Annotated in this window: 111 protein-coding genes (1 of these 111 only partly in view); 61 read left to right on the top strand and 50 right to left on the bottom strand. The window is 34.8% G+C overall.

Translation table 11 applies throughout. The features are described 5' to 3' along the window. Window positions 1-53 precede the first annotated feature (53 nt). Window positions 54-962, top strand: coding sequence for a T9SS type A sorting domain-containing protein (locus tag LOK78_RS09505; protein WP_232634738.1), 909 nt, complete (start codon window positions 54-56; stop codon window positions 960-962). A 124-nt stretch (window positions 963-1,086) separates the two neighbouring features. Beyond that, window positions 1,087-1,623, top strand: a complete 537-nt coding sequence (locus LOK78_RS09510; protein WP_232634739.1) for a DUF4833 domain-containing protein — start codon at window positions 1,087-1,089, stop codon at window positions 1,621-1,623. Window positions 1,624-1,674: 51 nt separating this feature from the next. Here LOK78_RS09510 and LOK78_RS09515 read toward each other — a convergent pair whose 3' ends face one another. Further along, window positions 1,675-2,355, bottom strand: coding sequence for a hypothetical protein (locus LOK78_RS09515; RefSeq protein WP_232634740.1), 681 nt, complete (start codon window positions 2,353-2,355; stop codon window positions 1,675-1,677). Window positions 2,356-2,573: 218 nt separating this feature from the next. Here LOK78_RS09515 and LOK78_RS09520 point away from each other — a divergent pair, with 218 nt between their 5' ends. Beyond that, window positions 2,574-3,662: a DUF3667 domain-containing protein gene (locus LOK78_RS09520; RefSeq protein WP_232634741.1), complete on the top strand. Its 1,089-nt coding sequence runs from the start codon at window positions 2,574-2,576 to the stop codon at window positions 3,660-3,662. Window position 3,663: 1 nt separating this feature from the next. Here LOK78_RS09520 and uvrA read toward each other — a convergent pair whose 3' ends face one another. Beyond that, window positions 3,664-6,450 (bottom strand): excinuclease ABC subunit UvrA, encoded by a 2,787-nt coding sequence (gene uvrA, locus LOK78_RS09525; protein WP_232634742.1) that lies wholly within the window; start codon window positions 6,448-6,450, stop codon window positions 3,664-3,666. 231 nt (window positions 6,451-6,681) lie between these two features. Here uvrA and LOK78_RS09530 point away from each other — a divergent pair, with 231 nt between their 5' ends. Continuing rightward, the gene (locus tag LOK78_RS09530) at window positions 6,682-7,266 is read left to right on the top strand and encodes an RNA polymerase sigma factor (RefSeq protein ID WP_166958550.1); all 585 of its coding nucleotides are present in this window, start codon (window positions 6,682-6,684) and stop codon (window positions 7,264-7,266) included. Window positions 7,267-7,323: 57 nt separating this feature from the next. After that, the gene (locus LOK78_RS09535; protein ID WP_166958548.1) at window positions 7,324-7,473 is read left to right on the top strand and encodes a hypothetical protein; all 150 of its coding nucleotides are present in this window, start codon (window positions 7,324-7,326) and stop codon (window positions 7,471-7,473) included. Window positions 7,474-7,496: 23 nt separating this feature from the next. Here LOK78_RS09535 and nth read toward each other — a convergent pair whose 3' ends face one another. Then, window positions 7,497-8,156, bottom strand: a complete 660-nt coding sequence (nth, locus tag LOK78_RS09540; protein ID WP_232634743.1) for an endonuclease III — start codon at window positions 8,154-8,156, stop codon at window positions 7,497-7,499. Between the two features lie 43 nt (window positions 8,157-8,199). On the opposite strand from nth, the gene bcp reads away from it, so the two are divergent. Further along, the gene (gene bcp / locus LOK78_RS09545; RefSeq protein WP_232394615.1) at window positions 8,200-8,652 is read left to right on the top strand and encodes a thioredoxin-dependent thiol peroxidase; all 453 of its coding nucleotides are present in this window, start codon (window positions 8,200-8,202) and stop codon (window positions 8,650-8,652) included. 29 nt (window positions 8,653-8,681) lie between these two features. Here the strand turns inward: bcp and LOK78_RS09550 are convergent, their stop codons facing one another. Then, the gene (locus tag LOK78_RS09550) at window positions 8,682-10,139 is read right to left on the bottom strand and encodes a TonB-dependent receptor (RefSeq protein WP_166958542.1); all 1,458 of its coding nucleotides are present in this window, start codon (window positions 10,137-10,139) and stop codon (window positions 8,682-8,684) included. Window positions 10,140-10,232: 93 nt separating this feature from the next. On the opposite strand from LOK78_RS09550, the gene LOK78_RS09555 reads away from it, so the two are divergent. Both LOK78_RS09555 and LOK78_RS09560 read left to right on the top strand, forming a co-directional pair. Beyond that, complete coding sequence (locus LOK78_RS09555) at window positions 10,233-10,997, top strand: MBL fold metallo-hydrolase (RefSeq protein ID WP_232634744.1); 765 nt, start codon at window positions 10,233-10,235, stop codon at window positions 10,995-10,997. Continuing rightward, entirely contained in the window at window positions 10,994-11,500 is a 507-nt protein-coding gene (locus tag LOK78_RS09560; RefSeq protein ID WP_232394617.1) for a hydrolase, read from the top strand. The genes LOK78_RS09555 and LOK78_RS09560 overlap by 4 nt, the downstream gene beginning before the upstream one ends. Before the next feature lies 1 nt (window position 11,501). Here LOK78_RS09560 and LOK78_RS09565 read toward each other — a convergent pair whose 3' ends face one another. The 4 genes from LOK78_RS09565 to LOK78_RS09580 are packed head-to-tail and all read right to left on the bottom strand — an operon-like array spanning window position 11,502 to window position 15,647. Then, window positions 11,502-12,143 (bottom strand): alpha/beta hydrolase, encoded by a 642-nt coding sequence (locus LOK78_RS09565; RefSeq protein ID WP_232634745.1) that lies wholly within the window; start codon window positions 12,141-12,143, stop codon window positions 11,502-11,504. An 11-nt stretch (window positions 12,144-12,154) separates the two neighbouring features. Beyond that, the gene (locus LOK78_RS09570) at window positions 12,155-12,484 is read right to left on the bottom strand and encodes a hypothetical protein (protein ID WP_232634746.1); all 330 of its coding nucleotides are present in this window, start codon (window positions 12,482-12,484) and stop codon (window positions 12,155-12,157) included. Next, entirely contained in the window at window positions 12,481-13,737 is a 1,257-nt protein-coding gene (locus LOK78_RS09575) for a dihydroorotase (protein ID WP_232634747.1), read from the bottom strand. The genes LOK78_RS09570 and LOK78_RS09575 overlap by 4 nt, the downstream gene beginning before the upstream one ends. Next, entirely contained in the window at window positions 13,734-15,647 is a 1,914-nt protein-coding gene (locus LOK78_RS09580) for a BatA domain-containing protein (RefSeq protein WP_232634748.1), read from the bottom strand. Before LOK78_RS09580 ends, LOK78_RS09575 begins: the two co-directional genes overlap by 4 nt. Before the next feature lie 179 nt (window positions 15,648-15,826). Between LOK78_RS09580 and LOK78_RS09585 the strand changes: the two genes are divergently transcribed. Then, window positions 15,827-17,716 (top strand): M61 family metallopeptidase, encoded by a 1,890-nt coding sequence (locus tag LOK78_RS09585; RefSeq protein ID WP_232634749.1) that lies wholly within the window; start codon window positions 15,827-15,829, stop codon window positions 17,714-17,716. Window positions 17,717-17,788: 72 nt separating this feature from the next. Here the strand turns inward: LOK78_RS09585 and LOK78_RS09590 are convergent, their stop codons facing one another. The 5 genes from LOK78_RS09590 to LOK78_RS09610 form a co-directional block, all read right to left on the bottom strand. Beyond that, a complete protein-coding gene (locus LOK78_RS09590; RefSeq protein WP_232634750.1) occupies window positions 17,789-19,264 on the bottom strand; it encodes an alkaline phosphatase PhoX in 1,476 nt (491 codons plus the stop codon). Window positions 19,265-19,413: 149 nt separating this feature from the next. After that, window positions 19,414-20,916: a S10 family peptidase gene (locus LOK78_RS09595; protein WP_232634751.1), complete on the bottom strand. Its 1,503-nt coding sequence runs from the start codon at window positions 20,914-20,916 to the stop codon at window positions 19,414-19,416. Window positions 20,917-20,943: 27 nt separating this feature from the next. Next, window positions 20,944-21,708, bottom strand: a complete 765-nt coding sequence (locus LOK78_RS09600) for a TIGR02757 family protein (RefSeq protein ID WP_232634752.1) — start codon at window positions 21,706-21,708, stop codon at window positions 20,944-20,946. Between the two features lie 6 nt (window positions 21,709-21,714). After that, the gene (locus tag LOK78_RS09605; protein ID WP_053972738.1) at window positions 21,715-22,095 is read right to left on the bottom strand and encodes a RidA family protein; all 381 of its coding nucleotides are present in this window, start codon (window positions 22,093-22,095) and stop codon (window positions 21,715-21,717) included. An 11-nt stretch (window positions 22,096-22,106) separates the two neighbouring features. Continuing rightward, window positions 22,107-24,884, bottom strand: coding sequence for a putative LPS assembly protein LptD (locus LOK78_RS09610; protein ID WP_232394626.1), 2,778 nt, complete (start codon window positions 24,882-24,884; stop codon window positions 22,107-22,109). 85 nt (window positions 24,885-24,969) lie between these two features. Here LOK78_RS09610 and LOK78_RS09615 point away from each other — a divergent pair, with 85 nt between their 5' ends. The 9 genes from LOK78_RS09615 (at window position 24,970) to LOK78_RS09655 (ending at window position 32,261) form a co-directional block, all read left to right on the top strand. Then, the gene (locus tag LOK78_RS09615) at window positions 24,970-26,091 is read left to right on the top strand and encodes an N-acetylmuramoyl-L-alanine amidase family protein (protein ID WP_232634753.1); all 1,122 of its coding nucleotides are present in this window, start codon (window positions 24,970-24,972) and stop codon (window positions 26,089-26,091) included. 62 nt (window positions 26,092-26,153) lie between these two features. Then, the gene (locus tag LOK78_RS09620; protein ID WP_232634754.1) at window positions 26,154-27,104 is read left to right on the top strand and encodes an MlaD family protein; all 951 of its coding nucleotides are present in this window, start codon (window positions 26,154-26,156) and stop codon (window positions 27,102-27,104) included. A 15-nt stretch (window positions 27,105-27,119) separates the two neighbouring features. Further along, a complete protein-coding gene (locus LOK78_RS09625; protein ID WP_232634755.1) occupies window positions 27,120-28,427 on the top strand; it encodes a 4Fe-4S dicluster domain-containing protein in 1,308 nt (435 codons plus the stop codon). A 27-nt stretch (window positions 28,428-28,454) separates the two neighbouring features. After that, on the top strand, window positions 28,455-29,246 hold the full coding sequence (locus LOK78_RS09630; protein ID WP_206080404.1) for a (Fe-S)-binding protein: 792 nt from the start codon (window positions 28,455-28,457) through the stop codon (window positions 29,244-29,246). A 131-nt stretch (window positions 29,247-29,377) separates the two neighbouring features. Next, window positions 29,378-30,601: a phosphoserine phosphatase SerB gene (serB, locus tag LOK78_RS09635; protein WP_206080403.1), complete on the top strand. Its 1,224-nt coding sequence runs from the start codon at window positions 29,378-29,380 to the stop codon at window positions 30,599-30,601. Window positions 30,602-30,633: 32 nt separating this feature from the next. Then, a complete protein-coding gene (locus LOK78_RS09640) occupies window positions 30,634-31,383 on the top strand; it encodes a phosphatase PAP2 family protein (protein WP_232634756.1) in 750 nt (249 codons plus the stop codon). 2 nt (window positions 31,384-31,385) lie between these two features. Beyond that, window positions 31,386-31,580 carry a hypothetical protein gene (locus LOK78_RS09645; protein ID WP_053972707.1) on the top strand — a complete coding sequence of 65 codons (195 nt, stop codon included), beginning with the start codon at window positions 31,386-31,388 and terminating at the stop codon, window positions 31,578-31,580. Continuing rightward, on the top strand, window positions 31,573-31,773 hold the full coding sequence (locus LOK78_RS09650) for a hypothetical protein (RefSeq protein ID WP_053972708.1): 201 nt from the start codon (window positions 31,573-31,575) through the stop codon (window positions 31,771-31,773). Before LOK78_RS09645 ends, LOK78_RS09650 begins: the two co-directional genes overlap by 8 nt. Before the next feature lie 2 nt (window positions 31,774-31,775). Next, window positions 31,776-32,261 carry an ABC transporter ATPase gene (locus LOK78_RS09655; RefSeq protein WP_232634757.1) on the top strand — a complete coding sequence of 162 codons (486 nt, stop codon included), beginning with the start codon at window positions 31,776-31,778 and terminating at the stop codon, window positions 32,259-32,261. A gap of 4 nt (window positions 32,262-32,265) precedes the next feature. On the opposite strand, the gene LOK78_RS09660 is transcribed toward LOK78_RS09655, so the two are convergent. Then, window positions 32,266-32,673 carry a helix-turn-helix domain-containing protein gene (locus LOK78_RS09660; protein WP_166958513.1) on the bottom strand — a complete coding sequence of 136 codons (408 nt, stop codon included), beginning with the start codon at window positions 32,671-32,673 and terminating at the stop codon, window positions 32,266-32,268. A 301-nt stretch (window positions 32,674-32,974) separates the two neighbouring features. Here LOK78_RS09660 and LOK78_RS09665 point away from each other — a divergent pair, with 301 nt between their 5' ends. The 3 genes from LOK78_RS09665 (at window position 32,975) to LOK78_RS09675 (ending at window position 35,274) form a co-directional block, all read left to right on the top strand. Continuing rightward, window positions 32,975-34,105, top strand: a complete 1,131-nt coding sequence (locus LOK78_RS09665; RefSeq protein WP_232634758.1) for a M14 family metallopeptidase — start codon at window positions 32,975-32,977, stop codon at window positions 34,103-34,105. An 82-nt stretch (window positions 34,106-34,187) separates the two neighbouring features. Next, the gene (locus tag LOK78_RS09670; protein WP_053972712.1) at window positions 34,188-34,670 is read left to right on the top strand and encodes an Lrp/AsnC family transcriptional regulator; all 483 of its coding nucleotides are present in this window, start codon (window positions 34,188-34,190) and stop codon (window positions 34,668-34,670) included. Between the two features lie 61 nt (window positions 34,671-34,731). Next, complete coding sequence (locus LOK78_RS09675; protein WP_232394637.1) at window positions 34,732-35,274, top strand: DinB family protein; 543 nt, start codon at window positions 34,732-34,734, stop codon at window positions 35,272-35,274. Here the strand turns inward: LOK78_RS09675 and LOK78_RS09680 are convergent. Next, entirely contained in the window at window positions 35,250-35,555 is a 306-nt protein-coding gene (locus LOK78_RS09680) for a hypothetical protein (RefSeq protein WP_232634759.1), read from the bottom strand. The genes LOK78_RS09675 and LOK78_RS09680 overlap by 25 nt on opposite strands. Window positions 35,556-35,631: 76 nt before the next feature. Then, a complete protein-coding gene (aroB, locus tag LOK78_RS09685; protein ID WP_232634760.1) occupies window positions 35,632-36,702 on the bottom strand; it encodes a 3-dehydroquinate synthase in 1,071 nt (356 codons plus the stop codon). A 93-nt stretch (window positions 36,703-36,795) separates the two neighbouring features. Here aroB and LOK78_RS09690 point away from each other — a divergent pair, with 93 nt between their 5' ends. Then, entirely contained in the window at window positions 36,796-37,980 is a 1,185-nt protein-coding gene (locus LOK78_RS09690) for a proline dehydrogenase family protein (RefSeq protein ID WP_166958505.1), read from the top strand. A 1-nt stretch (window position 37,981) separates the two neighbouring features. Here LOK78_RS09690 and LOK78_RS09695 read toward each other — a convergent pair whose 3' ends face one another. The 15 genes from LOK78_RS09695 to LOK78_RS09765 all read right to left on the bottom strand — a co-directional run bounded on the left by LOK78_RS09695 (window position 37,982) and on the right by LOK78_RS09765 (window position 57,732). After that, complete coding sequence (locus LOK78_RS09695; protein ID WP_232634761.1) at window positions 37,982-40,330, bottom strand: GumC family protein; 2,349 nt, start codon at window positions 40,328-40,330, stop codon at window positions 37,982-37,984. 4 nt (window positions 40,331-40,334) lie between these two features. Beyond that, window positions 40,335-41,111 carry a polysaccharide biosynthesis/export family protein gene (locus LOK78_RS09700; RefSeq protein ID WP_166958501.1) on the bottom strand — a complete coding sequence of 259 codons (777 nt, stop codon included), beginning with the start codon at window positions 41,109-41,111 and terminating at the stop codon, window positions 40,335-40,337. Window positions 41,112-41,116: 5 nt separating this feature from the next. Further along, window positions 41,117-42,961 carry a polysaccharide biosynthesis protein gene (locus LOK78_RS09705; RefSeq protein ID WP_232394784.1) on the bottom strand — a complete coding sequence of 615 codons (1,845 nt, stop codon included), beginning with the start codon at window positions 42,959-42,961 and terminating at the stop codon, window positions 41,117-41,119. 55 nt (window positions 42,962-43,016) lie between these two features. Then, window positions 43,017-44,159 carry a DegT/DnrJ/EryC1/StrS family aminotransferase gene (locus tag LOK78_RS09710; protein WP_232634762.1) on the bottom strand — a complete coding sequence of 381 codons (1,143 nt, stop codon included), beginning with the start codon at window positions 44,157-44,159 and terminating at the stop codon, window positions 43,017-43,019. A 225-nt stretch (window positions 44,160-44,384) separates the two neighbouring features. Further along, on the bottom strand, window positions 44,385-44,963 hold the full coding sequence (locus LOK78_RS09715; RefSeq protein WP_232634763.1) for a sugar transferase: 579 nt from the start codon (window positions 44,961-44,963) through the stop codon (window positions 44,385-44,387). Window positions 44,964-44,971: 8 nt separating this feature from the next. Next, window positions 44,972-46,177: a DegT/DnrJ/EryC1/StrS family aminotransferase gene (locus tag LOK78_RS09720; RefSeq protein WP_232634764.1), complete on the bottom strand. Its 1,206-nt coding sequence runs from the start codon at window positions 46,175-46,177 to the stop codon at window positions 44,972-44,974. Continuing rightward, window positions 46,174-47,286: a glycosyltransferase gene (locus LOK78_RS09725; RefSeq protein ID WP_232634765.1), complete on the bottom strand. Its 1,113-nt coding sequence runs from the start codon at window positions 47,284-47,286 to the stop codon at window positions 46,174-46,176. Before LOK78_RS09725 ends, LOK78_RS09720 begins: the two co-directional genes overlap by 4 nt. Further along, complete coding sequence (asnB, locus tag LOK78_RS09730) at window positions 47,283-49,172, bottom strand: asparagine synthase (glutamine-hydrolyzing) (RefSeq protein WP_232634766.1); 1,890 nt, start codon at window positions 49,170-49,172, stop codon at window positions 47,283-47,285. The genes LOK78_RS09725 and asnB (LOK78_RS09730) overlap by 4 nt, the downstream gene beginning before the upstream one ends. Next, on the bottom strand, window positions 49,172-50,326 hold the full coding sequence (locus LOK78_RS09735; RefSeq protein WP_232634767.1) for a glycosyltransferase: 1,155 nt from the start codon (window positions 50,324-50,326) through the stop codon (window positions 49,172-49,174). The genes asnB (LOK78_RS09730) and LOK78_RS09735 overlap by 1 nt, the downstream gene beginning before the upstream one ends. Further along, window positions 50,326-51,387: a glycosyltransferase gene (locus LOK78_RS09740; protein WP_232394647.1), complete on the bottom strand. Its 1,062-nt coding sequence runs from the start codon at window positions 51,385-51,387 to the stop codon at window positions 50,326-50,328. The genes LOK78_RS09735 and LOK78_RS09740 overlap by 1 nt, the downstream gene beginning before the upstream one ends. Next, window positions 51,387-53,225, bottom strand: coding sequence for an asparagine synthase (glutamine-hydrolyzing) (gene asnB, locus LOK78_RS09745; protein WP_232634768.1), 1,839 nt, complete (start codon window positions 53,223-53,225; stop codon window positions 51,387-51,389). The genes LOK78_RS09740 and asnB (LOK78_RS09745) overlap by 1 nt, the downstream gene beginning before the upstream one ends. A gap of 4 nt (window positions 53,226-53,229) precedes the next feature. Further along, window positions 53,230-54,342 (bottom strand): O-antigen ligase family protein, encoded by a 1,113-nt coding sequence (locus LOK78_RS09750; protein ID WP_232634769.1) that lies wholly within the window; start codon window positions 54,340-54,342, stop codon window positions 53,230-53,232. Then, window positions 54,339-55,655 carry a murein biosynthesis integral membrane protein MurJ gene (gene murJ, locus LOK78_RS09755; protein ID WP_232634770.1) on the bottom strand — a complete coding sequence of 439 codons (1,317 nt, stop codon included), beginning with the start codon at window positions 55,653-55,655 and terminating at the stop codon, window positions 54,339-54,341. Before murJ ends, LOK78_RS09750 begins: the two co-directional genes overlap by 4 nt. Window positions 55,656-55,660: 5 nt before the next feature. Next, window positions 55,661-56,626 (bottom strand): glycosyltransferase family 2 protein, encoded by a 966-nt coding sequence (locus LOK78_RS09760; protein WP_232634771.1) that lies wholly within the window; start codon window positions 56,624-56,626, stop codon window positions 55,661-55,663. Continuing rightward, window positions 56,623-57,732 carry a glycosyltransferase family 4 protein gene (locus LOK78_RS09765; protein WP_232634772.1) on the bottom strand — a complete coding sequence of 370 codons (1,110 nt, stop codon included), beginning with the start codon at window positions 57,730-57,732 and terminating at the stop codon, window positions 56,623-56,625. The genes LOK78_RS09760 and LOK78_RS09765 overlap by 4 nt, the downstream gene beginning before the upstream one ends. Before the next feature lie 377 nt (window positions 57,733-58,109). Here LOK78_RS09765 and LOK78_RS09770 point away from each other — a divergent pair, with 377 nt between their 5' ends. Then, window positions 58,110-61,796 (top strand): T9SS type A sorting domain-containing protein, encoded by a 3,687-nt coding sequence (locus LOK78_RS09770; protein ID WP_232634773.1) that lies wholly within the window; start codon window positions 58,110-58,112, stop codon window positions 61,794-61,796. Between the two features lie 47 nt (window positions 61,797-61,843). On the opposite strand, the gene LOK78_RS09775 is transcribed toward LOK78_RS09770, so the two are convergent. The 5 genes from LOK78_RS09775 to porX form a co-directional block, all read right to left on the bottom strand. Beyond that, window positions 61,844-62,200 (bottom strand): hypothetical protein, encoded by a 357-nt coding sequence (locus tag LOK78_RS09775; protein ID WP_166958476.1) that lies wholly within the window; start codon window positions 62,198-62,200, stop codon window positions 61,844-61,846. Between the two features lie 15 nt (window positions 62,201-62,215). Then, the gene (locus LOK78_RS09780) at window positions 62,216-63,415 is read right to left on the bottom strand and encodes an alanine dehydrogenase (RefSeq protein WP_053970002.1); all 1,200 of its coding nucleotides are present in this window, start codon (window positions 63,413-63,415) and stop codon (window positions 62,216-62,218) included. 60 nt (window positions 63,416-63,475) lie between these two features. Further along, a complete protein-coding gene (locus LOK78_RS09785; protein ID WP_232394655.1) occupies window positions 63,476-64,015 on the bottom strand; it encodes a hypothetical protein in 540 nt (179 codons plus the stop codon). Between the two features lie 246 nt (window positions 64,016-64,261). Then, a complete protein-coding gene (gene tsaE / locus LOK78_RS09790; protein WP_232394656.1) occupies window positions 64,262-64,678 on the bottom strand; it encodes a tRNA (adenosine(37)-N6)-threonylcarbamoyltransferase complex ATPase subunit type 1 TsaE in 417 nt (138 codons plus the stop codon). A gap of 80 nt (window positions 64,679-64,758) precedes the next feature. Continuing rightward, a complete protein-coding gene (gene porX, locus LOK78_RS09795; protein WP_232394657.1) occupies window positions 64,759-66,312 on the bottom strand; it encodes a T9SS response regulator signal transducer PorX in 1,554 nt (517 codons plus the stop codon). Window positions 66,313-66,345: 33 nt separating this feature from the next. Here porX and LOK78_RS09800 point away from each other — a divergent pair, with 33 nt between their 5' ends. The 19 genes from LOK78_RS09800 to hisIE all read left to right on the top strand — a co-directional run bounded on the left by LOK78_RS09800 (window position 66,346) and on the right by hisIE (window position 84,654). Further along, entirely contained in the window at window positions 66,346-67,575 is a 1,230-nt protein-coding gene (locus LOK78_RS09800) for an HD domain-containing protein (RefSeq protein WP_232634901.1), read from the top strand. A 25-nt stretch (window positions 67,576-67,600) separates the two neighbouring features. Continuing rightward, window positions 67,601-68,629 carry a UDP-3-O-(3-hydroxymyristoyl)glucosamine N-acyltransferase gene (gene lpxD, locus LOK78_RS09805; protein ID WP_166958467.1) on the top strand — a complete coding sequence of 343 codons (1,029 nt, stop codon included), beginning with the start codon at window positions 67,601-67,603 and terminating at the stop codon, window positions 68,627-68,629. After that, window positions 68,616-70,025 carry a bifunctional UDP-3-O-[3-hydroxymyristoyl] N-acetylglucosamine deacetylase/3-hydroxyacyl-ACP dehydratase gene (locus LOK78_RS09810; protein WP_053969997.1) on the top strand — a complete coding sequence of 470 codons (1,410 nt, stop codon included), beginning with the start codon at window positions 68,616-68,618 and terminating at the stop codon, window positions 70,023-70,025. The genes lpxD and LOK78_RS09810 overlap by 14 nt, the downstream gene beginning before the upstream one ends. Before the next feature lie 3 nt (window positions 70,026-70,028). After that, window positions 70,029-70,814 carry an acyl-ACP--UDP-N-acetylglucosamine O-acyltransferase gene (gene lpxA, locus LOK78_RS09815; protein ID WP_053969996.1) on the top strand — a complete coding sequence of 262 codons (786 nt, stop codon included), beginning with the start codon at window positions 70,029-70,031 and terminating at the stop codon, window positions 70,812-70,814. 6 nt (window positions 70,815-70,820) lie between these two features. Beyond that, window positions 70,821-71,387: an elongation factor P gene (efp, locus tag LOK78_RS09820; protein WP_053969995.1), complete on the top strand. Its 567-nt coding sequence runs from the start codon at window positions 70,821-70,823 to the stop codon at window positions 71,385-71,387. Then, window positions 71,388-72,323, top strand: coding sequence for a UDP-3-O-(3-hydroxymyristoyl)glucosamine N-acyltransferase (locus tag LOK78_RS09825; protein WP_232634774.1), 936 nt, complete (start codon window positions 71,388-71,390; stop codon window positions 72,321-72,323). 1 nt (window position 72,324) lies between these two features. Beyond that, entirely contained in the window at window positions 72,325-72,732 is a 408-nt protein-coding gene (locus tag LOK78_RS09830) for a nuclear transport factor 2 family protein (protein ID WP_053969993.1), read from the top strand. A gap of 67 nt (window positions 72,733-72,799) precedes the next feature. Then, entirely contained in the window at window positions 72,800-73,672 is an 873-nt protein-coding gene (sucD, locus tag LOK78_RS09835) for a succinate--CoA ligase subunit alpha (RefSeq protein ID WP_166958461.1), read from the top strand. 103 nt (window positions 73,673-73,775) lie between these two features. Then, window positions 73,776-74,522: a 3-oxoacyl-[acyl-carrier-protein] reductase gene (gene fabG / locus LOK78_RS09840; RefSeq protein WP_166958459.1), complete on the top strand. Its 747-nt coding sequence runs from the start codon at window positions 73,776-73,778 to the stop codon at window positions 74,520-74,522. Between the two features lie 3 nt (window positions 74,523-74,525). Beyond that, window positions 74,526-76,559 (top strand): VWA domain-containing protein, encoded by a 2,034-nt coding sequence (locus LOK78_RS09845; RefSeq protein WP_232634775.1) that lies wholly within the window; start codon window positions 74,526-74,528, stop codon window positions 76,557-76,559. A 10-nt stretch (window positions 76,560-76,569) separates the two neighbouring features. Beyond that, the gene (locus tag LOK78_RS09850) at window positions 76,570-77,385 is read left to right on the top strand and encodes a prohibitin family protein (RefSeq protein WP_053969989.1); all 816 of its coding nucleotides are present in this window, start codon (window positions 76,570-76,572) and stop codon (window positions 77,383-77,385) included. A 267-nt stretch (window positions 77,386-77,652) separates the two neighbouring features. Beyond that, window positions 77,653-78,510 (top strand): ATP phosphoribosyltransferase, encoded by an 858-nt coding sequence (gene hisG / locus LOK78_RS09855; protein ID WP_166958455.1) that lies wholly within the window; start codon window positions 77,653-77,655, stop codon window positions 78,508-78,510. Further along, the gene (hisD, locus tag LOK78_RS09860) at window positions 78,511-79,806 is read left to right on the top strand and encodes a histidinol dehydrogenase (RefSeq protein ID WP_232634776.1); all 1,296 of its coding nucleotides are present in this window, start codon (window positions 78,511-78,513) and stop codon (window positions 79,804-79,806) included. Continuing rightward, window positions 79,803-80,852, top strand: coding sequence for a histidinol-phosphate transaminase (gene hisC, locus LOK78_RS09865; RefSeq protein WP_370465567.1), 1,050 nt, complete (start codon window positions 79,803-79,805; stop codon window positions 80,850-80,852). Before hisD ends, hisC begins: the two co-directional genes overlap by 4 nt. Then, the gene (gene hisB, locus LOK78_RS09870; protein ID WP_232634777.1) at window positions 80,849-81,985 is read left to right on the top strand and encodes a bifunctional histidinol-phosphatase/imidazoleglycerol-phosphate dehydratase HisB; all 1,137 of its coding nucleotides are present in this window, start codon (window positions 80,849-80,851) and stop codon (window positions 81,983-81,985) included. The genes hisC and hisB overlap by 4 nt, the downstream gene beginning before the upstream one ends. Continuing rightward, on the top strand, window positions 81,985-82,566 hold the full coding sequence (hisH, locus tag LOK78_RS09875; RefSeq protein WP_166958449.1) for an imidazole glycerol phosphate synthase subunit HisH: 582 nt from the start codon (window positions 81,985-81,987) through the stop codon (window positions 82,564-82,566). The genes hisB and hisH overlap by 1 nt, the downstream gene beginning before the upstream one ends. A gap of 2 nt (window positions 82,567-82,568) precedes the next feature. Next, entirely contained in the window at window positions 82,569-83,303 is a 735-nt protein-coding gene (gene hisA, locus LOK78_RS09880; protein ID WP_232634778.1) for a 1-(5-phosphoribosyl)-5-[(5-phosphoribosylamino)methylideneamino]imidazole-4-carboxamide isomerase, read from the top strand. Beyond that, complete coding sequence (hisF, locus tag LOK78_RS09885) at window positions 83,303-84,058, top strand: imidazole glycerol phosphate synthase subunit HisF (RefSeq protein ID WP_166958445.1); 756 nt, start codon at window positions 83,303-83,305, stop codon at window positions 84,056-84,058. The genes hisA and hisF overlap by 1 nt, the downstream gene beginning before the upstream one ends. After that, the gene (hisIE, locus tag LOK78_RS09890) at window positions 84,058-84,654 is read left to right on the top strand and encodes a bifunctional phosphoribosyl-AMP cyclohydrolase/phosphoribosyl-ATP diphosphatase HisIE (RefSeq protein ID WP_232634779.1); all 597 of its coding nucleotides are present in this window, start codon (window positions 84,058-84,060) and stop codon (window positions 84,652-84,654) included. Before hisF ends, hisIE begins: the two co-directional genes overlap by 1 nt. 40 nt (window positions 84,655-84,694) lie before the next feature. Here hisIE and LOK78_RS09895 read toward each other — a convergent pair whose 3' ends face one another. After that, window positions 84,695-85,132: a hypothetical protein gene (locus LOK78_RS09895; protein ID WP_166958441.1), complete on the bottom strand. Its 438-nt coding sequence runs from the start codon at window positions 85,130-85,132 to the stop codon at window positions 84,695-84,697. Between the two features lie 100 nt (window positions 85,133-85,232). Here LOK78_RS09895 and LOK78_RS09900 point away from each other — a divergent pair, with 100 nt between their 5' ends. The 5 genes from LOK78_RS09900 to LOK78_RS09920 all read left to right on the top strand — a co-directional run bounded on the left by LOK78_RS09900 (window position 85,233) and on the right by LOK78_RS09920 (window position 87,948). Beyond that, window positions 85,233-86,015, top strand: coding sequence for a tRNA pseudouridine synthase A (locus tag LOK78_RS09900; RefSeq protein WP_232634780.1), 783 nt, complete (start codon window positions 85,233-85,235; stop codon window positions 86,013-86,015). A 175-nt stretch (window positions 86,016-86,190) separates the two neighbouring features. After that, window positions 86,191-86,352, top strand: coding sequence for a DUF1328 domain-containing protein (locus LOK78_RS09905; RefSeq protein ID WP_082316484.1), 162 nt, complete (start codon window positions 86,191-86,193; stop codon window positions 86,350-86,352). Between the two features lie 64 nt (window positions 86,353-86,416). Continuing rightward, on the top strand, window positions 86,417-86,581 hold the full coding sequence (locus LOK78_RS09910) for a hypothetical protein (protein WP_166958437.1): 165 nt from the start codon (window positions 86,417-86,419) through the stop codon (window positions 86,579-86,581). A 52-nt stretch (window positions 86,582-86,633) separates the two neighbouring features. After that, window positions 86,634-87,191 (top strand): hypothetical protein, encoded by a 558-nt coding sequence (locus LOK78_RS09915; RefSeq protein ID WP_232634781.1) that lies wholly within the window; start codon window positions 86,634-86,636, stop codon window positions 87,189-87,191. 79 nt (window positions 87,192-87,270) lie between these two features. Next, window positions 87,271-87,948 carry a DUF2461 domain-containing protein gene (locus LOK78_RS09920; RefSeq protein WP_232634782.1) on the top strand — a complete coding sequence of 226 codons (678 nt, stop codon included), beginning with the start codon at window positions 87,271-87,273 and terminating at the stop codon, window positions 87,946-87,948. Here the strand turns inward: LOK78_RS09920 and LOK78_RS09925 are convergent. Both LOK78_RS09925 and LOK78_RS09930 read right to left on the bottom strand, forming a co-directional pair. Further along, on the bottom strand, window positions 87,941-88,387 hold the full coding sequence (locus tag LOK78_RS09925) for a transcription elongation factor (protein ID WP_166958431.1): 447 nt from the start codon (window positions 88,385-88,387) through the stop codon (window positions 87,941-87,943). The two genes, LOK78_RS09920 and LOK78_RS09925, sit on opposite strands and share 8 nt — an antisense overlap. 3 nt (window positions 88,388-88,390) lie before the next feature. Next, window positions 88,391-88,795, bottom strand: coding sequence for a glyoxalase (locus LOK78_RS09930; RefSeq protein WP_166958429.1), 405 nt, complete (start codon window positions 88,793-88,795; stop codon window positions 88,391-88,393). A 143-nt stretch (window positions 88,796-88,938) separates the two neighbouring features. Between LOK78_RS09930 and LOK78_RS09935 the strand changes: the two genes are divergently transcribed. From LOK78_RS09935 to LOK78_RS09950, 4 genes are all read left to right on the top strand, one after another. Further along, entirely contained in the window at window positions 88,939-89,832 is an 894-nt protein-coding gene (locus LOK78_RS09935; protein WP_232634783.1) for a DUF72 domain-containing protein, read from the top strand. Then, window positions 89,829-90,215 carry an acyl-CoA thioesterase gene (locus LOK78_RS09940; protein WP_053969973.1) on the top strand — a complete coding sequence of 129 codons (387 nt, stop codon included), beginning with the start codon at window positions 89,829-89,831 and terminating at the stop codon, window positions 90,213-90,215. The genes LOK78_RS09935 and LOK78_RS09940 overlap by 4 nt, the downstream gene beginning before the upstream one ends. A gap of 98 nt (window positions 90,216-90,313) precedes the next feature. Beyond that, a complete protein-coding gene (locus LOK78_RS09945) occupies window positions 90,314-90,796 on the top strand; it encodes a lipocalin family protein (RefSeq protein ID WP_232394786.1) in 483 nt (160 codons plus the stop codon). Next, a complete protein-coding gene (locus LOK78_RS09950; protein WP_232634784.1) occupies window positions 90,796-91,500 on the top strand; it encodes a YiaD family glycine zipper/OmpA-like lipoprotein in 705 nt (234 codons plus the stop codon). Before LOK78_RS09945 ends, LOK78_RS09950 begins: the two co-directional genes overlap by 1 nt. Before the next feature lie 52 nt (window positions 91,501-91,552). Here the strand turns inward: LOK78_RS09950 and LOK78_RS09955 are convergent, their stop codons facing one another. From LOK78_RS09955 to LOK78_RS09970, 4 genes are all read right to left on the bottom strand, one after another. After that, window positions 91,553-92,800: a mechanosensitive ion channel family protein gene (locus tag LOK78_RS09955; RefSeq protein WP_166958423.1), complete on the bottom strand. Its 1,248-nt coding sequence runs from the start codon at window positions 92,798-92,800 to the stop codon at window positions 91,553-91,555. A gap of 3 nt (window positions 92,801-92,803) precedes the next feature. Further along, entirely contained in the window at window positions 92,804-93,094 is a 291-nt protein-coding gene (locus tag LOK78_RS09960) for a DUF3817 domain-containing protein (RefSeq protein WP_232634785.1), read from the bottom strand. Between the two features lie 106 nt (window positions 93,095-93,200). Next, on the bottom strand, window positions 93,201-93,764 hold the full coding sequence (locus LOK78_RS09965) for a hypothetical protein (protein WP_166958419.1): 564 nt from the start codon (window positions 93,762-93,764) through the stop codon (window positions 93,201-93,203). A 76-nt stretch (window positions 93,765-93,840) separates the two neighbouring features. Further along, window positions 93,841-94,713, bottom strand: a complete 873-nt coding sequence (locus LOK78_RS09970; protein ID WP_232634786.1) for a hypothetical protein — start codon at window positions 94,711-94,713, stop codon at window positions 93,841-93,843. A gap of 404 nt (window positions 94,714-95,117) precedes the next feature. Between LOK78_RS09970 and LOK78_RS09975 the strand changes: the two genes are divergently transcribed. Continuing rightward, window positions 95,118-96,422 carry a T9SS type A sorting domain-containing protein gene (locus tag LOK78_RS09975; RefSeq protein WP_232634787.1) on the top strand — a complete coding sequence of 435 codons (1,305 nt, stop codon included), beginning with the start codon at window positions 95,118-95,120 and terminating at the stop codon, window positions 96,420-96,422. 71 nt (window positions 96,423-96,493) lie between these two features. On the opposite strand, the gene LOK78_RS09980 is transcribed toward LOK78_RS09975, so the two are convergent. Next, entirely contained in the window at window positions 96,494-97,096 is a 603-nt protein-coding gene (locus LOK78_RS09980) for a nitroreductase family protein (RefSeq protein ID WP_232394678.1), read from the bottom strand. Between the two features lie 289 nt (window positions 97,097-97,385). On the opposite strand from LOK78_RS09980, the gene LOK78_RS09985 reads away from it, so the two are divergent. Both LOK78_RS09985 and LOK78_RS09990 read left to right on the top strand, forming a co-directional pair. Continuing rightward, window positions 97,386-99,074: a TrkH family potassium uptake protein gene (locus LOK78_RS09985; RefSeq protein ID WP_232634903.1), complete on the top strand. Its 1,689-nt coding sequence runs from the start codon at window positions 97,386-97,388 to the stop codon at window positions 99,072-99,074. A 12-nt stretch (window positions 99,075-99,086) separates the two neighbouring features. Further along, entirely contained in the window at window positions 99,087-99,773 is a 687-nt protein-coding gene (locus LOK78_RS09990) for a potassium channel family protein (RefSeq protein WP_232634788.1), read from the top strand. Window positions 99,774-99,798: 25 nt separating this feature from the next. Here LOK78_RS09990 and LOK78_RS09995 read toward each other — a convergent pair whose 3' ends face one another. Further along, window positions 99,799-100,686: a bestrophin family protein gene (locus tag LOK78_RS09995; RefSeq protein ID WP_232634789.1), complete on the bottom strand. Its 888-nt coding sequence runs from the start codon at window positions 100,684-100,686 to the stop codon at window positions 99,799-99,801. 399 nt (window positions 100,687-101,085) lie between these two features. Here LOK78_RS09995 and LOK78_RS10000 point away from each other — a divergent pair, with 399 nt between their 5' ends. Next, window positions 101,086-102,195 (top strand): alkene reductase, encoded by a 1,110-nt coding sequence (locus tag LOK78_RS10000; protein WP_232634790.1) that lies wholly within the window; start codon window positions 101,086-101,088, stop codon window positions 102,193-102,195. A 74-nt stretch (window positions 102,196-102,269) separates the two neighbouring features. Here the strand turns inward: LOK78_RS10000 and LOK78_RS10005 are convergent, their stop codons facing one another. Next, window positions 102,270-104,231, bottom strand: coding sequence for a T9SS type A sorting domain-containing protein (locus LOK78_RS10005; RefSeq protein ID WP_232634791.1), 1,962 nt, complete (start codon window positions 104,229-104,231; stop codon window positions 102,270-102,272). Between the two features lie 276 nt (window positions 104,232-104,507). Here LOK78_RS10005 and LOK78_RS10010 point away from each other — a divergent pair, with 276 nt between their 5' ends. Further along, entirely contained in the window at window positions 104,508-105,134 is a 627-nt protein-coding gene (locus LOK78_RS10010; protein ID WP_232634792.1) for a dioxygenase family protein, read from the top strand. 77 nt (window positions 105,135-105,211) lie between these two features. Here the strand turns inward: LOK78_RS10010 and LOK78_RS10015 are convergent, their stop codons facing one another. Together LOK78_RS10015 and LOK78_RS10020 are read right to left on the bottom strand one after the other, a co-directional pair. Next, on the bottom strand, window positions 105,212-106,318 hold the full coding sequence (locus LOK78_RS10015; RefSeq protein ID WP_232634793.1) for an AEC family transporter: 1,107 nt from the start codon (window positions 106,316-106,318) through the stop codon (window positions 105,212-105,214). Further along, window positions 106,318-107,508 carry a pyridoxal phosphate-dependent aminotransferase gene (locus tag LOK78_RS10020; RefSeq protein WP_232634794.1) on the bottom strand — a complete coding sequence of 397 codons (1,191 nt, stop codon included), beginning with the start codon at window positions 107,506-107,508 and terminating at the stop codon, window positions 106,318-106,320. Before LOK78_RS10020 ends, LOK78_RS10015 begins: the two co-directional genes overlap by 1 nt. A 243-nt stretch (window positions 107,509-107,751) precedes the next feature. On the opposite strand from LOK78_RS10020, the gene LOK78_RS10025 reads away from it, so the two are divergent. Then, entirely contained in the window at window positions 107,752-108,807 is a 1,056-nt protein-coding gene (locus LOK78_RS10025; protein ID WP_232634795.1) for an NAD(P)-dependent alcohol dehydrogenase, read from the top strand. A 6-nt stretch (window positions 108,808-108,813) separates the two neighbouring features. Here LOK78_RS10025 and LOK78_RS10030 read toward each other — a convergent pair whose 3' ends face one another. After that, complete coding sequence (locus LOK78_RS10030) at window positions 108,814-109,713, bottom strand: DUF6268 family outer membrane beta-barrel protein (RefSeq protein WP_232634796.1); 900 nt, start codon at window positions 109,711-109,713, stop codon at window positions 108,814-108,816. A 144-nt stretch (window positions 109,714-109,857) separates the two neighbouring features. Here LOK78_RS10030 and LOK78_RS10035 point away from each other — a divergent pair, with 144 nt between their 5' ends. After that, window positions 109,858-111,642: a prolipoprotein diacylglyceryl transferase family protein gene (locus LOK78_RS10035; RefSeq protein WP_232634797.1), complete on the top strand. Its 1,785-nt coding sequence runs from the start codon at window positions 109,858-109,860 to the stop codon at window positions 111,640-111,642. Between the two features lie 49 nt (window positions 111,643-111,691). Here the strand turns inward: LOK78_RS10035 and LOK78_RS10040 are convergent, their stop codons facing one another. Continuing rightward, window positions 111,692-112,060, bottom strand: a complete 369-nt coding sequence (locus tag LOK78_RS10040) for a hypothetical protein (RefSeq protein ID WP_166958392.1) — start codon at window positions 112,058-112,060, stop codon at window positions 111,692-111,694. Between the two features lie 408 nt (window positions 112,061-112,468). On the opposite strand from LOK78_RS10040, the gene LOK78_RS10045 reads away from it, so the two are divergent. The 3 genes in view from LOK78_RS10045 to LOK78_RS10055 are tightly spaced (at most 3 nt apart) and all read left to right on the top strand, a layout consistent with a single transcriptional unit that may run on beyond the window. Further along, on the top strand, window positions 112,469-113,158 hold the full coding sequence (locus tag LOK78_RS10045; protein WP_232634798.1) for a TetR/AcrR family transcriptional regulator: 690 nt from the start codon (window positions 112,469-112,471) through the stop codon (window positions 113,156-113,158). Then, on the top strand, window positions 113,155-114,804 hold the full coding sequence (locus LOK78_RS10050; RefSeq protein WP_232634799.1) for a peptidase domain-containing ABC transporter: 1,650 nt from the start codon (window positions 113,155-113,157) through the stop codon (window positions 114,802-114,804). Before LOK78_RS10045 ends, LOK78_RS10050 begins: the two co-directional genes overlap by 4 nt. A gap of 3 nt (window positions 114,805-114,807) precedes the next feature. Next, a protein-coding gene (locus tag LOK78_RS10055; protein ID WP_232634800.1) for an HlyD family secretion protein crosses the window boundary here: on the top strand, window positions 114,808-115,343 show its beginning. Its footprint extends 817 nt past the window's final position; the window shows 536 of its 1,353 coding nt (coding positions 1-536); its start codon is at window positions 114,808-114,810; its stop codon lies off the right edge, out of view.

Below are 115,343 nucleotides of genomic sequence, written 5' to 3' on the forward strand. Positions count from 1 at the left end.
GACCTTTTACCATAATTCTGAGTATCATGATCAATTTTGAAATTTGCATACAAATGAAAGCACTAATTACTATATGGCTCATTGGAAGTTTGTCTTCCATTTTTGGACAAAGAAATTCCAGCTCAATGAGCGGGAATCTAAGAACTTTGAATACATTTTATATGGAAACTATGGACATTTGTTCTTATGCCCAGTCAACGGATAATTTTGAAAGTTTTCTTTATACTTCACCAATTATTGCAGATGATTTTTGGGTGGAACCAGAAACCGAATTTTTAGTTGATCACCTATCAATTGTGGGGTCATTTTCTTCAGAAAACACCTTTGTTTTAGTTCAGTTTTTTGAAAACAATGAAAGTGGGGGGCCTGGCATCCCTTTAAGTGAAATGATAATATATAGTAATAGTTATCCGGACTTGCCAAATTATGAGTATACAAATCTTTATCCCATTTCGGTTAATCCAGGCTTTACAACATATGCAACGCAGTATGATTTCGATTTTGAAGAACCAATTACTTTTAATGGGGCCACAGAAGGTAAAAGGTATTGGATAGCGATAAGTATGGGGGATGGATTTGATTATGTGGAATATTGGGAAGTAGTTTATGATGATACTGAAGAAGTCCCAATGTATGAAATGAATTTTGATGGTACTAGCTGGGTATCTATAGGTTATTATAATGCCGTGTTTAATCTTTTTGGGACATGCGATCAATTAAGTGTGGATGATTTTCAACTATCCCAATTAAAAATTTATCCAAACCCAGTCAAAGATTTCATTACAATCGAAGATTCAAATCAAGTAAATTTGACATCAACTTTTTACAACATGTTGGGTAATCCATTAATGGAATCGAAAAATAAATTCATAGATGTATCAAATTTATCTTCAGGGATTTATTTGTTGAAAATTGAAAATGAACAAAACCAAAGTAAGCTATTTCGGCTTGTAAAAGAGTAAACTCTTCAATCCATTCAACGAACTAAATTTTGAAAATAGGTTCTTTTTAATATCTTTAAGACTGTGCTTTCCTTAAAATCCAAACCCATCAACAAAAGCACAAGGACAAATTTTTGTTTACTTTATGGTAAGATATTTAAAAGTAATTGTCATGGGATGTTTTCTTGTTTTCCATGTCATAGCCTTGGGTCAGGAGAATTATCCTATTCCAAAAAGGACACCTCATAGACTTTTTTATATTCAACATAGTTACAATCATAACACTTATGTTTATGATGCCAATTTAGATGGCAGCTATTTTAAAAAGAATAATCCGGTTAATGAATATCGTATTGTATACACCGAAGGTGGTGTAAAAAAACCTTTAAGCCCAATTCAAAAAAAGATGGCATACGGTACTCATGTACAATTTGTAAAAACCAATCTATATCGTTTCACTTTGGCAGCTTCCAAAGAACTTGTTTTTTTCTTAATTATGACAAGTAAAGGCATTCCTAGAGTATTTGTTAACGTTAACGGACGTAAAATTTATTTAGATCGTATGTTTTTGGAGCTGGATGATTCCTTAACGAGTCTTAGTGTACAAGCCAAGTATATTTTATTGGAAGGTACTGACTACACAACGGGAGAAAATGTCGTTGAAAAAGTTACTATGAAATAAAAAACCCTCCAATGTTGAAGCTATTGAAGGGTTTTATTTATTATAAGTAGCCTATTTTTTCAGTTTTTCTTTCTTTTTAACTTCACCGTTTTGTTTGTAATAATAGAAATCCTCATTATTTGAATTTGTGTAGGAATCGTTAAAGACTACTGAACCATTACTTGAGGCACTATCACCATATGTAAGGCCTGTATTCAGTCTGTTCACGTAACCGTAACTATGAACTAATTCACCCCAGTGGTTATAAGTCACCTTTAAACCTCCCACTTGAGTTAATAGACCATTGTTGCCTCGTTTGTAACTCATATAAACAGATCCAGCTCTTTTAATTTTACCATATCTGTCATAATTGATAAAAACATTTCCAATACGTCTTACCTTCCCATCTCTATCATGCTCTATCAATACACCCATTGCATTAGGTTGAGAATATCTTACGGGATTTCCTAAAGATGTTCTTGGAGCCCCAAAGGTTCCATTTATAGACGCTCTTCTGGTATTATTCCTGTAATACATATCACCTCCATATAAATTGCCTTCAAAATGGGTATTAAAATCAAAACTGCCATCAGGAAAAATCAAAAACTCAATACCGCGTTCTATAAAAGAAATGGGTTGGGCAAAATGATAGCGTGATTGAAGCTCAACATTTTTGATCATGGTATTCTCAGCTTCCATAGTAAGAATGGTTCCAAACATCATGCTTATTCCAAATAGTAAAAATTTTTTCATAATTTCTAAAATTTAAGTGATGCCTACTCTTTAGCTTTTCGGCTTACGCTATATCATTTGGAATCCAATATATGTGCCAAACTTTCTTGAAGTGTTTAAGTGATTGATTTTTAAAAGCTTTGATAACTTTGGTTTCTTTCGTTTTTGGTAGATTCTTTATCGTTGGTATTTGTTATAGTCATTATTTTTTTACTTTTATGAATGCTAATCCCAACTTTATGGCTATTAAAGAAACCACCTGTAAAAATTGTGAACAAATTTTTGACGATGCCTTTAATTATTGTCCCTATTGTGGACAAAATGATAAAGAGGAATTAACCATTGGTGTATTGTTTAGTAATACGATTGCCAATTATTTTTCTGTTGATGCCCGTTTCTTTAAGAGCTTTTGGCCATTAATGGCCAAACCAGGATATTTAGCCAGGAAATTTTTAGCAGGAAAACGCCTTCTATATCTGCATCCCGCACAAATGTATTTATTCGTGTCCGTTGTATTTTTCTTTTTGTTTTCATTTGTCGCCCGCAATCAAGAGGAAAAATTTGATCAAGCTTTGAAAAAAGATTTTGACCAGGTTAGACAAGCTATGGACTCAATTTCTGAACAGCCCGTAGATAGTGCAAAGGTTGATGAAGTTTTGCAAGTTTATAACGAAAACAAGGATCAGTTAGGATTAAAGGATTTAGATAAAAAGGAATTGGATTCTATTATAAACGCTGGAAGTACTGCTATTAAAAAGAATAAAAATAATGTTAAAACCAGTTGGGTTTTTGGTGAGAAGGAAAAAGAAGTTGATTCTCTGATTCAAGCAGGGGCTTCAGATGAGGAAATTTTGAAGGTAATGGGATTGGAGCAGGAGTCAGGTTACTTTAAAACAAGAATGTATCAACAAGGCTTAAAGTTTTATAGGAATAGGAGTGGAGGGTCTTTATTGAAAGCTTTCTATGATTCTTTGCCTATAGCCATGTTTTTCCTTCTACCACTATTTGCGCTTATTCTTAAGGTCCTATATTACAACAAAGGCCGTTATGCACATCATCTAGTTTTCAGTTTTTACTTTTTTGCTTTTGTTTTTGTGGTATTTAGCATCTTGGTGTTGGTTTCATTAATCTGGGCAAAATTTCCTGCTTGGGCCAATTTTTTAATAATCTTATCTACCTTTTTCTATTTAATGATTGCCTTAAAAAGGTTTTATGGTCAAGGTTGGTTTTTAACTTATATTAAAACTAGTATCGTTGCTACCGTTTTTGGTATTTTGATGATACCGGCATCCATTCTGCTTATGATGTTTGCCTTTATGTTTTATTAGATTAATGCAGTTTTTCTTTTAGGTATCTACCTGTGAAGGATTCTTCATTTAAGGCTATTTCTTCAGGTGTTCCTGAAGCAACTAGTTGGCCTCCCTTTTCACCACCTTCAGGGCCAAGATCTAGGATGTAATCAGCACATTTAATTAAATCCAAGTTATGTTCAACTACAATTATGGAATGACCAACCTCGATTAAGGCATTAAATGATTTCAAAAGTTTTTTAATGTCATGAAAATGGAGTCCTGTAGTGGGCTCATCAAAAATGAAAAGCGCTTTATCACTGCGGTTTCCCTTTCCTAAAAAAGTAGCCAATTTGATACGTTGAGCCTCTCCACCAGATAGGGTTGAGGAACTTTGCCCCAGTGTGACATAGCCCAAACCAACATCTTGCAAGGGCTGTAGTTTACTTTGGATTTTCTCTTGTTTCTGTTCAGTGAAAAATGAAATGGCGTCGTCAATGGTCATATTTAAAACATCATCAATGTTTTTATCATTAAATGTCACTTCCAAAACATCTTTTTTGAATCGTTTACCATTACAAGTTTCACAGGTAAGGTGAACATCTGCCATAAACTGCATTTCTATGGTTACTTCACCCTCTCCTTTACAGGTTTCACATCTTCCGCCATCTACGTTGAAAGAAAAGTGTTTGGGTTGGTAGTTTCTTATTTTACTAAGTTTTTGTTTGGCAAAGAGGTTTCTGATATCATCATATGCTTTAATGTAGGTCACTGGATTGGACCTAGATGAACGGCCTATGGGGTTCTGATCCACAAATTCAATTTGCTTGATGTTGGAAAAGTTTCCTTTAAGCTCAGAAAATTGGCCAGGTTTATCTCCAAAATCAGTAAGCTTCTTTTGAAGTACGGGATAGACAATCTTTTTGATTAAGGTACTTTTTCCACTACCCGAAACACCAGTTACCACGGTGAGCATTCCTAAAGGTAGCGTGACATCGATGTTCTTTAAGTTGTTTTCACGCGCTCCAGTAATTTCAACCTGATATTTTGAAGTGCGACGTTTTTTGGGTATTTCAATCTCCAGATTTCCGTTAAGGTAACCAGCTGTTAAAGACTTGGAAATGAGAATGTCTTTATATGTTCCAAATGCTACTACTTCACCACCCAATGTGCCAGCCTCTGGTCCGATATCAATAATTTCATCTGCCGCTTTCATGATATCCTCATCATGTTCCACAACAATAACGGTATTTCCGAGATCACGCAACGATTTGAGAACTTCAATTAATTTTTCAGTGTCTTTGGGATGCAGACCAATACTTGGCTCATCTAGAATATACATAGAACCTACCAAACTGCTTCCTAAGGAAGTGGCTAGATTAATTCTTTGACTCTCCCCTCCGGATAGGGTATTAGACTTTCTGTTTAGGGTTAAATAGCTTAATCCGACGTTAGATAAATAAGATAAACGATTGTTGATTTCTTTTAGAAGTCTATCGGCTACTTTTTGTTCAAATTCCCTCAATTCCAAATCCTGGAAGAAAATGGCTAGCTTTTCCAAAGGCATATCCACCAAATCAGAAATAGATTTACCTCCTACTTTAACGTACTCAGCTTCTTTCCGAAGGCGTTTACCATGACACGTTTTACATTTGGTTTTTCCGCGATATCTGGATAACATGACTCGGTTTTGAATTTTATAGGCCTTTGCTTCCAATTCGCCAAAAAACTCATTCAAGCCTGTGAAAAAGGAGTTGCCTTCCCAGATTAAGTTTTTTTGTTCTTCCGAAAGTTTGAAATAGGGTTTATGAATCGGAAAATCAAATTTATGGGAATTGTTGACCAATTGGTCCCTATACCAACTCATGCTTTCTCCACGCCAAGGAAAAATGGCATTTTCATAGATAGATAAAGCAGTATTAGGAATCACCAAATCTTCATCAATACCAATAACATCACCATAGCCTTCACATTTGGGACAGGCCCCGTATGGGTTATTGAAACTGAACAAATGGATATTAGGTTCCAGAAAATTCATACCATCCAGTTCAAACTTATTACTGAAATGCTTTTGTTTCCCGTCTTTAAGACTTTCAACAATACATTCTCCTTTGCCCTCAAAAAAGGCAGTTTGAGTGGCATCAGCCAATCGGTTATAAAAATCTTCATCGTTTTTAGTAATGATTCTATCCACCACCAAAAAACAATCGTTTGGAACCTCGTTGGGATCAATTTGATCTAATCTTAAAACTTGGTCGTTTATTTTAATTCGGGCATAACCCTGTTGTTGAAGTACCTTAATTTTATCAGGCATTTTGCGACCTTCCTCCAGATGGATTGGTGCCAAAAGCAAACACTTTTCACCTTCATCATAGGTTTTAATATAATCTAAAACATTGGTGACCGTATCTTTTCTCACTTCTTCACCAGAAATAGGAGAGAAGGTTCTTCCTATTCTAGCATAGAGCAGTTTTAAATAGTCATAAATTTCGGTAGTAGTGCCTACGGTAGACCTTGGGTTGGTTGAATTCACTTTTTGCTCGATAGCAATGGCGGGAGCAATTCCCTTGATGTAATCAACTTTGGGTTTATTAAGCCTACCTAGGAATTGTCTGGCGTAAGAGGATAAACTTTCAACATACCTTCTTTGACCCTCAGTATAAAGCGTATCAAAGGCCAAACTGGATTTTCCAGAACCCGATAAACCAGTAATTACAACTAGTTTGTTTCTGGGAATAACCACATCAATATTCTTGAGATTGTGCAGTTTTGCTCCTTTTATAATTATGTTTTGCTTAGGATTTACTTGTGAAATATCTGTTGCCATGGAATCTAAAAGACTAATCCCACAAAGATATCATTTGTTTCTTAGGATGTAAAATAGATTAATAAAGGTTTAAATGTTAAATTAATTGGTGAATTTGTTTTTTAGGAATGATTGTTGTTATATTTGGTTTTATTAATCTTAAAATCACGAATATAGCCTATAGCATAACATTACTCTTTTAATCTATTTAACCCCAACATAGAAGCTTTCTATGCTTAAAAAGTAATGATTATGCAAAATGAACTTATCACTGATGCCCAATTGGTTAAGAGCTATATTCGAGGAGATGAATCTTCTCTTGAAATCTTAATACACAGACACAAACAACGTATTTATAGCTTTATTTATTCCAAAGTTTTGGATAGAGATATCGCTGAAGATATTTTTCAAGACACTTTTATTAAAGTAATAAAAACGTTGAAACGAGGGAAATATAATGAAGAAGGAAAATTTCTTCCTTGGGTGATGCGTATAGCTCATAACTTAGTTATTGATCATTTTAGAAAAAATACCCGTATGCCTAAATTTAGCAATACGGAAGATTTTAATATTTTTTCGGTATTAAGTGATAATTCACCAAATGCTGAAAAAGCTTTAATTAAGGATCAAGTAGAAAGCCATCTAAAGATGGTTATCGAAGAATTGCCAAAAGATCAAAAGGAAGTTTTGATGATGCGTATGTATAAGGATATGAGTTTTAAGGAAATATCAGAAATAACGGGGGTTAGTATTAATACAGCCTTGGGAAGGATGCGTTATGCTTTAATCAATATGAGAAAGATTATTGATAAACACCAAATAATTTTAACAAACTAAACAATAAAGGTTTATATAGTCCGTTAATAATGTGTGTAACAGATAAAAACAGTATTAATGGCAAAAATTTACTCTCAAAAATCCCTAAAGAATCAAACTGGTAAACTTAACCCAAAAGATGAAACTATTGAGTTTCTATTGAATTATTCTAAGGCTTTAAGTGTTATAAATATTAATAATTTGAAGTTTGAAGCACTTCTCAACTAAACTTTGAAAAAAGTCCTGAGCAATCAGGACTTTTTTGTTTTATAGTAGGTGTCAAGAACTGATTTTCTTCCGATGGTTTTGGTAATGATATCATTTTCCAAATCCCAACCACGAGCTTGACAATATTCTCTCCCATACCAGATTATTTGTAAGTGTAATTTATTCCAGGATTCCTCTGGAAATAATCGTTTCGCATCTTTTTCAGTTTGAACAACATTCTTTCCGTTGGAAAGATTCCATCTGTACATTAAGCGATGAATGTGAGTGTCTACAGGAAAAGCTGGTATGCCAAAAGCTTGGGATAAAACAACAGCAGCGGTTTTATGACCTACCGCCGGAAGCGCCTCTAGTTCTTCATAAGTTTGAGGAACCTGTCCGTTATGTTGTTCTATTAGAATTTTAGATAAGCCATAAATACCTTTGCTTTTCATAGGGGAGAGCCCAACCGGTTTAATGATATCCCTAATTTCTTCTACCGTTAGTTTAACCATATCATAAGGATTATCAGCTTTTCTAAACAGCTTTGGAGTGATTTGATTCACTCTAACATCGGTACTTTGAGCAGATAACAAAACGGCTATCAGTAGAGTATAAGGGTCTTTGTGGTCTAATGGAATGGGTATGGTAGGGTAGATATTGTCTAAAGTTTTCATAACAAAGTCTACCTTTTCTTGCTTAGTCATTTATGGATTGTATTTTTGTAATGAACATTCAAATTTAAACATTATGACACAATTAAAACCAGGAGATCAAGCACCAAATTTTAAAGTGAAAAATCAAGATGGTGAATTTGTTTCTTTAAGTGACTATAAAGGTAAAAAACTGGTTTTGTTTTTTTATCCTAAAGCAAGCACACCGGGATGTACTGCAGAGGCCTGTAACTTAAGTGACAATTATGAAGCCTTTAAATCTAAGGGTTATGATATTTTGGGTGTGAGTGCTGATTCTGAAAAGAGACAATCTAATTTTAGAAATAAGTATAATTTCCCTTATCCTTTATTAGCAGATGAAGATAAAGAGGTCATTAATGCCTATGGTGTTTGGGGACCTAAAAAATTTATGGGAAAGGAATATGATGGGATTCATAGAACGACTTTTATTATTGATGAAAATGGGATGATTGAAGACGTTATTTCCAAAGTAAAAACTAAGGAACATTCCGATCAAATTCTGAAATAAAAAAAGCGACTTTTACAGTCGCTTTTTTGTTAATTATCTTTTAATACTTCTTCTTTGCTTCGGTGTCCAAATAGATGTTTTTCTTTAATAAGTTTGGAAACACCTTTTGGCAACATTTCTTCCCAACCATCTTCTCCTCCAGTAATCATTTTAAGCACTCTTCTTGAGAAAACAGTAAGTATTTTTGGATCGTAATCAGTAATATCTACTACCTTGCCATTGTATTTAAAGAATTTATACAATTCTTTCATACGCGGGTGTACTTTTAGGTTCTCACTATTTATAACGTGGCCATCTTCTCCAACCATAGGATAGAGATAAACCCGAAGGTCTTTGAAGAACAATTTACCAAATGCTTCCAAAATACCACCGCTTAAATGTCTATAGTATTTTTCATCAAAAATATCAACCAAATTGTTGACACCCATGGCCAATCCCATTCTATTCTTGGTATATTGAGAGAAATACTCAACTAATTTGTAATATTCCTGGAAATTGGAAATTAGAACGGTTTGACCTAATGAGCAAAGCAATTTAGCTCGATCCATAAAGTCTTGTTCATCAATTTCACCTTCTGCCCGTAGGTTTGATAAGGTGATCTCGAATATAACCTGAGTTTTATTAACGTCTACTTTATTTTCCTTGATAAACATTTCATATGCATTTTTATACATATCCATGTTTACTTTAGTAACGGGTCTAAAACTACCTCTAAATGCTAAAATATTTCTTTTATAAAGAATTCTTGCTGGAAGGACATTGTTTCCATCAGGCGAAAACATTACCGCATCAGTCATACCATTTTTGACCAATTGCAAACTCATCAATCGGTTATCAACATCTTTATAAATGGGACCTGAAAAATTGATGGTATCTATTTCAATTTGATCCTTATCTAAATGGTCATATAAATATCTCAACAACTTTTTAGGTTGGTTATATTTATAGAAAGCACCATAAATCAAATTAGTTCCTAGAATTCCCAGAGTTTCTTGTTGTAATCTGGCGTCATTCTCCTTAAAACGGATGTGGAGGATAATCTCGTTGTATTCTTTTTGGTTGGGATCTAATTGGTATTTAATTCCTACCCAACCATGCCCCTTAAATTGTTTGGCAAAATCAATAGTAGTAACCGTATTGGCATATGAAAAGAACAATTTATTAGGGTGTTTTTCCCGAATTAATCGTTTTTCAATCAACCCTATTTCATGATAAAGCATTTTTCTGAGACGTGCCTCTGTCACATACCTTCCATCATCTTCAGTCCCGTAGATAGAATCGCTAAAATCTTTATCATAAGCTGACATGGCCTTTGCGATCGTTCCTGAAGCACCACCAGCCCTAAAAAAGTTTCTTACAGTTTCTTGGCCGGCACCAATTTCGGCAAAAGTTCCGTAAATATTTTCGTTTAAATTAATCCGGAGCGCCTTGGTTTTTATTGATGGAATATCATCAAATTCCTTATCTCCTTTAAGGGTTATTTCCATGTTTGAATTCAGAGGTTATCATTAAGACAAAGGTATTAAAAAGCCATGTTTTACAAAAAAATAAGTTTATTTTTGTTCCAAACGCTAGCGCTGTTGAAAGTTACATTTCTAGGTACAGGAACATCTCAAGGAATCCCAATCATAGGGAGCAAACACCCCGTATGTTTAAGTGAGAACCCTAAAGATAAACGTCTAAGGGTGTCAATATTAATCGCATGGGATGACTATACTTATGTTGTGGATTGCGGACCAGATTTTAGACAACAAATGATTCGGGTTAATTGTGAACGTATAGATGGCATTGTTTTTACTCATGAACATGCCGACCACACAGCGGGATTGGATGATATTAGACCATTTTTCTTTAGACAAGGAGATATTCCCATTTATGCCCATAAAAGGGTCTTAGGAGAGTTGGAGCATCGATTTGGATATATTTTTGAAACCGAAAATAAATATCCAGGAGCCCCAAGTGTAGTTTGCAATGAAATTAAAAATGAGCCTTTCAAACTGGGAAATTTGGAAGTGATTCCCATAGACGGTATGCATTATAATTTGCAGGTTTTTGGTTTTCGATTTGGTAATTTTGCTTACTTGACCGATATGAAAACGATCGCAGACGAGGAATTGGAAAAATTAAAGGGATTGGAAGTTTTGGTGGTGAATGCTTTAAGGATAGACCCACATCCTTCCCACTACAATTTAGAAGAAGCCTTGGATCTTATTAAAAAATTAAAACCAAAGCGAGCCTTTTTAACGCATATTAGCCATTTATTAGGATTTCATGACAACGTACAACAATCCTTGCCAGATGGCGTTTTTTTAGCATACGATAACTTAACCATAACCATAGAATGAAAAGTAGAATATTCATGTACCTCTTTATTTTCACCTTATTATTGGTGATTTTTCAGTATGTCAACTCAAAAAAGATATTGGAAGATTATGAATCTAAATTATCTAAAGTGGAAGGGCAGGATTTGCATTGTGAGGATACTATAAATCAATTGCAAGATCGAATTTTGGATTTATCACAGTTTAAATTGGATGAAAATGAATCGGCCATGACCTATTTAGAAGAGCAAGGGTACAGTATTTCCAAAGTTATTCCCTACATCAAGGATCAATTGTATGAATTGAATTTGCAAAAAGGAGAGGAGCATCCTTTGATTCCATATGTTTCTATGACCAATTCCAAAATGGCTATAGATGATATCAGAATTTTAAACCATAGATGGATTATTGCCAATTTCTCAGACGGTAAATATTGGGGAGAAATTTTATTGCGTTATGAATTTACAGACGACAAGCAATTAAATTTCAAACTGATTGATCATCTACTTTATACCAAAGAATACTAGATTACAAGTGTTTTTTTAACCACTCTCTAAATTCATAAAAGTTTTGGGGAGCAACGCCGTGGCCTACAGGAAACTCAGAATAGGCATGCTCAATGCCTAGTTGACTCAAAAATTTAGGGGTTTGCTGAGCCCATTGCACTGGAATTACTTGATCTACACTTCCATGGGAAGCATAGATACTAAGATTGGAATAATCTTTATTGGTAAATTCTGACGGTAAAATGTTGGGATTAATATAACCACTTAAGGCCACCACATTTTTAACCTTTTCGGGGTAAGTTAATGCTACAGCATAGCTTAAAATAGAGCCTTGGCTAAAACCCAATAAGGTTACATTTGATGGGTTCACCGGATATTTTTCACAAGCTTCGTCTATAAAATTGGAGATCAAATCACGAGACTGCTTTGCTTGTTCATCATCACTCCATTTTCCTTTTTCGGCATCAAAATTAATGGCGTACCAAGCATTTCCATAAGGTTCCAGTTTAAATGGTGCCTTTAAAGAGATGATAAATAACTCTTCAGGTAATTCCGAAGCAAAAGAAAACAGGTCGTTTTCATCACTGCCGTAGCCATGACACATGATAAGTAAAGGTGCGTTTTCTTGAAGAGAGGATGGTCTGGTGATATATTCTAAATTCAAAATAAACGGAATTATAAATTCTTAAACCACTGTTGAAATTTGCTGCCTAAAAACGGAATTAAATACATTTTTCCAGTAAATGCTCCTAGTAAACCATAGAAAAATAAAATCCCAAAGAACACCCAAAAACCTAGGGATGCAAGCCTATTGTCAAATTGACTTACTAAATAACCTACAATCATATAGGAAATACATAACCCAAAGCCTTGGCGTATATGAAACGCTGCAAATTCATTTTTGCTTTCTTTGTTCATGAAAACAGCGATAACGGATCCAATAATAGTTAAATATCCTATCACGGCTAAAGTCTTTCCTTCTTTTATGGTTTGTTCGCTTATCATGATTTCAATTCCATTTTATTGTTTGCAAAGACGCCATAAACAGTTCCTTTAAGTTCCTGGTTTAGGAAAATGGCATTTTTGGAAGTGGATAAAATATCTGATTTTTCAAATGTTTGTTTGCCATCAGGATTAAAGAGCGTCAATTCTGCTTTATTCCCCACTTGAACCGAATGTGATTCAATTCCAAAACGATTTTTTCCTTTTGTTAAGAATTCAATCGTTTGTTTGGTGGTAAATAACTTATTCAAGGCTCCAAATGCAGATTCCAATCCTATGGTTCCATAAGCAGCATTATCAAATTCCACTTTTTTATGTTCCACATCCAAAGGATTGTGATCACTGGTAATCATATCGATGGTTCCATCTTTAAGTCCCTCAATAAGGGCTTGTCTGTCTTCTTCAGTTCTTAATGGTGGAAGCACCTTAAAATTGGTGTCAAACGTAGTTAATGCATCATCATTCAAAACTAAATTGTGAATGGCAACACTGCAGCTTACATTAAGTCCTTTACTTTTGGCATCTCTAATCAATTCAACTGATTTTGCTGTAGAAATCGTTGGGATGTGAAGTTTTCCTTGGGTGTATTCCAAAATAAACAGATCTCGAGTAATATGTAGTTCTTCAGACAGGCTAGGAATACCTTTTAGGCCCAATCTAGTACTTGTGATGTTTTCATTCATAACCCCTTTACCTGCTATCTTAGGTTCAAAAGGGAAGGAGCAAACCAACCCATCAAATCCTTCAACATATTGCAATGCAATTTTCACAAGGTTTGGATTGGTAATAGGACTTTTATAATCGCCAAATGCTACTGCACCAGCATTTTTCATGTCAAATAATTCTGCTAAATCTTCACCTTTAGAGCCTGCTGTTAATGCACCTATTGGGTACAGGCCAGTTGCATGATTTGAAGCCTTAGACTTTACAAAAGAAATACTGGAATTCGAATCAATAATTGGATTGGTACTGGGATTTAATGCTACAGCCGTAAATCCTGATTTACCAGCGGTTTTTAAACCATTATCAATAGTTTCGCGCTCTTCAAACCCTGGTTCTCCAAAGGAAACGCTACTATCAAACCATCCTTGGGACACATGAAGGTTTTCAAAGCTAATTTCTTTGAAGTTTTTATTGTTTTTAATGTCGTTGGAAATTTGGGTAATCAAGCCTTCTTCAATAAGAATATCAACCGTTTGATTATGAAAATCACTCTTTGGGTCAATAATTTTGGCTGATTTTATAAGTGCGTTCATTTGAAGAATTTTAAAATGAGAATTTCAAGAACCAGAAAAATCAATGCAAAAATAACAAACCATTTCCATAGCTCGTTAACTTTAGAGTTACTTTTTATATCCTCTAAGGTTTGATTTAAGGAATTGGAAACGTTAGCAGATTTTATTTGGCTTAAGTCATTATAGATTAATTGACTTTCAGACCGATTATCATTAAAACTCACATATTCCAAAACCGTTCCTTTGTCTTTGACTGTATAAATTCCTGATTCAGTTGGGGATTCCTTGGTTTTGACTTTTACTTTATTATTGAAATACTGCTGTTGCGGAATGATATCTTTCCCGTCTTTTGAAAGTGTTAAAATATTATCTTGTTTTAATTCTACTGTGACATCAAATTCGTTCGGTTGTCCAATAGTATAATAAAGGTTTGGTATTTTTAAACTTTGCTTTCCAATGTTATACAGTGTTGGGACAATTAAGGGAGACAACTTGAAATTAGAATTTTCACTATCTATCGCAGCACTAAAGACAAAAATGTTTTCACCAGAAGTTAAAAAAGGCCTTCCATCCTCAAATTGTAAAGGATTGGAATGTGGAGAGGTTAAAGCATAGAACTCTCTTACATTGGGGTACTGGAAGTTGGTTACCTGTTTATTAAATACATTGGAGTATATGGGGTGTGAAAAATTTATCGTAGTAATTTTGCGCTCGTTTCTACTTTTGCTTGAATAGTTTATTTGAAACATGGAGGTCAAGGCATTATATGATTTCATGTCTATATCATTTCCAGGAATAATGATCAAATTACCACCATTTTCTGTAAAAACCCTTAGGGCATTTGTTAAGGATATGGGCAGCTGTTGCAGCTCATTCAGAATAATTAAATTTTGGTTTTCAAGGGAACTGTAGTTCAATTGTTCCAAAGTTGATCCCGTAAAGTTGAATTCTTCCTCAGTATAAATTTTCTTTAAAAAATCATCTGAAATGGCATTGATACTTAAAACATTGATTTTTTTGTTTTTGTTAATGGAGAAGTAGAAGGTATTATCAAATTCCAAGTGATTATCATCCAAAGTGACAACACCATTCAGACCATTATTGGTTGGAAGGGTAAATTGAGCCGCAGCTGGGTTTTGTTCTTTGGCAATAGTTGTCTTTCCTATTAGTGTATCTGCATTGAATAACGAAACAGGAATGGCAGATTCCATTTCACCATTAACAATAACGACCAACTCCATTTCTGACGCCGTTTTATCTTCAATATATAAACTGTCGATAGATAGATTATTTGTTTTCTCTGGTTTTAGTTGTACCAAATGAACGTTGAGTGTTGAATCACTTTCAAGGGAAAATGATTCTTCCTTTTGTTGGAAATCGGAGATCCAAATCACATCTTTAATCGTGTTTTCTTGTGACAATAACTTTTTTAATTTTAAAAGCACCGCGTCTTTTTCTAATTGATTTGAAGTGTATCCTAAATCCAATAGTTCCTTTTGAACGCCTTTTATGGTTATGTCTTTAAAGGTTTGGTCATTTGTGAGCAAGGAAAGTTTTTCTGAGGCATCACCTTGTTCCAATAAATCCTGTACAGCCCGCTTTAATAATTCTCCTTTATCACCCTTGGCTTGCATACTGTAGGAGTTGTCTAAATAAATAACCGTTTCCTTCTTAGTTTGAAAAGTTCCTTTTTTTGCATAATAGGGTTGGGCAAAAGCAAAAATGATACAGGCTAAAAGCAACATTCTGGTCAATAAGGTTAACCATTTCTTAAGTTGCGAACTTTTTCTAGTTTCAAATTTTATTTTTTTGAGAAAAGCCACATTGGTAAAAGGCTGTTTCTTGAATTTTCTTAACTGGAATAAATGAACTATAATGGGGATGAGCAATGCAAAAAGAGCATAAAGAAGTTCTGGGTGTTTAAACTGCATTCCGAGGATTTATTTACAAAAATAGTGTTTGTATTGAAAATAAATTCAATTTGATCAAATTAATCATAAATAGGTGAGCAAGCCTTGGAAACAGTAACTTTTTAACATAAAGTTAGGTTTTATATCTGTAACACATTGTAAATTTGGGCGTCATAAACTAAAACGAAAATTAACTTATAATGAACAGAATCCTAACCGCGGTAGGAGTTGGTGTGCTTATGATGGCATGCGGAACAACTAACCAAACTACTAAAGATCTTGCTATTAGCAATCCGATTGAGTCTTCTATAGACTTGACCAAAGTAAAAGACGATAAGGTTCCAGTGATCATCAACCCTGGACGATTTACAAGTGAAACTGAAATTTACCGTCTTCCAAGAGTGGTACAAGGAACTTATTCGGTTAGTGATTTTGGAAAATATATTGAGGATTTCAAAGCCTTTGATTATGAAGGTAAAGAAATTCCAACTGAAAAAATTGACACCAATTCCTGGCAAATCAATCAAGCATCAAATCTTGATTATGTGACTTATTACGTCAATGATACATTTGATGCTGAAGTTACTGGAGGCATTGGAGGCGATACGCCGTTTTCTCCTGCAGGAACTAATATTGAGCCTGATAATTATGTATTAAACCTTCATGGATTTGTTGGTTATTTCGATTCTTTAAAAAATGCCCAATACAAATTGGATGTTACAGCTCCTTCAGATTTTGTTAGAACGTCTGCTTTACAAGTAGTAGGGACTACCACAAGTGAAGATGGACAAACCATGACTTCCAGTTATTATGCGCCTAGATATTTTGATATTACTGATAACCCAATGATGTATGGAAATCTAGATGTAGAAGAGTTTCAAGTGGGCGATATCAAAATTGTTTTGAGTGTTTATTCTCCAACCAAGGCACATACAGCCAAGAAGTTGAAGGAAACTATGTTTAAGATGATGAAAGGACAAAAAACCTATTTAGGAGACATCAATAGCACACCTAGATATGATATTTACTTGTACTTGTCAAGAGGTGATGAACAATCTCCTAAGGGTTTTGGAGCATTAGAGCACCATACGTCTACTGTAGTTGTTATGCCAGAATCTATGCCAGAAGCCGCTTTGGATGAAAGCATGATAGATGTGGTATCTCACGAATTTTTCCATATTGTTACGCCTTTGAGTGTACATTCAGAAGATGTTCATTATTTCGACTATGACAAGCCTACTTTTTCTAAGCATTTGTGGATGTATGAAGGGGTAACTGAGTATTTTGCTACTTTATTCCAAGTAGATCAAGGTTTGGTTTCTGATGACGATTTTTATGATAAAATTGAAGAAAAAATCAAAACAGCAGCCATGATGAATGACTCCATGAGTTTTACCATTATGAGTGAAAATGTTTTGGACGAACCTTATGCTAGTCAATATTACAATGTCTATCAAAAAGGCGCTTTGATAGGAATGTGTATTGATATTTTATTGAGAGAAGAAAGCAATGGTCAAAGAGGTATTTTATCATTAATGAAAGAGCTTTCAATGAAATATGGAAAGAACAAACCGTTTGAGGATGATAAAATCATTGAGGAAATCACAGCTATGACTTATCCATCAATTGGAGAATTTTTAAAAGATCATGTGGTAGGTGATATTCCAATCAATTATAATGATTTCTTTAAGAAGGTAGGGTTAGCAAAGTCTAAGGCTAAAGTAAAGACAAATTACATCCAAAATGATGGCGTGTTGATTGTTGGTGCCAATCCGCAAGATGGAACTATCTTTTTCTCTGATGCAGTTCAAAACAACAGTTTCTGGAAAGAACAAGGGGTACAACCAAATGACGTGATTAAATCAGTAGGAGGAGAGCAGGTGACGTTGCAAAATGCTAACAACATTTTCCAAGAAGTATTTATGTGGCAACCTGGAATGGAATTTGAAATGGTTATTTCCAGAGAAGGCCAGGATATTGAACTAAAAGGAACTTTAGAGCAATCCTTTACGGAAGGAGAATCTTTAAGACCTGTTGAAGAAGCTACCGAATCTCAAAAGAAATTACGTGAAGCTTGGTTAAGAGGATAATCGGTATTCATTAACTATAAAAGAAAAGCCTGACCAAACGGTCAGGCTTTATTTTTAGATAGTAGCAGGCACTTATCTTTTTAATCCTTGAATAACATACAACATACTTCCTTCATTTGAGGCTGTTGTTGGGTTAGCATTCGGATCTGTAAATCCAGGATCTTCCCAACCATGATTTTGGGTGATCAAAATAAAAGTTTTGTTTACGTCCACGACATCAGATATATCAATCATTCCTGTAATTTCCCATTTGCTACTAGTAGTTCCATATCCTAAAGCCTGAGCAGCCGTTTGATCACATTCTAATACGGTTTTTAACTTTTCAGAATTTATATTGTATTCATAAAGAGATGCGAAGTGATCTTTATTTGGGTTGTCATAATATCCATTTGGATCTTCTTGAATGTAAACATAATTATTGGTAACGACTATGTTATCTGGACTATGGAATGCTTTAGCTTTTCCGGTTAAATTGTCTCCATCCAAAATACAGGTAATGGTTCCTGCAGCTGTAGGGTCTTCTGGATTTAAAGTCACTTTATAAACACGACCATATTTAGTTCCTTTTCCAATTAAATCTGGCTTATCACGACCTGTTACACAGAAATAAATCTCTCTGTTGTTCTCTGCCGAACCTTTTCTCCAGTCAATATCTTCTAATCTAGAAAATCCCATAACGCCTTTTTGCTTGCATTCGGCATCTAAAAGATCAATTTGGGTTTCTTCCAGTTGTACAAACTCCATAGGATAGGACTGCCCTTCTTCCATGTCCATTTCAAATAAGACGCTAGGATCAGTCACCTTTAAGCCATAAAGATTACCACCGTCTAAATCTCCTTGGTTTCCAACATACATACCAAGTTGCCCTGAAGGAACCGTGTTATCTGAGTGGTCATCTCCAATGAATACAACGGTCTTTCCTGGGTAAGCATCTTTTCCTATAGCAACTGCATTTTCAGTAGACCATTGTCCCATGGCGGGCAAAAGCGTAGCTACCGATGCGTCATTGGCATCTTTAAAAGGGTTTGTTGCAAAAACACCTTTTGAAGCTCCTCCCCATTCCCCTCCTGAAAGATAAAGAGGTCCAAAGCCATGTTCTTCTGGAGTAATTAAAGAACCTGAACATTGAGCTGTAGCTGCAGTTGCAGCTGCATTGAGAATGTATTCACCATGAACGGGTTTTAAGTTTTGGTCTAATGTAATTCTGGCAATGGAATAGTCGGCTTCGATGTTATTGATAAGAGTGTAAGTTCCATCGTCGTTTTTTAACAAACCGGCACCATCGGCCATGGATCCGTAAACGAATTCTGGGGAATCTTCAAGAACATCCTCAGAGGATAAAATAGGATACACTTTTAGGTTTTTGAATTCTTGCTTCAAATCAAGAAAAGAGGGAGTGATGGAGTGATTTTCCAAATTCATTCCAGCCTTTTTTTCAAAGCTAGCCTCGTTTGTAGTTGTTTGGTTTAACTCTTCTGTAGTTAGTTCTTTTTCACATGAGAAAAAGGAGCAAACTGCTAAAGAAGACAATAGAAAAACTTTCTTCATTTTTTAGTTTTTTAGATGGATTAATGTTTTTCTAAAATTATAAGTAATACTTATCCAGCCTGTTAACTAAAAATTGGTATTAAATGAAGAAATAGTTATGTCAATGTTAGCTTTGTTAATTTACCCTTACTGTTTAAAATGAATCTAATTTAGTTTTTTGGATTATCATATTTTGCTGACGTTTTGTGACCTATAGATTTAAGAATGAAATTTCTTAAATCGGCCGTAGACTGTTTTAAATCTTCATCTCTTACATACATCATGTGTCCGCTTTTATAGGCCTTAAAGGTGAGCCTGTCTTTCATTTTTCCACTAGGGTCAACAAGTCCCATCGTTAATTTCGCCTGGAAATAAGTGGTAGCTCCGTCATAGTATCCAGATTGCACCAAAACATTGAGATATGGGTTTTGGGCCATAGCCTGCCTTAGCCTGTCCCTTGTGTTGTTTTCGGTTAAATCCCATGGATGTACATCTCCAAACATATTGTATTTCGTATCCGTGACGAATTCTAAATCATTTTTTAAATAATGATTTATAGGAGGTGTAAAAGAATGATTCCAAGAGGTTAATTCAGGAAAATACTCCGGTCTGTCTCCCGTATCCTTTTTGTCGATTCCCAAATATCTCGAATCCAATCTACCAATGATCAACTTATCATCTCTGAGCAATTCTTTCCAGAAATAGAAGGTTGATAGGTCTAAGTTTTGATCTAGAATACGTTCTTTATCCAAACCAGTATATTTTGCCATTTTTTCAGCTAGTTGCTGTTTTCTTGATTCATTTAAAAAAGCTCCATTGACCAAGGCGGGAAGAACTTCGTTGATAGCAAATTGCTCTGATTCTGGTAAGATGGATTCTAATTCTCTGTTTTGCAGATCAGAAGGAAGTTTGTTATGATACCAGGAAGCGGCTGTGAAATAGGGGATATTTATGGCAGAAGAAATTAAACCGTTATTATAAAGCTTGTAATCTGCTGGGGAAACCATGATTACACCATTCAGATACATCCATTGTTTGTTTTGTAGTTCTTCGGCTAATCCCATAACCCGCGTTCCGCCATAGCTTTCTCCAATGATAAACTTTGGGGAGTTCCAGCGATTGTATCGGGAAACAAAGGTATTCATCCATTCTGCCAGATATTTTATGTCGGCATTGATTCCAAAAAATTGACTTCTGTCTGGATCTTTTCCCTCTTTATTTTTCACCATTCTGGAATATCCAGTATTCACAGGATCCACATATACAATATCTGCCACGTCCAAAATGGAATAAGGATTATCCTTAACGCCATAGGGTTGCACGGGCATGCCTTCTTTATCTAAGTTCAAGATTTTCGGACCCGTGTATCCAATGTGCATCCAAACAGAAGCAGAGCCGGGGCCGCCATTAAAAGAAAAGACTAGGGGCCTGCTGTCATCTGGTTTACTTAAGGAACGCTTATAATAGGTATAGAATAAGGTGGCAATTGGTTCATTGTCTTTGTTCCAAACCGGAAGTGTTCCCACTTTGGCTTCATAGTTGAAATTTTGACCATTGATGGTTGCTTGATGGCTTGTGGTAATTACTGTATCGGTAGGAATCTCACGTTTTTGAGAAAACGCATTTGGAATAATAAGAACCAAAAGAAGAATGGAAAAGAATAATTTTTTCATAAGACTCAAAGAATTAGAGCCTTAAAGTTAAAATTTTTCAAATGCACCAAGGCCAAAAAGTGCAAAATCATATTTAACTGGATCCTGTGGATCGAATTTTCTGAGCGCCAGATCCAACTCCTTCAATGCCTTGGCATCATTTTGTTTTCTTGTTAGAAGACCTAGTTTTCTTCCAATATTTCCTGTATGAACATCTAAAGGCATAGAAAGTTTGGAGGTAGAAATATGCTTCCATAATCCAAAATCAACACCGGTATTATTAGGTCTTACCATCCATCTTAAAAACATGTTTATTCGTTTCGCGGCTGAGTTTTTTAAAGGATCACTTACGTGTTTTTGGGTTCGTGGTAAATGCTCAATCTCAAAAATATGTTCCTTTAATTTATGGATAGCAAACTGCAGGGAATCTTTTTCCTGATATTTGTTGAAAATACCCTCTAAACCTGCGTGATTAGAATAAATGTGCTTAAGCCCCTTTATAAAAGTGATTAAATCTAAGCCGTTGAACGTACGATGCACAAAGGATTGCATTTTATCCAAATCAGAATCTTCATGATTCATGATGAAATCATACGGACTTTCGTCTAAAAGTAACATCAAATTTTTAGCATTGGTGATAATGCTTTTTCTATTGCCCCAAGCAATAGAGGCTGTGAGAAAGCTTGCAATTTCTATGTCTTCCTTTAAAGAAAATTGATGCGGTATTTGAATGGGATCCGTAGAAATAAAATCCATATTGTTGTAAAGCGCCGCTTTTTGATCAAGAAATTCCTTAAGTTCCTTTTTGGTCAAACCAAATTATTTAACAGCAATCATACTGATTTCAACATTAACATATTTTGGAAGATTAGCTACTTCAACGGTTTCTCGTGCTGGAGCAGTAGCTTCATCAAAGTAAGAACCATAAACCTCGTTGATTTTACCAAAATTGTTCATGTCACTAATGAAAATAGACGATTTAATCACATTTTCAAAGGACATTTCTGCTGCTTCCAAGACGGCCTTCAAATTTTCCATGACCTGTTTGGTTTCCTCTTCAATGGATCCCATTATTAAATCACCAGTTTCAGGATGAAGGGCGATTTGTCCTGAGGTAAACAGCATCCCATTAGTTAAAACTGCTTGGTTGTAAGGTCCAATAGGGGCAGGGGCATGCGGAGTTTGAATAATTTTTTTCATGGTCATTTGATTTATAATCGTTGGTCTGGTTGCTTACGTTTATCGTATTTAATGTCTTTCAACATGTTGGATTTGATACCAATAAAGAAGTTCCAAGAACTTCTAGTGCTGAAAGGAATCCAGTTAAAACTCATTCTCCAACTTAATAAATCCCTCTCAAAACGTAATTGCGTATATGTAAATCCTTGATTTTTAAAGTCATATCCAGAAGAGGCTCCCACGGTCCAACGTTTGGTTAATTCGATATCTCCAGAAAACATTAAGGAATGCGACGAAATTTCATTTTCCCTTCTGGAATTGGAATAATTGACGGCATAAGCCAGCCTTAAATTCCAAGGAATTTTATGGGTGTAAAGATCGTTTGGTGTTTCCTCTTCTTCATCTGTACCGTCTTCTTCTTCATCATAAAAACCTTCATCATAATAAGTTTGAGATCTACCAAACATGTCATCATTTCTACCACCACTTCGTAGCGTTTCTTCTTTACTTTCATCACTTTGCCCACCGTTAAAGGTACTATTGGAAAGGGTGTAGCTAGTGGTTAAATTGGCACTTGTTAATCTAAATAGACTACCTCCATTATCGATATTAAAGGTGTTTATTTTTCTATTGTTGTTATCTAGCGCGTAGGGGTCTAAGGTTGCTCCGAAGTTGATGGCCATTTTTTGGTCAAAAATTTTGGTGCTACCTGTCATTCTTACCGCACTCCAATTCAGAGAATCTGCAGAAAAATTATAACCCGTAGAAAAGTTAAGGTTATCCAATAACTTGATTTTTTTGGCTTCGGTGGCAGTGGAGTCCTTGTCCCTTACTTTCATTTCAATGTTATTGGAAAGGCTAAATCCCATGGAACTCGAATAATTTTGGTTGGGAGCGCCATATAAAGTTCCTTGAAATCTTGAGTATTCTACCTCTTCAGATGTCAAACCATCAGCACTAATTACAGTATAGGTGTCATAATACTGTTCAAACCCAGGATTGATATTATAGCTTACAGACGGTCTCATGACGTGCCTGATTGCTTTTATTTTCCTGTCTTCTCCTTGCTTTTCAAAAGGAAACATTCCATAAATAGTGGTACCTAAACTGGAATTGAAATTATATGTTCTGTAAGATGCAAAACCATTTTCCTTTGTAGTAATAACTTCTTGTTCCTCGTTATCATAAGATCTTCTGTAAGTTTCAAAGACCCAAGTTTCATCATAATTAGTTCCGGCACTTAGACTTAAATACTTTAGTACTTTAAAGTTCGTTGTCAATGGAATGGAATGTCTTAAACCCATTCTAGCATCATCCCACATTTCCTTCTGGAAGAATAGCGAATCCGTCGTTTGAATTCTATTTTCTCCTCTGACGTTATATTGGAAATTGATGTTTTGAATGATTCCTTTCTTAGTGCCCGTTTTTGGTTCAAATGGAAAAATCCTGCTTACACTGGCTTGCAAGGTAGGCAACGTCATATTGATGGACTCGGTTTGCGTGTTTTGCGAATGCGTAGCTGTTAAACTTAAATTTACTTGAGGTTCACCAACAAAGGTTTTTGAATAGGAAACTGAGGATGCCAGTGTGTTATTTAAAAAAGAGGGTGAATTAACTTGATTGATAGATTGTTGATAATAACGGCTAGAACCCATGTTGACCGATGCTGTAAACCTTGAATTAGGACTGGCTTTGGCATCCTGACTGTGAGTCCATCTTATGTTGTATATAGAAGTCTTGGCGTAATTTGGGAACCCTCTTTCTTCTTGTATAAGACTTTCATATCTAAAACCAGCATTTCCGCTGTATCGATATCTTTTGGAATAATTACTTTCCATTCTTAGTCCGTAACTTCCATTTGTATAATAATCACCAAGAACAGCCAAATCGACGTAATCACTGATGGCAAAATAATATCCTCCATTTTGAAGAAAATATCCTCTATTGCTATCTTCCCCAGGAGTTGGAATGATTACCCCAGAGGTGTGTTTTTCGGTCAAAGGGAAAAATCCAAAGGGTAGTAGGATGGGAGTTGGCACGTCATAGATATACATATCAGTGAATCCTACTACAATTTTCTTTTTTGGAACCATTTTAATTCGGTTCGATTGAAAATAATATTCTGGATCTTCAATGTTTTCTGAAGTGGTAAAACGTCCTTTATATAAAAAGATGGTAGAGTCGTTTTCCTTTTTTGTTATCGGAGCATAAATTTTCATGCCTCCTTGTTCTGTGTTTGTATTAAATACCAGAGCTTTTTCGGTTTCGTAATTGAATCGAATGGAATCCGGTTCCGCAACGTTGTCCCCTTGTTTAAAGACTGGTTTTTGAGTGTAGTTTCCTAGAGAGTCTTTGATTCTTCCGGCGTAAACTTCCTTTTTATTATAATCAATAACGATTATACCGGCCGTAATTTGCATGTCCTCATAAAGAACTTCTGCTTCATTGTATAAATAAAGCTTCTGTTCTTTCATGTTGAACCTGGTGTAATCCGTGGCTTTATATTTTATAGGGCCTGTGAGCGTCTCCCTTTTTGGTTTTACTGAGTCTTGAAGGGTACTGTCTTGATTTCTCTCAGAAAGTTCCATTTTTTCAAAATCGGCAGCATTCAAATTTAGACTGTCATTTTGAATGGTGTCATCTTCCAACTTCGGTTTTATCTCAGTGCTTTTACCTGGCAGGTCTTGAGCCATGGAAAAAGTGTTGATAAGCACTGTAAAACTTAGGGTAAAAAGTATGTGGAAGATGTTTGTACGCAATGCTTTTAAGTGTATTTTTGTAAAAGTATGGCTCGGTTTTTGAATTGCCAAAAGTACATATATTTTTTGTGATTAAATTAATAATCCCCAAATTTTGAGCAATAAAATAAACCGGCAAAAAAGCTGTTATATCTGTATGAAAACGCGCCCTATTACCCTTTTCTTATTAATATTTTTAGGTTTAACAAATATTTCACTCCAATCGCTTTATTCCCAATCATCAAGCGGCCAATTTGTGGTAGTTTTGGATGCTGGACATGGCGGAAAAGACCCCGGTAAACCCTCTCAATATGGTTATAAGGAGAAAGATATCGCTCTTAATGTGGTTTTGACCGTGGGTAAAATTCTGGAGAAAACTCCAAATGTAAAAGTGGTCTACACTAGAGATAAAGACGTTTTTGTTGATTTGTTTGTTCGAGGTAAAATAGCAAATGAAGCCAAGGCAGATCTCTTTGTCTCTGTTCATTGTAATGCCCACAATTCTCAGGCCTACGGTACTGAAACTTATGTGTTGGGAATTCATAGAAACCAAACCAATTTTAATGTAGCCAAAGCGGAAAATGAGGTAATTTATTTGGAGGATAATTATGAAGAGAATTATGCCGGATTTGACCCAAATGCACCCGAATCTTATATAGGTTTAACACTTATGCAGGAAGAGTATTTGGATCAAAGTATATTGTTGGCACGTTACATTGAAGATAATTTTTCAAAAGTTCTAAAACGCAAAAGTAGAGGTGTTAAGCAGGCTGGACTGATAGTATTACATCAAACAATTATGCCAAGTGTTTTAATAGAAACTGGGTTTGTGACTAATAAAAATGAAGGTGATTATTTAAATTCTAAAAAGGGGCAGTCCGAAATTTCCAAAAATATTGCCAAGGCGATTTTGGATTATAAGACTGCCATTGAACAGAACACGGGTAAATTATCAATTTCTCATGTGATTGTTGACGAGCATGTTGGCGAAGATGATTTAGACGCTTCAAATGAGCAGGTTTATGAGAATGTAGTTTTTAAAGTTCAAATTGCAGCCAGCTCCAAACAGTTAGAGCCAAAGCCTTTTAATTTTAACGGCCTTGATGATATCTCAAGAGAAAAAATAGGAAATCTTTATAAATACTATTACGGTTACACTTCAAGTTACACTCAAATTAAACGCATGCAAAGTGTAGCAAAATCAAAAGGTTACCCGTCTAGCTTTGTTGTAGCTTTTAAAAATGGGCAGCAGATTTCTTTGGATGAAGCCTTAAAATAGTATTTAAATCATGCCACTTTATAATTTATTCCTAATTTTGTTTCTAACCTAAAACGCATAAGTTGAAATTATCTAGAGAAGTAAAAACAGCTTTATTAGTTATACTTGGAATTGTTCTTCTAATTTTCAGTTATAACTATTTAAAAGGAGAAGATTTGTTGGAGTCCAACAATACATATTATACAGAGTTTGATTATAATGCTCTTACTACATCCTCACCCGTTACAATTAAAGGGAATAATATTGGTAAAGTTCATGAAATAAAATATGAGATAGAATCGGGAAAAACCAGAGTTTCTTTCACTGTGGACAGTCGTTTGGAATTTTCAAAGAACAGTCGAATAAGAATGTATGAAATGGGTCTGATGGGGGGCAACGGGATTGCTATAATTCCTGCAGAAGATGGAGCGGCTGTAGCCAAGGATGGTGATTTTCTAAACTCTGAAGTAGAACAAGGTTTGGTTCAAAGTTTAAGTAAGAACTTTTCTGGTTTGAGTACAGGCTTGGATATCACCTTAAGAAGAGCCGATTCCTTACTGTTGAATGTCAATAGAATTATACAAGATGAAGGCGAGGAGGGACTGAAGCATGCTGTTATGGAGTTGAATTTAACGTTGGCATCTTTTAGGTCTACCTCTAACAATGTTAGATCCTTAATCGCTCAAAATGAGGATAGTTTGAGTATGGCCATTGCTAATTTCAATAAAATAACAACAGATTTAGCGGTTTTCACTGAAGATCTTAAAGGAGTTCAATTATCTAAAACGGTTAATGATTTAGAAGGAACCCTAGACAATGTGAATTCAATAATGGCTGGTTTAAATAATGGTGAAGGATCTTTAGGTAAATTACTTACCGATGACAAGCTTTACCATAATCTAGAGGTTGCTTCTTTGCAGTTAAGAGAACTGTTGCAAGATTTCAAACTGAACCCAAAGCGCTATGTTAACGTGTCTGTTTTTGGAGGTAAAAACAAAGATGAATACGTTAAACCAGAAGATGAAAGACAGTGATTTAAAAATCAATAAATGAACTACTTACCAAATATTTTATTTGCCTTATCTTTAATTTTGGGCATTGGCTATTTTGCTAAAAATGTCAAAAAACTTTTAAGGAATATTCGCCTAGGCCATGATGTAGATGTAAGCGATCAAAAGTCACAAAGGTGGCGTAATATGATGAGAATTGCTTTGGGGCAGTCCAAAATGGTCAACCGTCCTATAGCTGGATTTCTTCATATTATTGTTTATGCAGGCTTCATCATTATAAATATTGAAGTACTTGAAATTATAATCGATGGTCTTTTTGGAACGCATCGTATCATGTCTGGGTTAGGGAGTTTCTATGGCTTCTTGATTGGGTCTTTTGAAGTATTGGCTTTATTGGTTTTTGTTTCGGTAATTATTTTTTGGATTCGAAGAAATGTAATTAAACTTCAGCGTTTTTGGAAGCCAGAAATGAAGGGTTGGCCAAAAAACGACGGAAATTTTATCCTTTATTTTGAAATGGTATTGATGACTTTGTTTCTAGTCATGAATGCTACAGATGTTCACTTTCAGGAGATGAATTCAGGAAATGTAATAAGTCAAATGATTGCTCCGTGGTTTGAAGGTTTATCAGTTGGAACCTTGCATACGATCGAGCGTGCAGCTTGGTGGTTACATATTTTGGGAATTTTGGTTTTTCTTAATTACCTATATTTTTCAAAGCACTTACATATTCTGTTGGCCTTTCCAAACACCTATTATGGTCGTGTTACGCCAAAAGGACAATTCAATAATTTGGAAGCCGTTACTAATGAGGTGAAAATGATGATGGATCCCAATGTAGACCCATTTGCAGCACCTGCAGAAGGAGCCGATGCAACTGTTCCTGCAAAATTTGGAGCTAGTGATGTCATGGATTTGAATTGGGTTCAGTTATTAAATGCCTATACATGTACCGAGTGTGGAAGATGTACCAGTGAATGTCCGGCTAACCAAACAGGTAAAAAACTATCTCCTAGAAAAATCATGATGGATACCAGAGACCGTTTGGAGGAAGTTGGTAAAAACATCGATGTCAATAAAGGAGAATTTAAAGACGATGGTAAACAGCTGCTTGGTGACTATATAACGAATGAAGAACTTTGGGCTTGTACTACCTGTAATGCTTGTGTGGAAGCTTGTCCAGTAAGTATCGATCCGTTGTCCATTATTATGGAAATGAGACGTTATTTAGTTATGGAACAAAGTGCTGCACCCATGGAACTGAATAACATGATGACCAATATTGAAAATAATGGCGCGCCTTGGCCTTACAACCAAATGGACCGTCTTAATTGGGTAAATGAATAGCTTGAATTTAAAAAGATTTTAAACGACATGAGCCAATTGATAGTAAAAACCATGGCTGATTTTATGGCCGAAGGAAAGCAACCCGAAATATTGTTTTGGGTGGGTTCAGCTGGAAGTTATGATGATAGGGCCAAAAAAATCACTAGAGCTTTCGTTAAGATTTTAAACAAAGCTCAAGTTGATTTTGCGGTATTAGGAACTGAAGAGAGTTGTACAGGCGATGTAGCCAAACGAGCAGGGAATGAATTTTTGTTTCAAATGCAGGCTATGATGAATATAGAGGTTTTAAATGGCTATGAAGTAAAACGAATTGTAACCGCTTGTCCACATTCATATAATACACTTAAAAATGAATATCCTTCATTAGGAGGAAACTATCACGTGCAGCACCATACTGAATACATTGAGGAATTATTACAAAATGGTCGTCTGAAACTAGAGAGCAGTTCCAAATTAAATGGAAAACGAGTAACCTTTCATGATCCTTGTTATTTAGGTCGCGCCAATGAAGTTTTTGAAGTTCCTAGAAATCTACTGAAGACTTTGGGGGTAGACCTTAAGGAGATGAAGCGAAATAGGAGAACAGCCTTATGCTGTGGTGCTGGTGGAGCTCAAATGTTTAAAGAACCCGAGAAAGGTGATAAGGATATTAATGTTTTAAGAACAGAAGACGCCCTTGAAACCCAGCCTGAAATTATAGCAACGGGTTGTCCTTACTGTAATACGATGATGACAGATGGTGTTAAGTCGAAGGAGAAGGAGGATAGCATACAAGTATTGGATGTCGCTGAATTAATTGCAAATTCCCAAGATTTATAACCTTTTTAGGTTAAAATATCTTTCGCACAATCTCAAGATTACTTAATTGTTTTAGGACTTCTTAAATTTATTTGAATTTGTTTTCAATTCATAGTTAGTTTTTTATTCAGCCCAAAAAAGATAAAATAGACATGACTAAAGAGATATTCCTTTTAAATATTTCAGGACAAGATAAACCAGGGTTAACATCGGCGTTAACAGAAGTTTTGGCCGATTACGGAGCGAAAGTTCTCGATATTGGTCAAGCTAATATTCATGATACCCTATCTTTAGGAATCTTGTTCGAAATAAAGTCAAAAGCCAAGTCTGCGGCTGTTCTTAAAGATTTGCTTTTCAAAGCCTATGAATTAGGAATCACAGCAAAGTTTACGCCAATTACTTCTGAGAACTATGAAAAATGGGTAAGCTTTCAAGGAAAGGACCGCTATATCGTTACGCTTTTAGGTGAAAAATTAAGCGCGGAACAAATAACCAAGGTTACTAAAGTTATTTCAGAGAAAAATTTAAATATTGATGCCATTAAAAGACTAACAGGGCGGATTTCTTTAAATAAGGAAGAAGAATATCCACGCGCTTGTATCGAACTCTCCATTAGAGGGTGCATCAATGATAAATCGGAATTTACTGAAAAATTCATGCAAATATCACAGGATTTGGATGTAGATATTGCTTTTCAGGAAGATAACATCTACCGGAGAAACAGAAGATTGGTATGTTTTGATATGGACTCTACGTTAATTCAAACAGAAGTTATTGATGAGTTAGCTGAATTGGCAGGGGTGGGAGAACAAGTGAAGGCTATTACCGAATCAGCAATGCAGGGAGAGATTGATTTCAAGGAGAGTTTTACGCAACGTATGAAATTATTGGAAGGTTTGAGCGAGGAAGTGCTTCAAGATGTTGCTAAAAACCTGCCTATAACAAAAGGTGCTAGAAGATTGATTGACACGTTAAAAAGCTATGGCTTTAAAACAGCTATCTTATCTGGAGGCTTTACTTATTTTGGTCATTATTTGCAAAAGGAATTGGGCATGGATTATGTCTATGCTAACCAACTGGAAATAAAAGACGGGAAATTGACAGGAGGGTATGTTGGTGAAATTGTGGATGGCTTAAAAAAGGCAGAATACCTCAAAGAGATTGCTGATAAAGAAGGGATTAATATCAGTCAGACTATTGCGGTTGGTGATGGAGCCAATGATTTGCCAATGCTCAATCTAGCTGGTTTGGGAATTGCTTTTCATGCTAAACCCACTGTTAAAAACAATGCTCAAAATTCCATTTCAAGTATCGGATTGGACGGCGTACTTTATCTATTGGGTTATCATGATAGACATATCGACTTGTTGGAATAGGAAGCTCAATGATCTGTACCTAGCATACCATAATGAAGCATATTATTTTATTTTTTATAGTTATCTTTTTCGTTGGCCAACTTCATGCCCAGATAAAAACAGATAGCATTCCTGAGAATCCAGAGACAAACATTAAACTAAAATCCTTTATCATTCCGGTCACATTAATGACGGTTGGAATTATTGGTTTGGAGAGTCATACTTTATTGGATATTAATGACCAGCTTAAGGACGAAGTTCATGAACACATTGATAAAAAATTGACTATTGATGATTTTACACAGTATACACCTGTAGCTCTTGTTTATGGCCTTGATGCTTTTGGAGTGAAAGCCAAACATAATTTCAAGGAACGAACGAAACGGATTTTGACGGCTCACGCCATTATGACCACAACCGTAATGATTTTAAAATCTTCGTCTACAGTTCTTAGACCAGATGGATCTTCTTATAATTCTTTTCCTTCAGGCCATACGGCAACAGCTTTTATGAGTGCAGAATTTTTGTGGCAGGAGTATAAGGATAAATCAGTTTGGTATGGTGTGTTAGGATATTCATTGGCTGTGACCACTGGAGCATTTAGAGTATATAATGACAGGCACTGGTTTAATGATGTAGTCATGGGAGCGGGAATAGGAATGGCTAGTACCAAAATAGCCTATTGGTTGGTGCCTTGGATAGAAAATAAAATATTTAAAAAGGAAAATCACGACCAAAATGCAGTTATTTTACCTTATTTTGGAGGTGATCGACTGGGGCTTACGGCTGTTTTAAAATTTTAGTAATGAAGAGAAAGGTAATTACGGCCATATTTGCCGGCTTGATTTTTGGAGTATTCATGATTTGTGAAACCTTGTATATAAGAAAAGAGGAGATTTCCTTTGGTAGCTTGTTGTTCCAAGTTGCCTTCTTTATTGGTGGGCTTATTTTAGTTGATTCAATTCAATCAAAAAAACGAAGGAGTAAGAGCAATGAGTAATAGAAAGTTAAAACCAAGAAAAGAATTAATCAAGATATATGTAATCAATGGAGGGATTTTTGCCTTATTGATGGCTGGATTTGATTGGTTTGTAGATCATGATTTTAACGTGTGGAAATTTGTATTCCATTTTCTTTTCTTTGGCGGATTTATGACCTTTGCAAATAGATTTAATTACTACGAAAATAAATAACTATGTTAGTTGATTTTGATACACTGCCAGATGAATCCCGAGTTTGGATCTATCAGGCAAACAGATCTTTTTCGGATGAGGAATTGTCTGATATTGAAGAAAAATTAAAAGTCTTTTTAGAGGCTTGGACGGCTCATGGTAGTGACCTAAAAGCAGGATATACAATAAAATACAAGCGTTTTATCATTATAGCTTTGGATCAGGAGTTGCAATCAGCTACTGGGTGTTCCATTGACGCTTCCGTACATTTTATTCAGCAATTGGAGCAGGCTTACCAGGTAGATTTGATGGACAAAATGAATGTGTCCTATAAGCAAGGAGAATTCGTCGCTTATAAGCCTTTAATCGAATTTAGAAAAATGGCCAAGGATAAAGCTGTTTCAAAAAATACCATTGTATTTAATAATTTGGTGAATAACATTACTGAATTTAAAGAAAACTGGGAAGTGCCAGCTAGTGAAAGCTGGCATTCTAGATTTGTAAAATAGGAAATTAGGATGGATCGAAATTTTTGAAAGTACCGTCTTTATAAAAAATAACAATTCGTTCTATTTTATTACCATCTTTTTTGAATTCCTCTGAAACAACTTCGTTCGATGTTTTTTCAGGGGATTTTTTATTTTCTTTCACATCGAAATCTTCGTTTGAAAAAAGAGTGTTCTTTTCTTGACCTTCATCTGGAAATTGCCCCTTTCCATTCAATAGCCAATACAATTCTACTTCAGGGTAGGATGAGAGAATTTTTAAAACAAAATCCAAACTAGGTTTATTTCTCCCAGAAAGTATATGTGAGATACTGGAACGTTGTACACCAATTTTTTCTGCAAAGGAGGAGGCAGATTCTTGGTAGTATTCTATGATTTTTTGAAGTCGGATGGCGAATTCGGAGCTGTTTACCATTGTAAATTACATTTTCAAAAACTACATGTTACAAATGTAATATTTAAATAGGGATTTCTCAAATATTTGTTTAAATATGTATAAAATATATTGAATTTATGCTTTACTAAAGTCTATTTATAATACTGAAAAACAACGTTTTAATACAATTTTAGATTTAGTGCTTAATTTATGCGTTTATAACATCAGGAAGACTCTCTAAATGACCTTGGTAATGTTTATTGATGTATACAAACTATTATAAAACCTCTGTTTACAGTTGTAAAAAAGTAAATGTTTACATTTGTATTTTTAAAATAATATGGCAGCTAAACATCAGGAAACTTTTAACCTTGTCAAAGAGAAAACATTGTTTGGAAGGTACATTTGCAACGATCATGTACTACCTCTTTTAGACAACTTGAAGAGCGTTTTTAGAGTAACTGAAATTGGACGATCTGTTTTAAATAAGCCTATTTATGCTATTGAGTTAGGTAATGGACCCAAAAGGATTTTGATGTGGTCACAGATGCATGGGAACGAAAGTACAACCACAAAAGCTGTATTTGATATACTGAATCTTCTTTCACTATCCAATAAAGATTCTGATGCTATTCTTAATAGTTGTTCCATTGCTATTATTCCTATTTTAAATCCAGATGGAGCTGAACAATATACAAGGGTTAATGCCAATGAAATAGATTTGAATCGAGACGCTGTCAATCTTAGTCAACCTGAAAGTATTATATTGAGGGATTATTATAATAAATATCAACCGCACTTCTGTTTTAATCTGCATGGGCAGCGCACTATCTTTGGTGTGGGAGATACAGGAAAATCAGCTACGGTTTCTTTTTTATCTCCAGCTGCAGACCCAGAAAGAACCGTGAATACTACAAGAAAGGTAGCTATGGAGCTTATCTCGGCTATGAATGACGAACTTCAAAGAGTTATTCCAGGGCAGGTAGGGATTTATGATGATAGTTTCAATATTAATTGTGTTGGGGATACGTTTCAGAATCTAGGGACTCCTACGGTTTTGTTTGAGGCAGGTCATTATGATGATGATTATAATCGGGAGGAAACGAGGTATTTTATATTTCTTTCACTATTACGCGCTTTATCTTATATATCAGAAAATGAAGTACAAGGAGATAGGAGTGAAGGGTATTTTAGTATTCCAAATAATGAAAAGAATTTCTTTGACATCATTATAAGAAATGTAATGGAAGGTCCTGAATTTGATATAGGAATTCAGTATCAGGAAAAATTGGACCAAAACACTATTAAATTTATACCAAAAGTTGAAAAAATTTCCAATTTGTCAAAATTCTTCGCTCATAAGGTCTTCAATGCCAATAAACACAAGGTATTAAGTGCTAAAGGAACACTTATTTCAGAGGGTATCGAAATCGATTTCGTTGAGATAAATTCTAAGAAATTCTCATTATAACTGATAAAATCTTAATAAAAGATGCATATTATTTAATAATAATGTATTAATTTTGATTTTTATTAAAAATAACGAAAACGCTATGGCTAAATTTAAACTAGACGAAATCGATCACCAAATTTTGGATATGTTGATTGATAATACTAGGGTTCCCTTTACTGATATTGCAAAAAAATTGGTTATCTCTGCAGGTACGGTACATGTACGTGTGAAAAAAATGGAAGAAGCTGGAATAATCCAAGGTTCTTCATTAACATTAGATTACAAAAAGTTAGGGTATTCGTTTATTGCCTATGTGGGAATTTTTCTTCAAAACACTTCACAAACTAAATTTGTTTTGGAGCGTATTAACGAAATACCTTTTGTTACCGTGGCGCACATTACAACTGGCAAATTCAATGTATTCTGCAAAGTAAGAGCTAAAAATACAGATCACGCCAAAGATGTAATATTTATGCTGGACGACATAGAAGGGGTTTACAGAACAGAAACTATGATATCATTGGAAGAAAGTATCAACGACAAGAAGCGTTTGATGCATTCTATTTTTAATGATATGTTATAATATTATTGTTAAACTTATTATTCGCCAAGCCTCTTTAAAAATAAAGGGGCTTGTTTTTTATATGAAAGCATCAAATATCCTTCCTGCAGAATTTCACTCCTTTTATAAACCATATATGGATAAATTAGGGGATATGGTTTTGATAGAGGGGCTTAAAACAAATTTAAAGGAGTCGCTAGAGTTTTTTGACAAGATACCTGTTGAAAAACACGGTTATTGTTACCAAGAGGATAAATGGACTATTAAGGATGTTATCCAGCATATGATTGATGTTGAAAGAGTTTTTGCTTATCGTGCCTTAAGATTTTCAAGAGGAGATCAAACAAACTTACCAGGGTTTGATGAGAATGATTATGCAAAAACTGCAGAAGCAATTAATCGTAGTTGGGAATCTCTAATGTCGGAATTTGAAATGGTCAGAAAAAGCAACATTCTATTATTTGAAAGCTTTAGTGATGAGAAGTTAACCTTGGCAGGTACTGCCAATAATGGAATAATGACCGTTAGGGCGCTGGGTTTTGTAATAATAGGACATTGCCAGCATCATTTGCGAGTTCTTGAAGAAAGGTATTTGCAAGATTATTCTTCTTCGTCATCATTATAAACCTCACCCTTAAAATCTTCATTAATGACAACATTACCTAAGTCATCAACTTCTAAATCTTCAATGCTTTCAAAGTTGGTCATAGTATAATGTAATTTACTACTTACTTTTACCAAGTAAATGGCATCTTCAGTTCTAACTTCAACGGCTTCAATGGTTTGGTTGTGATGATTGTCAAAGGTTATGATATCGTCATCACCATAACCATCGGGGAATTTCTCGGTTAGTAATTTGAGAATTTCAGGCGTGAGTCTTTTATAGTCAACTATAATTTTTCTCATTACCAAGGATTTAGGTGTTATTTATGCAGTTTACAACCTTTTCTCCAGCAACTTTTTATAAAAATACAAAATAAATTTATTGGTTGTTGTAAAAAATGAAAGCTTCCTCTATTAAATTATTGTCTACTTGGCAATCAATTTTTGGCAATCCTATATCCTCTAAAAGAACAAAATTTATTTGCCCATAATCATTTTTCTTGTCGTATTTGAGTAACTCTATAATAGGTTGGAAATCCCCTTCTGCAATGGGGTGATGGTCAAATATTTCAATTAAAGTTTTAGTGATTTCAATTAGTTTATGTTCTGAAAAACCTAGTTGTTTAAAGGAAATATAAGTTTCTAAAATCATTCCTATTACAATGGCTTCACCATGTAGGAACGGATTTTTTTGGGGATGGCTTAAGTAATAGGATTCAATGGCATGCCCTAGTGTATGACCATAATTGAGAGTTTTTCGCAAATTGTTCTCGTTGGGATCTTTTTCAACTACATCCTTTTTAATTAATATGGATTGATGGATTAATTGATCAAATTGGTCCGATTCCAACAATTCCATCTTTTTGAAGGCACTGAAGTAAGTTTCATCTTGTATGAGGCCATGTTTTAGCATTTCAGCGACACCAGATCTAAATTGGTTTTCTGGTAGAGTAGATAAAAAGGAAGTGTCGATTAAAACCATTTCACCTGAACTAATAACCCCTATCTGATTTTTTAAATGACCTAAATCTACGCCTGTTTTTCCGCCAATAGAGGCATCGACCATAGAAAGTAGGGAAGTGGGAACATTGATATAAGCCATTCCTCTTTTGAAAGTACAGGCTACAAATCCGCCTAAATCTGTAATGACGCCTCCTCCTACATTGATAAGCAAACTTTTTCTGTCTGCTTCCAATTCCGAAAGGGCTTCCCAAACACCAAGGCAGGTTTCGATGTTTTTATGTTCTTCCCCAGATTCAATTTCTATAATTTCTATGTCACAAGTGGTTTCTATTTGAGACAAAAGGGAAGGCAAGCAAAACTCGTGTGTATTCTCGTCAACAAGAACAAAAATTTTAGAATAACGAACCTCTTTTAGGTGCTGGTTTAGTTGCTTATAACATTCATTATTGAAATGAATGGGGCAACCATTACTTATAATAGAATTCATGTTCAAAAATAGTCATTTTAAGTGTGAAAATAAGCGTTAATTTAATACCAAAAAAGCTTGCGATAAATTATATTTGCACACCAATTTTTTGAAATGAATAACGAACGTATTTTTGATAACACCAAGGTTGCTTTTTCGTTAAAAAGCAATGTTGAATTGAATCGTGCTTATTTATTATTTAAGATGATTTCATTTGAACCTTTAGTAAAGGTTGGGAAGGCGTTAAGTAATTTTGCAATCAAATCCAATTTACCGGTAGAAAGCGTTATTAGAGCAACAGTATTTGACCATTTTTGCGGTGGAGTGAATGAGAAAGATTGCCTACCCGTAATTGACCAAATGTTTGAAAAAGGGGTGTCCTCCGTTTTGGATTTCTCTGTTGAAGGGAAGGAAAACGAAGCGCATTTTGATTTTGCGATGGAAAAGACCCTAGAAATCATCAGATTTTCAGCCAATAAAGACGCGATGCCAATAGCAGTTTTTAAACCAACTGGGTTTGGTAGGTTGAAATTGTATCAAAAAATTGGAGAAAAAGGTCCACTTACCGATTCAGAAAAACAAGAATGGGAACGTGTAGTGAATCGATTTGATCAAATTGGAAAATTAGCCAAAGAGCTGGATGTAGAGCTTTTGATTGATGCTGAAGAGAGTTGGATGCAAGACGCAGCAGATGATTTGGTAAGCCAGTTGATGGAGAAGTACAATACAGAAAAACCAATAGTATTCAATACGCTTCAAATGTACCGACATGACCGTATGGATTTTCTTAAACGAGAACATCAAATAGCCAATGAAAAAGGTTATTTTTTGGGTTACAAAATCGTAAGAGGCGCCTATATGGAGAAGGAAAATGAGCGTGCAGAGGAGATGGGGTATCCAACCCCGATATGTGCCAATAAGGCTGAGACTGATGAGAATTTCAATAATGCAGCTACTTATATTTTAGATCATTTGGATCAAATATCCTTATTTGCTGGTACACATAATGAATTCAGTAGTTATCTGATCATGGATTTAATGGCTCAAAAGAATATCGCAAATAATGACGAAAGAGTGTGGTTTGGGCAGTTATATGGTATGAGTGACCATATTAGCTTTAACTTAGCTGAAAAAGGCTATAATGTAGCAAAATATGTCCCATTTGGCCCCGTCAAAGATGTGTTGCCTTATCTTATTAGGAGAGCGGAAGAAAATACTTCGGTTGCCGGTCAAACTGGTCGGGAATTGATGTTGTTAACCAAAGAAAAGGAAAGAAGGAAAAACCAAAAAGAAGATTAAGTTATTTAAACTTCCACCATGCTTTCTTTTTGGAAGGCATTTTTCCGTAACCATAACCATAGCCATATCCACGTTTGTGGTCAACCCCATTTAAAAGAATAGCCATGTTTGGAAGGCGTTTTTCATCATACATTCTTTGAGCTATCTCCAATTGATCTTTTCTAAGGTAATTGGCGCGCACTACATATATAAACAAGTCTGCAAACTTGCTGATTAAGAGCGTATCTGTTACCAGACCAACAGCGGCCGTATCAACAATGATATAATCATAAGAGTTTTTTACGGAATCAAACATATCTTTGACCCTGTGACTCATTAATAATTCAGCCGGATTAGGAGGAATGGTTCCAGATGGAATGATGTCTAAATATTCGGATCCTGGATATTTTGAAATAACTTCATGGATGCCTAAATGATGGTTTCCAATGAAATTGGTAACACCTGTTTTATTTTCAACATCCAAATAATTAGTAGCTCTAGGAACTCGAATATCAGTTTCAATTAAGAGAACTTTTTTATCAGAATAGGCTAGGGATAAAGCCAAATTAATAGAACTATGAGATTTCCCTTCCTTACTTGTAGTGGAGGTGACAAAAATAATTTTGGCTCTATCGGAAATATTCTGAAGCATGAAATCAATATTCGTTCGAACCATTCTAAAAGCTTCAGCCTTTGGAGAGTAGTCTACTTTGGATATCAAATGTTGTTTTTTGTTTGATCTTGGGATGTCTCCAATAAAAGGAACGGAAAGGGCTTTTTTGATATCGGAAATGTTATGAACCTTATCATCTAATAAGTCAATTAAGTAAACAAACCCGACTGGTACTGCTAAACCGAGTATCAACCCAGCGAGTAGAATTAATGGTACCTTGGGTGAAACTGGTTGGTTTGAAACATACGCTTTGTCAACAATTTTGGCATTAGGGGAAGAGACTCCGTGAGTAATAGCCGCTTCTTCACGTTTTTCAAGTAAATAGAGGTACAAAGCTTCTTTAATGTCTTGTTGTCTTTTAATGTCCCTGAATTGTCTTTGTTTTTTAGGAGCAGAATATATTTGGGAGTTTATTCGTTGGTTTTCATTTACTAGATTGTTATAAGTGATTTGGTTCGTTGATTTGATGCTGCTTAAGCTTTCTTGTAAATTGGCTTTAAGCTGATCAATTTGATTGGTTAAATTAACAACCGTTGGATTTTTATCACTGGAATTCTTTAATAATCGGTTACGCTCTAAAACCAATTCATTATGCTTTTTGGTAATTAAAGCAACCGAATTGTCAGATATCCCAATATTGACAGGTAGTAAGTCGTTAGCTTGTCCTTTTTCAGATAAATGATCGGACATATAGTCAATCAACTGAATTTGATTGGCTGTTTGAATGATTTGACTCTCGTTTTCCTTTTCATTTTGAAGGAATAGGGAAGACTGGGTTTGAAGATCGGTTAATTTGTTTTCTTTCTGTAGGGATTCTGCAGTTAAATCAACTTCGCCCAATTCTTCAGAAACGATTTCCAGTCGGCTATTGATAAAGTCAGAAGTGGCCTGAACAACTAGTTCTTTGTCCTTAACAATATCCTCGTTGTATTTTTCAATTAGTTTATCGAGAAACAAGGAGGCTTTCTCTTTAACATGATCCTTTATGGATAGTTTAATGACATTGGAAGTTTCTTTATTTTCAAGAATCAATTTTCCTTTATAATCAGAAGCTACCTTTTCAATTGGACTTATTTTTACAGTTATTCTTGAGCCTATTTTGGCGGCATATTCACCTATTCTGGGAGTGATAGTAATGTCTCCAAAGCTGGTTGTTACAGGTTCTCCAAAATTATGAATGGTGCCTTCGTCATCCAAATCCTTTTCCTTTTTTGTTTTCAATTTGGAAAAGTCGGCTCCTTTAAGGAGAAATTGCGTTCCAGAATTAATTTTAATTGTTAAGGTGGTGTCAACCTTATAAATTAGAGAGTCGGGTTCACTGAAATTAATTGAAATAGGGGGATTGGAATAGGTTTCGTGGTCATTAATTCTACCTTCCACAAAGTATTGGATATTAAATTTTAAGTCTTTTATGGCTTCGGTGATAATGGTTCTCGATTTTATGACTTCTATTTCATCAAGAACGTTAGTATTATTGGTTTTAAAGAGACCATAATTTTGAAGCGTATTTAATTCTGGTAATTTAGAGTTGCTTTTGTCGTCCTTCAATTTGATTGTGGCTGAAGCTTGGTATAAATAATCGGTATATCTTAAATATAAAAATACCAATGCCATAAAACCAATTAAGCAGATTAAAATGAATTTCCACTTAAGTAAATAGGGAGAGAGAATTTCTCGAAAGCTATCTTTTTGTTTCATAAAATTATTTTACCAATATGGCTACCAAAGTAACTAATGTTGCTACTGCTGAAATGATGATGGCATTATTTTGGTTAAAGGCGCTTGATCTTACCCTAGCTTTATTAGGCTCAACATAAATTACATCATTTTGTTCCAGATAGTAATTTTGGTCATTCAAAACGTTTTTTTGAGTTAGATTAAACCTGCCATATTGTTTCACTCCGTTTTTTTCTCTTATTAAAAATACATTGTCTCGTTTTCCGTAGATAGTTAAATCTCCAGCCATTCCAAGAGCTTCACTTAAAGAAATGCGTTCGTCTTCAATTGAAAACGTACCAGGGTTATTTACTTCACCTAAAACAGTGACAGTGAAATTAGTAAGTCTGATATTTATGATAGGATCTTTAACATACTCCGAAATTTTTTCTCGCATCATATTTACGGTTTCTTGTCTGGTTAAACCGCCAATTTGAATGGTTCCTAGCACAGGGAATTCGATATTACCGTCGGCATCCACTAAATAGGTCTGTATTCGCATTTCTCCTTGATAATTTACCGATGAGAAAGTGTTGGTAATCACAGGTAAATTGAATGGCTTGACGGTTTCAGGGTCAAGTGCTGAAACGTTTATGGATACCAAGTCATTAGGTTTATAAGTAATGCTAGGAGAGAACGCAATGTTTGATTCTGCCGTTATAGGCTGATTCTGAAAATAAACAACATCCTCTCTAGAGGCACATGCATTTAATAAGAAAACAGCGATTAAGAGGATAATGTAATAGTTGGTTTTGGATTTCATAATGATTATTTTGATCTCATATTTAATACCTCATATTTGGTATTGTTAGGATTGTATTCTGGAACGATATCTTTAATTTTAGCCACGATATCAATATTTTGAGTGTGGGGTCCCACAGTACATAAATCCTTAATGTTTTTTTCCATTTGAATAATGTCAATGATTTTACATTTAGCAATCATGATTTTTTCATTATACGTGGGTTTAGTGTTTTCTCCGTCCACCAAGAGTTCCTCATAAATCTTTTCTCCAGGTCTCAATCCTGTTATTTTAATTCCAATGTCTTCTGGATATCGAAATCCTGAAAGTGTAATCATGTTGACAGCAAGGTCAAAAATCTTGACTGGTTTGCCCATATCAAAAACAAAGATTTCATAGCCATGACCCATAGCAGCAGCTTCCAGTACTAGCTGGCAAGCTTCAGGAATAGTCATGAAATATCTTATGATATCAGGATGGGTAACGGTAAGTGGCCCACCAGCTTCAATCTGTTTCTTGAATAGAGGAATGACTGAGCCATTTGAGCCTAAAACATTTCCAAACCTCGTAATGATAAACTTGGTTTTACCATTTGAAAATTTCTTTTGGCAACAAACTATCATTTCAGCAATTCTTTTTGAGGCACCCATCACATTTGTCGGATTAACTGCCTTATCTGTAGATACCAAGATAAACTTATTAATGCCGTATTTGTTAGATAAGTTTATTAGGTTTTGAGTTCCTTTTACGTTAACACTAACTGCTTCGTAGGGGTTGTGTTCCATGAGGGGAACATGCTTGTATGCCGCTGCATGGAATACAATATCGGGTTTGTGACGATGGAATAGGAGGTCCAGCCTCTGTATATTTCTAATATCAGCAATTATGGCCTCAATATTGGTTATTCCCTTTTGTAATAATTCTTGTTCTACATCATAAAGCGCAGATTCAGCATTATCTAAAAGAATAATTTTTTTGAGATTGTAATTGGTCAATTTTCTAACCAATTCACTACCTATAGATCCAGCAGCTCCCGTAACAAGAGCCACTTTGTTGCTGTATTCTTCAGTTAAGAGTGGGTTGTCTATATTGATAGGTTCTCTGCCCAGTAAGTCTTCAATGTTAATGTCTTTAATTTGGCCAAAACTTAAATCACCATCAATCCAATGTTTTACCGCTGGCACGATTTTTACCTTAAGGCCAATGGAAAATAATCTACTTGTGATTTGTAGTAATCTGTTAGAATCTATCGTTTGAATGGAGATAATAACCTCATCAATAACGTTTTTGTCAACGAATTCTCTAGTTATTTTTTTGGGACTATAAACCTTCAGCTGGTTTATTTTTTTATCAGTTTTTCGCTCATCATCATCAATGAAGCCAATTACTTGAATATTACTTCGGGGGTCATTGGTGACAGCATCATAGGCAATCATGCCAGATGTTCCGGCGCCATAAATCAAAGCTATTTTCTTTTCGTCAAACTCAGTAACAATACTTTGGTAAATGGACTTCACAAAAAACTTGGCACCTACCAAAAAGAAAATATTTAATAAGAGGTGGATGTATATAATGGAACCCGGTATGTCAAATACTAAATCAAATTGATATTGTCTGCTTAAAAAGGTGGTAATAATTAAAATGGTTGCTAGGATATTAATACCAATAATCAGGTTAATAACATCGTTGGCGCCTGTAAATCGAACCACGCCCTCGTGGGATTTGACTGCTAAAAAGCTAATTACAGCAGCTATTAAAACAAATGGAATTTGTTTGAGAAAAATGACGACATCAAAATTTATTTCGAAGTTGTACCTAATGATGTAAGCCAAGAAAAAGGTAAATGAAACGACACAGAGATCAAACAGCATGACCAGCCATTTACTGGCATAGCGGTTAAATAGCTTTCTCAATATGTAGTTTAATTTATTCAAAATATGCTTTAATGTATTTTATAATAAGGTTTAAATCTTTATCTGTCATGCTTGAGCCACTTGGTAAACAAAGGCCTCTTTTGAAGAGGTCTTCTGAAACGCCATTTAAAAAGGCTCGCACATTTTCAAAAATGGGTTGCATGTGCATAGGTTTCCAAGATGGTCTGGCTTCAATATTTTTAGAAAGTAATAGGTCTAAGATACCATCACGTTGTTCTTGTGTTTTAAGTAAAATGCAGGTCAACCATCTATTGGACAAAAACCCTTCGGGTTCTTTAAGAAAACGGATTTCTTCTATATAGTCTAGTTGGTCTTTATAGTAATTATAAATTCTTCTTCTAGATGCAATTCGGTCTTCCAGCACCTCCATTTGTCCACGTCCAATACCAGCTGAAATATTACTCATCCTGTAATTGTATCCAATATCTTTATGCGAGTAATGAATTCCAACTTCTTTGGCTTGAGTAGAAAGATAAACAGCCTTGGCTTTTAATTTTTCTGATTTAGAAATTAAAGCGCCACCTCCAGAGGTGGTAATTATCTTATTGCCGTTGAAGGAAAGGACAGAGAAATCGCCAAACGTACCACATTTTTGGTTTTTGTAGGAACTGCCTATGGCTTCGGCACTGTCCTCTAAAATGGGGATTCCGTATTTGCTTGCAATAGTATGTATTTGCTCCACTTTATATGGCATACCATAAAGATTTATTACAATTATAGCCTTTGGCCTTTTTCCTTTTTTAATCCTTGAAATTATTGCTTTTTCCAATAATTCAGGACACATATTCCATGTGTCTTTTTCGCTATCAATTAGAACAGGGTTTGCTCCTAAATAAATAACTGGATTAACTGAGGCTATAAAAGTCTTTGTTTGGCAAAGCACTTCATCTCCAGGTCGCACCCCTAACATAATAAGTCCCAAATGAATGGCTGCAGTACCAGAGGTAACTGCTGTGACATAGGAGCTGTTTCTTAAATAACTCTCAAGGTCTTTTTCAAACCCTTCAATATTTGGTCCAATTGGGGCAATCCAGTTGGATTCAAAGGCTTCATGAATGTATTTCAGTTCCTTTCCACTCATATGTGGAGGGGACAACCAAATTCTCTTATATTCCTTTTTGGCGCTTTGATCCATGGTAAATATCTGTTATAATCATTTAACTTTCAAAAAAATACGATAAATCGCTCATTTCTACGATGTTCCTTTAAGATGCTTTTAGACAATGGTTTAAACTAATTTTAGAAATAAGAAATAATGTCTCATATTGAATTTGCTGCTTCAATGACCATCAAAGATTAAAGGTTTGGTTTAATTAATAATTGTAGAAATAAAAATATCAATTTTTTAGAACCTAAGAAACTAGCTCATTATTTTAAAAAGGGTTTTTAAAATAATTTTAATGTCCGTTATTAAATACGGACGGTCGATGTAGTTCATGTTCAATTTGATTTTGGCAGGCATGATTTCAGAAATGTAATATTCCTCTGGGTTATCTGCTTTTTTCAGTAATTCGGCCTCATCTCTAAAGGCAATGGAAGCATAATCTGTTATACCGGGTTTTACTTCTAGGATTTTTAAATCATCCTTAGAATAAAAATCAACATATTTCCTTACTTCTGGCCTGGGACCGACAAAACTCATGTCTCCCTTTAGAACATTAAATAGTTGAGGTAGTTCATCTAATTTGAATTTTCTTAAAAATTGTCCAATATGCGTCACTCTTGGATCTTTATCTCCTAAGGTCAATAATCCTTTTTTATCGGCATCTACATTCATGGTTCTGTATTTATAAATAAAGAAATCATGATTGTTTTTGCCTACTCGCTTTTGAAGATATAGAATCGGACCTTTTGAATCCAATTTGATTAGAATGGCGATTATCAACAAAATGGGAGACAAAAAAAAGATTCCCAAAATGGACATTATAATGTCAAACATTCTTTTAATCATAAGACAGATTCAACTGCTTCACTCACAGTTTGGGTGATAAAGTTTAATTGCTCTTCTTTTAGTTGCGGATAAATAGGAAGTGAGATCTCGCATTTATATTGTTGATAGGCACTAGGAAAATCTGCAATTTCAAAACCCATATCCTTAAAAACGGATAGTAAAGGCAAAGGTTGGAAATGAACATTAACAGAAACCTCTTTTTCTGCAATTTTCTTCATAATCTCATCTCTTTGCTCCTCACTACAATCAGCTATTCTCAAAGCATAAATATGACAGGAAGATACTTTTGTATTATCCTGAAATTTTGGTAAAATGGCCCATGTCTTTTGCTGGAAAAAATCTTGATAAAATGAAAAAATATCTTTACGCTGGTGAAGTGTAGAATCAAAATATTCAGGCAATTGAGCAATACCGATAGCTGCCAAAACATCTGGTAAATTAACTTTTATTCCTGGGTAAACTATGTCGTATTTCCATCCACCTGCTTGTGACTTTGTAAAGGCATCTTTGGTTTGACCGTTTAAAGAAAAGCATCTAAGGTATTTATACTCATCTTCATTACTGAATGGTTCCGGTAAATTCAAGCATATGGCACCTCCTTCGGCAGTAGTAACATTTTTGACCGCATGAAATGAGAATACAGTTAAATCGGCTGATGCACCTAAATACGTTCCATTGTATTTGGCCCCCAATGAATGAGCAGCATCAGATAATACCAAAATTCTCCCCAATTTCTCCTGATTTACTGATTCTGGAGTAAATAGATGCCTTGAATTGGTGGTGATTTTCATGATTTCGTCATAATCACATGGCCAACCGCCAATGTCAACAGGAATAATGGCCTTCGTTTTATCAGTTATTTTCTTTTCAATTTCTTCAATCGAAATATTAAAATCATCCTTAACATCTACCATTACAGGTGTAGCTCCAGCATGAATTACAGCAAGAGCTGTTGCAGAATAAGTGTAAGCAGGAATAATGACTTCATCACCTTTTTTGACTCCCAGCCATTTTAGAGCCAATATTAAACCTGATGTTGCAGAGTTCACGCCAAGAGCATTTTTAGCTCCTGTATAATGGCCTATCATTTCTTCAAGTTTCTTGACTTTAGGTCCGGTAGTAATCCATCCCGATTGCAAGGAATCCATAACTTCATCTAATACGGATTGGGTAATGTAGGGTGGTGAAAATGGGATTTTCATATTTTTCTTTGATTAATAGCTGTTTCAAAGATAGTTATATATTCCTTACTTATTTTATCTAACCCAAACTGTTTTACATGTTCCAACCCAATTTTTGAGAGGTCTTCATTCAAGTACTTATTTTCAGCCAGCCCTTTCATTGCTTCTACTAAAGCATTCGTTTGGTTCGGTTCAATTAAAATAGCCGCTTCCTTATTGTTGTAGACATATTGTGTAACGCCTGTGACCTTTGTAGAGATTATGGGTAAGCCCACTGCAGCCGCTTCCAACAATACTCTGGGGAAGCCTTCACCATAGAAGGTCGGTAATACAAATGCATCAGATTGACAAAGTAAATCCATGACATCTGTTCTGGCGCCCAATATTTCTACGATATCCTGATATTGGTCTAGAATGGATTGATTGAGTCTTTCGCTATTTTCCTCCAATGGGCCAACCAGCAAAAAGCGATAATCAAATCCTTGACTTTTTAATGTCTTTGCGGCCTCTAAATAGTTAATTATTCCTTTTTCATAAACCAATCTTGAAACACAAATGAAGGTGTAAGGATTGCTCTTTCTAGCTGCTACTTTTGAAATGTCTTTTAGTTCTATTCCACTACTTAAAATTAAGGTTGTTTGGTCCCTGTCTGCTAATTGATTTTTAATAAAATAATCTTGATCATCTGTGTTTTGAAAGACTGTAACAGCCACTCTTTTCCGTATGGATTTGTGGAGCTTTTGGTACATGGTCTTCAAAATGAAAGAAGAGAGGCCTCTTTTCATGAAAATTTTACCAAGTCCCGTAATTGTTCTACTTATCGGAGTATTTTGTCTCCTTAAAGCAATAGGTAAAAGAAAAGCTGGTTTGGTGTCAAAAGTATGTATCAGATCAAAGGAGTTATTTGTGAAATATTCTTTGTACCACTGGATTGTCTTGAGGTCAGATAAAAGTGAAAACTCCCTTTGTAAAGGGTAGTTCTCATATTTGATATAGTCAGGAAAATTATAGGAACTTGTCCCAATAATCGTCACTTCAAATCCGGCTTTAATTAAATATTTTGAAAAATCAATTCTCTTGTGCACATCTTCGCCGCCTACTAAACAAATTTTACGTCTTTCTATTATCATAAATAATTTTTTTCATACCATTTTTGGAAGACGTAAAATGTCCATGCTTGTCTGCTACTATCTATGTTTCCGGTTAAGTGGTTGTTCAGCAAGTCTTGAATTTGATCCTTTTGAAAGACGTCTTGTTTATTTAAAAATTCATTTGAGACATAATGTGCTACTTCCTTTTTTAGACTTGATCGTAACCAATCTCCAACTGGGACTACAAAACCTTGCTTTGATTTCTCTAGAAAACCTTCAGGGAATTCAGATTTGAATGTTTCCTTAAGGATGTGTTTTTTATTCCATCCATTCAATAAAAAGCTTGATGGAAGCGAATTGGTGTATTTCCAGAGTTTTTTATTTAAAAAAGGAGCTCTACACTCTAAAGAGGCAAACATGCTTGTTCTATCCACCTTAACCAACATATCTCCTTCCAAGCTGACATGTCTATCTAATTCTCTGAAATCATTAAGAGAATTTAATTTAAGGTGTTTCGTGATTTCTTGGTAATGATCAAATGGATTTTCATAAACAAAGTCTTCCTGAAGTATATGTTCTGGTTGTAAAAAACCTTGACTAATAATGTTCCAGTAGTAAGAATTACCATATTCCACAGAATTAATAAGTTTCTTAAGTTTGAATTTAATTCCTTGACTATCATCCTTACTTGAAAGCAATTTATTAGTCAAATCTTTAGTAGCATTGTGCAGGCTTTTTGGAACCCAACGTGTGTAGTGGGTGTTCAGTTTACCCATGTAATATTTGTTGTAACCACCAAACACTTCATCGCCGCCATCTCCAGTTAAAGCAACCTTGACATGTTCTCTAGTAAGTTTTGAAACCATGTAGGTTGGGAGAGAAGAGGGATCGGCAAAAGGTTCGTCAAAATTTAAAATAATTTCATGGATACTTTCTTCAATGTCGCTTTCCTTTAAGATAAACTCATGGTGGTTACTTTTTATAAGTTTGGCAACCGTTTTGGCTTTGTCAGTTTCATCAAACGCCTCCTTTTCAAAGCCAATGGAGTAAGTATTAATTCTCTCATTTTTAATCTTTGATAATCCCCAACTCACGATGGATGAGTCCACACCTCCTGACAAAAAAGTGCCTAATGGCACATCTGAAATAGATCGAGATTCTATGCTTTCCATAACTAAATCACGTACTTTTGACTTAGCATTTAAGAATTGAATTTCAGTATTTGTGTAGTTTTTTAACTCGTTGATTAAATGTGTTTTGAATGCATTTGATTGAATGTTAAATTCAATATAGGAGTTAGCGTTTAATTTATAAATGTCATTATAAATTGTGTAAGGCGCTGGTATATATGTTAGTTTTAAAAATAGACTTAAACCTTGATTGGAAATAGCAGGCTTAAAATTTAAATAGGAAACAATCGACTTAAGCTCAGAAGCCCAAATAAACTCATTCTGCCCATGATAGTAATAGAGTGGCTTTTCCCCAAAGAGATCGCGAGCAATTATGACTTTTTCCTCTTTTTTGTCATAAATACTGAAGGCAAACATGCCATCCAGCTTTGAAAATGCTTTGGGACCTTGGAATTCATAAAGTTTTAAAATGACCTCGGTGTCACTTTGGGTTTGAAAGGTAGCTCCAGCATTTTCAAGTTCAAACCTTAAATTTTGATAGTTATATATCTCACCATTGAATACAATAACCAGTGATTTATCTTGATTATAAATAGGTTGATGTCCTGTATTTAAATCAATAATAGACAACCTTCTCATGGCCATCCCCACTTGATTTGTTGTATTTCTTTGAACAAAATGACCACAGTCATCGGGACCTCTATGAATGATTTGATTATTCATTTTAAGAAGCCTATTCTCAATATCTTCAATAGAACTTGAATGGTATGATATAATTCCGTTAATTCCGCACATTAAAGCAAAGTATCTATTAATTGTTTGATCTGGTTTCCAATTATTTCAATGTCAAAATCCTGAGCTCTTTCAAAACCTAATTTACTGAATTTTAAGCGTTCATATTCATTGTGGTATAAAAATTCAATAGCCTTGGCGAGACCCATTTCGTCATTGACATTTATTAAAATTCCGTATTTGGCAAGGTGAAATTCTCCTTGTGGAATGTTGATTTTTTGATTCTCATTTAACAGTTCCAGTGGACCCGTCATACAATTTGTTGCTATTACAGGCAAACCAACCGACATAGCTTCCAAAAGGGCATTTGGAAATCCTTCTGAATGGGAATTAAGAACAAAACCATGACATGTTTTTAAAACTTCTTTAATATTGGGAACAGCCTTATTAAGATTGACCCGGTTCTGGAGGTTTTCTGTCGTTATGATAGATTTATAATAATCTTCAAGTTCACCATTTCCGTAAATATCCAAACTGATTTGGTTGTTTACTTTTTTAAGGCTTCTTATAATTCCTTCATGGTTTTTAACTGAAGTAAACCTGCCAACACTTATGATTTTCATGGATTCGGAATCTTTTTTTAGAAAGGAATAATCCTTTGCAGAATCAATTACAATAGGATTATAAATGACCCTTGTATCCATATTTATATGAAAATTCTTTTTAAGATCTATGTTGATATTCTGCGAATTTGAAAATAAGATATCATTGGAGTTATAGTATTTTTTAAAAGCCCATTTTCTCAGGTTTTTACTAATAATACCTGTATAGTTTTTTGACGGAAAGCAGCGTTCACTTATGATTGTTCTTAATTTTGGTGAATGTGATTTAGCATAGCCATTAATTACATTGGGCAGAGCTAAAAAGGAGATAGAAACATCAATTTTATTTTCGATTAATGCCTTCTTATAAGATTTAAAGAACGACAAATAATCATTCAATTTAGATACAAGATTGGATTTGCTTTTTTCATTTTCCTTCGATAAACTTAATATCTTGATATTGGGATCAATGAAGAAGTCAATTTGTTTGTAAAATAGAATGATTGTAACATCATAATATTTAACGAGTTCATTTGCAAGTATGCTTACAACTCTTTCTGTGCCACCAAAATAAAGAGCATAGGTAAAAAGTGCTATTTTAGGTTTAGATTTCATTAGAGATTGAGTAACAAATTTTCGTATTGACTAATAATTTTGTCCTCATTAAATCGATCCAAAACAATTTTTCTTACTTCTTCAGCTTCAAAAGGAAATACTTGATTGATATGGTTCAAGTGGGTAATGAATTCATCTTTATTTTGAGCAATTAAACCATTGATATTTGGTTCTATAATTTCGTTAAGTCCGCCGGGAGCCTGGAATGCGATTATGGGTGTCCCTGCCATACATGATTCAAGTAAAACATTGGGGAATCCCTCTACATAGGAACCTTGTAGGAATATATCGTGATTGCCAAGTTCTTTGCCAACATCCGAAGTAAATGGTATATGGTTGATATTCTGAATATTTAATTCTTTTGCCAATGCAAAAACATTTTTAGCCTCATTCCCATCTCCAATAATGGTATAGGAAAAAGGAAAGTTCAATTGTCCTAAAGCTCTTAAAATTCGGTCATGACCTTTTTCTTTGCTTAATCTTCCAACGGTAATAAATTTGAGTGGTGAATGAACCGTAGATTTTTTTAAGGAGATGCTAGAGGTGATGGGGTTGTTGATAAGTTCTATTTTATCTTCAGGAATACCAAAATTTTTGATCATATCCTCTTTCATGTCTTTGGATTGCGCAATAAATCTATCAATGAACCTGTTGGTTTTAACAATAACTGATTTGGGAAGTACATTGGATTTATTGTATTGATCCAAAACACTTATCACATTGGCTTCTCTTGCAACGAATTTAATGTTCGGAAAAAGAATTGAGATGCCAGCCATCATGGAATTTAAATGCGCAATAGAGCTTAAAACGATATCTGGTTTTTTACTTTTAAATACTTTGATGATTTTTAAAAAAGCCTTGGAAATCTTTGGTTTATTCAAATAGATGGTCTCCACGTTGTCTATGGGATATACCGAATCTAGGGCGCTCCCAATTACAAGAAGTTCCACTTTAAATTTTTCTTTATTCAATTTTTGGGAAACGAAAGAAAATATTCTTTCGGCACCACCGGCAGCCAAAGAAGGAATAATGAAAATTATATGTTTTTTGTCTTTTTCCATTATTTGATGGCGTAGCCTTTTCCATTTTTAGATAGCCATTGCTTTAAAACTAACAGTTTCCATATAAGCGGGTATCGGTTCCAAGATCCATCCATGTGTTGATTGATTCTTAAACTAACTTCTTTAGTATTGATGTTTGGAATATTTTTAAGTTCAGTGTCACTTAATTCCGACATCACATAATCTTTTAAAGTTCCTCTAAACCATTCCTGAAAGGGCATGGTGAAGCCTGCTTTTGGTCTGTCAAAGATTTCTTTTGGGACATAGTCATAAAGTACTTCTTTCAAAATGCGCTTTTGGTTTTTACCCTGTATTTTGTATTCTGTAGGCAGGGATCTTGCAAACTCTACGATTCTATAATCCATCAAAGGAGAACGGGCCTCCAATGAGTATGCCATGGTGGCACGATCAACCTTGGTATTGATATCCCAATTAAGGTAGGTTTTTAGATCAAAATCAGACATGCGCTCGTAAATATTCTTCTCCTTGTGTTTCAGATATTTCAGTTCATCAACTTCCAGAAAATTAAAATCAGAATCAATCCAACTCGTGTCAACACCTGTCATTCCAGCAATGTAAATATCATTTACATCATTGAAATTTAAAACCTTACCCATTGTTTTGATACGGTAATTAGAAGGTAATTGCAGAATTTTTGATGCTAATTGACGAGCAGGTTTAGGAAGCATAAAGGCCATTTTACCCTTTTTGATCCAAACATACCTTTCATAGCCAATAAAATTTTCATCACCTGCATCACCAGACAAAGCAACTGTAACTTGGTCTCTTGTGTATTTGGACAATAACATGCTTGGAATGGCGGAGGAATCAGCAAAAGGTTCGTCGTAGTAGTATGAAAAATTGTCGATTAAGTCGATACCTTCTTCATAATTACACTCTATAACATGGTGATCCGTTTTTAAGTGATTAGCAACCTGTTGGGCATAGATACTCTCATCAAATTTTTTCTCATTAAATTTAACAGAAAACGTTTTTATTTTGCTCTCTGTGGTTTGAGTTGCCATAGCGGCGATTACTGATGAATCGACACCACCAGAAAGAAAGACCCCTACGGGAACATCTGCAAAAAGTCTCATCTGTACGGCATCTTTTAAAACCGATTTAAGCTCTTCTTTGGCCTCTTCAAACGAACCTTGAAAATAAGGTGTGTGTTTGGTTGAGATGTTCCAGTAAGATTTTATCGTTAATTTATGGGAATCTAATTGGTATGTAAAATGATTTCCTGGAGGCAGTTTTTTAACTTCATTAAAAATGGAGTAGGGATCTGGAACATCACCCCATGCTAAATAATAACTTATTGATTTACTTGATATGGTTAAATCTGAATTGTAAAGCTGAATGGGAGCTAATTGACTAGCAAATTCAAAGTGACCTTTGTTGTGATAATAGTAAAACGGTTTTTGTCCCAATCGGTCTCTGGCGCCGAATAATATATTATTTTTCTCATCGTAGATGACAAAAGCGAACATGCCATTAAATTTATTGACACATTCACTTCCATATTCAAGGTAAGCGGCACAAATAACTTCGGTGTCGCTTGTGGTTCTAAAGGCGTATCCTTTAAGGACAAGTTCATCCTTCAGACTTAAAAAATTATAAATTTCACCATTAAATACAATATGTACATGATGGTAAGTGAAAGGTTGATTTGACCTTTCATCTAAATCGATAATGGCCAGTCTGTTATGTCCAAATACGACTTTATTGTTGATGTTTATATGTTGTAGCTTGTCGGGACCCCTAAAATTGGTTCTTTCTAGCTTCTTCTGAACTTGGTCTGGTTCATAGATTTTTGTACTTCCGTAAATTCCACACATTTACTCATTCCTTTTTTAGTTTGATGAAATCATTTTCAAATGCTCTGTTTTTTTGAAATAGCCAAAGGGAAAAAAACAATACAATGTAATTATCAAAATAATTATGACTTACTAATAAAAAGGTAACCAATATCAATGCAATATATAAATGTTCTGGTTGTTTAAAAAAGTGTTTGGCACTTTTAACTAGTTGTCTGATGTATATAAAAATTAAAATGACAAAAGGTATAAACCCTGAGTCTCCCAATACCATCAAATAGGTGTTGTGAACCCCAGTAATCACGCCAACTGAGTCATTTTCATGTCCATGCGTTGCCTTATAGCCATTACCAAAAAGTAAATGATTTAGTATGGGGGTTTTATACAGGGCCCAAGTTTCCTCCCTAGATTCTTTTGTAATCGTTTGAGTATCTACATCATCTGAAAAGACACTTTGAAGGGCTTGGAAACGAGCGGTGTTTAATTTTAAGTTTCCGCTGGAAAGTACCAGTACAAAGGCCATAGCTCCAAAAAGGATACCTATTAAATTTGATTTTTTATAGAGTGCTGATAATAGAGCAATAAGCGTTAAGGTGATTAAAAAATACCTTGAAAGCGTCATGATTCCTCCAGCAATACACAAAAATTGAAAAACAATTCGCAGTTTGACATTACTTACAGCAAATGCAAACGCAAATCCCAGAAGCGCAATAAGGCCTGCGTTGTTGGGGTTTATATAAAATCCACTGTATCTTCCGTAGTCATTAGGGAATGCAATAGTATTTACAATAATGCTAAAAGAACCAATGGATAAATAAAGTGCAATTTCTTTAGGTGAGGCTTGATTTGCCAAGGTACTGGCAGTGATAATAAAAACCAAAAACTTGATTAAATCAATGATGTAATTATTGGTTGGCCCATAATATTGAAAAACAGAAATAACAAAATAGGACAATCCTAAAATGAGCAATAAAAATTCAGGTTTGGTTTTCTCAGAAATAAAATAATAGAAAACCAATAGAGCCAACATTAAGTAGCTTAATGCGCTTCCCAACCCTTCACTAACATGTATAAGAGCAAAGCTATCTAGCTTCAATAGTAGAAGTATAAGAATGATATTTCTAATAACTAGATTCATGTTTTTTGCAACTTTTTGGAATACATGTAAAAGACTCCAAATTTCAAGGCTTCAATCACGGTGGTACATAAGGCTATCCCCATGACCCCATACAATTTCATAAAAATATAGTTGAAGATAATATTTAAAAGAAGACTAATGAAAGATACAATAGCCATAAATGTATTTTTGTTGATGCCCGTTAAAAACCTCACTAATACATCTGTACATATTGAAAATGGAAGTGCCAAAAAGTAAACAATTTGAATCAAGCCTACTGTATTGGTGTCATTGGCGGTAAAGGCGCCTCTTTCAAATAAAATTTCGATAACAAAATAGGATAGGAAACATAGAGGAATGATTACTACTAAAATGCCTCCAAACAAAACCTTTATGATGGTATACAGTCTTTCATAAGCAGTTTCTTTATTGTATAAAATGAGTTTTGAAAAATAGGGAAGAAGGACATTTCCTAGCGCCACAATAGCTATCGCCGAAATAAAGGCAGGCACTTTATAACCATAATTTAAGGCGGTAATGGAGCCTATGGCCAATTGTCCGGCAAAATACTGATCGGTAGCAGGGACCATTCCGGTTAAAAAGCTAGATGTGATTCTGGCCGGAAACTCCCTTAACATCATTCGGGTATTTTTACTGGTAAAATCAGGGGTTGAGAACTTGATAATACCCTTTCGTAAACTAACAATTAGGAGAAAGATAAATTCAGCAAAAGAACCTAATAGCATACCAACTGCCAGCACGCGTTCTTGCAATATATTTTGAAAGCCCAAAAGACAAACAAGCATCAATATGGATGTCAGAATGGGGTAGACAGAGGAGTATTTAAACTCGTCAAAAATATTTAGAATACCACTTAGAAGGGCATTTAATCCCCAGATGACTAAACAAGGGGCTAGATAATAAAATTGAATCTTAACCAAGCCGTAATAGGATTCTGTATGGTCTGGAAAGAAAATATCTAAGTAAAAGTCTGTGAAAAAAAAGGAAATAAGGGTAAAAATGAGTCCAAGGCCAATGGTTATAACAAAACTCACTGTTTGAAATGAGGCGGCTTCTTTTTTTTCTTTTAATTCTGCAATGTAATTTGGAATAAAAACCGATTTGAAAGAAATTAAAAATACTTGGTTAATCAGGCCAGGAATCAACAAAGCGATATAAAAAGTATCCAGTAACTCTGAAAGACCAAACTCCTCTGCAACTTTTACTTCTTTGTAAAACCCAACAAATTTTACCAAAATGGTAATGATGGCAACTACAGCAATGTTAGAAACCGTTTTATTCTGGATTATTTTATTAATTTGATTTTTCAACATGAAAACTATTCTCTAGTAATAACAATGTTTTTGATGGGCCAAACCATATTAAAAACAGCCTTGAATAAAGGACTTTCAATAGATTGATTGTAGTCTTTTCTTTTATAGGGCAGGTATTTTGAGGCTAGCAATAAATAATAAATCCACTTTAAAAAAAGTTTGGGATTTTTATTGAAATCTTTTTGAAACCAATTGAGAATTCCAAGGGCATATACTGCTAATCCCAATGGATTATTTTTTCTTGTTCCACTTGAAATATTTTGGTCATTCTCGTCTATGTAATAAGTCCTTAAAAAATCATTGAAATAATAAGTGTCATAATTGAGTTTAGAAAGAAAACACCAAAGAACACCTTCTGGGATATAACCTTGACTATATAATTTTGTGCTTAGTTCGATATTTCTTAAAATACTGGTTTTTACCAATCCCCATTTTTCTTTTTGATACTTTTCGTCTAGCATATTCTTGAAAGTGGAACTGTAGTAAGGATCTGTTTCGAAAGTATCCCCAACAGGATTTCCAAATTGATCTTTACACATACAGGTCATGCTACTAACTCGAGGTTTTATGTTATCGGGTATTTCCTGGTATCTCGAGTTAAATACTTCAAGAGAGTTATCTTCACATTCATCATCAGAATCGAGTGTTAAAAACAGTTCGCCCTTAGCTAATGAAAAACCTTGAATGAGGCATGCCATTTTATGGCGATTGGTCTCATTGTTAACATAGTTCACCGGAAAGTTTGCGGATTTAATAAGTTCCCTAATGACTTCATCTGAATTGTCTTTAGAGCCATCATTGATAATTAAAAGCTCAAAGTCTTTGAATGTTTGATTTTTGAGGGAATCAAAAACTCTATGAACAGTTTTCGCTCTATTGTAAACTGGTGTGAACACTGTGAATTTATACAAAAATTCATCCTGCTTTTGATTCTCGCTATATGTGGGTAATAATGTTCTTAAATCCATCATTTCAAGGTGTTTTCAATTAAATCTTCCCATTTTTTTAAGGCGATATCTGGCATGAACCGGTTTACGGATACGCTGGCAGCTCTTCCTAATTGATTTCTTAAATCTGAATTGTTCATTAATCGATTTAATTCATCGATCAATTTTTGTTCATCGTTTGTAGGTATTAAAATGCCATTATGGTTATTGACGATCAATTCATTAGGCCCGGAAGGACAATCAGTTGAAATACATGGCATTTCAAAATACATGGCTTCAATCAAGACGTTGGGAGAGCCCTCAAAATTTGAAGTTAAAATAAAAATGCCTTCTTGACTTAAAAAAGGAGAAACATCCTTTATGGCTCCTAAAAAAGAAACTTGGGACTCAATTTTTAATGTATAGGATAGTTCTTTATAATAATCTAAAAGACTGCCCGAACCAATGATCAATAATTCCCAGTCCTTGTGGTTTAATTTACTAAATGCCCGTAAAAGAAGTTCTTGGTTTTTTTGAGATTCCAATCTTCCAATGCTCAAAATAGAATTGTTCCTTTTTAATGCTACGTTTTTTTTACTAATTAAATGCTCTGAAAGGGGGTTTTCAATAATTTTCAACTTATTGTCTTTCAATGACCTCTTAAAGTAATTTTTAATTTCCTCAGTTTGAACTACTAAAATGGTTGTGTACTTATAACTATGTCTCACCAAGAATTGCCAGGGTTTGTTTAAGGCGTATTTTGGATGAATACGTTCACTTATTATCGACGGAATGTTTAATATCTTCGACAAAATAACCGTATAGAAATTAGCCGTGGTGGTGAAACTAAGTATTAAATCGGCATTTATGTCTGAAACTTTACGTTTTAGACGGCTAAATAATTGAAAATGAATTTTTAAGGACGTTAGCCTATTGACATTTGATCGATATTCTTCAAGACAATAGTTAACTTTAATTGAAGGATGTAGATCATAAAATATCAAATCTTTATAGAGGGTAAAAATGTATATATTATATCTGTTTGCCAAGTGGTTAGCAATATTGGAAAACACACGTTCTGCACCACCTGGGGTAAGACTGGGTATGACTAATGCCAATGTAGGCTTTTTTATAGGTTGGTTTTGGGTCATTGTTTCGCTTTTAAAAAGCTAAAACTAAATTAGTTAAATATGGAATATTGTTCCTAATTATTTAGATAAAAAACTATATTTGCACCCCGAATGACTTCAATAAGGTCTTATTCCCATTTTGAATCTTCAATTATCCTTTAAAAGTAGAAAAACCGCTACATTTCTGCTTATAATGGATGTGCAATATCCTCTCTGAAAAAAAATATCCGACGAAATACGTAACTATACGATTAAGAGGTTGTTAAATCCTACAAAATACACTAAAAGTAGGAATTAACTTGTTTAATTGATGTAGTTCGTCGAATAAGTTTAAACCTCTTATTTTTTTTTTAAGTCGTTTAATAGTTTAGCCTCGATTAATAGCAAAATCCCCGAGAATGAATGTAACTGTATGGATTAAATTCCTATGCTCTAGGAATTTATATGTTGTCTTGAGTCTATTCTTAACTTTAAACCTACTTTCTCAAAATTATCCGCCTCAGGAAAATTTGAACAATATTGATTATTCTGCTTATCAAGCCCCTAGTTCTAGTTTACCAGGTTACTTATCAGAAGTGACCGGTAGTACTTACGGAAATTCAATTACAAGGGTAAGTGACAAAGGAGTTTTTGGAACAACCTCAGCAAGATTGCGACATAATTATGCCGTAGATCAGGTTTGGAACTCTGATGGATCGCTGATTAAATTGGCAGGATATCCAGCAGCCATTTTAGATGGCGAAACTTATGAATTTTTATATTGGGCTAATATTCCTTCTTATGGAAGATGGAGTAATACACAACCCAATATTATTTATGGTACTTCTGGTAATAAGTTTGTTCAGTATAATGTAAGTACAGATCAAACAACTGTATTACATACCTTTTCTAATTATTCAAGTATTGATTTTGGATATGGTGAAGGAACCCAAGATAACAATGACCAATACGTTGGACTTATTGGGAATGGAAACACTCTTATTGTTTACGACATCCAAAATGATAACGTAGTCGGAACCAAAAATATTCCAGATGGTGATTTGGATTGGTTTAGTGTTAGTTCCTTAGGAAATTATGCCATAGCTTCTTGGCGTCCTGATGGTAGCGGTACCACTCAAGGAATGAAAAGATATAACATAGATATGACCAATGAAACCCATATTTATGATTATACGGCCCATGGTGATTTCGGAATTGATGCTAGTGGTAATGAGGTTTTTGTTCAATATGGAAATGATTCCACTTGGAATGATGAATACTACTTAGTGATGATTAAGTTTAGCAATGCCCAAATCACGCCTCTTTATTATTACCCACAATCTATTCATGGTGAGTCAGGTATTTGGGGAGGACATATTTCCTGTAGAAATATCAATAGACCAGGTTGGGCCTATGTTTCAGAGGGTTGTTGTACCGATCATCCGACCGCTTCAAGAGAAATTTTTGCAATAAAATTAGATGCTTCTAATACGGTTGAGAGATATGCAAAACATCATTCAGACTATGATTCTGGATATGGCCATGAGTCGATGGCGGTTCCAAATAGAAATGGAACTAAAGTAATTTTTGCAAGTAATTGGAATAATTCTGGTCTAATGAATGATGCTAATCCTCCTGCTTGGATTGTTTCTGTGCCACAGGCTGGTTCAACACCAACTGTTGTAGCTTCAGCTGGCGAAGATGTGGATATTTGTGAAGGCGGAACCACAACCTTAACGGCGAATGGAGGTAGTTCTTATGTTTGGAGTACAGGTGCTACTTCACAAAGTATTGAGGTTTCACCCGATGAAACTACGGTGTATTCTGTGACTGTTTCTCAGGGTGGTGTTTCTGACTCTGATGAAGTACAAGTAACTGTTAATCCGTTACCAACGGCAAATGCAGGAGAAGGTGTAACCATCTGTGAAGGTGAATCCGTTTCTATTACGGCAACAGGCGGTAACTCATATGAGTGGAGTAATGGATCGACAAATGCTACTACAACTGTAAGTCCAAATAGTACTACTACGTATACTGTAACTGTAGTTGAGAATGGATGTAGTAGTGAAGATGAAATAACAGTAACCGTAAATCCATTACCTGAAATTAATTTAGGTTCAGATATTACTATTGAACAAGGGGAAACGGCAAATTTATCAGTGAATGCTGAAGGCTCTATTGAATGGAGTACAGGTGAAACCACCAATGAGATTGTTGTCAATCCTAATCAAACAACAACTTATGTTGTTTATGTAACTAGTAATGGTTGTACTTCAGAGGATAGTATAACAGTAAATGTAAATCAAATTCAAGTTGTTGCCTCTGCAGGTGAAAATGTTGCTATTTGTGAAGGAGGAACCACGACCTTGACAGCGAGTGGAGGAAGTTCCTACGAATGGAGTACAGGTGCCACTACCCAAAGTATTGATGTTTCTCCAGATGAAACCACTGTTTATACAGTAATTGTTTCTGAAGGAAGTGTGTCAGATTCGGCTGAAGTACAAGTAACGGTAAACGCCTTACCAACAGCCGATGCAGGATCAGATGTGAGCATGGAGGTAGGATCCACAGTTGTGTTGACCGCAACGGGTGGTGAGAGCTATCAGTGGAGCAACGGGGCAACGACCCAGAGTGTTGAGGTAAGCCCATCGGCAACTACAACCTATGAGGTAACGGTAACAACCGGCGAATGTTCTTCCACGGATTCAGTAACGGTTACAGTGACCCAACCAGAGACACCAGAATTGGTTGTATCTGCAGGAGATGATGTAACCATCTGTGAGGGAAGTACTGCTGTATTGACCGCATCAGAAGGAGAGAGCTATCAGTGGAACAATGGTGCCACTACCCAAAGTATTGAGGTATCACCAAATACCACTACAGAATATACAGTGACCGTGAGCCAAGGTGAGCAGAGCGGAAGCGCCAGTGTGACTGTCAACGTTAATGCTTTACCAACAGCAGATGCAGGATCAGATGTGAGTATGGAGGTAGGATCCACAGTTGTGTTGACCGCAACGGGTGGTGAGAGCTATCAGTGGAGCAACGGGGCAACGACCCAGAGTGTTGAGGTAAGCCCATCGGCAACTACAACCTATGAGGTAACGGTAACAACCGGCGAATGTTCTTCCACGGATTCAGTAACGGTTACAGTGACCCAACCAGAGACACCAGAATTGGTTGTATCTGCAGGAGATGATGTAACCATCTGTGAAGGAAGTACTGCTGTGTTGACCGCATCAGAAGGAGAGAGCTATCAGTGGAACAATGGTGCCACTACCCAAAGTATTGAGGTATCACCAAATACCACTACAGAATATACAGTGACCGTGAGCCAAGGTGAGCAGAGCGGAAGCGCCAGTGTGACTGTCAACGTCAATGCCTTACCAACTGCTGATGCAGGAACAGATGTGAGTATGGAAGTAGGATCCACCGTTGTGTTGACCGCAACCGGTGGTGAGAGCTATCAGTGGAGCAACGGGGCAACGACCCAAAGTATTGAGGTGAGTCCATCGGCAACCACGACCTATGAGGTAACGGTAACAACCGGCGAATGTACTTCAATAGATAGTGTAATTGTTAATGTAGTTCCTTTAGTGAATGCATATGCAGGAGAAGATGAAGAAATTTGTTTGGGAGAAAGTGTTGAATTATTTGCGGAAGGTGGACTAACTTATCTTTGGAGCAATGGTGCGACAACACAAAGCATAGATGTAAGTCCAGATGAAACTACAGAATATTTTGTGGTAGTGTCAAATGGGATTAATTCTCAAACCGATAGTGTTATGGTTTTGGTGGATCAGGATTGTAACAACTTAGGTAGTGGTTCGGACTCTGGAGAACAAAATTATGCTTTTGATTTTTCAGTATTTCCTAATCCTACAAAGAACTTTATTCATATTAAAGTGAGAGGAGGCGCTGAAAGAATTACGGCCATTTACCTTCACGATATGATGGGGAATATTTTAATTAATGAAGCTATAAACGCAACTTCAAGTACTTTCAATAAAAAATATGATTTGAGTCATTTTCAAAATGGTATGTATGTATTAACCATAAAACAAGGAGGGAACTCTTATACGAAGAAAATTATTTTAAATCAGTAAAAGAATTTTAGAAGTAAAATAAGAAAGGGAGCATATCGCTCCCTTTTCTATTTTTTATAGGAAAGAATTGAAACTAAACTGTCACAATTTTCGACCATGATTTCTTTCTCTTCAAACTTAATCTTATAAACACCACAAGGTTCTTTTCTTGGTTCGCTTTCAGAAAAAACAATATCTCCTTGTTGCAAAACGGAGGAAATGTCTAGACTGTCAATGGAACCAGAACCAATTTGTGATTGAATGATCTCGGAATATTTTAAAGGCTTTGATTGTATGTTTTTTTTAACTCTGGCTTCGGGACCGTAATCACAGGATACCTTCTTTCCACTTAAGAAGAAGGCCAAAAGAATGAGGCCAATTGAAAATCCTCCCAAGTAATACCCCAGACGATGTATGAATTTCATTAAAAATGAATTAGATTAAAAAATAAGAAGGTTGATATCGCTGTGTTTTAAATCAAACCATTCTCCTACGGCTTTATTTGTTAAAATGCCGTGGTAAAAATACAATCCATTTTTCAAACCTTTGTCAAATCTTAATGAATTTTCCAGACCTCCATCATCGGCAATTTTCAATAAATAAGGCGTAAACATGTTACTGATTGAAATAGAGGCTGTTCTCGAAAATCTGGCCGGGATATTAGGAACACAATAGTGTACGACGCCATGCTTAGTAAATGTTGGGGTTTTATGTGTGGTTACTTCACTAGTTTCAACACAACCACCCATGTCAATACTAACATCAATAATAACAGAGCCAGGTTTCATGCATTCAACCATTGTTTCTGTAACTAAAATAGGTGAACGATCCTTACCTCTTACGGCGCCAATAACAACGTCACAGCGTTTAAGTGCTTTTAATAAATTTTTAGGCTGAAGTGTGGATGTAAAAAGAGGTCTGCCTAAATTGGTTTGAATACCTCGTAGTCTAGTGATGGAATTGTCAAAGATTTTGATGTTTGCACCCAGTCCCATAGCACTTCGAGCAGCAAACTCACCAACAGTTCCTGCACCCAAAATGACAACTTCAATAGGTGGTACACCACTAACATTCCCAAACATTAAACCGTTACCATCATTAACATTACTTAATAATTCAGCAGCTATCAATACAGAAGCAGTTCCAGCTATTTCGCTTAATGATTTAACAGCAGGATAAGCGCCATCTTCATCTTTTATAAATTCAAATGCTAAAGCAGTAACTCTTTTAGAAGCTAGGACCTCAAAATATTTTTTGCTTTGAGTTTTTAATTGCAAAGCTGAAATTAAAATAGATTGGGGATTAATCAGTTTTATTTGCTCTAGGGTAGGGGGTTCTATCTTTAAAATTATAGGGCATCCGTAGACTTTGGCTTGATCATTTGTTATTTCTGCTCCGGCTTCTGAATAATCAGTATCAGTAAAATTGGCGCCAAACCCAGCGCCAGACTCAATTAAAACTCTGTGGCCATTGTTTATTAATGCTGAAACGGCATCAGGGGTTAAGCAGACACGTTTTTCTTGGTAGGCCGTTTCCTTTGGAATACCAATAAAGAGGGCACTTTTATGTTTAAGAATTTCTAAAGTTTCCTCTTGGGGTATGAGTTCGTGTTTAGAAAATGGCGAAAAAGATTTTGACATGATAGCTTAATAAAATAAAAGTCAAAATACAATTAAATTTTGAAAGTAAATAGGCCGTAATTAAAAATACTGTTTGATTTTACCCCAAAGGGTGGTAGGTTTAATTTTGAACTCCTCTTCTAGGTCTTCCATAGATTTATCAACCGTATTCAATTTGTTGAACATTTGGGCTCTTATTAAATAAATAGAAGGTATAATAATAGCCATTACAGGTAATAAATACAAAAGCTCGTTCTCATCTGCAAAAGAAAGATCATCATCAAAAATGACTATTATTTGATAAATAAACATTCCTATTGGAATCAATAAGACATGGTACCACCAATGACGACAAGTGAAAAACCAAATCAACATTAAAAAGAGAGGAATAAACTTACTAGCTAAAGTCCATGCCAAAACGAATACACTTTCATAATATAGGCTCTCGTACCTAAACAAAAAAGTGTCCCAAACTTTAACGTCAGGAACACTTTCATATAAATTAAAAACGAATGGGGTAATAGCAATTAATGTAGCTATTATACTACCAAGTATTACTCCATCACTTTTGGTCCTACTGACCTGGAACTTTAATTCTGCTCTTTTCGATTTTTGGTGCATCTTTAAATAAGTTAGTTGCTTGAGCTGTGAACAGCATTCCACCAAAAATTGCAATTGCGATTACATACTTCTTAGTTTTCATAATAATAAGGGATTAATTAATTAATTATATCCCAAAAGTATGTAGAGACCTTCTGTTTAGTTGTCTCGAAATGTTAAAATTATGTTAAAAACATAACTTTTTGGATTTTTCATTACGGTAAAAACCGTAAGTCGTGCATTTTTTGGCAGATTGGGTTCTTTATTTTATGCTTTCAATCTTAAATTTCTACTATTATCTTTATTAATGTTTAATTCGATTTTATCATAATCATCCAGCAAATCTTCTATTAATTCAGGCCATTCAATGATATTCCAATGTCCAGAATACAAATAATCTTCAATACCAAAATTATAGGCCTCCTCAATATCATTAAGTCTATATAAGTCGAAATGATAAATTTTACCATTGGCTAAATGATATTCATTTACAATGGAGAAGGTTGGGCTGGAAACTTCATCATTACTTCCTAGTTGTTTAACTAAAGATTTGATGAGGGTAGTTTTGCCGGTGCCCATACTACCTATGAGGATTATTGTTTTGGTTTTCAGATTTGCAAGAACTTCTTTTGCAACATCTTCTAAATCAGAAATTAAATAGTTGGTATCCAAAATTTGAGACATTACTTGACAATATTAAGAATAAAATGTGATAATACCCAAAAAAAAATGTATTTCATCGGATTTTTATGCATTATAAGGATTTATTTCGGACTCAGTTTAATGAATGGAATAACCATTTCCTCTAGCGAAACCCCCCCATGTTGGTAAGTGTTTCTGTAATATCCTACATAATGATTGTAATTATTAGGATAAGCAAAAAACATATCTTCTTTGGCAAAAATAAAGGAGCTGCTCATATTTATGGAAGGTAAATGAACTGATTTTGGGTCCTTAACAACCAAAACCTCTTTTTCTTCATAAGTTAAACTCCTTCCTGTTTTGTATCTAAGGTTTAAACTTGTGTCCTTATCACCAATGACTTTTGATGGCCTTTTTACATTTATGGTCCCGTGGTCTGTGGTTAGCAGTAATTTAAAACCTAGTTGTTGAGCTTGTTGTATCATTTCCAGCAAAGGAGAGTTTTTAAACCAGCTTTGTGTTAGGGAGCGATATGCTTTATCATTGGAGGCCAATTCTTTTACAACTTCCATTTCGGTCTTGGCATGCGATAGCATATCCACAAAATTGTACACGATCACTGTTAGGTCGTTATCTTTTAAAGATTTGAAGTTTTCAGTTAACTTTTTACCTGTTTTTAGATTGGTAATTTTATGGTATTCATACTTATAATCATTCAAGCCAAGACGTTTCATTTGAGCCTCAAGAAAGTTGGCTTCGTGCAGGTTCTTTCCGCCATCGTCAGTATCATTTTTCCATAGATCGGGATGTCTTTTTTCCATGTCACTGGGCATTAGTCCAGAGAAAATAGCATTTCTGGCATATTGGGTGGCTGTAGGAAGAATACTGAAATAGGGTTCTTCAGATTCCTTTTTATAGTACTGCGAAATAATTGGTTCAAATGCTTTCCATTGGTCATATCTCAAGTTATCAATGACTATTAATAAGGTAGGCTGGTCTTTTGATAATTCAGGGACTACCCATTTTTTCATTAAAGTATGAGACATGACAGGGGCATCATGATTGTTTTTAAACCATTCAGAATACCTTTTATCAATAAATTTTCCAAATTGAATGTTAGCTTCCGTTTTTTGTGATTCTAAAATCTCAAACATACCGGCATCTTCAATGTTTTCTAGCTCCATTTCCCAATAAATGAGTTTTTGATACAAAGTGGCCCATTCTTCATAAGAGTTCACCATAGATAAATCCATAGCTATTTTTCTAAACTCTTGTTGATAATTGGAAGTAGTTTTTTCAGAAACTAAACGGGAATGATCCAAATTCTTCTTTAAACTCAATAAAATTTGATTGGGATTGACTGGTTTAATGAGGTAGTCAGCAATTTTGTTGCCTATGGCTTCTTCCATAATATATTCTTCCTCACTTTTAGTTATCATAACGACCGGTAAAGTGCTTCTTTTCTCTTTGATTTCATTTAAGGTTTCCAATCCAGTAAGTCCCGGCATGTTCTCATCCAAAAAGACAATATCAAATGTTTTTTCTTCTAAAGCATCCAAAGCTTCACTGCCACTTTTACAAGTGGTTACTTTGTAATTCTTTTTTTCAAGAAAAAGGATGTGAGGTTTGAGAAGGTCAATTTCATCATCAACCCAAAGAATATTTATATGGTTCATGTATATTTGTTTAACTAATTAATGTTTCAAAGATTGAGAGTGCAAAACAAACTCAAAATATTTAACGATCCAATTTACGGATTTATTACCATTCCAAATTCGCTGATTTATGATTTGATTGAGCATAAATTTTTCCAAAGACTTAGAAGAATTTCTCAAATGGGTTTGTCATATCTCGTTTATCCAGGGGCTCATCATACACGGTTTCATCATGCTTTAGGTTGTATGCATTTAATGCAAAAAGCTGTTAATGTACTTCGCTTTAAGGGTGTTGAGATTTCTGAAGAGGAAGAGCAGGCACTTTATATAGCCATTTTATTACATGATATTGGACATGGTCCATTCTCTCATGCTATGGAAAATAGTATTGTTAATAATGTATCTCATGAACAGATTTCCTTGATGTTTATGGAACATTTGAATGATAAGTTTAACTCAAGTTTAACGCTTGCAATCCAAATCTTCAAGGGGAAATATCAACGTCGTTTTTTATGTCAGCTCATCTCAAGTCAATTAGATATGGATCGAGCAGATTATTTAAAAAGAGATAGTTTTTACAGTGGTGTAGCTGAAGGAAATATAAATAGTGAGCGACTAATTACCATGTTGCATGTTGTAGATGATGAACTGGTTGTAGAGGAAAAGGGGATTTATAGTGTAGAGAAGTTTTTAGTAGCAAGACGATTGATGTATTGGCAAACCTACTTGCACAAAACTAGTTTGGTAGCAGAGCAATTATTAATAAGGATGTTGCAAAGAGCCAAAGAATTGACTCATGAAGGGGAAACACTCAAATGCACTGAGGCTTTACAGTATTTTTTATCGAATGATATCCGTATAGAGAATTTCGATTCAAATACTCTTGAAGTATTTGCAAGATTGGATGATTATGATATCATATCGGCCATGAAAGAATGGCAATATCATTCGGATTTTGTTTTGAGGAATTTATCTGATATGATTATTAATAGGGATCTATTAAAGATAAAATTAAAAAAGAAAAAAGTTCAAAAAGAGAAATTGGTGTTTCATAGAAGTAAGTTAATGGAGAAGTATAACATCTCTGAAAAAGAGGTTTCTTACTTTGTTTTTACAGGCGAAATATCAAACCAAGCCTATCAAATGAAAAAGGACCATATTAATATTTTGTATAAATCAGGAAAGATAGAAAACATCATCAAAGCATCCGATCAATTAAACCTAAAAGCCCTTTCAAAACCAGTAACAAAATTCTATATGTGTTATCCTAAAGAAAAACTTTAGGACTTTTTTTTATATTTTTGCGACAATGAAATTTACAGCACATCAGATAGCGGGAATTTTAGAAGGAGACATTGAGGGTAACCCCGATGTTGAAGTATCTAAACTTTCAAAAATAGAGGAAGGCACTGAAGGCTCTCTTACCTTTTTGGCCAATCCGAAATACCAATCATATATCTATTCTACACAGGCTTCTATCACCATAGTTAATAAGACATTTTCACCAGAACATGACTTGTCAACGACTTTAATTAAGGTAGATGATGCCTATAAATCCTTTTCAAAATTGTTGGAATATTACAACATGGTTAAATTGAATAAGGAAGGAATAGAGCAACCGGTGTTTATGTCGGAAACGGCACAGCATGGTGAAAAGATTTATATTGGCGCCTTTACGTATTTGGGTGAAAATGTCAAGATTGGCAATAATGTCAAAATTTTTCCAAATGCCTACATAGGAGATAATGTAGAGATAGGTGATAATACCATCATATTTTCGGGAGCCAAAATTTATTCAGAATGTAAGGTAGGAAGTAACTGCGTGATTAATTCTGGAGTAATCATTGGTGCGGATGGATTTGGATTTGCGCCTAATGAAAATGGCGAATATTCCAAAGTGCCACAAACAGGAAATGTTATTATAGAAGATTTTGTTGATGTAGGGGCAGGTACAACTATTGATAGGGCAACATTAGGTTCGACCATTATAAGAAGAGGTGTTAAATTGGATAACCAAATCCAAATAGCCCATAATGTAGAAATAGGTAGAAATACCGTAATAGCTGCACAAACCGGAATTGCTGGTTCAACAAAAATTGGAGAAAATTGTCAAATTGGTGGGCAAGTAGGAATTGTGGGACACATTGTTATAGGAAACAATGTAAAGATTCAAGCACAATCTGGAATAGGAAGAAATATTAAAGACAATGAAATGTTGCAAGGATCGCCAGCGCTTAATTATGGTGAATTCAACAAATCATATGTTCACTTTAAGAACTTCCCTAAAATAGTTAAAAACATAAACGATATTGAAAAGAAAATAAATGGCAATAGTTAATACGGAAGTTAAACAAAAAACCATTAAGGACTCCATTTCTTTAAAAGGAGTTGGTTTGCATACAGGAACTGAGGTTACTTTAACCTTTCAGCCTGCTCCTGAAAATTTCGGGTTTGCTTTTAAAAGAATAGATTTGGAAGGCACTCCTATCATTGAAGCGGATGTTAATTATGTTACCAATACCCAAAGAGGAACTTGCTTAGAGAAAAATGGAGTGACAATACAAACGTCAGAGCACGTTTTGGCAGCATTAGTGGGAATGGATATTGATAATGCCATCATCGAGTTAGATGCCTCAGAACCTCCAATTATGGATGGGTCTTCTAAGTTTTTTGTAGAAGCTCTAGAAAAAGTAGGGATCGTAGAGCAGGATGCTTTCAGGGAAGAGTTTGTAGTAAGTGATGTGATTTCTTATACCGATGAAGACACTGGAAGTGAAATATTGGTTATGCCATCCAACGAGTATCAAATCACAACCATGGTAGATTTTGGCACCAAAGTTTTGGGAACCCAAAATGCCACTTTAAACACCATGAGTGATTTTAAAACTGAAATTTCATCTTCAAGAACTTTCAGCTTTTTACATGAATTGGAAACGCTTTTAGAGCATGGACTTATTAAAGGAGGTGACCTAAATAATGCGATAGTTTACGTTGATAAAGAAATTTCTCCGGCGACTATTGATAAACTAAAAATAGCTTTTAATAAAGATTCCATTGCCGTGAAACCCAATGGTATTTTAGACAACTTAACATTGCATTACCCTAATGAAGCGGCAAGACACAAGCTACTTGATGTGGTTGGAGATTTGGCTTTAATAGGTATTAGACTTAAAGGAAAAGTTATAGCAAACAAACCAGGACACTTTGTCAATACACAGTTTGCAAAAAAAATGTCTAAGGTTATCAAGAATGAAAGAAGGAATAATGTTCCTAAAATTGACCTAAATCAAGAGCCTTTGATGGATGTAAATCAAATAATGAATATGTTGCCTCACAGGCAGCCATTCTTATTGATTGACAAAATTTTTAGCTTAACGGATTCTTGTGTTATAGGCATGAAAAATGTGACCATGAACGAACCATTCTTTCAGGGGCATTTTCCAGGGGCTCCAGTTATGCCGGGAGTATTAATAGTAGAAGCCATGGCTCAAACAGGAGGTATTTTAGTGCTAAGCACCGTTCCAGATCCTGAAAATTATCTTACATTTTTTATGAAAATAGATAATGTGAAGTTCAAGCAAAAGGTGGTTCCTGGGGATACCTTAATCTTTAAATGTGATTTATTAACTCCTATTAGACGAGGTATTTGTCATATGCAAGGATATGCTTATGCTAACGGAAAATTATGTGCTGAAGCAGAACTTATGGCACAAATAAGTAAAGTAAAAAACTAAGAAATGAATCAACCTTTAGCATATGTCCATCCGGGCGCCAAAATAGCCAAGAATGTGGTGATCGACCCTTTTACTACCATACATAACAACGTAGTGATTGGTGAAGGAACTTGGATTGGTAGTAATGTAACCATCATGGAGGGAGCGAGAATTGGAAAAAATTGTAATATTTTTCCAGGTGCTGTGATATCAGCTGTTCCTCAAGATCTTAAATATGATGATGAAGATACTCTAACAATTATCGGTGATAATGTGACGATTAGAGAGTGTGTGACCATCAACAGAGGAACTACAGATAAAATGAAAACGGTTGTTGGGGACAATTGTTTAATTATGGCTTATTGCCATATAGCACATGATTGTATCGTGGGAAACAATTGTATATTTTCTAATAACAGTACGCTTGCAGGTCATATCACCGTAGGTGATTATGTAGTACTTGCTGGTATGACTGCTGTACATCAATTCTGCTCTATCGGAAATCATGCCTTCGTAACAGGTGGATCCTTAGTAAGAAAAGATGTGCCTCCTTTTGTTAAAGCTGCACGTGAACCTTTATCCTATGTGGGTATAAATTCAGTAGGACTTAGAAGAAGGGGATTCTCTACAGAGAAAATCAGAGAAATTCAGGATATCTATAGAATTCTGTATCAAAAAAATTATAACAATACTCAGGCTTTTGATATTATTGAAGCTGAAATGGAGGCAACTCCAGAGCGTGATGAAATCTTACAATTCATAAAGAATTCTCATCGCGGAATCATGAAAGGATACGTAAAATCAAGTTAAAATTATATGGCAAGTACATCAGATATTAGAAACGGACTATGCATTCGTTTTAATCATGACATTTATAAAATTGTAGAATTTTTACATGTAAAACCAGGTAAAGGTCCAGCCTTTGTTAGGACTAAACTGAAAAGTGTTACTACTGGAAAAGTGATAGATAACACCTTTTCCGCAGGACATAAAATTGAAGATGTAAGAGTAGAAACACATAAGTTTCAGTTTTTGTATAATGATGGTGAGTTCTATCACTTTATGAATACTGAAGATTATACACAAATTAGATTGTTGGAAGCAGCTTTAGATCGTGCTGATTTAATGAAGGAAGGTGAAGTTGTAACTGTTCTTATCAACACAGAAGATAATTTGCCTCTATCAGTAGAGATGCCAGCAAGTGTTATTTTGGAGGTTACTCAAACTGAACCAGGAGTTAAGGGAAATACAGCTACCAATGCAACTAAACCAGCTACCGTTGAAACAGGAGCTGAAGTGATGGTACCTTTATTCATAAACGAAGGGGATAAAATCAAAATTGAAACTGAAAAAGGGACGTATAAAGAACGAATCAAGGAATAATTGAAATTTCCTAAAACATATCAGTTAAAAGAAATCGCATCTTTAATTGGGTGTGATTTTATTGGAGATGAGTCATTTCCTGTATTAGGAATGAACGAAATTCATGTGGTTGAACCAGGGGATATCGTTTTTGTAGACCATCCAAAATACTATGATAAAGCTTTACAATCGGCGGCAACTATCGTTTTAATTAATAAAGAGGTAGCTTGCCCGGTAGGTAAAGCTTTATTGATTAGTGATGATCCTTTTCGGGATTTTAATAAATTAACCAATCATTTCAAACCGTTTGTTCCTTCTTCCAGTTCCATTTCAGAAACTGCCAAAATTGGAAACAAAACGGTCATTCAGCCTAACTGTTTTATTGGAAACAATGTAACTATCGGTGATAATTGTATTATTCATCCCAATGTAGTCATCTATGATGACACTGTAATTGGAGATAATGTGATAATTCACGCTGGAACTATTTTAGGAGCTAGTGCTTTTTACTACAAAAATAGACCAGAGGGATTTGATCAATTGCTATCTGGAGGGCGTGTGATTATTGAGGATGATGTTCATATTGGTGCTTGCTGTACTATTGACAGAGGTGTGACAGGAGATACAACCATAGGCAAAGGTTCTAAGCTGGATAATCAAATTCAAATTGGTCATGATACCGTTTTAGGTAAAAAATGTCTTTTAGCGTCCCAAGTAGGAATTGCGGGTTGTGTAGTGATTGAAGATGAAGTCACCATTTGGGGGCAGGTAGGAAGTACCAGTGGTATTACCATTGGAGAAAAAGCGGTCATCTTAGCGCAGTCAGGGGTTAGTAAATCTTTGGAAGGTCATAAAACCTATTTTGGGTATCCTGCTGAAGAAGCCAGACTGAAGCTTAAAGAAATGGCCTATGTCAAGGAAATTCCTAATATCATCAATAAACTAAAGAATCAATAGAATGAGTTCAAAGGAATTTGTCAAGAATTATTATAAAACTGATTTTATATACATTCTGGCACATTTCAATGACTTTTTTCATCCAGATTGCTTACTTCATTGGAATAGTAGCAAAGGATTCCATTCATTAGATCATCAAGGTATTTTTGATTTTATAAAGCGTTTGAATGCTGCTTTTCCAGAATTGAGAACAGAAATCAGTCACGTTTTGCAAGAAGATAATTATGTGACTACCCGTTATACTGTTTACGTGACAACGGTTGAGAATGATGATGAAGAGACTGCTTTGGCGCATTATATTAGTATTTGGGAACTAAAAGATGGAAAGTTGTTCAAAGGTTTCGAGATTAGTCAGTTGGCAGATGATGATGCTTTGGCGGCTAATTCCTTTTCCCAAATAAAAGTGTAAAAAACCTTTAATTTAATTAAGTATTAATTTAAATTTGTTTTCGAAAAAAAATATAAATCTATCATAAATGAGCGTTTTAGTTAATAAAGATTCAAAAATAATAGTTCAAGGATTTACTGGTAGTGAAGGTACCTTTCACGCTGGTCAAATGATTGATTACGGTACCAACGTAGTTGGTGGAGTTACTCCAGGAAAAGGCGGACAATCACATTTGGATAAGCCTGTTTTCAATACCGTTAAGGAAGCTGTTGATCAAGTTGGAGCAGATACAACTATTATCTTTGTTCCGCCAGCATTTGCTGCTGATGCTATTATGGAAGCTGCCGATGCAGGAATCAAAGTAATCATTACAATTACAGAAGGTATTCCAGTAGCTGATATGATTAAAGCTGCTGATTACATAAAAGATAAGGATTGTCGTTTAATTGGTCCTAACTGTCCAGGAGTTATTACTCCAGAAGAGGCAAAAGTGGGTATTATGCCAGGATTTGTTTTTAAAAAAGGAAAAGTAGGGATTGTTTCTAAATCAGGAACCCTAACGTATGAAGCGGCAGACCAAGTAGTAAAACAAGGTTTAGGTATTACTACTGCAATTGGTATTGGAGGAGATCCAATTATTGGAACTACTACCAAAGAAGCGGTAGAATTATTGGTCAATGATCCTGAAACAGAAGCCGTGGTTATGATTGGTGAGATTGGTGGTCAATTGGAAGCTGATGCGGCCAAGTGGTATAAAGAAAGTGGAAGCAAAAAGCCTATTGTTGGTTTTATAGCTGGTGAAACTGCTCCTGCAGGTAGAACTATGGGACATGCTGGTGCCATAGTTGGTGGAAGTGATGACACAGCTCAAGCAAAAAAGAAAATTATGAGAGAATGTGGAATTCACGTAGTGGATTCTCCTGCTGAAATCGGTAAAAAAGTGGCCGAAGTAGTCGGGTAATTATTCTTAAATAGTATTTAAAACCTCACAATATTGTGAGGTTTTTTTTATTTCGTCAATTTGTTATTAGTATATTTGAATATCAACTATTTTTTAAAATCAAATGAAATTATTAGAAGGAAAAACAGCAATAATCACTGGTGGGAGTAGAGGAATTGGTAAAGGAATTGCAGAAACCTTTGCTCAACATGGAGCCAATGTAGCATTTACTTTTAGTTCTTCTGTAGAAGCTGCTCAACAATTGGAAAAAGACTTAGGAACTTTCGGAGTAAAAGTTAAGGGATATCAGAGTAATGCCGCCGATTTTAATGAGGCTCAAAAATTGGTAGATGATGTCGTTGCTGAATTTGGTTCAGTGGATATTTTAGTTAATAATGCTGGAATTACCAAAGATAATTTGTTAATGCGGATTAGTGAGGAAGATTTTGATAAGGTAATCGAAGTTAATTTGAAGTCAGTCTTTAATATGACGAAGGCAGTTCAAAGAACCATGCTTAAACAAAGAAAAGGTTCTATTATCAATATGAGTTCTGTAGTTGGAGTAAAAGGGAATGCAGGACAAACCAATTATGCTGCTTCCAAAGCAGGGATCATTGGTTTTTCAAAATCAGTGGCGTTAGAATTAGGAAGTAGAAATATTAGAAGTAATGTTATTGCACCAGGATTTATCGAGACTGAAATGACTGGTAAATTAGATGAGAAAACAGTTCAAGGTTGGAGGGATTCTATTCCATTAAAACGTGGCGGAACTCCTGAAGATGTTGCAAATGCTTGTGTGTTCTTAGCCAGTGACTTAAGTGCGTATGTAACAGGGCAAACCATTAATGTTGATGGTGGAATGCTAACATAATTTATGTCTTTAGAAACCATATTTTATATCATATTATCAGGAATCATAGCGCTTTTATTAGCGCTTTTTCAGTATAAATACCAAAGAAAGAACCAAGGCGCCATAAATTGGATCTTGATAGGAATCCGATTCCTATCCGTTTTTTTGCTGTGCTTGTTATTGGTTAATCCAAGGTTTGAAAAGGTGGTTTCTTATGAAGAAAAACCGACTTTGGTTGTTGCTGTAGATAATTCTAATTCTGTCGCTTATCTTGAACATGATAACCAAGTTAAGAGATTGATTGAAAGGATAGATAACAATGATGAATTAAAGGAAAGGTTTCATGTTGATTGGTATGCGTTTAGTGAAGATTTAACGGAACTTGATACTCTTGATTTTAAAGGAAAACAAACGAATTTAGATCGGGTATTTTCAGATTTAACTCAGATTTACAGACAAGAAAATGCGCCAACGATATTAGTCACTGATGGAAATCAAACCTATGGTGGCGATTATTCTTTTACTTCTGAAAAATATGGACAATCAGTTTATCCGATAATTCTTGGAGATTCCACAGTGTATAGTGATTTGAAAATTCAAAAATTGAATGTCAATAAGTATGCATTTCTGAAGAATAGATTCCCATTAGAGGCCATACTGGTTTATAATGGCGAAGAAACTGTTAGTTCAACGTTTAAAGTAACTGTAGGAAATACAACGGTTTTCTCAAAAAATGTCACTTTTTCTCCTGATGATAATTCTGAAGTATTAAATTTTTATTTATCGGCTAATCAAGTTGGAGTGTTTACCTATCATGCTGAAATCATTCCTTTGGAGAATGAAAAGAATACGGTAAATAACACTAAAAATTTTGCAGTTGAAGTCATTGACCAAAAGACCAATGTGGCTTTGGTTAGTGCTATTAGGCATCCCGATCTAGGTGCTTTAAAAAAGGCCATTGAGAGCAACGAACAACGGGAAGCTACAATTTTAACACCAGAAGCTTATTTAGAGAATATTGATAATTATCAATTAGTAATTGCTTATCAACCTAATACCACCTTTAAAAAGGTATTTGATTCATTCAATGATTTTTCTAGAAATGTATTTTATATCACAGGCACTCATACCGATTGGAACTTTTTGAATTCTTTGGATCTTGGTTTTAAGCAAACGGTTACCAATCAAAAAGAGGATTATCTAGCTTACTTGAATCTAGGTTATTCTAATTTTTTGATAGAAGATATTGATTTTGAATCTTTTCCACCTTTGCAATCAACGTTTGGGGAGGTAGATTATCAAATAGCAGCAAATCCTTTGTTATTTCAAAGAATAGGAAGTGTTTCAACAGAAACACCTTTGCTGTCCACATTTGAAAGAAATCAAAATCGGTATGCCTTATTATTGGGAGATGGAATCTGGAAATGGAGAGCCCAAACGTATCTGAATTCCAAATCGTTTTCAGAGTTTGATACATTTTTAGGTAAGTTGATTCAGTATTTGGCTTCAACCAAAAAGCAGAGTAGATTAACAGTTGATTACGAATCTTTTTATGAGGGTAATAATAACATTTCTTTAAAGGCCCAATACTTCAATAAGAACTATGAATTTGATCAAAGGGAGCCATTAGAAGTTGTTATAAAGGATAAAAATAGTGAACAGGTAACAACCTATCCATTGGTATTGAAAAATAACTTTTTTGAAGTTGATTTAAGCAATTTGCCACCATCCAATTATAGTTTTACTGTCAAGGCAGTGGATGAAAATATTTCCACCTCCGGAAGCTTTAAAATTTTAGATTACAATGTGGAACAACAATTCTTGAATGCCGAAATTACCAAGTTAAATCAAGTGGCTTCCCAAAGTCAAGGTAAAAGCTTTTTTATTGATGATTATGATCAGATCATTAATGATTTATTAGAAGATAATCGCTACAAACCTCTCTTGAAAAACAATAGAATTGTTGTACCTTTAATAGACTGGAAATACCTTTTGGCATTGGTAGTGTTACTACTTGGTGCTGAGTGGTTTATCAGAAAATATAACGGACTAATTTAAATTTTTTATCATGGAGAGATTACCAAAAGTGGCAGTTCCTGCCATTGCAGCACTTATTTTTTTAATTATTATTCTAGCAAAATCTACGGTCACTATAGATGCTGGTCATGCTGCTGTATTATATGAAACCTTAGGAGATGGAGTAGATTCGGATAAAGCTCCGCTTGGACCGGGCTTTCATATAATTGCTCCATGGAATAGAGTTATCGACTATGAAACTCGCCAACAGGAAATTCCAGAAAAAATGTCGGTTTTGTCATCTAACGGATTAGATATAAAGTTAGACGCCTCTGTATTATATGAGCCAGATGTAAAGAATTTAGGAAAATTACATAATGAGAAAGGTGAAAACTATTTAAGCAGAGTTTTGCAGCCAGCCATTAGAAGTGCAGCGAGAAGCGTGGTGGGACGTTATACTCCTGAGCAATTATATTCTACTAAGCGAGACGCCATTCAAGAAGAAATTTTTGAGGAAACAAAAAAAATAGTAGAAAGGCAATATATTCAATTAAACAATGTGTTAATTAGAGATGTAACTTTGCCACCTACCATTAAAGACGCAATAGAGCGCAAACTTAGACAAGAACAAGAATCTCTAGAATACGAATTTAGATTAGTTACTGCTGAAAAAGAAGCTGAAAGACAGATTATTGAGGCTCAAGGAAAGGCAGATGCTAACCGTATCTTAAGTGCTTCTTTAACAGATAAAATACTTCAAGATAAAGGTATTGAAGCCACAGTAAAACTATCGGAATCTAATAATAGCAAAGTAGTTGTTATAGGATCTGGAGATTCAGGGATGCCAATAATTTTAGGGGATCAATAAAAAAGGTACTATCAGATTTAAAACTTAATAAAAATTTATAATTGTTATCCAAACATTTGGATATATGGATTTTTATTTTGAAAATTTGCATATACAAAACGAAACATGAATTTTATTCAATTACATCATCATCATTTTCATACTTGCACTCAGGCGAGCTGAAAATGTATTGAATAAAATCAAGATATTTAAAACCCGTTTGAGTAAATCAAACGGGTTTTTTTATTTCTAAATCCTTCGGTTTACTCAACTTAAAAAAATTAAGTAATGAAGAAACTAAAAATCGCTGTTCAAAAATCTGGAAGACTCAATGAGGATTCCATGAAAATTCTGAGAGATGTTGGAATTTCAATAGATAACGGTAAAGATCAGTTAAAGGCCTCTGCAGCCAATTTCCCTCTCGAAGTATTTTATTTACGAAATGGAGACATTCCCCAATATCTAAATGATGGTGTAGTGGATGCCGCTATAATAGGAGAAAATGTTCTTTTTGAGAAGGGAAGAGATATAAAGACTGTTGAAAAATTAGGGTTTTCAAAATGTAAAGTATCTGTGGCCATTCCAAAATCAAAAAGTTATAACACGCTCTCTGATTTAAACGGAAAACGAATTGCTACTTCTTATCCAAATACGGTTAAGGAATTTTTGAAAGAGAATGAGGTAAATGCAGAATTACATATCATTAATGGTTCTGTAGAAATTGCCCCTAATATAGGTTTAGCTGACGCTATTGTTGATATTGTTTCCAGTGGCAGTACCTTGTTTAAAAACAACTTAAAGGAGGTAGAAGTACTTTTAAAATCGGAAGCGGTATTGGCTGTTTCTCCAAAGATTGGCGAGGTAGAACAAACTATTTTACAGCGTTTGCAATTTCGTATCCAATCTGTTTTAAAAGGTAGGCAGAATAAATATGTTCTCTTGAATGCGCCTAATGATAAGATAGATGATATTATTAGAATTTTACCTGGAATGAATAGTCCTACCATTATGCCATTAGCTAAGGAAGGTTGGAGCTCTTTACACTCCGTTATCAATAAAAATGAATTTTGGGAAGTAATAGATGAGCTTAAACTCAATGGTGCCGAAGGAATTTTAGTATGTCCAATAGAAAATATGGTATTGTAAATGAAAACGATAGTTAATCCAAATAGAGAAGGCTGGGAAGAAATTTTAAAACGTCCCACCCAAAAGGTTGAAGACATTGAAAAAACGGTCATAGAGATTTTTGAGGATATCAAACGACATGGTGACACAGCAGTTTTAAAGTATACTTCCATATTTGATGGGGTTACTCTTTCTGATTATGTGGTAAGTCAACAAGAATTGGAGGAAGCAATTTCTAGGGTGCCTCAAAACTTGAAGGATGCCATTGAAATTGCCAAGAATAACATTGAACGGTTTCATGCCGCACAAAAAACAGATAAAGTAGAAGTAGAAACGACAAAAGGTATTACCTGTTGGCAAGAAAAACGCCCTATTGAAAAAATAGGATTATACATACCTGGTGGTAGTGCGCCATTATTCTCTACTGTATTAATGTTGGTTGTTCCAGCTAAAATTGCAGGATGCCAAGAAATTGTATTGTGTTCACCTCCTAATAAAGAAGGGAAATTAGCAGATGAAATCTTATTTACGGCTCAGTTATGTGGCGTGACTAAAATCATTAAAGTTGGGGGTATTCAAGCGATAGCAGGCCTCACCTTTGGTACTGAAACAATTCCTCAGGTCTATAAGATTTTTGGACCGGGAAATCAGTTCGTCACTGTTGCCAAACAGTTGGCAACAAAATTTAATGTAGCCATTGATATGCCCGCGGGTCCTAGCGAGCTTTTGGTTTATGCTGATGAATCTGCTAAAGCAAGTTATGTGGCTTCAGATTTATTGAGTCAGGCTGAACATGGGGGAGACAGTCAAGTGATTTTGGTCACACCTTCTTTGAAGTTATTAAAAGAAGTGGAGCAGGAAATAGGAAATCAGCTAGAAGAACTTCCCAGGAAATCTATTGCCCAAGCTGCCATTAATAATTCAAGGCTTATAGTATTGGAAAGTAATGAGCAGGCTTTGGATTTAATTAATGAATATGGTCCGGAGCACTTTATTATCTGTTCGGAAAATGCGGATTATTTCGTTAATGGAATTAGGAATGCGGGTTCAGTATTTATAGGAAATTACACTCCTGAAAGTGCTGGGGATTATGCCTCTGGAACGAACCATACACTACCTACTAATGGTTTTAGTAAGTCCTACTCAGGTGTCAATTTGGATAGTTTTACAAAAAGCATCACATTTCAAAGGATTACAGAAACCGGACTTCTTAATATTGGTGAAACCATAGAATTAATGGCTGAAGCAGAAGGTTTGTCGGCTCATAAAAATGCAGTTTCCATTCGATTGAAGGATTTAAAAACGGAAAAGCCATGATGACTATTAATGAGATCAAAAATTTGGTAAGGCCATCGGTGATGGCATTAAAACCGTATTCCTCTGCCAGGGATGAGTTTAAAGAGTTCGACAAGGATCTTATTTTTTTAGATGCGAATGAGAATCCATTTACTAATGGATTGAACAGATATCCAGATCCCCAACAAACTAAATTAAAGGAAAGATTATCAGAACTTAAAGGAGCTTCGGTTTCCAATATATTATTGGGAAACGGAAGTGATGAAGTTTTAGATCTTTTAATTCGAGCATTTTGTGAACCCAATCAAGATGAAATATTGATTCTACCCCCAACTTATGGGATGTATCAAGTTTTGGCAGAAGTCAATAATGTGAAATTGAAAGCCGTTAATTTATCCGAAGAATTTCAATTAAGGGTAGAGAACATATTAAATTCAGTTTCTGAAGACACCAAAATATTGTTTATATGTTCACCCAATAATCCGTCAGGAAACAGTTTAAATTCACGAGATATAGAAAGCTTATTGCAACAGTTTAAAGGACTTGTAGTAATTGATGAAGCTTATATAGATTTCTCTTCTCAAGCCAGTTGGCTTAATAGATTACAGGAGTTTCCAAATTTGGTAATAACCCAAACTTTGTCTAAAGCCTATGGGTTGGCAGGAATTCGGTTGGGTATTTGTTATTCCTCAGAATTTATTATTTCTACCTTAAATAAAATAAAGCCTCCATACAATATTAATGAATTAACGCAGCAAAAGGCGTTGGAGCAATTGAATAGCACAGAAGTATTTAAAACCCAAGTACAACAAATCCTAACAGAAAGAAATGTTTTGGAAAGAGAATTAGGAAGCATCGCTTATATTTCCGAGATATATCCCTCTGATGCCAACTTTATTTTGGTCAAGGTAGATGATACAACAAAAAGGTATAATCAGCTTATACAAAAGGGAATCGTGGTTAGAAATCGTTCAAATCAAGTCTTATGTGAGAATTGTTTGAGAATTACTGTAGGAACAACAGAAGAAAACACTAATTTAATCTTAGCTTTAAAAAGTATAAAATGAGCCAGAAAGTATTATTTATAGATCGTGATGGAACTTTGATAAAAGAACCCGAAGATGAGCAAACTGATGCTTTTGAAAAGTTGGTGTTTTATCCAAAAGTGTTTCAATATTTAGGAAGAATTGCCAAAGAACTGGATTACGAACTGGTGATGGTTACCAATCAGGATGGTTTGGGAACAGAAGTCTATCCTGAGGAAACTTTTTGGCCGGTTCATAACTTGATTCTTGAAACATTTGCTTCGGAGGGTGTTGTATTCAAAGAGCAATTCATTGATCGCACTTTTGCAAGGGATAATGCTCCAACCAGAAAGCCTAATACCGGCTTGCTGACCAAATATTTTTCTGAGGCCTATGATCTTGAAAACTCTTTTGTTATTGGAGATCGATTAACAGACGTGGAATTGGCCAAAAACATAGGAGCTAAGGGCATTTTTATTAATAACGAAAGTTATCTGGGTGAAGATGAAGTAACGGTAGACAGACAAAAATTAAATGAATTTATAGCTCTAGAAACAGATGATTGGGAGGCTATTTATAAGTTTTTGAAATTAGCTGATCGTTCTGCTTCCATAGTTAGAAACACCAAGGAAACCCAAATAGCGATTGATTTAAATTTGGATGGAACGGGACAAAGTGAGATTTCGACTGGTTTGGCATTTTTTGACCATATGCTTGACCAAATTTCTAGACATGGGCAGTTGGATTTGAGGATAAAAGTAGAGGGAGATCTTGAAGTAGATGAACATCATACTATTGAGGATACAGCCATAGCATTAGGCGAAGTTTTTTATAAAGCATTAGGAGATAAATTAGGTTTGGAGCGTTATGGTTTCTGTTTGCCCATGGATGATTGTTTAGCTCAGGTTTCTATAGATTTTGGAGGTAGAAATTGGTTGGTTTGGGAAGCTGAATTTAAGCGGGAGATGATTGGAAAAATGCCAACAGAAATGTTCTATCATTTCTTCAAATCTTTTACAGATGGTGCTAGGTGTAACTTGAATATTAAGGCAGAAGGGAGCAATGAACACCACAAAATTGAAGCCATTTTTAAGGCTTTCGCCAAGGCCATAAAAATGGCTATTAAAAGAGATGTGGATAAAATGATTTTGCCATCTACAAAGGGGGTTCTTTAATGAAATTAGCGATAATAGATTATGGAGCGGGGAATATTAAAAGCATTCAATTTGCTTTTAATAGATTGGGTGTCAATGCCATTTTAACTCATGATGAAAAGGATATTATAAATGCTGATAAGGTCATTTTTCCGGGAGTAGGAGAGGCAGGTAGTGCCATGAAGATGCTTAAAAAAAGTGGATTAAATCAATTGATTCCGGAGTTAAAACAACCGGTTTTAGGTATTTGCTTGGGAATGCAATTATTATGTAATTACACAGAAGAAGGAGATACCGAAGGATTAGGTATTTTTGATACAAATGTTAAACGGTTTGACCATTCCGTTAAAGTACCCCATATGGGCTGGAATGTCATTACAGATCTTCAATCAGATTTGTTTAAAGAGGTTCCAGATAGGTCCTATTTATATTTAGTGCATAGTTATTATGCCGAGTTGGGATCACAAGCGATTGCCAAAACCGATTATGGATTGGTTTATGCTTCCGCTCTAAACTATCATAATTTTTATGGAGTCCAATTTCATCCAGAGAAAAGTGGCGAAGTGGGGGCTCAAATTTTGAATAATTTTTTAAAACTTTAAAAATGCGAATTATACCAGCAATAGATATTATCGACGGCAAGTGTGTCAGACTCACAAGAGGCGATTTTGACACCAAAAAAGTATATAATGAAAATCCGCTGGAAGTGGCCAAACAGTTTGAAAATGCAGGCATTGAATATTTGCATTTAGTTGATTTGGACGGGGCGAAAGCTCATGAAATTGTCAACTATAAAGTATTGGAGCAAATTGCTACTAAAACGTCTTTAAAGATCGATTTTGGAGGTGGATTGAAGTCAGATGAAGATTTATATATTGCCTTTAATTCAGGTGCTAAACAAATCACAGGAGGTAGTATTGCAGTTAAAAATCCTAAGGTTTTTGAAAAGTGGCTGGATAAATATGGAGGTAAAAAAATAATTCTCGGTGCCGATGCAAAAGATGAGAAAATTGCTGTAAATGGGTGGCAAGAACAAAGTAATTTGGATTTAATAACCTTTATCAAAGCCTATCAAAAGAAAGGCGTGCAGTATGTCATTTGTACCGATATTTCAAAAGATGGAATGCTTGAAGGACCATCCAATGAGCTGTATTCCAAAATCATCCACGAATGCTCCAATTCCAGCTCAGACCAATCAGTCAAATTGATTGCTTCTGGTGGGGTGTCAAATTTAGATGATGTTATTAGGCTAAAGGAGCTGGGATGTGAGGGTGTCATCATCGGAAAGGCATTATATGAGAACAAAATTTCATTAAGAGATCTAGAAAAGTTTATTTAATGCTTACAAAACGAATAATACCGTGTCTGGATATAAAAAATGGAAGAACGGTTAAGGGGGTTAATTTTGTGAATTTAAGAGATGCTGGTGATCCGGTAGAGTTGGCAAAGAAATACGCCGATAAAGGCGCGGATGAATTGGTGTTTTTGGATATTTCAGCAACTTTGGAAGGCAGGAAAACAACCAGAGAGATGGTTCTTAAAGTAGCAGAGCAAGTTAACATTCCTTTCACTGTTGGAGGTGGTATATCCACAGTAGAAGATGTGGATATTTTATTAAAAAACGGAGCAGATAAGGTTTCTGTAAATTCAGCAGCTGTTAAAAGACCCGATTTAATCAACGAACTTTCAGCCAAATTTGGAAATCAATGTGTCGTTGTGGCTATCGATGCTAAAGAAATTGATGGTGAATGGAAAGTGCATTTGGCAGGAGGCAGTATCCCAACAGAAATTGATTTGTTTTCTTGGGCTAAAGAGGTTGAGGAACGAGGTGCAGGTGAAATTTTATTTACTTCTATGAATCATGATGGAACCAAGAATGGCTTTGCCAATGAAGCTTTGGCAAAGTTATCCCAATATGTCAATATTCCCATTATCGCTTCAGGTGGTGCGGGAACCACGCAACATTTTGTTGATGCATTTGATAAGGGAAAAGCGGATGCAGCTTTGGCTGCTAGTGTATTTCATTTTGGGGAAATTGAAATATTAGATTTGAAAAAAGAAATTAAAAGGAATAATATAGAAGTACGTTTGTAATGACTATAGATTTTAGTAAAAATGAAAATGGTTTGGTGCCGGCAATCATTCAGGATGCGGAAACCAAAAAAGTATTGATGCTCGGATACATGAATGAAGATTCGTATCAAAAAACCATGAGCACCAAATTAGTAACCTTTTATAGTAGATCGAAACAAAGACTTTGGACCAAAGGAGAAGAAAGTGGAAATGTTCTTTTATTGCAAGATGTCAAAGTAGATTGTGATCACGATACAATTTTGATTCAAGCAAAACCTTCGGGGCCTACCTGCCACAAGGGAACAGATACTTGTTGGGCTGAGGAAAACACACCGCATTTTGGATTTTTAAGTGATTTGGAGGAGGTTATTGATGACCGAGTTAAAAATTTTGGTCCCAAAGAATCTTATGTGGCATCCCTTTTTTCAAAGGGCATGAATAAAATAGCACAAAAAGTAGGAGAGGAGGCTGTAGAAATGGTAATTGAAGCCAAAGATGACAACGACGATTTATTTTTAAACGAAAGCGCCGATTTACTTTTTCACTTTCTCATGCTTCTTAAAGCTAAAGGATTTAGTTTAGAAGATGTTGTTGATATTCTTAAAAAAAGGCATTAGTTGTTTCTAATGCCTTTTTTTAAGAAGTTATATGATTGTTTTAGGAAATCCAGCGGTTTTTAGCGGCATAGTAAGCAAACCAAACCAAAAGAGCACTCAATATAATTACCATAATCGGCATAATCATTCCTCCAGGTCCATAAACCTCACTGGCTCTGCTCATAAAGAGATTGTAAGACATTTGAGCGATAACGGCTATTAATGATAAAATTAATAGTGGTTTAGACCATTGCTTTTTTAGAATAAGTCCAAGACAACCAAATGCACCACCAAATACGGCCAAAGCAAAGGCGCCCGTTACCCAAGCTGGAACATCCATATAAAGACTTCTTTCAGCTTCAGGTAGTGCCCTTAAATCTTCTTCGGTCATGTATACTTGGCCCAAATAGGCAATAACTCCCATTAGATTCCAAATGAAGGCAATGATACTTACGGCCCAATACCATTTTGGAGGTTTGATTGTTAAATTGTCTGTCATTGTGTTTTTAATAGTTAGATTAGCAGATTAGAATGAAGTTATAAAAAAAATCTTACTTAGAGTAACAGATTACTTTTTAATCGATTAAATCAAAAAATAAGTGTTTCAAAAGCGTTTCTATTACCTCATTACATGTCAATATTTAGGATACAGATTCCATGGATGGCAAAAACAACCCAACCTAAAAACCCTTCATTTAATGATAGATAGAACCTTTAAATATGTGTTGGAGGGGAAATCATTTAAAACTTTGGTAGCTGGTAGAACGGATGCTATGGTATCAGCTAATGAAACTGCTTTTGAACTTTTCGTTTATGAACCCATCGATGATTTAGATCAATTTTTAAATTGGTTTAATTACAATTTGCCTCAAGATATTAGGGCTTTAAATATTCAGGAAGTAGATGAAAGTTTTAACATCATCCAAAATTCTAAATTAAAGGAATATGTCTATTTGTTTGCTCATGGGCAAAAATGCCATCCATTTTGCGCTCCAATCCTAACAACTATTTTGGACGAGTTGAATATCGACATAATGAAGATAGGAGCTAAGTTGTTTGAAGGACAGCATAACTTCAAGAATTATTGCTATCGGGCTACAGATCAAGGATTGTATGATAGAACGATTGATACCTGCGAACTTGTTGAAAATGATTTGTATACAGCCAATTTTTTTCCAGAGAAGTCCTATATGCTTCGTGTGGTTGGGCAAGGATTTGGCAGAAATCAAATTAGATTAATGATGGGTGCCCTTATTAGATTGGGAAAAAATGAACTTAGCTTGGAAGACATAGAGCGTAGTTTAGACACATCTGAATTTTCTATAAGTAATTACATTGCACCAGCTTCAGGTTTGATTTTAAATAAGATCGAATTCCAATAAACCTTCTTCTTAAAACTTTTAAGAACAACAGATTAAATCTTAACATAAATTTTGTTAAAGAAAAAAAATGTAAGTTAAATACTGTTAATGCAAAGCGTAAGTCACTCATTAGCAACGTACCTTGAATAAGAATCTTTTTTACGATTCATTATTATTAACCTTAAAACAATTTATTATGTTACGTTGGACTATCGCTTTATTAGTTATTGCTGTTATAGCTGCAATCTTAGGATTTGGAGGCGTTGCGGGAGCAGCTGCCGGGATTGCCAAAATTATTTTCTTCGTATTTCTAGTTCTACTAGTTATATCACTTGTTAGAGGTTTGGTTAAAAGATAACCATAGCTCGTTCTTAAAAACTTATTCAAACAATATTTTAATTAACCCTAAAACCTTAAAAATTATGAAACGTTTAATTTATATGTTAATGCTGATGTTTACCATATCCACTGCCTTTGTAGGTTGTAGAGAAGAGAAGGATGCTGGAGACAAAATTGAAGAAGCTGCTGATGATGTAGGTGATGGATTAGAGGATGCAGCCGATGAAGTTGAAGATGCTGTAGATTAATAAACAGCATGTAACTTAATTCTTCTAATTGTTTAACCTTAAAATTCTTAAAATGAAATCGATAATATATGCTGCTTGTTTCCTATTTTCAGGAGTTCTTTTGGCTCAAGAAAAGCCGAAAAATGTTTCTGAGGAAACAACCGTGAAAACCATTAAAATTGATAATGGTAGAGAAGTAACTGAAAAAAAGATTAAAGTAACGACCAAGGAGGAGCAGGAAATCAAATTGGATGAAGATGACAAGAACAAGGTCAATCAATCTATTGTGGCTTCCCCGAAAAAAGTAACCAAAACTGTGGAAGTTGATAGTGATCATGATGTCTTTTATGATTCCAAGTTGCAAACTGCACAATATGTTTGCGATGGTACTATGTATGACTTTGACAGATGTGATACTGGTTTCAAGGTGGTCGCTGTTAAAAATGATAATGATGTAAATTTTGGTAACGCGATTCAGTCAAGCACTAAAAACCATTACTTTTTTAGATCTGATAAGTATTCGGGAATAGGCTATTTTAACAGTCAAGGTAACTTTACCGTAGAATACTTTGATGAAAATAAAAATAAATTAGTCAAACAGGAATTTGTTGCTGTTAAAGACATCCAATAATTCCTTTAATAAATAACCATCAAGAAAAGTCCCATTCATTTGGGACTTTTTTTTGTACTTTTAATTAAATTAAAAATGAATGGCGACACAACTAACTTCTGATATATTTACTTTCTTGAACCAATTAAAAGCTAATAACAATCGCGATTGGTTTAATGATCATAAAAAGGAGTTTAAGGGAATTCAAAAAGAGGTTAAGAACTTTTATGAAATGTTATTTTCTAAGTTGAAAATGCATGACGAAGTAGATAATCTCAAAATTTTTAGAATTTATAGGGATGTTAGATTTTCAAAAAACAAAGACCCCTATAAAACCCATTTTGGAGGTTCTTTTCATAGAAAAAAACCTGAGTTAAGAGGTGGGTATTATTTACATCTATCTCCAAATAATGAATCCTTTATTGCAACGGGATTCTGGGAACCGAATAAAGATGATTTGAATAGGATTAGAAGAGAGTTTGAAATGGATGCTTCAGAAATGAGGGATTTATTGGCAGACACTAAATTCAAATCGGTTTGGGGTGACTTACAAGGAGACGAATTAAAAACAGCTCCAAGAGATTTTGAAAAAGACCATCCCAACATAGATCTCATTAGGAAAAAACAATATATTTTCATCAAAAAATATACAGATAAGGAGGTTCTTTCAGATAATTTCCTGGATGATGTCGACAAATCATTCCAAATGATTAGACCTTATTTTGATTATATGAGTGATGTCTTGACCACCAATTTAAATGGTGAATCCGTTATTTAATCTCTAAAATTGAAAAAGTTTTACCATTAAATTCTATATGATCTCCAGCTTTTTTATTTTTCATCAATTGCCCAATAGGCGATTGTAAAGAAATGGCATAATAGGAGCCAAAATCAAGGTCAATCTTTCCGATACTAGCAGATATAAAAAAAGAGTTTTCTTGCGTTTTTACCAAGCTTCCCAACACACATGTTTCATACCTTATATTTGGGTTGATACTTTTAATAATACCCATGGTTTTTTGGGCATCACTTAAATATTGAGAGTTTTTCTCTAAATCTTCAAAAAGCTTACTGTTTCCAGAATCATCCTCATCATCAGAACTTTTATCATTGGATTCAATGGATTCTTTGATTAGAGCTATTTCGCTTTTATAACTTTCAATACGCTTTTGTACATGGTCTATACAAACCTGTAGCAACTCAAATTTTGTATTCATTAATTAGGCACAGAGTGGCTGTAAAATCTGTAGGTTATCTATTAAGCGATCCTTGACAATATTCATCATCCTTTTATTTAGAGCAGAGGAATTGGTAATGTAAAATTGATATTCTTCAACGGTGAATTGACCAATGACCATACCTTTTAAAGAGTTTCTAAACTTAATGTCCTTCTGAATGGCATTTTCTATATACTCCATTTGTTTTGGCACTGTTAAACTATAAAATACATTTTTGTGCTTGTGGACATAATTTTTAAAAACTTCAACAAAAAGGTCATTTTGAAGTTTAATAATGGGTCTTAAAGTGGCATTTTGAAATCGTTCGTCGCTGCTCATGGTTTCAGTAAATACGGCTGAAGGAATTTGAGGACGACACTGGAGTAAGTCAGTACTTCGGTTTCTCATGGCTGTAAGTTTTGATTAAATTTAATCATATTGTTAGGTGATTATGTTGGGCTAACATTTTGATGTTAACATTTTTATCAACATTTGGGAGTTTACATTTTGAAAGCCATTATTATGAAGTACCTTTGAATAAAAGATTTTATATGAAATTTGGAAGTGTAGATAACCCAGAAAACATTGACTTTACATTACCTCCAGATCATATAGATACAAGCAGAGTGCTGAATTTGGCCAAGGATGATAATGAACCGGAATATTATGTGGGCTGCGCCAAATGGAATAGGGCAGATTTAAAGGGATTTTATCCCAGAGGCACCAAGGATGAACTGTCTTATTATTCGCGTCAGTTCAATTCCATTGAGCTGAATGCTACTTTTTATAGAATTTTTCCTCCTGAGCAGTTTGCGACTTGGTATGAAAAAGTCCCAGACCAATTTAGGTTCTTTCCTAAAATTAATCAGGAAATAAGTCATTGGAAGCGGTTAAATGAGGTAAAGACTGTGGTTGATGATTATTTACACAGTGCTTCACAACTCAAGGAAAAACTAGGAACGGTCTTTTTACAAATGCACAATAATTTTTCACCTAGGGATTTTGACCGGGTAATTGGTTTTGTAGAATCATGGCCTAAAGAAATTCCGCTTGCCGTGGAGTTTAGACATACCGATTGGTATAATGATGAAGCTGTTGCCAATCAGGTTTATGATTTGTTGGAGAAAAATGATGTAACAAATATCATCGTGGATACTGCAGGTAGGAGGGATTTAATGCATATGCGATTAACAAATCCCAAGGCATTCATTAGATATGTTGGTGCTAACCACCCGAGTGACTATAGTCGTCTTGATGATTGGATTGCACGCTTAAAAGAATGGAAAGAACAAGGCATTAAGGAAATTGATTTCTTTGTTCATCAAAATATTGAAAAAGAATCTCCTTTATTGTCCACTTATTTTATTAAAAAATTGAATCTGGAGTTGAATGCCAATTTAAAAATTCCAAATGATTCAGATCAACAAAAATTATTATCATTATGAGATTCCACACCAGAAAATGGGTGAAACCAGAAGACCTTAATCCCAATGAAACCCTGTTTGGGGGGCAACTACTAGCTTGGATTGATGAAGAAGTAGCTTTGTATACAATAATCCAGTTAGAAAATTCTAGGGTAGTTACCAAATATATGTCTGAAATCAATTTTATGAGTTCTGCCAGACAAGGAGATATTATAGAACTTGGAATCGAGGTCATTAAATTTGGGAAATCCTCTTTAAGTTTAAGATGTGAAGCCAGAAATAAAATGACTAGGGAAACTATTTTAACGGTTGACAATATTGTTATGGTAAATTTAGGTAATGATGGGAAACCGAAACCACATGGAAAGACTGAAGTCGAGTTTGTAAAAAACCGGTTGTCTTAACAAGGTTTAAGATATTTTTGGAAGAGATTAACATCTTTGAATGTAGTATAATTCGTAAATTTATAGAAATTAACACTTAATTTATAACCATTAACATGATGAAAAAATCACTTCTATTATTCATGGTTGTGGCTACCATTTTCTCTTGCGGTTCTACCAAAACAACAGGAGTTTCTAAAAAAGTCATGAAAGGATATTGGAGCTTAAATTCCATAACCTATAGCGAATCAGGAGAATTTAATGTCAACCTCTTAAATGATGCCGAACAAGCATGTTTTGAAGGTAGTACATGGCGTTTTATCCCAAATAACAATACGGGGAACTATACGTTAAGCGGTATGGATTGTGACTCATCTGTACGCAACTTTGTCTTTAGTATTCAAACTATTGATAAGGATACAGGTTTGTATGATTTTATGTTAAAGCCTACCAATGCAAAACATAAATCTGAAACCAATCAAGGATTTAGACTTAAGTTAGCTCAATTGTCTGAATCAAATATGCAATGGCAACAAACCGTGACATTGGATGATGGAAAACCTTTTACAATATTTATGAACTTTACTAAAACAAGCGACTAATGAAAACTTATTTAAAACAAATAACAACAATGGTAATTGCCGTTTCGGTAATGTTTACCATGACCAATTGTGAATCGGTTCAAAACGCAAATAATAAGCAAAAAGGTGCTGCCATAGGTGCTGCTAGTGGTGCTATTATTGGCGCTATAATTGGTAACAATGCCGGTAAAGGAGGGAACGGTGAACTAGGGGCTGTTATTGGTGGCGTCATTGGAGGTGGAGCAGGAGTTCTTATTGGTAATAAAATGGACAAACAAGCCCAAAGAATTGAAGATGAAATACCAGGGGCTCAAGTAGAAAGAGTGGACAATGGAATTGTAGTTACATTTGATGAAAATAGCGGTGTTTATTTTGATACTAATAAATACAATATCAACTCTGCCTCTCAAGTGACTCTTGATAAGTTGTCAAAAGTACTTAAAGAGTATCCAGATACAAATGTATTAGTAGTGGGACACACAGATAGCACTGGTGATGCCTCTTATAACATGACTTTGTCTAAAAATCGTGCCAACTCAGTTCGCGATTATTTTGTAAGTCAAGGTTTAAGTAGTTCAAGATTTACCACCAACTGGTTTGGAGAAACACAGCCCATGTATGACAACGGAACTTCTGAGGGAAGATCAAAAAACAGACGTGTGAATTTAGCAATTTTACCAAATGAAAAAATGGTGGAAGACGCTAAAAACGAAAGTGGAAATTAGGAGAATCCTAAATTATAGAAATAAAAAAAAGAGCAGTTATCTGCTCTTTTTTTTATTTTATTACGTTTGGATCGAAATTTTGAAGTTCAAATATTTCTAGTTTGAAATAAGGAACAGCAGCCAAGAGATGATCGAAAATATCAGCCATAATGTATTCGTAATTTTCCCAACGTTTATCAGAGCTAAAAGCATAGATCTCCAAAGGTATTCCCTGTGGAGTTGGAGCCAATTGTCTGGTCATGATGGTCATGTCCTTATTTATAGCCGAATGACCTTCTATGTAATTTTGAATGTATTTTCTAAAAACTCCAAAATTGGTCAAATTGCGACCATTGATTAAAACAGATTTGTCTATGTTCTTTTCTCTATTATAATGATTGATGTCTTCTTGTCTTTGGGAAACATAATCTGATATCAATTGAATTTTCCTTAAATCATCAATTTCTTCCTGAGCTAAGTATTTAATTGAAGTCGCTTTAATAATGATGGCTCGTTTAATTCGCCTTCCTCCAGAGTCAGACATTCCACGCCAGTTGGTAAATGCATCGGTCATTAGGGACCCTGTTGGAATATTAGTTATGGTCTTATCAAAATTCTGAACTTGGATGGTATTTAAATTGATTTCAATAACGTCTCCATCCGCACCATATTTTTCCATGGTAATCCAGTCACCAATTCTTACGGTATCGTTTACAGCCACATTGATGCTGGCTACAAATCCTAAAATAGTATCCTTGAAAATTAAAAGTAATACTGCTGAAGCAGCACCCAGAGTGGTGAAAAATTGAATAAGAGTAATATCTGTAATGATAACAAAACAAAAGGCAATACCTACAATCCAAACACCTAACATGCCTACTTGTACATAGCTGTCAATAGGTTTATCCTTTAAGGAAGGAATGGTTTTGAAATAGGATTCGAGGGTTTTAAGGATGCTCCTTAAAATCCAAATAAACAATAAAACACCGTAAATTTTCAATAAAGTTTCAATAGGCTGCTCTACTGATGGATAGTCATTGAATACAATCGGAAATAGCTCGATGGTTAAAAGCAAAGGCACTAAATGTGCTAAGTTTCTCGGAGCTTTGTGTTTTATTAAGAGGTTATCAAATTGAGTTGTAGTACGATCTGCAAATTTACTGAATGCCTGAACTAAAATCTTCCTAGTGATAAAATCAGTCGTAAAAATTAAAATAACCAATAAAATCAAAAGGGAGAGCATATTTAAAAAAGTAGCACTAGTTTCGCTCAGGCCCTTTTCAATAAATAGGTCATAAAAGAAATGAGTCAAATTATTCATGTGTTAGGAATTTTTGAGATACTTAGCATCTACAAAAAAGGTACCCAATGGAATAATAGATCCTAAAAGCACAATTCCAGTTTCCTTGGTATTCCAGTTCCGCTCTTTACTAATTAAAATGGCCAAAGCTATGTAGCCTATAAAAAGAAGTCCATGAGGCATTCCCAATAACTTGACATACTGTTCGTCACCATGCCAATATTTTATGGGTACAGCTACAAAAAGTAATAAAATATACGAGATACCCTCTAGAAAGGCTAATATTCTAAAAATTGTCAGACTCTTTATTTTCATAATAATAATTTGTGCTGCAAAAATATAACCTTTTAGGCTGATAGGATTTCTAACTAACAAAAAAAGCAACCTAATGGTTGCTTTTTTATGTTTTCGTTAAGAAGATTTATAGGTTCTCATCACAATGATGGGAAAATAGTATTTTGGTTAATTTATAATCATAACTAACCGTTTTTAGGCATTCTTTAGTTCTATATTTATACCAAAGCTTATAGGTGTAGCCATCCTTTTGGAAAACTTTAACCTCTTTAAAATTGTCGTCTTGAAGCTTTCTGTATACAGAGGTGGCGGGACCATTCACGTAAGTCTGATAATTGTCGTGATTTCTTTCATTGTCGTTAGAATGATGGAATTCTCCTCTATTGTTTGAGTGATTCTGATTTCCTCTAGATTTATTACAATCTAAATCAGGAACATTGACTATTGATTTCACTTTACCATCACTTACCCTCACTGTGACACATTTGTTCTTTCGGTTATTCCACCAATTTTGATAGGAATTATACCCAGATTTTTCAGTTTTTATCCAATCGTAACCACGATTTCCCATTTCGTTATCAAGAGAACTAGCTCTCATATCAACCAAATCTTTAAGGTCATAGGCGGTTTCTTGAGAAAATGAAATAAAAACGGTAAAGAAGAAAAGAATTAATAAGCTTGTTTTTTTCATGGAATTATTATTTAAAATTACACCTTCCTAAGTTAATCTTTTTCTTAATTAAAGTGCTGATATATTTTAGATTATTTTATCTGTTTTCATCGCAATGATGAGAAAACAAAATCTTTGTCAATTTATAATCGTAGCTAACCGTTTTAATGCATTCTCTGGTTCTGTTTTTATACCATAACTTATAAGTATAGCCGTCTTTTTGGAAAATTTTAATTTCTCTAAATCCGTCATCCTCTAGTCTACGATATGCTGTCGTGGCTCCTTTATTAATATAAGATGTGTAATTAGTGTGCGTATCTTCATGATCATAGGAATCATAAAAATTTCCTCGGTTTCTATTATTTGAGTATCCTCTATTATTTGAATAACCTCTGTTATTTTCATCACAATGATGAGAATATAAAACTTTGGTTAATTTATAGTCATAACTAACTGTTTTAAGGCATTCATTAGTTCTGTTTTTATACCACAGCTTATAGGTGTAACCATCTTCTTGGTGCGTTTTTATTTCATGAAAACCATCATCTTCTAACTTACCATAAGCAGAAGTAGCTGAATTATTTACATATCTACTATAATTGTAATTTGTTTTTTCATTGTTATCATGGTAGAAGGAATTGCCATTATTTCGATGATTATTGGAATAATTTCTATTGGATTTATTACAGTCAAAGTCGGGTGAATTAACAATAGATTTAATCCTACCATCAGAAACTCTAACTGTTACACACTTATCTTTTCTCGAATTCCACCAGTTTTGGTACGCGTTATATCCAGACTTTTCAGTTTTTATAAACTCATAACCATGGTTTTTCATTTGATAGTCAAGGTTGCTCGCCCTCATATCGATTAAACTTTGTAAATCTGAGGCTGTTTCTTGAGCAGATAATTGGTAGTTTGCTATGAAAACAAATAGCAAAAGCGGTAAAATTAAAAGTTGGTTTTTCATGATAATTTCAATTGATTAAAATTTATAAGAATTTGCTTGATTTTATTTCGTTACATATTGTTGGTTCCTAATTGGTAAATGATTTTTTTCAAAATCTAATAGAGGTAGTTTGGAGGGGATAATTTTGATAGTTATAAAGTTACAATTTTTTTTTCCTACAAAAAACATTAAAAAATTAGTAATTTGTTATTAATCTGAGCATTCTTTGCCCATAGTGTAATTGAACCTAGTTTTTTTTGAGAAGTTTACATACAAGAGGAGTCACTTAACGGATTAATTATTCTCCTATCGATTAAATATGCATTAATTCCTTCATTATGATATATTTGACTTGCTATTAATAATCCCTTTGTAAGCTATTGACGATTATGGTTTTTTACCCAAAGAATACCGTAAAGTACTTCTTGTCAGTTTTTATTGTAACTGTGGTTTCTTCCTTTGCATGGGCTCAATCAACCCCCATTCCAGATACCAATTTTGAACAGGCTCTGGTGACCCTGGGTATTGATACCAATGGAATGACAGGAGATATTTTGAATTGTGATGCTGAAAATGTGACCACCCTTAATATTTTTGACAATTTTATTCACAATCTTGATGGTATCGAAGCATTTATAAGTTTAAGACATTTGAATGTTTATTCCAATAATTTGGAAGAAGTTGATTTAAGTCAAAATATAGATTTAAAATCTATAGATATCAAAGACAATCAGTTAAACGCTTTAAATATTCTGGCCAATTTAGAGCTGGAAGAACTTGACATCAGTAATAATAACATTTCCAATTTAGATGTTTCCAATAATCTCAACTTGGAATATTTATCCTGTAATTTAAATAATTTGTCTTCATTAGATGTTTCGGGAAATCCTGGATTGGAGTTTTTGTTATGCTATGGAAATAATTTAAACACAATCGATGTCTCATTGAATACCAATCTAAAGAGCTTATTTGTTGGCACCAATGATCTTTCAAATTTAGATATTAGCAATAATACTTTGTTAGAAATATTAGATTGTTCCCAATCCAATATATCCAATTTGAATTTAGATAATAACCCAGCATTATCATATTTAAACTGCTCAAATAATGGTTTAACCAGTTTAAATGTGAGCAGCAATCCACTATTGGAGAAAATTCTTATGTTCAATAATGAGGTTACAAATATCGATTTAAGTAGCAATCCACAATTAAGTTTGTTTTATGCAGCTAATAATCAATTGACATCCTTGGATTTATCAGATAATGGGGTTTTGAGGAGAATACAGTGCCAGAATAATGAATTGACAACTGTTGATTTAAGAAATGGCAATAATGGGAATATTGTTGAATTTAACATGTCAGGTAATGAGTCTTTGTCATGTATTATGGTCGATGAAACTACAGCCGTAACTCTTGCTAATTGGAACATAGGCGGTAATACATTTTTTGTAGCTAATGAAGAGGAATGTGCTACTCTTTCGGTTAAGGAGGTTGAATTAGATAATACCATTCGCATTTATCCAAATCCAGTTATGGATACTTTAACGATTTCTAATGCTCCTAATGACAGTGTTTTGGAGATTTTTAGCTTAAGAGGCGATTTAATTTTTCAACAAACATTACCTTTGCAGTCTTCTACGGTGAATGTCTCGCAACTATCAGCAGGAATCTATATGGCTTCAATTCACAATAAGGAATCAAAGACCATTAAAAAGCTGGTGGTCAAGTAAAAAAAAAGGAGAGAGCTATTATGAAAATTCTCCCTCCAAATAAACTTGATCAAATTAGGAATGGGTTACTATTATTTAAAATCCCCTTTAAAAATAAATTCCTTTTGATCTTTACGCTTTCTAACTTCTTCTAATTCGGATTCTTTTAAGTCTTCTGGAAGTTTATCAGGATCTCCGCCATAAAATCCAATGGCTGCAGATGTCGCTATATGATAATCCTCAGGTAAATTAAATTCCTTTTTTGCATCTTGATGTTTTACACCTCCCATTTGATGGACCGCAATTCCCATGGATTGTGCCTGAATACTTAGTGTAGCCATAAACAATCCTACATCATGAAGTGCATGAAAATTTTCATTGCCATTTGGGTTTTTGGTATTGTAAGCTGTAAGAAGAAGGATAGGGGCATTTTTAACCCATCCTTGATTAAAATCACTTAAAACATTATAAATTCTTTCGTACGTTTCACTTCCTTTTTCTCCCCAAATAATGGCCCATGGTTGCAGATTATTGGAGCTTGGAGCCCATCTACCTGCTTCAAAAAGCGTTTTCATGTCTTCTTCGCTAACCATTTGCTCATCAAAAACCCTAGGACTCCATCTATTTTTTATTAATGGATGGATATCATGGGATACGGGTGTTTCTTTGTTTATTGATTTTTTTATTTTTTCCATGAGACTAAAATACCAATTATTATAGAGTTTTTAAGGCAATCGTTAAAATCCTTGTGTCAATTTTTGATGCTTTTGTTTTTTTAAAAAGAATTTCGATATTTCTTTGAATCTGTCATTTTTATTTTGAACTTTTGCTTGTTCAAAGTCATAATTATTTTCTGTTTTTATAAGACACCAAATTATATGACAAATAAAAATAGATGCTTTGAGTCCCTTTAAAAAAGAAAATCTTTTTACTTCAAAACTTCTTTATCAAATAGCCTTCCTTTCAAGCGTGTTAGGTGTGTTGATGTTTTTGCTGGATTTTGGTTATGACAAATCATTGGAGATCCAAAGAATTTTCAATACGTTTTATTTTGTGGTTATAGGTTTGGGAATTGGCGTGACCATTCTGAGATATATTGAGAAGCTAAAAGAAATTAAACGGTCAGTCATTATTTTTGACGTAGTTACTATCCTAATTACGCTAAATATCCTATACGCTCATTTTTTGGGAGAAGAGGCTCACAAGCATATTTCTTTTTTATACAATGACAATTGGGTAAAATTTGCTATCCTATTAACCTTTATAAGGGAGTTTTCAGAACAAAATATTAGTTACAAAAAAACCTTGATGAATCCCGCTCAGTTGTTTATCATGAGTTTTTTTGGAATCATTTTGGTTGGGACTTTATTACTTATGCTCCCGAATGCAACTTATGAAGGGTTATCATTTTTAGATGCTTTGTTTACTTCTACAAGTGCTGTTTGTGTAACGGGGTTAATTGTGGTAGATACAGGTAGTTATTTTACTGTTTTTGGACAATCAGTTATTCTAGCACTTATTCAGGCAGGTGGTATTGGGATATTGACAGTGGCCAGTTATTTTAGCTACTTTTTTAAAGGAGGCTCTAGTTATGAAAACCAGCAGACGTTAAGTGACATGACAGGAGCCAATAAGCTGGGAGAGGTATTTACAACCTTTAAACGGATTTTGGCCATTACTTTTTCTATCGAAATTGTGGCTTCAGTTCTCATTTTTGTTAGTGTTCGAAAGGATCTATTTGAAAGTTTTTTTGAAAGGATCTTTTTTTCAGTTTTTCACAGTATTTCAGCTTTTTGTAATGCCGGTTTTTCCACCTTGTCGAATAGTATTTATGAAGAAGGATTTAGGTACAACTATGTGCTCCAACTTGTATTAATTGTAGCCTTTGTTCTGGGTGGATTGGGTTTTCCTATAGTGGTAAACCTTTTGAAGTATATCAAGTATTTCATTAATAGAAAGGTATTCTATTTATCAGGAATGGAAGAAACCTATAAACCCTGGGTATTACACATCAATAGTAGGATATCCTTGGTGACAACGGCCATTTTAACCATAGTCGGGACTATAGCTTTTTTTATTGATGAGTATAATAATACTTTGGCAGAACATAGCGCATTTGGAAAGTTTGTAACCGCTTTATTTGGGGCAACTACACCCAGAACCGCTGGATTCAATACCATAGATATGGCCGAATTACATTTTTCTACGGTCATGTTAATCTTTTTTCTGATGTGGGTGGGAGCTTCACCAGCATCTACTGGAGGAGGTATTAAAACCAATACGTTTGCCATAGCAACCCTAAATTTTTTGAGTTTGGCAAAAGGAAAAACCAAAATCGAAATTTTTAGGAGAGAGATTGCAGAAATTTCAGTGAGAAGAGCCTTTGCAGCCATTTCTTTATCGCTTATGGTGATTGGAACAGGGATTATCTTAATTTCCATTTTCGACAAAGACATGAAATTATTAGATATCGCTTTTGAATGTTTTTCAGCATATAGTACGGTTGGTTTAAGTCTCGGTATTACTGCTGCATTGAGTCCTCTTAGTAAATTTGTCATCATTGCGATTATGTTTATTGGGAGAGTAAGTATGTTGACTATTCTTATCGCACTATTTAAAAAGGTGAAACAGAAGAATTACAGATACCCTACAGAGGAAATTACAATCAATTAAAAAGATTTTGTTATGAAATATATTGTTGTTGGATTAGGAAGTTTTGGATCGGCTCTAGCCGTCAAACTTACCGAACAAGGCAATGAGGTTATAGGTATTGATACTAGTATGGATAAAGTGGAGAGCTATAAGGAGAAGATTTCCCATACCATTTGCATGGATGCCACAGATGAGTTTACCGTGTCTGGATTGCCCCTTAAAGATACTGATATGGTAGTTATAGCCATTGGTGAGAACAGAGGTGCCAATGTAATGGCAACAGCTCTTTTTAAAAACATGAATGTGAAAAAGTTGGTTAGTAGAGCTATTGATTCCCTTCATGAAAAAGTATTGTATGCCATCGGTGTACATCAAATAGTTCATCCGGAACAAGAATCGGCGGAAAGATGGGCCAAAAAATTATGTCTCAAGGGAATTTTGGATTCCTTTGAGTTAAGTGAGGAATTCAGTATTGTTGAAATTAATGTGCCAACACAATTTTATGGCAAAACCATAAAGGATATAAATATTAGAGAAAATTTCAATCTGCTCATATTGACCACCATGTCCGCTTCCGAAGAAAAGAATTTATTAGGTACCTCAAAGCAAGTTTTCAAGGTTCATGGAGTGGCCGATCCCAACTATGTGCTTCATAAGGAAGATATTTTGGTAGTCTACGGTGCCAAGAAAGATATCAATAGATTTGTACAATCTAAATAGTTTCGTTTAACATCAATAAAATCTTCTAGGGCAGCAACACTTCGTGGGTATGTTTTTTCATATTCTCAGCCATTTTTTCAATAGGCAAATCATCGGAATCCCAACCAAACGGATCTTCTATGGCTTCAGCAATAAGTTCTAAAGAAGCCAATACATAAAAAACAAAAGGTACTGCTAAAGCGACAAAATACCCTAAAGAAAACACATATCCCATGGGTAAAGTAGCGACATAAAAAACAATAAACTTTTTTAAGAAGGTACTGTAAGAATGGGGGATAGGTGTATTTTTAATTCGTTCACAAGCACCACAGATATTGGTAAATCCTTCCAATTCATTATTTACAGCTAATAACTGTTCACCTGAGATAATCCCTTGTTGATATAAGATATTCGTTTTTTTAAATAGGAGTGAGGCTACTTGATTGGGAGCGTGCTTCTTTTTACTGAAGGCATCTCCAAGTTCTGGGTGTTCATTTTCATCCAACATGAAGGTTGAATAATCAGACCTTAAGAATGCATACAAACTTTGGGAATACATGGGAATCGCTTTTCTATAAAAATGACGATTTGCTTTGTCATCTTTAGGGAGTAAGGCATTCATTTTAAGGGCTAAATTTCTACTGGTATTGGTAAGGGCGCCCCATTGCTTTCTGGCTTCCCACCAACGATCATATGCCGTATTGGTTCTAAAAACCAATAGTAAGGATAATGCAAAACCCAATAAATTATGTACTACGGTAATGTTCTTTACCCAGTGTTTGGCTGATAGATTAAAATATTCCAATTCTAAGTAGGCAACACCATATGAAAAGGCGGCTGTAATAAACAAATAGGGAGTCAGTTTTCTTAACGTATCTGATTTATGAACATAAAATACAGCCTTAAACCACTCTTTTGGGTTATATATTTCCATAGAAACAAATATAAAAAATGAGAACAATTTTAGAAATATAGAATCGGAACGGATGGTGCAAAAGAAATATATAATTTTGTTTAACAAAAAGTTTAAAAAGTTAAACTAAATTTGTATATTTATACTGTAAATAAGTTAGTTGATATTTATAATGATTGATCCCAAGTAATTTGGATGAGCATTTAGTTTTTTGATTGATGGGTTTATTCTTCCTATAGAATAGTTGATTAATGAGTTTTTTAAAAGCGGTCTAAAACAAGGTTTAGGCCGCTTTCCATTTTTTAATTTATTGAAGTTTCATAAATTGAAGTTAAACAATTAATTTGCCTAGGAAAATAATACCATGTTTAGTAATTTTAAAAAATCAAAATAATTTAATAGTTAAATCCAACAAATAATATGAGTAAACAAGCTTTATTACAACCATATCAATCAAATAATTTAGATTTAAAAAATAGAGTGGTGATGGCTCCTATGACACGCAGTAGAGCCAATAATCCAGAGAAAAAACCAACAGAAGATCTTCAAGGGCTTTATTATCAACAGCGAGCAAGTGCTGGTCTAATTATTTCTGAGGGATCTCAGGTGTCTGAAGAGGCTGTTGGCTATATAAACACACCAGGTATACACAGTAAAGAGCAGGTTGAGGGATGGAAATTGGTAACAGATAAAGTTCATAATGAAGGAGGAAAAATTTTTATTCAGTTATGGCATGTGGGTAGAATGTCTCATCCAGATTTTCATAATGGTGATTTGCCATTGGCGCCATCGCCTATAAATCCGAATGCCCAATCTTACACACCAGAAGGATTCAAAGATACAGTTGCCCCCAAGGAAATGACCAAGGAGGATATTCTGCGAACCATTAATGATTTTAAGCAGGCAGCAAAAAATGCTATGGAAGCTGGATTTGACGGGGTAGAAATACATTCATCAAACGGATATTTATTTCACCAGTTCTTCAACGCCACATCCAATACGCGTATAGACGAATATGGTGGAAGTATAGAGAACAGAGCGCGTTTCTTTTTCGAGGTTTTAGATGCTATTAAAGAAGTGATGCCAGAGCAAAAGATAGGGGCCCGTTTTAATCCGTCTTTAAATGGTGTTTTCGGAATGACAATGGATGAAGAAACCATACCAACCTTTGAATATATTATTAAAAAATTAAACGATTATGACTTGGCTTATATACACCTTTCAGAACCGTTTACAGATGTTTCGGATATATCATATGCGGTGACGGAAATAGCCAAACATTTTAGACCGCTTTATAATGGAACTTTGATTATTAACTCTAATTTTGATCAAGAAAAGGGAAATCAGGTCATTGAAAATGGGGATGCGGATTTAGTAGCATACGGAAAACCTTTTATTTCAAATCCAGATTTAGTGGAACGTTTCGCCAATAATTTGGAATTGACCGAATGGAATCAAGATACTTTTTATACGCCAGGAAAAGAAGGATACACCGACTATCCAAAAATTTCTAAGCTAGCAGCTTCTTAAAAAGCATATAAATAATACATAACGAAAGTACTACCTCAATTGATTTGGGTAGTACTTTTCTATGATTCACCTGATTATTTAACTACTAAAAATTTAGTAATTATAGAATCATTTAACCGAATACGCATTATATAAGTCCCTTTTGAAATGTAATCAAGTTTTAAGGTGATGCTGTTGTCTACATAATTGAAATTTTCTTTATTATTGAATTCTTGCACCAGAGTGCCATTACTTGTAAATATGGAAATATTTAGGTTTTGGATTTCATTGGAATGAAACTTTAAGTGAACTTCATTTGAGGCTGGGTTTGGAAATATGCTAATCAATTCTTTTGGTTCTGAAGAATCAGGTAGATTTAAAAAATCTAAAATTAATTCTTCTTCAGCCATCAATTCGGGCGCTGATTTCCCATGAGCCACCCACAAATCATACAGCTCTTGCCCTTTGGAATTGGTTTCATTAAAATTCAATAAAAAATCAATATATTCTTTTGAAACAGTTTGATAGAACAACTGGACCACAACTTTATAAGTGTTTTCTGGGATCTCAAAATAGGTAATGTCCCAGTAGGAGCCGTCTTCATAAGAATATCCCACTGGTGCAGCTTGAATGGCTTCAAAATTAGCATTTGTAAAGCCTCTTGGAGGAATACGATTGTCTTTAACAATTAGGTTGTTTAGTGCAAAATGAAATGATTCGCCAGGGTTATAAGTGTAGCTGGTTGTACTATTAGCATTGGCAATTTCAGCTACTTCTTCACTAATGCCCAATTTTGCCTCATAAATTTTAGTGTTTTCTAAATCCAAAACTGCTGTTTCCGAATCATAAGAACCAGATTCAAATAATACATTATTGTTAGTGTCATAAGCTACCAAATGAATCCACATACGTCTTCCTTCTGGATATCCAGATGGTAACTTATGGCCGGTCTCATTGGTTATTTTTACTTCAATTTCTAAATCATCATCCATAATGGCTTGCAGATCCATGGTTGCCGCATGTTGAAGCATATATTGAGCCCTTAGAATACCATCATCAAGGGCAGATTGATCCACATTACTATCATTACTGTATAAATCTTTTATCAATAAGGGAACAAATGTATTTCCTCCAGTGAGGTCATGCTGTCCCAAATCATTTCTTATAGGAGAAAAGGATTTATTGGAACCTTTCCCTGTTACTTCCTTCATATGACAATCCTGACAGGATATGACACTTTCTAGGTTACCTCCAAATGCATCTGAAACCACTCCTGTTTCTGAATTATAGGCACTCATTTTCCATTCGCTAAATGTACGCTCAACGGGAAACATTTCATATGTGTCAAAATTGCTGGAAGGCAATCCTAATGTATTCGGTAAATAAGTGCCATCAGGTTGTTTTGAATAAACCGGATTGCTTACATCATGACAAGTAGCACACATATTTGAGGAGGTGTGAAACTCAGAATACATGGTAGCATGATTGGATTGAACATTTTCATAAGGCCCCCGTCTGATATCCTCAGAATCTATAACATACATCCCATTACCATGAACAGAAGGAACATTGGTAAGGTTTTCCATATATGTCACATCGTTGGCTATAGAGCTCATAGGGTCAACCATCTTGTGACAAACATGACATTGTACGCCTTGTCTATCATTTGTAGTAAGGGCAGAGCCATCAGTTGGGGTAGAGCGGCCCTCCAGCCATCCTCCTGGAGAATGACATCTGATGCACAAATCACCAGAAAAAGCAGCATCTTGATTTGAAATAGTCAATGAAGCCTCAAATAAGGGATCCCGCATACTATGTGCCATCATGCTTCCACGCCATGTAAAAGCAGGTTCAGCATTGGTATCATAATTACCGTGGCAATTATCGCACATGTTGGGTGAAGCAAATGTTCCCGATTGTAAGGGTTGGGATCCAGGCATAAAAAAGTCGTCTATAGTAGTAGGTACATAGAAACCTTGAACTCGATTGGAAACCCAGCTGGTGAAGATGAAGACCAAAACAACTAACGCAACCAATTTCAATTCTAAATGTTTCATAATCACTTAGTTTAAACTGTTTTGTGTAAGGGGAAGTCTTATAAAGTTATGTAGCGAAAACTTAATTTCCTATGATAAATATCATTTTAATTAGTAGGTTAATTTTTAGAGTTCAAATCGTTCTTTGATATGAAGAATATTTTACAAACCCCTGTAGTTTGTCGAATTTTTTTGAACCTATTTTCGGTTAATCGTGTATTTTTTTAGTTCATAAGATTTTTTATGTGGCGTTTAGTTAATCAATTAATTTTAAACCGATTAATTAAATAATACCTCATGAAAAAGTTATTATTATTCCTTGTTTCCATCACTATGTCTGCTACTTTTCAGACGGTTCATGCGCAAGATAGGGCTCAAGTTTTGGAAGAAGTTCCATTTGATTACATGACCAGAAATCCTATCTATGATTATACCGAAAGTCAGTTGAGCAATACCGACAGTATCCCTGATTTTCAATCCAAGGAAAATCCATTAAAAATTACAGGTACTGTTTATAAAAGTGATGGTGTGACGCCTGCTCAAGATGTCATTGTTTTTATTTATCAGGCCGATGAAACTGGTATGTATGATGTCAATTACGATAGACAAAAAAAGTATGTGAAGCATAGAGGTTGGGTCAAAACAGACGCTAATGGTTCTTATACGTTTTACACTTTTATTCCGGGTTCTTACCCTCATAGTAAAGAATTACGATTGATACATCCTACTATTAAAGAAGAAGGAAAAGAAGCTTATGGGTTACCTTCTTTTGTATTTGATGATGATCCCTATTTAACTAAAATGTGCCGTAAAAAATTGGCAAAAAAGAACTTGGATATTATCCTGAAAACTGAAAAAATGGGTGATATGTATGTGGCTAATAAGGATATTGTATTAAAGGAAAACGCAGAATTATTTAAATAGATTTGTTTAATAATTATGATGATGTGAAACTTCTTAATGAAAATTAAGAAGTTTTTTTATGTCCTATTTTTAATGAATTAGTTTATTTTTCTCAAATCACTTTTCAAAACAACCTGATTCTTTACCCATTTGAAGATGGTAAAAAGGGAGCCAACAGTGATTAAACCTGTTGCCAATAAGATGATAGGCAATGGATTTGCAAACGTGTCTCCAGTTGTAAAAATGATTAGTATTAGTAGCACCGAAAGCGGTAAGGACATTGCTAATAGACCTAAGGCAAATTGGTTGTCAAAAGATTTTTGATGGTCGGGCAAATCCATTTCTTTAGCAGATATAGATGAAATATGAGCAAAAGGCCAAAAGCTGCAGGCACTCAAGCCAAAGGCTAACATAAATAATACATCTTGATTTGTTTGGATTTTTAATGCTGCAACCACACCGGCAATTAGAAGTAAACTTATGCCATAGCGCAGCATAAGTAAAGAAAATACCTGTCCCAGTTGTTTCTTTTTAATTTTTACAGCCAAACCAATAAACAGTAAGACCAAGGGTGTCATTATCGAACTCAATCGGTTTAAATTTTCTTGTAAAAACAGTGGTAAATCAGCAAGTGAAATACCCGAAACCAGCAAAATCAAGGCTAGGATAATCAAAAGATTAATGGGTTCAAATAACATGACCTTCACCAAGGTTTTTAATCGTGTTAAATCAGATTCTTGTTTGTTATTCTTATTACGGTAATGCCATTTGATGGCAACCAGATATAAAATAAAAAGAACAAAGAACTTATTTCCCAAATCGGTCATAGCGGCCTTGGCCAAATAAGGTTCACCTAAAAATTCTAAAATAAACGGAAAGCATGATAATCCGGGAGCTAAAGAAGGAATTAGCAATTTGGCTGTATTTGCAATGGATTTATTTTTGATTCCAACCAAGTTTAATAGGGCTGGGGTAATGACAAATAAAAACAGATTAAAACTTAAGGCAAAAAGCGGCAGAAGCAACAACTCTAAATGCAATGAAATCTTTAATAAGGCTACGAAAATGGTGCAGGGGAGAGCCACCAACAAAATAATCTTCTTTAATCCGTTAACTTCCTCGGCATTATTGAATTTAGATTTTAATAGCAACCCAATAATGATAAAAGTAACGAATGAAAGTGCTTTTATGATGGCTTCAGACATTAGACAAAAATTTCATCCATCGCCTTGGTGAATATTTCCATTTCTTTCATGGTTCCCATACTCACACGACACCAGTTTTTATCCCAGAACTTAAAGGCTCTTACGCCAACCTGTCGGCCATAAATTTCTTTTAGAAATGAATTCCCATCCATATCGATTTCAAAAATCATAAAATTGGTTTGCGATGGTAGGTATTTAAATCCTTTTTTCTCCAAATAATTCTGAGTATATGCTCTGGCTTCAGCAATTTTGGTTTTGGTCATGTCTAAAAATTCTTGACCTTTTAAACTCGTGGTAGCAGCCATAATAGATGGGCCAGTGATACCCATACCGCCACGGGTAATGTTATTAATGCGGTTTATGGTTTCTTCTTTTCCAACCAAGTAACCAATTCGTAATCCAGCCATTCCATGGATTTTTGAAAAAGTTCTAGCCACCATAACGTCATGGCCTTCACTCACTAAGGACACCATACTATCAGCTATGCCATTATTTGAAAGTTCTATATAAGCTTCATCCACAAATACAGGAACTTTTTTGGATACCGTTTTGCAAAAGGTTTTTAAATCTTCAGCATTGGTAATAGAACCCGTTGGGTTATTTGGGTTACAGATATATACCAATTTGGTTTGATCGTCCACCGCTTTTTCCATTGCCTTTAAATCATGTTGGGAATCGGACAGTAACTTATAGGATTTCCATTGACCTCCAACTGATTTTGAAACGTTAATCAAAGACATATAACTAGGGTCGGCACTTATCACGTCCCCGCCATTTTGAAAAAAGACCATGGCTACTTTTTCTAGAATATCAGAAGAGCCAGGAGCCATTAAAATCTGTTTGGGTGAGACGTTTTCCTTTTCAGCAATCATGCTTATTAAATCATTAAGGGTCTTCCACGCATATCTATTTCCCGAAAAAACGTCTTCCTGAAAAGCTTTAGCAGCAAGGGGTGGAGGCCCATATGGGTTTTCATTGGCTCTTAAAATGGCTTTTAATTCGGGATCCAAAAACTTGGGAGGCGTAAATTCATTGAAGCTGTTGGTCGTTGGAAAAAGGTATTTGGTTTGGTTGGTTTGTGCTGTCTCTACAGCATGGGCCCAAATATCGGAAGGCATTAAGGCCAATCCTCCCAATGTTAAAGCGCCTTTTTTTAACCAATCACGCCTACTTAAGTTAGAAGTTTTCATGATGAGTGCTTTGAATTAAATGAACTAATTTAGATGATTAGATGGAAATAATCTGTTAAAATTAATTTTAATTAAAAAATAAATTAACAGATAGGGTTATTTGCTTCATTTTTCACATTTCAAATGGTAGCATTCTTTATTTCCTAAGGTGTAAGGATCTTTAGTCTTGGTTTTTTACTGGCTATCAATAAATTGAGATTAATTTTTCGTAAATTTAGAACACATCATTTAAAATTTATTCCAATGAATCATTACAGTGTTAAAGCTTACGGAGCTGAATCCGCAGAAACTGATTTGTTGCCCCTACAAATAGACAGAAGAACCGTCACTAATACGGACGTGAAAATCGATATTTTATATTGTGGTGTTTGCCATTCTGATTTGCATTTTGCAAAAAACGATTGGGGCATGACACAGTATCCTGTTGTCCCCGGACACGAAATTGTAGGTAGGGTAGTAGAAGTTGGCTCTAAGGTATCTAAGCACAAAGTAGATGATATTGTAGCGGTAGGTTGTTTGGTAGATTCCTGTAGAACCTGTCAAAACTGTAAAAACGATTTGGAACAATATTGCCCAGAATGGGTGGGTACCTATGGTGGCTATGACAAACATCTTGAAACCAACACCCACGGTGGGTATTCTGAAACTATAGTGGTTGATGAAGCTTTTGTGTTGAGTGTGCCAGAGAATCTTGATTTAGCAGGAATAGCGCCTGTTTTGTGTGCTGGTATTACCACTTGGTCGCCATTGCGTCATTGGAATGTTGGGAAAGATAGTAAGGTAGCTGTTGTGGGCCTCGGTGGCTTGGGACATATGGCTATTAAACTAGCCAATGCCCTAGGAGCTCATGTTACATTGTTTTCACGGTCAAAAGGGAAAATAGACGACGCCAAAAAGTTGGGAGCACATGACGTAGTCATTTCTACGGATGAAGCCGCCATGGAACAAGTCATGGGTAAATTTGATGTTATAATTGATACAGTTCCTTATGTACATGACTTAAACCCATACGTAAACACTTTGAACACAAATGGTACTTTGGTGGTAGTTGGGTATTTAGGCCCCTTAGATCCTATGTTGGTAACGGTTCCCATGATAATGGGAAGAAAGAGTGTGGCTGGTTCCTTGATTGGAGGTATCGCAGAAACACAAGAATTACTTGACTTTTGTGGAGAACATAATATAACATCTGATATAGAGGTTATTAAAATTCAGGATATTAATAACGCATATGAACGCATGTTGAAAAGCGATGTCAAATACCGTTTTGTAATCGATATGTCAAGCTTGAAGAGCTAACTGTTTTTAAAAATGGAGCCTATATAATAGTTCCACTTTAAAAATAGCACCGTCCTTAAACCGCTCATTTAGTCGAGTTCTGTTGTCACCAAAGTAAAAGGCAATCAGGTTTAAATCCACCTTATCGTTTGCTTGATAGACATCATAGCTTCTACCAAGAGCATAGCCTATTTTGGTGTTAAAATAGAGGGATTTGGTGAGTGCAAATCTTAAATACGTGGAAATCTCATTGGATATTTTGGATACATAAGCACCGGAAGGGGAGTAGGCCTGATTGTTTAAATAATAGGTGGTTCCCAAGCCGTCAAATTTAATACCAAGCCATAGATTTTTTCTTAATAGATAGTTGATGTCTGCCAAAATAGGCAGGTTCAAATTGGCATCCAATCTAGAATTGGGACTAAGGTAATAAAGCCCTAAAATAGGCACGATTATCAAGCCATATTTTTCTGTATTGGCATAGATGCCATACCGGTATTTTAGGTTGGCTTTCTTGGTTTGGGAAATTAAGGTTAAAAAAGCGAATTGGGTGTTGTTTCCCGAAAGAGTGATCACATCGGATGCTATTTTTGGAAATCCCATAAAAGTGGCTGACCATGTAGGATTAAATGTTTTATGAACACCTAATCCCAGTCCTAGCACCTTCAGTTTGGTTTCAGGTCTATATGGATCTAGTTTAACAGCGGTCTGATTCGTGAAGAATCCGGCTAGGAGGGTAGTACGCTCGTTGATTACTATGGGGATTTCAAATTGAAGAGCTAATTCTTCCACTTGTGTTTGACCACGACCGGTATCAAATTTATTTTGAGGGGTGTTGGTATAACTTAGTTGCCCCAGGTTAAAATAATTTTGAGACCATACCTGAACAGCAACAAATCCAAATAAAATATAAAAAATAGATTTCATACCTCTGAAGCTAACGGTATTATCAAGATACGTTAATTTTTTTAATCAGTTTTTTCTTCAAAAATCAACATTTTTTCGTTAAATTGTATAGGCATTTTCTGCCCGCACTAACCATCGAATTTCCTATTTTAAACTCTGTACATTATGGAAGTTTCAATAGGTAATCCCCAATTGTTTTTTAAAGCCAGTTATCTTATCGCATTTGGTTTTTTGTTCGGAGTAGTCGTTTATAAAAGTTTAAAACAAGGCTACAGAATGAGATCTATTTTATTGATCTTAAGTATCGTTTCTTTATTTGCAATTACAGGTTCCCGATTATTTACCATACCAGTTTCTGATTGGTTGGATGCCTTGACGACTTCTTCTCAGCAGTTTTCAAATCGTTCGGCGGTGGGAGGCTTATTGTTTGGTTTGTTAGGGCTTCTAATCGCACAGCGCCTATTAGGGTTTAATAAATCGATTTTGAATTTGTATGCTTGGGGCGCTCCAATGGCTCTGGGCATCGTTAAATTGGGATGTTTTTTTAATGGGTGTTGCTACGGTCAGCTTTATTCGGGCTTTGGTAGCGTGCAATATCCAAAAGGAACTCAAGCACATTTGCATCATTGGTATTCAGGTTTAATTGATGTGGAATCACTTATTTCTGCAAGCGTCCATCCGGTTCAAATATATGATAGTTTGTTTCTGTTTTTTATCGCTTTCTTGGTTTACAAAAGTCAAAAGTATTGGAAAAAGAATGCCAGCAGCTTATTGTTCTCTGTCGGATTGTTTTTTTTGATGCGATTTGGCATTGAATTTTTAAGAGATCCTAATAGTTCACAATTCAATACCTGGCATGTCTTTGGAATGCGCATGTTCCATTGGAGTATGCTGATTTATGGTGTTTTGGTGGTTTTGATTCTGTTGTGGTATGAAAAAAGAAGGTCACTGGAATGGTTTCCAGAAGGCAAAAATGCCTTGTCCTTCCATAACGAATTCATGGTTACCATTTTAATTTCCATGATAATCTATACCGTCAAAGATTTATTTACGGGTTATGAATTAATGGTGGTTTGGATGAAGTTTATTCCGGTGGTTATTCTTCTGGTTTACAGTCTCTTTACCGAAGTCCAGTTAAAGGAATACCGTTGGATAACAAGCATTTTTCTAATAGCACCGTTTGTAGTATTTGCTCAAACATTGCCAAAGGATACTATCAAAACTACTAAATACCATCGTTTTGATGTGGGTGGTTCTTTTGGAAACTATATCAATGAAGTCATGTTTGATCCACATCAAGGAACTTGCGGAACAACCTATAATTATGAATATTACAAACAGGTCTATCAGGTATTTGGATTGGGGTATTCTCAGGTTGTCACAAAAAAGAAAACAACCTACACCGTTGGGGCTAATGTGTCTGGAGGAAACATTAAAAGTACCCGATTAAGAACCAATGAAAGCCGGTCTGATTTTGTGTATGCCATAAACCCATACTTTAAAATTGATGGTAAATGGATAGGTGTTGGAGGCGGTATTCAAGTGGGTAGTCTCAGAATAAATAAAGATTTAACAGTTGATTCTGGGTCTATCGAAGATGCCGATAAGGATTATAATATCACTCCAGAATTCTATTTTAGGGTTGGACCCAGAAAATATTTTGATGCCGATTTTAATTATGGATTCCTAATGCCATCACCATACCCAACCTTATATATGCGTTCAAGTGTGGGAAGTGCTTTTGGTCTTAGTGAGGATTATAGCTTAAGGGGAGGTTATATTTGGAATTTGGAAACACCCTATATTTCGGCCAAAGCCTTAGTAAGTGATCACTTTGGTGTTGAAGTCATGTATATTTTTAAAGAAAACAATTTTGAAATTCTGGATAATAAGGCATCTGGTAAATTTGTATTCTCGGTTAACTATCGGTTTGGTCAATCAGAGAAATGATCATGATTCGTTATAGCTAATTGTATTATACTTTAAATACCGTTAAGGTTTATTTTCTTTTTTCATAAATACCTGCAAGAGTCGCTCCATTGCACGCTTGCATCATTGGTGAATTATCAGAATTCCAAATTTTTATTTCATTACCCGTTTTTTTGATAAACATATGTTGCATTTGATTTTCTCCAAGAAATGGAATCTCGAGAACACCTTTATCATTTACAGTTCCAACTTTTGTTGTTAATTCACAATCTTCTGTAAACTTGGCAATATACTTATTAATGCCTTCAGGAATCAATTGTACAAATTGCATATCAGATTGATATTTCCCAGAAAAATCATTCTTTGAGTCACTTTGAGCATAAATGGCTTGTCCGGCAAAAAGAATAGATAAAATTAAAATGAAACTTTTAGCTTTCATAATTATAAATTCTAATTAATTAACACTTTTATAAAGATAAGATATTTTTCGGTTTAGTCATTTAATTAGCTTCTGGGATATTTACATAGGCTATTAAAATAGTACATCTATAAATAAATTGTTATCATGGATTTTTTGTCCTATAATTTATATTATGTAAAATAGAAAATTTTAAGAACTTCCCATTCTGCCAATTAATACCTATTTTAAATAAGTATGTTGCTCTAAGAACTCCAAGAATAATTATATGGGTTTGGTGCCTATGCTTTAAAACGCATTGCGAACCTCACATTTTAAACCTCCTTCTTTTGATAATTCCATAAATCGGCATAAAATGCTACTAAATAAAAGTTAAAATCTCTTTATTAATAGTATTACTATTATTTTTGTAATGCATAAATCTGAGTTATGAAATCATTATTACATCATTTAAAGATTACCGTATCAGAAAAGGTTTATATAAAAGATCCTGAAACTTCTGATTTGGGAAAGCGCATTGTATCTGAAAGCATCCTGATGATTGACGAAATGGGATTTGAATGTTTTACTTTTAAAAAATTAGGCGAAAAACTAGGTTCCAATGAGAGTTCCATGTATCGTTATTTTGAGAGTAAACACAAGCTCCTTCTCTATTTGACCTCTTGGTACTGGGCTTGGTTGGAATATCAATTGGTTTTTGAAACACATAGTTTAACAGACCCTGAAGAAAAATTATTAAAAGGTATTCAAGTTATCACCAGAAGTACAACTGAGGATTCGACGTTTTCCCACATCAATGAGGTGGCCTTGAATCGTATTGTAATCAATGAAAACTCTAAGTCTTTCTTAACCAAACAAGTCGATCAGGAAAATAAAGATGGTGTTTTCAATATTTATAAAAATTTAGTGCTACGTATTAGAGATATGATTCATGAAGTGAACGCCGATTATCCTTTTCCCGAAAGTCTTTCTAGTACCGTTGTTGAAGGTGCTTTACACCAAAATTTTCTCAAGGATCATTTCAAAACCCTTACAAATGCTGGTGAAGAAGAATCATCAACCAAATATTTTCAACATTTAGTTCTTAATACTATTAACTCTAAAACCCAAATTCTATGACCACTTGGAAACGTTTTATTGGTCTGATTAGGCTTGAGCGTAAGGCAATTTTTCAAATCATTTACTACGCTATTTTTGCTGGTATTGTAGGTTTGTCGTTACCCTTAGGAATTCAAGCCATTATTAACATGGTACAAGGTGCGCAAGTATCCAGTTCTTGGGTAGTCCTCGTGATTTTGGTTACCATTGGAGTTGTCTTTGTTGGTTTATTACAACTCATGCAGTTACGTATTATTGAAACCGTACAACAGCGTATTTTTGTGCGTGCTTCTTTTGAACTTAGCTACCGCTTTCCTAAAATAAAAATGGATGAATTCAGAAACTACTATCCGCCAGAATTGGCGAACCGTTTTTTTGATACACTTACCATTCAAAAGGGATTGGCCAAGATTTTAGTAGATGTACCCGCTGCTCTACTCCAAATTATCTTTGCCTTAATTCTTTTAAGCTTTTACCATCCATTTTTTATAGTGTTCGGATTTCTTTTATTGATTCTGATCTTTTTGATATTCAAATTTACAGCCGAAAAGGGTTTGAATACGAGTATTTTAGAGTCCAAGCATAAATATAAGGTTGTGCACTGGATTGAAGAAATAGCCCGAACCATCACTAGTTTTAAATTGGCTGGAAATACCCGTCATGCCCTGGATAAAAATGACACTTTGGTAGCCAATTACCTGAATGCTAGAGAAAATCACTTTAGAGTTCTGGTAATTCAGTTCTCCCAAATGATTGGGTTTAAAGTGTTGGTTACGGCTGGTCTTTTATTTATTGGTGGTGCCCTGGTATTAAATCAACAAATGAACATTGGACAATTTGTTGCTGCAGAAATCATTATTCTTTTGGTTATCAATTCCGTTGAAAAAATTATAGTCAACTTAGAAACCTTATATGATGTTCTTACTTCTATAGAGAAATTAGGGGAATTGGTAGACAAAAAGCTAGAACCACAACAAGGAGAAACTCCTGATTTTTCTAATGGTATTGATTTAGAATTTAATCAGGCAACCTATATGGTTGATAAGAGGCATACCCCTATTTTAAATAATTTAGACTTTTCTATTAAACATAAGCAACACACCATTATTGCTGGTGAAAGTGGCGCTGGTAAATCCAGTTTAATGCGCTTGATTTCTGGAATTATTCTTCCTACTAGTGGTCAATTAAATGTGAACTCATATGCCATGGAGAGTTTATGTATCAATCATTACCGTGGTCATTTAGGTTTATCTTTATCTGAAGAAACTCCTTTTGAAGGTACCTTGAGAGACAACATTACCTTTGGGGATAAAGCTATCACAGATGAACATATTTTATGGGCATTGAACAAATTAGGATTAACGCCATTTTTTAAGCAGTTACCTAAAGGTTTAAATACTGTGATATATCCAGAAGGAAAACATTTATCAGAAACAGTTTCGAAAAAAATTGTTTTGGCGAGAGCCATCGTTAAGCGACCAAAATTGTTGATACTTGAAGATTCCATGGAAAAGTTTGACGAACAAGATGTCATTAATTTAATTGACTTTTTGGGAGAACCAGAACATCCATGGACCCTTGTGGTTGTGAGCAATCACGAGTATTGGAAACGAGTTTGTAAACAAATAATTAGGTTAAAAGAAGGTGCCATTGTAAAAAATGCTTAAACCATGCTGAACATTTCAAATAATCAATTACATAAAAAAGTCTCCTTGAGAGAATATAAATCGGGAAAACACATTTTTAATGTGAGTTATTACAAGCAATTTAACCGATTTTTATTGGCCTTTGCTTTGGTGGGTCTGATTGTTTTATTTTTACCCTGGACACAGACAATTACGGGTCAAGGTAACGTGACCACTTTGCGACCGGAACAACGTCCGCAAACAATCCAATCCCAAATCCCTGGAAGAGTTGAAAGATGGTTTGTGAAGGAAGGTGATTATGTTAATAAAGGTGATACCATTCTCCATATTTCTGAGATCAAAAGTGAGTATTTTGATAACCAATTGGTTGAAAGAACCAATACACAGAAAATAGCCAAGGAATCCTCTGTAGGAGCTTACAAAGAGAAAGTTTCTGCTTTATCCAGACAAATTGCTGCACTTAGAAATGAACGTCAGTTGAAATATAAACAAGCCGAAAACAAACTGAAACAGGCCCATTTGAAAGTAAAAAGTGATAGTATTGATCTGGAGGCTGCCAA

The organism is Mangrovimonas futianensis, from assembly GCF_021245805.1.
GTDB classification, from domain to species: Bacteria; Bacteroidota; Bacteroidia; order Flavobacteriales; family Flavobacteriaceae; genus Mangrovimonas; species Mangrovimonas futianensis.

Coding starts and splice junctions, on each gene's coding strand:
- LOK78_RS09505 (WP_232634738.1), top strand. CDS start 54: ATGAAAGCACTAATTACTATATGGCTCATTGGAAGTTTGTCTTCCATT.
- LOK78_RS09510 (WP_232634739.1), top strand. CDS start 1,087: ATGGTAAGATATTTAAAAGTAATTGTCATGGGATGTTTTCTTGTTTTC.
- LOK78_RS09515 (WP_232634740.1), bottom strand. CDS start 2,355: ATGAAAAAATTTTTACTATTTGGAATAAGCATGATGTTTGGAACCATT.
- LOK78_RS09520 (WP_232634741.1), top strand. CDS start 2,574: ATGGCTATTAAAGAAACCACCTGTAAAAATTGTGAACAAATTTTTGAC.
- uvrA (WP_232634742.1), bottom strand. CDS start 6,450: ATGGCAACAGATATTTCACAAGTAAATCCTAAGCAAAACATAATTATA.
- LOK78_RS09530 (WP_166958550.1), top strand. CDS start 6,682: ATGCAAAATGAACTTATCACTGATGCCCAATTGGTTAAGAGCTATATT.
- LOK78_RS09535 (WP_166958548.1), top strand. CDS start 7,324: ATGGCAAAAATTTACTCTCAAAAATCCCTAAAGAATCAAACTGGTAAA.
- nth (WP_232634743.1), bottom strand. CDS start 8,156: ATGACTAAGCAAGAAAAGGTAGACTTTGTTATGAAAACTTTAGACAAT.
- bcp (WP_232394615.1), top strand. CDS start 8,200: ATGACACAATTAAAACCAGGAGATCAAGCACCAAATTTTAAAGTGAAA.
- LOK78_RS09550 (WP_166958542.1), bottom strand. CDS start 10,139: ATGGAAATAACCCTTAAAGGAGATAAGGAATTTGATGATATTCCATCA.
- LOK78_RS09560 (WP_232394617.1), top strand. CDS start 10,994: ATGAAAAGTAGAATATTCATGTACCTCTTTATTTTCACCTTATTATTG.
- LOK78_RS09570 (WP_232634746.1), bottom strand. CDS start 12,484: ATGATAAGCGAACAAACCATAAAAGAAGGAAAGACTTTAGCCGTGATA.
- LOK78_RS09575 (WP_232634747.1), bottom strand. CDS start 13,737: ATGAACGCACTTATAAAATCAGCCAAAATTATTGACCCAAAGAGTGAT.
- LOK78_RS09580 (WP_232634748.1), bottom strand. CDS start 15,647: ATGCAGTTTAAACACCCAGAACTTCTTTATGCTCTTTTTGCATTGCTC.
- LOK78_RS09585 (WP_232634749.1), top strand. CDS start 15,827: ATGAACAGAATCCTAACCGCGGTAGGAGTTGGTGTGCTTATGATGGCA.
- LOK78_RS09590 (WP_232634750.1), bottom strand. CDS start 19,264: ATGAAGAAAGTTTTTCTATTGTCTTCTTTAGCAGTTTGCTCCTTTTTC.
- LOK78_RS09595 (WP_232634751.1), bottom strand. CDS start 20,916: ATGAAAAAATTATTCTTTTCCATTCTTCTTTTGGTTCTTATTATTCCA.
- LOK78_RS09605 (WP_053972738.1), bottom strand. CDS start 22,095: ATGAAAAAAATTATTCAAACTCCGCATGCCCCTGCCCCTATTGGACCT.
- LOK78_RS09615 (WP_232634753.1), top strand. CDS start 24,970: ATGAAAACGCGCCCTATTACCCTTTTCTTATTAATATTTTTAGGTTTA.
- LOK78_RS09625 (WP_232634755.1), top strand. CDS start 27,120: ATGAACTACTTACCAAATATTTTATTTGCCTTATCTTTAATTTTGGGC.
- LOK78_RS09630 (WP_206080404.1), top strand. CDS start 28,455: ATGAGCCAATTGATAGTAAAAACCATGGCTGATTTTATGGCCGAAGGA.
- serB (WP_206080403.1), top strand. CDS start 29,378: ATGACTAAAGAGATATTCCTTTTAAATATTTCAGGACAAGATAAACCA.
- LOK78_RS09640 (WP_232634756.1), top strand. CDS start 30,634: ATGAAGCATATTATTTTATTTTTTATAGTTATCTTTTTCGTTGGCCAA.
- LOK78_RS09645 (WP_053972707.1), top strand. CDS start 31,386: ATGAAGAGAAAGGTAATTACGGCCATATTTGCCGGCTTGATTTTTGGA.
- LOK78_RS09650 (WP_053972708.1), top strand. CDS start 31,573: ATGAGTAATAGAAAGTTAAAACCAAGAAAAGAATTAATCAAGATATAT.
- LOK78_RS09655 (WP_232634757.1), top strand. CDS start 31,776: ATGTTAGTTGATTTTGATACACTGCCAGATGAATCCCGAGTTTGGATC.
- LOK78_RS09660 (WP_166958513.1), bottom strand. CDS start 32,673: ATGGTAAACAGCTCCGAATTCGCCATCCGACTTCAAAAAATCATAGAA.
- LOK78_RS09665 (WP_232634758.1), top strand. CDS start 32,975: ATGGCAGCTAAACATCAGGAAACTTTTAACCTTGTCAAAGAGAAAACA.
- LOK78_RS09670 (WP_053972712.1), top strand. CDS start 34,188: ATGGCTAAATTTAAACTAGACGAAATCGATCACCAAATTTTGGATATG.
- LOK78_RS09675 (WP_232394637.1), top strand. CDS start 34,732: ATGAAAGCATCAAATATCCTTCCTGCAGAATTTCACTCCTTTTATAAA.
- LOK78_RS09680 (WP_232634759.1), bottom strand. CDS start 35,555: ATGAGAAAAATTATAGTTGACTATAAAAGACTCACGCCTGAAATTCTC.
- aroB (WP_232634760.1), bottom strand. CDS start 36,702: ATGAATTCTATTATAAGTAATGGTTGCCCCATTCATTTCAATAATGAA.
- LOK78_RS09690 (WP_166958505.1), top strand. CDS start 36,796: ATGAATAACGAACGTATTTTTGATAACACCAAGGTTGCTTTTTCGTTA.
- LOK78_RS09695 (WP_232634761.1), bottom strand. CDS start 40,330: ATGAAACAAAAAGATAGCTTTCGAGAAATTCTCTCTCCCTATTTACTT.
- LOK78_RS09700 (WP_166958501.1), bottom strand. CDS start 41,111: ATGAAATCCAAAACCAACTATTACATTATCCTCTTAATCGCTGTTTTC.
- LOK78_RS09705 (WP_232394784.1), bottom strand. CDS start 42,961: ATGCTGTTTGATCTCTGTGTCGTTTCATTTACCTTTTTCTTGGCTTAC.
- LOK78_RS09710 (WP_232634762.1), bottom strand. CDS start 44,159: ATGGATCAAAGCGCCAAAAAGGAATATAAGAGAATTTGGTTGTCCCCT.
- LOK78_RS09715 (WP_232634763.1), bottom strand. CDS start 44,963: ATGTTTGACATTATAATGTCCATTTTGGGAATCTTTTTTTTGTCTCCC.
- LOK78_RS09720 (WP_232634764.1), bottom strand. CDS start 46,177: ATGAAAATCCCATTTTCACCACCCTACATTACCCAATCCGTATTAGAT.
- LOK78_RS09725 (WP_232634765.1), bottom strand. CDS start 47,286: ATGATAATAGAAAGACGTAAAATTTGTTTAGTAGGCGGCGAAGATGTG.
- asnB (WP_232634766.1), bottom strand. CDS start 49,172: ATGTGCGGAATTAACGGAATTATATCATACCATTCAAGTTCTATTGAA.
- LOK78_RS09735 (WP_232634767.1), bottom strand. CDS start 50,326: ATGAAATCTAAACCTAAAATAGCACTTTTTACCTATGCTCTTTATTTT.
- LOK78_RS09740 (WP_232394647.1), bottom strand. CDS start 51,387: ATGGAAAAAGACAAAAAACATATAATTTTCATTATTCCTTCTTTGGCT.
- asnB (WP_232634768.1), bottom strand. CDS start 53,225: ATGTGTGGAATTTACGGAAGTACAAAAATCTATGAACCAGACCAAGTT.
- LOK78_RS09750 (WP_232634769.1), bottom strand. CDS start 54,342: ATGAATCTAGTTATTAGAAATATCATTCTTATACTTCTACTATTGAAG.
- murJ (WP_232634770.1), bottom strand. CDS start 55,655: ATGTTGAAAAATCAAATTAATAAAATAATCCAGAATAAAACGGTTTCT.
- LOK78_RS09760 (WP_232634771.1), bottom strand. CDS start 56,626: ATGATGGATTTAAGAACATTATTACCCACATATAGCGAGAATCAAAAG.
- LOK78_RS09765 (WP_232634772.1), bottom strand. CDS start 57,732: ATGACCCAAAACCAACCTATAAAAAAGCCTACATTGGCATTAGTCATA.
- LOK78_RS09770 (WP_232634773.1), top strand. CDS start 58,110: ATGAATGTAACTGTATGGATTAAATTCCTATGCTCTAGGAATTTATAT.
- LOK78_RS09775 (WP_166958476.1), bottom strand. CDS start 62,200: ATGAAATTCATACATCGTCTGGGGTATTACTTGGGAGGATTTTCAATT.
- LOK78_RS09780 (WP_053970002.1), bottom strand. CDS start 63,415: ATGTCAAAATCTTTTTCGCCATTTTCTAAACACGAACTCATACCCCAA.
- LOK78_RS09785 (WP_232394655.1), bottom strand. CDS start 64,015: ATGCACCAAAAATCGAAAAGAGCAGAATTAAAGTTCCAGGTCAGTAGG.
- tsaE (WP_232394656.1), bottom strand. CDS start 64,678: ATGTCTCAAATTTTGGATACCAACTATTTAATTTCTGATTTAGAAGAT.
- porX (WP_232394657.1), bottom strand. CDS start 66,312: ATGAACCATATAAATATTCTTTGGGTTGATGATGAAATTGACCTTCTC.
- lpxD (WP_166958467.1), top strand. CDS start 67,601: ATGAAATTTACAGCACATCAGATAGCGGGAATTTTAGAAGGAGACATT.
- LOK78_RS09810 (WP_053969997.1), top strand. CDS start 68,616: ATGGCAATAGTTAATACGGAAGTTAAACAAAAAACCATTAAGGACTCC.
- lpxA (WP_053969996.1), top strand. CDS start 70,029: ATGAATCAACCTTTAGCATATGTCCATCCGGGCGCCAAAATAGCCAAG.
- efp (WP_053969995.1), top strand. CDS start 70,821: ATGGCAAGTACATCAGATATTAGAAACGGACTATGCATTCGTTTTAAT.
- LOK78_RS09830 (WP_053969993.1), top strand. CDS start 72,325: ATGAGTTCAAAGGAATTTGTCAAGAATTATTATAAAACTGATTTTATA.
- sucD (WP_166958461.1), top strand. CDS start 72,800: ATGAGCGTTTTAGTTAATAAAGATTCAAAAATAATAGTTCAAGGATTT.
- fabG (WP_166958459.1), top strand. CDS start 73,776: ATGAAATTATTAGAAGGAAAAACAGCAATAATCACTGGTGGGAGTAGA.
- LOK78_RS09845 (WP_232634775.1), top strand. CDS start 74,526: ATGTCTTTAGAAACCATATTTTATATCATATTATCAGGAATCATAGCG.
- LOK78_RS09850 (WP_053969989.1), top strand. CDS start 76,570: ATGGAGAGATTACCAAAAGTGGCAGTTCCTGCCATTGCAGCACTTATT.
- hisG (WP_166958455.1), top strand. CDS start 77,653: ATGAAGAAACTAAAAATCGCTGTTCAAAAATCTGGAAGACTCAATGAG.
- hisD (WP_232634776.1), top strand. CDS start 78,511: ATGAAAACGATAGTTAATCCAAATAGAGAAGGCTGGGAAGAAATTTTA.
- hisC (WP_370465567.1), top strand. CDS start 79,803: ATGATGACTATTAATGAGATCAAAAATTTGGTAAGGCCATCGGTGATG.
- hisB (WP_232634777.1), top strand. CDS start 80,849: ATGAGCCAGAAAGTATTATTTATAGATCGTGATGGAACTTTGATAAAA.
- hisH (WP_166958449.1), top strand. CDS start 81,985: ATGAAATTAGCGATAATAGATTATGGAGCGGGGAATATTAAAAGCATT.
- hisA (WP_232634778.1), top strand. CDS start 82,569: ATGCGAATTATACCAGCAATAGATATTATCGACGGCAAGTGTGTCAGA.
- hisF (WP_166958445.1), top strand. CDS start 83,303: ATGCTTACAAAACGAATAATACCGTGTCTGGATATAAAAAATGGAAGA.
- hisIE (WP_232634779.1), top strand. CDS start 84,058: ATGACTATAGATTTTAGTAAAAATGAAAATGGTTTGGTGCCGGCAATC.
- LOK78_RS09895 (WP_166958441.1), bottom strand. CDS start 85,132: ATGACAGACAATTTAACAATCAAACCTCCAAAATGGTATTGGGCCGTA.
- LOK78_RS09905 (WP_082316484.1), top strand. CDS start 86,191: ATGTTACGTTGGACTATCGCTTTATTAGTTATTGCTGTTATAGCTGCA.
- LOK78_RS09910 (WP_166958437.1), top strand. CDS start 86,417: ATGAAACGTTTAATTTATATGTTAATGCTGATGTTTACCATATCCACT.
- LOK78_RS09915 (WP_232634781.1), top strand. CDS start 86,634: ATGAAATCGATAATATATGCTGCTTGTTTCCTATTTTCAGGAGTTCTT.
- LOK78_RS09920 (WP_232634782.1), top strand. CDS start 87,271: ATGGCGACACAACTAACTTCTGATATATTTACTTTCTTGAACCAATTA.
- LOK78_RS09925 (WP_166958431.1), bottom strand. CDS start 88,387: ATGAATACAAAATTTGAGTTGCTACAGGTTTGTATAGACCATGTACAA.
- LOK78_RS09930 (WP_166958429.1), bottom strand. CDS start 88,795: ATGAGAAACCGAAGTACTGACTTACTCCAGTGTCGTCCTCAAATTCCT.
- LOK78_RS09935 (WP_232634783.1), top strand. CDS start 88,939: ATGAAATTTGGAAGTGTAGATAACCCAGAAAACATTGACTTTACATTA.
- LOK78_RS09940 (WP_053969973.1), top strand. CDS start 89,829: ATGAGATTCCACACCAGAAAATGGGTGAAACCAGAAGACCTTAATCCC.
- LOK78_RS09945 (WP_232394786.1), top strand. CDS start 90,314: ATGAAAAAATCACTTCTATTATTCATGGTTGTGGCTACCATTTTCTCT.
- LOK78_RS09950 (WP_232634784.1), top strand. CDS start 90,796: ATGAAAACTTATTTAAAACAAATAACAACAATGGTAATTGCCGTTTCG.
- LOK78_RS09955 (WP_166958423.1), bottom strand. CDS start 92,800: ATGAATAATTTGACTCATTTCTTTTATGACCTATTTATTGAAAAGGGC.
- LOK78_RS09960 (WP_232634785.1), bottom strand. CDS start 93,094: ATGAAAATAAAGAGTCTGACAATTTTTAGAATATTAGCCTTTCTAGAG.
- LOK78_RS09965 (WP_166958419.1), bottom strand. CDS start 93,764: ATGAAAAAAACAAGCTTATTAATTCTTTTCTTCTTTACCGTTTTTATT.
- LOK78_RS09970 (WP_232634786.1), bottom strand. CDS start 94,713: ATGAAAAACCAACTTTTAATTTTACCGCTTTTGCTATTTGTTTTCATA.
- LOK78_RS09980 (WP_232394678.1), bottom strand. CDS start 97,096: ATGGAAAAAATAAAAAAATCAATAAACAAAGAAACACCCGTATCCCAT.
- LOK78_RS09985 (WP_232634903.1), top strand. CDS start 97,386: ATGTTTTTGCTGGATTTTGGTTATGACAAATCATTGGAGATCCAAAGA.
- LOK78_RS09990 (WP_232634788.1), top strand. CDS start 99,087: ATGAAATATATTGTTGTTGGATTAGGAAGTTTTGGATCGGCTCTAGCC.
- LOK78_RS09995 (WP_232634789.1), bottom strand. CDS start 100,686: ATGGAAATATATAACCCAAAAGAGTGGTTTAAGGCTGTATTTTATGTT.
- LOK78_RS10000 (WP_232634790.1), top strand. CDS start 101,086: ATGAGTAAACAAGCTTTATTACAACCATATCAATCAAATAATTTAGAT.
- LOK78_RS10005 (WP_232634791.1), bottom strand. CDS start 104,231: ATGAAACATTTAGAATTGAAATTGGTTGCGTTAGTTGTTTTGGTCTTC.
- LOK78_RS10010 (WP_232634792.1), top strand. CDS start 104,508: ATGAAAAAGTTATTATTATTCCTTGTTTCCATCACTATGTCTGCTACT.
- LOK78_RS10015 (WP_232634793.1), bottom strand. CDS start 106,318: ATGTCTGAAGCCATCATAAAAGCACTTTCATTCGTTACTTTTATCATT.
- LOK78_RS10020 (WP_232634794.1), bottom strand. CDS start 107,508: ATGAAAACTTCTAACTTAAGTAGGCGTGATTGGTTAAAAAAAGGCGCT.
- LOK78_RS10025 (WP_232634795.1), top strand. CDS start 107,752: ATGAATCATTACAGTGTTAAAGCTTACGGAGCTGAATCCGCAGAAACT.
- LOK78_RS10030 (WP_232634796.1), bottom strand. CDS start 109,713: ATGAAATCTATTTTTTATATTTTATTTGGATTTGTTGCTGTTCAGGTA.
- LOK78_RS10035 (WP_232634797.1), top strand. CDS start 109,858: ATGGAAGTTTCAATAGGTAATCCCCAATTGTTTTTTAAAGCCAGTTAT.
- LOK78_RS10040 (WP_166958392.1), bottom strand. CDS start 112,060: ATGAAAGCTAAAAGTTTCATTTTAATTTTATCTATTCTTTTTGCCGGA.
- LOK78_RS10045 (WP_232634798.1), top strand. CDS start 112,469: ATGAAATCATTATTACATCATTTAAAGATTACCGTATCAGAAAAGGTT.
- LOK78_RS10050 (WP_232634799.1), top strand. CDS start 113,155: ATGACCACTTGGAAACGTTTTATTGGTCTGATTAGGCTTGAGCGTAAG.